Source organism: Desulfovibrio sp. 86 (assembly GCF_902702915.1).
Classification (GTDB): Bacteria; Desulfobacterota; Desulfovibrionia; order Desulfovibrionales; family Desulfovibrionaceae; genus Desulfovibrio.
Window position 1 is genome coordinate 2016854 of record NZ_LR738849.1, and the last position, 93147, is coordinate 2110000.

Annotated in this window: 81 protein-coding genes and 1 tRNA gene (1 of these 82 running past the window's edge); 38 read left to right on the plus strand and 44 right to left on the minus strand. The window is 60.4% G+C overall.

Translation table 11 applies throughout. The features are described from left to right. The first annotated feature begins 34 nt into the window (after positions 1 to 34). The 9 genes from DESU86_RS08190 (at position 35) to DESU86_RS08230 (ending at position 12719) form a co-directional block, all read left to right on the plus strand. A complete protein-coding gene (locus tag DESU86_RS08190; protein ID WP_179980604.1) occupies positions 35 to 334 on the plus strand; it encodes a hypothetical protein in 300 nt (99 codons plus the stop codon). 340 nt (positions 335 to 674) lie between these two features. Beyond that, positions 675 to 1790, plus strand: coding sequence for an efflux RND transporter periplasmic adaptor subunit (locus DESU86_RS08195; protein WP_179980605.1), 1116 nt, complete (start codon positions 675 to 677; stop codon positions 1788 to 1790). A gap of 7 nt (positions 1791 to 1797) precedes the next feature. Beyond that, entirely contained in the window at positions 1798 to 5001 is a 3204-nt protein-coding gene (locus tag DESU86_RS08200) for an efflux RND transporter permease subunit (RefSeq protein WP_179980606.1), read from the plus strand. Further along, the gene (locus DESU86_RS08205; RefSeq protein ID WP_179980607.1) at positions 4998 to 6608 is read left to right on the plus strand and encodes an efflux transporter outer membrane subunit; all 1611 of its coding nucleotides are present in this window, start codon (positions 4998 to 5000) and stop codon (positions 6606 to 6608) included. Before DESU86_RS08200 ends, DESU86_RS08205 begins: the two co-directional genes overlap by 4 nt. Before the next feature lie 697 nt (positions 6609 to 7305). Further along, positions 7306 to 7977 carry a hypothetical protein gene (locus DESU86_RS08210; protein WP_179980608.1) on the plus strand — a complete coding sequence of 224 codons (672 nt, stop codon included), beginning with the start codon at positions 7306 to 7308 and terminating at the stop codon, positions 7975 to 7977. A 608-nt stretch (positions 7978 to 8585) separates the two neighbouring features. Further along, positions 8586 to 9800, plus strand: a complete 1215-nt coding sequence (locus tag DESU86_RS08215) for a hypothetical protein (protein WP_179980609.1) — start codon at positions 8586 to 8588, stop codon at positions 9798 to 9800. A gap of 98 nt (positions 9801 to 9898) precedes the next feature. Next, positions 9899 to 11689, plus strand: coding sequence for a glycosyltransferase family 9 protein (locus DESU86_RS08220; protein ID WP_232088300.1), 1791 nt, complete (start codon positions 9899 to 9901; stop codon positions 11687 to 11689). 83 nt (positions 11690 to 11772) lie between these two features. Further along, entirely contained in the window at positions 11773 to 12378 is a 606-nt protein-coding gene (locus DESU86_RS08225) for a hypothetical protein (protein WP_179980611.1), read from the plus strand. Between the two features lie 17 nt (positions 12379 to 12395). Continuing rightward, entirely contained in the window at positions 12396 to 12719 is a 324-nt protein-coding gene (locus DESU86_RS08230; RefSeq protein WP_179980612.1) for a hypothetical protein, read from the plus strand. Positions 12720 to 12978: 259 nt separating this feature from the next. Here the strand turns inward: DESU86_RS08230 and DESU86_RS08235 are convergent, their stop codons facing one another. From DESU86_RS08235 to DESU86_RS08300, 14 genes are all read right to left on the minus strand, one after another. Then, on the minus strand, positions 12979 to 13650 hold the full coding sequence (locus tag DESU86_RS08235) for a DapH/DapD/GlmU-related protein (RefSeq protein WP_232088301.1): 672 nt from the start codon (positions 13648 to 13650) through the stop codon (positions 12979 to 12981). Positions 13651 to 13652: 2 nt separating this feature from the next. Beyond that, positions 13653 to 14444 carry a DUF1045 domain-containing protein gene (locus DESU86_RS08240; RefSeq protein WP_179980614.1) on the minus strand — a complete coding sequence of 264 codons (792 nt, stop codon included), beginning with the start codon at positions 14442 to 14444 and terminating at the stop codon, positions 13653 to 13655. Between the two features lies 1 nt (position 14445). Next, positions 14446 to 15228 (minus strand): phosphonate ABC transporter, permease protein PhnE, encoded by a 783-nt coding sequence (phnE, locus tag DESU86_RS08245; protein ID WP_179980615.1) that lies wholly within the window; start codon positions 15226 to 15228, stop codon positions 14446 to 14448. Positions 15229 to 15514: 286 nt separating this feature from the next. Further along, the gene (gene phnD, locus DESU86_RS08250) at positions 15515 to 16519 is read right to left on the minus strand and encodes a phosphonate ABC transporter substrate-binding protein (protein WP_179980616.1); all 1005 of its coding nucleotides are present in this window, start codon (positions 16517 to 16519) and stop codon (positions 15515 to 15517) included. Positions 16520 to 16546: 27 nt separating this feature from the next. Beyond that, positions 16547 to 17383, minus strand: a complete 837-nt coding sequence (gene phnC / locus DESU86_RS08255; protein ID WP_179980617.1) for a phosphonate ABC transporter ATP-binding protein — start codon at positions 17381 to 17383, stop codon at positions 16547 to 16549. A 10-nt stretch (positions 17384 to 17393) separates the two neighbouring features. Continuing rightward, complete coding sequence (gene phnN / locus DESU86_RS08260; protein ID WP_179980618.1) at positions 17394 to 17972, minus strand: phosphonate metabolism protein/1,5-bisphosphokinase (PRPP-forming) PhnN; 579 nt, start codon at positions 17970 to 17972, stop codon at positions 17394 to 17396. Further along, on the minus strand, positions 17972 to 19135 hold the full coding sequence (locus tag DESU86_RS08265) for an alpha-D-ribose 1-methylphosphonate 5-triphosphate diphosphatase (protein ID WP_179980619.1): 1164 nt from the start codon (positions 19133 to 19135) through the stop codon (positions 17972 to 17974). Before DESU86_RS08265 ends, phnN begins: the two co-directional genes overlap by 1 nt. Next, positions 19125 to 19817 (minus strand): phosphonate C-P lyase system protein PhnL, encoded by a 693-nt coding sequence (gene phnL / locus DESU86_RS08270; RefSeq protein WP_179981767.1) that lies wholly within the window; start codon positions 19815 to 19817, stop codon positions 19125 to 19127. The genes DESU86_RS08265 and phnL overlap by 11 nt, the downstream gene beginning before the upstream one ends. Positions 19818 to 19907: 90 nt before the next feature. Continuing rightward, positions 19908 to 20702, minus strand: coding sequence for a phosphonate C-P lyase system protein PhnK (gene phnK, locus DESU86_RS08275; RefSeq protein WP_179980620.1), 795 nt, complete (start codon positions 20700 to 20702; stop codon positions 19908 to 19910). Further along, positions 20699 to 21703, minus strand: a complete 1005-nt coding sequence (locus DESU86_RS08280; protein ID WP_179980621.1) for an alpha-D-ribose 1-methylphosphonate 5-phosphate C-P-lyase PhnJ — start codon at positions 21701 to 21703, stop codon at positions 20699 to 20701. Before DESU86_RS08280 ends, phnK begins: the two co-directional genes overlap by 4 nt. Continuing rightward, the gene (locus DESU86_RS08285; protein ID WP_179980622.1) at positions 21700 to 23031 is read right to left on the minus strand and encodes a carbon-phosphorus lyase complex subunit PhnI; all 1332 of its coding nucleotides are present in this window, start codon (positions 23029 to 23031) and stop codon (positions 21700 to 21702) included. Before DESU86_RS08285 ends, DESU86_RS08280 begins: the two co-directional genes overlap by 4 nt. Positions 23032 to 23033: 2 nt before the next feature. Next, complete coding sequence (gene phnH, locus DESU86_RS08290; RefSeq protein ID WP_179980623.1) at positions 23034 to 23687, minus strand: phosphonate C-P lyase system protein PhnH; 654 nt, start codon at positions 23685 to 23687, stop codon at positions 23034 to 23036. Then, positions 23684 to 24208: a phosphonate C-P lyase system protein PhnG gene (phnG, locus tag DESU86_RS08295; RefSeq protein ID WP_197957552.1), complete on the minus strand. Its 525-nt coding sequence runs from the start codon at positions 24206 to 24208 to the stop codon at positions 23684 to 23686. The genes phnH and phnG overlap by 4 nt, the downstream gene beginning before the upstream one ends. 513 nt (positions 24209 to 24721) lie before the next feature. After that, positions 24722 to 24797: transfer RNA gene (locus DESU86_RS08300), tRNA-Phe, on the minus strand. A gap of 374 nt (positions 24798 to 25171) precedes the next feature. On the opposite strand from DESU86_RS08300, the gene DESU86_RS08305 reads away from it, so the two are divergent. The 5 genes from DESU86_RS08305 to DESU86_RS08325 all read left to right on the plus strand — a co-directional run bounded on the left by DESU86_RS08305 (position 25172) and on the right by DESU86_RS08325 (position 31295). Continuing rightward, the gene (locus DESU86_RS08305) at positions 25172 to 26518 is read left to right on the plus strand and encodes a chloride channel protein (protein ID WP_232088302.1); all 1347 of its coding nucleotides are present in this window, start codon (positions 25172 to 25174) and stop codon (positions 26516 to 26518) included. Between the two features lie 145 nt (positions 26519 to 26663). Further along, positions 26664 to 27929, plus strand: coding sequence for a phenylacetate--CoA ligase family protein (locus tag DESU86_RS08310; protein ID WP_179980625.1), 1266 nt, complete (start codon positions 26664 to 26666; stop codon positions 27927 to 27929). A 221-nt stretch (positions 27930 to 28150) separates the two neighbouring features. Further along, positions 28151 to 28594 (plus strand): transcriptional regulator SlyA, encoded by a 444-nt coding sequence (gene slyA, locus DESU86_RS08315; RefSeq protein ID WP_179980626.1) that lies wholly within the window; start codon positions 28151 to 28153, stop codon positions 28592 to 28594. Positions 28595 to 28630: 36 nt separating this feature from the next. Next, entirely contained in the window at positions 28631 to 29755 is a 1125-nt protein-coding gene (locus DESU86_RS08320; protein ID WP_179980627.1) for an HlyD family secretion protein, read from the plus strand. Continuing rightward, a complete protein-coding gene (locus DESU86_RS08325; protein WP_232088303.1) occupies positions 29736 to 31295 on the plus strand; it encodes a DHA2 family efflux MFS transporter permease subunit in 1560 nt (519 codons plus the stop codon). The genes DESU86_RS08320 and DESU86_RS08325 overlap by 20 nt, the downstream gene beginning before the upstream one ends. Positions 31296 to 31510: 215 nt before the next feature. On the opposite strand, the gene DESU86_RS08330 is transcribed toward DESU86_RS08325, so the two are convergent. From DESU86_RS08330 to DESU86_RS08360, 7 genes are all read right to left on the minus strand, one after another. Continuing rightward, positions 31511 to 31936, minus strand: coding sequence for a hypothetical protein (locus tag DESU86_RS08330; protein WP_179980628.1), 426 nt, complete (start codon positions 31934 to 31936; stop codon positions 31511 to 31513). Beyond that, a complete protein-coding gene (locus DESU86_RS08335) occupies positions 31933 to 32262 on the minus strand; it encodes a hypothetical protein (RefSeq protein WP_179980629.1) in 330 nt (109 codons plus the stop codon). The genes DESU86_RS08330 and DESU86_RS08335 overlap by 4 nt, the downstream gene beginning before the upstream one ends. A 63-nt stretch (positions 32263 to 32325) precedes the next feature. After that, the gene (locus DESU86_RS08340; protein ID WP_179980630.1) at positions 32326 to 32985 is read right to left on the minus strand and encodes a flagellar basal body-associated FliL family protein; all 660 of its coding nucleotides are present in this window, start codon (positions 32983 to 32985) and stop codon (positions 32326 to 32328) included. 59 nt (positions 32986 to 33044) lie between these two features. Then, a complete protein-coding gene (locus DESU86_RS08345; RefSeq protein ID WP_179980631.1) occupies positions 33045 to 33425 on the minus strand; it encodes a chemotaxis response regulator CheY in 381 nt (126 codons plus the stop codon). Positions 33426 to 33495: 70 nt separating this feature from the next. Further along, positions 33496 to 34281 (minus strand): FliA/WhiG family RNA polymerase sigma factor, encoded by a 786-nt coding sequence (locus DESU86_RS08350; RefSeq protein WP_179980632.1) that lies wholly within the window; start codon positions 34279 to 34281, stop codon positions 33496 to 33498. A gap of 400 nt (positions 34282 to 34681) precedes the next feature. After that, the gene (locus DESU86_RS08355) at positions 34682 to 35494 is read right to left on the minus strand and encodes a MinD/ParA family protein (protein WP_179980633.1); all 813 of its coding nucleotides are present in this window, start codon (positions 35492 to 35494) and stop codon (positions 34682 to 34684) included. A gap of 28 nt (positions 35495 to 35522) precedes the next feature. Beyond that, complete coding sequence (locus DESU86_RS08360) at positions 35523 to 36569, minus strand: flagellar biosynthesis protein FlhF (protein WP_179980634.1); 1047 nt, start codon at positions 36567 to 36569, stop codon at positions 35523 to 35525. Positions 36570 to 36938: 369 nt separating this feature from the next. Between DESU86_RS08360 and DESU86_RS08365 the strand changes: the two genes are divergently transcribed. After that, the gene (locus DESU86_RS08365; protein WP_179980635.1) at positions 36939 to 37622 is read left to right on the plus strand and encodes a Crp/Fnr family transcriptional regulator; all 684 of its coding nucleotides are present in this window, start codon (positions 36939 to 36941) and stop codon (positions 37620 to 37622) included. A gap of 160 nt (positions 37623 to 37782) precedes the next feature. Beyond that, positions 37783 to 38013 carry a hypothetical protein gene (locus DESU86_RS08370; RefSeq protein ID WP_179980636.1) on the plus strand — a complete coding sequence of 77 codons (231 nt, stop codon included), beginning with the start codon at positions 37783 to 37785 and terminating at the stop codon, positions 38011 to 38013. A gap of 99 nt (positions 38014 to 38112) precedes the next feature. Here DESU86_RS08370 and flhA read toward each other — a convergent pair whose 3' ends face one another. Together flhA and flhB are read right to left on the minus strand one after the other, a co-directional pair. Next, positions 38113 to 40212, minus strand: coding sequence for a flagellar biosynthesis protein FlhA (gene flhA / locus DESU86_RS08375; protein WP_179980637.1), 2100 nt, complete (start codon positions 40210 to 40212; stop codon positions 38113 to 38115). A 51-nt stretch (positions 40213 to 40263) separates the two neighbouring features. Further along, complete coding sequence (gene flhB, locus DESU86_RS08380) at positions 40264 to 41343, minus strand: flagellar biosynthesis protein FlhB (RefSeq protein ID WP_179980638.1); 1080 nt, start codon at positions 41341 to 41343, stop codon at positions 40264 to 40266. 647 nt (positions 41344 to 41990) lie between these two features. Between flhB and DESU86_RS08385 the strand changes: the two genes are divergently transcribed. Beyond that, positions 41991 to 43220, plus strand: coding sequence for an MFS transporter (locus tag DESU86_RS08385; RefSeq protein ID WP_179980639.1), 1230 nt, complete (start codon positions 41991 to 41993; stop codon positions 43218 to 43220). 193 nt (positions 43221 to 43413) lie between these two features. Here the strand turns inward: DESU86_RS08385 and DESU86_RS08390 are convergent, their stop codons facing one another. From DESU86_RS08390 to DESU86_RS08425, 8 genes are all read right to left on the minus strand, one after another. Beyond that, positions 43414 to 44229: a prephenate dehydrogenase/arogenate dehydrogenase family protein gene (locus DESU86_RS08390; RefSeq protein WP_179981770.1), complete on the minus strand. Its 816-nt coding sequence runs from the start codon at positions 44227 to 44229 to the stop codon at positions 43414 to 43416. Positions 44230 to 44417: 188 nt separating this feature from the next. Beyond that, the gene (locus tag DESU86_RS08395) at positions 44418 to 45869 is read right to left on the minus strand and encodes a 3-phosphoshikimate 1-carboxyvinyltransferase (RefSeq protein ID WP_179980640.1); all 1452 of its coding nucleotides are present in this window, start codon (positions 45867 to 45869) and stop codon (positions 44418 to 44420) included. After that, on the minus strand, positions 45866 to 47104 hold the full coding sequence (gene pheA, locus DESU86_RS08400; RefSeq protein WP_179980641.1) for a prephenate dehydratase: 1239 nt from the start codon (positions 47102 to 47104) through the stop codon (positions 45866 to 45868). The genes DESU86_RS08395 and pheA overlap by 4 nt, the downstream gene beginning before the upstream one ends. Before the next feature lies 1 nt (position 47105). Next, positions 47106 to 48089, minus strand: a complete 984-nt coding sequence (locus DESU86_RS08405) for a 3-dehydroquinate synthase II family protein (protein ID WP_179980642.1) — start codon at positions 48087 to 48089, stop codon at positions 47106 to 47108. 2 nt (positions 48090 to 48091) lie between these two features. Continuing rightward, a complete protein-coding gene (locus DESU86_RS08410; protein ID WP_179980643.1) occupies positions 48092 to 48889 on the minus strand; it encodes a 2-amino-3,7-dideoxy-D-threo-hept-6-ulosonate synthase in 798 nt (265 codons plus the stop codon). Positions 48890 to 49268: 379 nt separating this feature from the next. Beyond that, complete coding sequence (locus DESU86_RS08415; RefSeq protein WP_232088304.1) at positions 49269 to 50393, minus strand: DHH family phosphoesterase; 1125 nt, start codon at positions 50391 to 50393, stop codon at positions 49269 to 49271. Positions 50394 to 50664: 271 nt separating this feature from the next. Beyond that, positions 50665 to 51516: a cobamide remodeling phosphodiesterase CbiR gene (cbiR, locus tag DESU86_RS08420; protein ID WP_232088305.1), complete on the minus strand. Its 852-nt coding sequence runs from the start codon at positions 51514 to 51516 to the stop codon at positions 50665 to 50667. Positions 51517 to 51766: 250 nt separating this feature from the next. After that, on the minus strand, positions 51767 to 54679 hold the full coding sequence (locus tag DESU86_RS08425) for an insulinase family protein (RefSeq protein WP_179980644.1): 2913 nt from the start codon (positions 54677 to 54679) through the stop codon (positions 51767 to 51769). A 495-nt stretch (positions 54680 to 55174) separates the two neighbouring features. On the opposite strand from DESU86_RS08425, the gene rpsB reads away from it, so the two are divergent. The 5 genes from rpsB (at position 55175) to DESU86_RS08450 (ending at position 61277) form a co-directional block, all read left to right on the plus strand. Further along, positions 55175 to 55951 (plus strand): 30S ribosomal protein S2, encoded by a 777-nt coding sequence (rpsB, locus tag DESU86_RS08430; RefSeq protein ID WP_179980645.1) that lies wholly within the window; start codon positions 55175 to 55177, stop codon positions 55949 to 55951. 139 nt (positions 55952 to 56090) lie between these two features. Further along, positions 56091 to 56948: a translation elongation factor Ts gene (gene tsf / locus DESU86_RS08435; protein ID WP_179980646.1), complete on the plus strand. Its 858-nt coding sequence runs from the start codon at positions 56091 to 56093 to the stop codon at positions 56946 to 56948. A gap of 480 nt (positions 56949 to 57428) precedes the next feature. Next, positions 57429 to 59036: a TerC family protein gene (locus DESU86_RS08440; RefSeq protein ID WP_179980647.1), complete on the plus strand. Its 1608-nt coding sequence runs from the start codon at positions 57429 to 57431 to the stop codon at positions 59034 to 59036. Positions 59037 to 59307: 271 nt separating this feature from the next. After that, positions 59308 to 60984, plus strand: coding sequence for a biosynthetic-type acetolactate synthase large subunit (gene ilvB / locus DESU86_RS08445; RefSeq protein WP_179980648.1), 1677 nt, complete (start codon positions 59308 to 59310; stop codon positions 60982 to 60984). Further along, positions 60981 to 61277 (plus strand): ACT domain-containing protein, encoded by a 297-nt coding sequence (locus DESU86_RS08450; RefSeq protein WP_179980649.1) that lies wholly within the window; start codon positions 60981 to 60983, stop codon positions 61275 to 61277. Before ilvB ends, DESU86_RS08450 begins: the two co-directional genes overlap by 4 nt. 430 nt (positions 61278 to 61707) lie before the next feature. Here DESU86_RS08450 and DESU86_RS08455 read toward each other — a convergent pair whose 3' ends face one another. After that, positions 61708 to 63468 (minus strand): methyl-accepting chemotaxis protein, encoded by a 1761-nt coding sequence (locus tag DESU86_RS08455; protein ID WP_179980650.1) that lies wholly within the window; start codon positions 63466 to 63468, stop codon positions 61708 to 61710. Positions 63469 to 63667: 199 nt separating this feature from the next. Then, positions 63668 to 64885 carry a bifunctional nucleoside/nucleotide kinase/histidine phosphatase family protein gene (locus DESU86_RS08460; protein ID WP_179980651.1) on the minus strand — a complete coding sequence of 406 codons (1218 nt, stop codon included), beginning with the start codon at positions 64883 to 64885 and terminating at the stop codon, positions 63668 to 63670. A gap of 90 nt (positions 64886 to 64975) precedes the next feature. Between DESU86_RS08460 and DESU86_RS08465 the strand changes: the two genes are divergently transcribed. Beyond that, the gene (locus DESU86_RS08465) at positions 64976 to 65668 is read left to right on the plus strand and encodes an aspartate/glutamate racemase family protein (RefSeq protein ID WP_179980652.1); all 693 of its coding nucleotides are present in this window, start codon (positions 64976 to 64978) and stop codon (positions 65666 to 65668) included. A gap of 150 nt (positions 65669 to 65818) precedes the next feature. Here the strand turns inward: DESU86_RS08465 and tyrS are convergent, their stop codons facing one another. From tyrS to DESU86_RS08510, 9 genes are all read right to left on the minus strand, one after another. Beyond that, entirely contained in the window at positions 65819 to 67015 is a 1197-nt protein-coding gene (tyrS, locus tag DESU86_RS08470; RefSeq protein WP_179980653.1) for a tyrosine--tRNA ligase, read from the minus strand. 347 nt (positions 67016 to 67362) lie between these two features. Further along, the gene (locus DESU86_RS08475) at positions 67363 to 67611 is read right to left on the minus strand and encodes a hypothetical protein (RefSeq protein ID WP_179980654.1); all 249 of its coding nucleotides are present in this window, start codon (positions 67609 to 67611) and stop codon (positions 67363 to 67365) included. Between the two features lie 545 nt (positions 67612 to 68156). Next, positions 68157 to 69029, minus strand: coding sequence for a hypothetical protein (locus DESU86_RS08480; protein ID WP_179980655.1), 873 nt, complete (start codon positions 69027 to 69029; stop codon positions 68157 to 68159). Between the two features lie 1072 nt (positions 69030 to 70101). After that, on the minus strand, positions 70102 to 70833 hold the full coding sequence (locus tag DESU86_RS08485; RefSeq protein WP_179980656.1) for a hypothetical protein: 732 nt from the start codon (positions 70831 to 70833) through the stop codon (positions 70102 to 70104). A gap of 2 nt (positions 70834 to 70835) precedes the next feature. Continuing rightward, positions 70836 to 72098, minus strand: coding sequence for a sulfite exporter TauE/SafE family protein (locus tag DESU86_RS08490; RefSeq protein ID WP_179980657.1), 1263 nt, complete (start codon positions 72096 to 72098; stop codon positions 70836 to 70838). 383 nt (positions 72099 to 72481) lie between these two features. Continuing rightward, on the minus strand, positions 72482 to 73255 hold the full coding sequence (locus tag DESU86_RS08495) for a YkgJ family cysteine cluster protein (RefSeq protein WP_179980658.1): 774 nt from the start codon (positions 73253 to 73255) through the stop codon (positions 72482 to 72484). Positions 73256 to 73432: 177 nt separating this feature from the next. Next, positions 73433 to 74326, minus strand: a complete 894-nt coding sequence (gene hisG / locus DESU86_RS08500; RefSeq protein ID WP_179980659.1) for an ATP phosphoribosyltransferase — start codon at positions 74324 to 74326, stop codon at positions 73433 to 73435. 10 nt (positions 74327 to 74336) lie between these two features. Continuing rightward, complete coding sequence (gene hisI, locus DESU86_RS08505) at positions 74337 to 74753, minus strand: phosphoribosyl-AMP cyclohydrolase (RefSeq protein WP_179980660.1); 417 nt, start codon at positions 74751 to 74753, stop codon at positions 74337 to 74339. 407 nt (positions 74754 to 75160) lie between these two features. Next, on the minus strand, positions 75161 to 75403 hold the full coding sequence (locus tag DESU86_RS08510; RefSeq protein WP_179980661.1) for a hypothetical protein: 243 nt from the start codon (positions 75401 to 75403) through the stop codon (positions 75161 to 75163). 101 nt (positions 75404 to 75504) lie between these two features. Here DESU86_RS08510 and DESU86_RS08515 point away from each other — a divergent pair, with 101 nt between their 5' ends. The 7 genes from DESU86_RS08515 to DESU86_RS08545 all read left to right on the plus strand — a co-directional run bounded on the left by DESU86_RS08515 (position 75505) and on the right by DESU86_RS08545 (position 85622). Continuing rightward, a complete protein-coding gene (locus tag DESU86_RS08515) occupies positions 75505 to 77277 on the plus strand; it encodes a DEAD/DEAH box helicase (RefSeq protein ID WP_179980662.1) in 1773 nt (590 codons plus the stop codon). 14 nt (positions 77278 to 77291) lie between these two features. Further along, on the plus strand, positions 77292 to 77810 hold the full coding sequence (locus DESU86_RS08520; RefSeq protein ID WP_179980663.1) for a hypothetical protein: 519 nt from the start codon (positions 77292 to 77294) through the stop codon (positions 77808 to 77810). A 69-nt stretch (positions 77811 to 77879) separates the two neighbouring features. Continuing rightward, positions 77880 to 78818: a bifunctional riboflavin kinase/FAD synthetase gene (locus DESU86_RS08525; protein WP_179980664.1), complete on the plus strand. Its 939-nt coding sequence runs from the start codon at positions 77880 to 77882 to the stop codon at positions 78816 to 78818. Positions 78819 to 78862: 44 nt separating this feature from the next. Further along, positions 78863 to 79687: a histidinol-phosphatase gene (locus DESU86_RS08530; RefSeq protein ID WP_179980665.1), complete on the plus strand. Its 825-nt coding sequence runs from the start codon at positions 78863 to 78865 to the stop codon at positions 79685 to 79687. Between the two features lie 2064 nt (positions 79688 to 81751). Continuing rightward, positions 81752 to 82639 carry a c-type cytochrome gene (locus DESU86_RS08535; RefSeq protein WP_179980666.1) on the plus strand — a complete coding sequence of 296 codons (888 nt, stop codon included), beginning with the start codon at positions 81752 to 81754 and terminating at the stop codon, positions 82637 to 82639. 2 nt (positions 82640 to 82641) lie between these two features. Beyond that, positions 82642 to 84033, plus strand: a complete 1392-nt coding sequence (locus tag DESU86_RS08540) for a c-type cytochrome (RefSeq protein ID WP_179980667.1) — start codon at positions 82642 to 82644, stop codon at positions 84031 to 84033. A 2-nt stretch (positions 84034 to 84035) separates the two neighbouring features. Further along, positions 84036 to 85622 carry a c-type cytochrome gene (locus tag DESU86_RS08545; RefSeq protein WP_179980668.1) on the plus strand — a complete coding sequence of 529 codons (1587 nt, stop codon included), beginning with the start codon at positions 84036 to 84038 and terminating at the stop codon, positions 85620 to 85622. Positions 85623 to 85849: 227 nt separating this feature from the next. Here the strand turns inward: DESU86_RS08545 and DESU86_RS08550 are convergent, their stop codons facing one another. Next, positions 85850 to 86347 (minus strand): VUT family protein, encoded by a 498-nt coding sequence (locus DESU86_RS08550; protein WP_179980669.1) that lies wholly within the window; start codon positions 86345 to 86347, stop codon positions 85850 to 85852. Positions 86348 to 86621: 274 nt separating this feature from the next. Between DESU86_RS08550 and era the strand changes: the two genes are divergently transcribed. The 7 genes from era to fliQ all read left to right on the plus strand — a co-directional run bounded on the left by era (position 86622) and on the right by fliQ (position 91461). Further along, the gene (gene era, locus DESU86_RS08555) at positions 86622 to 87545 is read left to right on the plus strand and encodes a GTPase Era (protein ID WP_179980670.1); all 924 of its coding nucleotides are present in this window, start codon (positions 86622 to 86624) and stop codon (positions 87543 to 87545) included. Between the two features lie 2 nt (positions 87546 to 87547). Next, complete coding sequence (locus DESU86_RS08560) at positions 87548 to 88279, plus strand: YggS family pyridoxal phosphate-dependent enzyme (RefSeq protein ID WP_179980671.1); 732 nt, start codon at positions 87548 to 87550, stop codon at positions 88277 to 88279. 150 nt (positions 88280 to 88429) lie between these two features. After that, a complete protein-coding gene (locus DESU86_RS08565) occupies positions 88430 to 89083 on the plus strand; it encodes a flagellar basal body-associated FliL family protein (RefSeq protein WP_179980672.1) in 654 nt (217 codons plus the stop codon). Between the two features lie 79 nt (positions 89084 to 89162). Continuing rightward, positions 89163 to 89738: a flagellar motor switch protein FliN gene (gene fliN / locus DESU86_RS08570; RefSeq protein WP_179980673.1), complete on the plus strand. Its 576-nt coding sequence runs from the start codon at positions 89163 to 89165 to the stop codon at positions 89736 to 89738. Continuing rightward, positions 89731 to 90387, plus strand: coding sequence for a flagellar biosynthetic protein FliO (fliO, locus tag DESU86_RS08575; protein WP_232088306.1), 657 nt, complete (start codon positions 89731 to 89733; stop codon positions 90385 to 90387). The genes fliN and fliO overlap by 8 nt, the downstream gene beginning before the upstream one ends. Positions 90388 to 90430: 43 nt before the next feature. After that, complete coding sequence (fliP, locus tag DESU86_RS08580; protein ID WP_442873489.1) at positions 90431 to 91114, plus strand: flagellar type III secretion system pore protein FliP; 684 nt, start codon at positions 90431 to 90433, stop codon at positions 91112 to 91114. A 77-nt stretch (positions 91115 to 91191) separates the two neighbouring features. After that, the gene (fliQ, locus tag DESU86_RS08585; RefSeq protein ID WP_179980675.1) at positions 91192 to 91461 is read left to right on the plus strand and encodes a flagellar biosynthesis protein FliQ; all 270 of its coding nucleotides are present in this window, start codon (positions 91192 to 91194) and stop codon (positions 91459 to 91461) included. A gap of 347 nt (positions 91462 to 91808) precedes the next feature. Here fliQ and DESU86_RS08590 read toward each other — a convergent pair whose 3' ends face one another. Continuing rightward, positions 91809 to 92609, minus strand: a complete 801-nt coding sequence (locus tag DESU86_RS08590; RefSeq protein WP_179980676.1) for a TrmH family RNA methyltransferase — start codon at positions 92607 to 92609, stop codon at positions 91809 to 91811. A gap of 134 nt (positions 92610 to 92743) precedes the next feature. Here DESU86_RS08590 and DESU86_RS08595 point away from each other — a divergent pair, with 134 nt between their 5' ends. Beyond that, positions 92744 to 93147, plus strand: partial view of a LysM peptidoglycan-binding domain-containing protein gene (locus tag DESU86_RS08595; RefSeq protein ID WP_179980677.1) — the beginning only. 1489 nt of this gene lie beyond the right edge of the window; the window shows 404 of its 1893 coding nt (coding positions 1–404); its start codon is at positions 92744 to 92746; the stop codon falls past the right edge of the window.

The following is a 93147-nucleotide window of genomic DNA, read 5'->3' on the forward strand; positions in this document are numbered from 1 at the left end:
CAGCCGGACCTTTGGGCGGCAAAAGGCAGAGGGTATGGCCGCCATGCTTTGCCCCCCCGCCCGTCATGCCTTGCCGCTGTCGAGCACGCCCGGTTCAACGATCCCCCCCGGTACGCCATCGCTTGAAACGCATGGCCGGTTTTCGGCATTGCGCACGCAGAAACCCTGTTTGTCGTTGCGCACTGCAGCCCGTCCGGAAAAAATCGGCCACCATCCGGAACACCGGTCGCACCCGGTCGCATACGGCCACATCCGGCGGGCGGACGGCGAGAAAAAGAAAATGCATCACGCACGGGCATGTTACAAAATGGTTCTGAAAGCCTTGACTTCGTAAAGGGTGTTGCTCAAACATGCCACTAAATGATATGCGTTTTTAAATAGAAGGCCGGGAATGGCTGATGTGGCATAAAGGACGACCGAGCAGCGCAGGGATCTGCCGGCAAAAGAGCATGAAATTTTTATCAATAAAAACAACGAGTTATGAAAAATTAATACGGTATCGTAACCTGCTGGAATCGCAAGACTTTTTGCGCTCGTTGTGGCGCTGTTGTATGCGCCTGTCTTGATTGCTTTTTACGATGAACTGTGTTTTTACAACGATGTTTCTGCCCGAGTTTCACACGGCGGGCGGTTTTTTTGGTGTGCGTCAGCACACATCTCTTACGGAGTAGTTCATGACCACAAGACCGCTATTCTCTCTTCCTGTCATACTCAGCCTTTGTCTTGCACTGGTTGCCTGCAATGGCGACAAGGACGGCCAGCACGACGCCATGCGTCTGCCTGTCGCCGTTTTTGACGTTGTGGCCAAGGATGAACCCTGGCCGGCAGAGTATCAGGCCCAGGCCTCCGGTTCGCGCGCTGTTGAAGTGCGCGCTCGCGTGGAAGCCATTATTGAAAAACGCCTGTATGAAGAAGGCGACTACGTGCAGCAGGGGCAGTTGCTTTTCCAGCTGGAGCGTGACCGCTACGAAGCGCTCATGCAGCAGGCCCAGGCCCAGTTCACCAACGCCGAGCGCGAATGGCGGCGGGTGCGCCCGCTGTATGAAAAAAACGCGGTGTCGCAGAAAGAGCGTGACAATGCCCTGGCCGCCTATGACAGCGCCAAGGCTTCTTTGCGTCAGGCCAAGATCAACCTGGACTACTGCCAGGTGACGGCCCCTGTCTCCGGCTACAGCAGTAAGGAAAACTTCACGCCCGGCAACCTCGTGGGCAACAATTCGCTGCTCACCTACGTGAACCAGACTGACCCCATGTACATCGACTTTTCCATTGCCGCCCCCGAGCATATGCTCCGCCAGGGCATGGCTGCCGAGGGCCGTCTTGTGACGCCTGCCGACGGCCGATACAAGGCGCGTCTGCGCCTGCTGGACGGCAGCATGTACAAGGGAACGGGCGAGGTGACCTTTATCGACAGCCAGGTGCAGCCCACAACCGGCGTCATCAAGGCGCGCGCCGTCTTTGACAATGCCGACCGCAGCATCATGCCCGGACAGTATGTGCGCCTGTATATGGACGGCGACATTCTCAAGGATGCCGTGCTCGTCCCGCAGAAGTGCGTGCTGCTTACCCAGAAGGGTTCGCTGGTCATGGGCGTGGACAAGGACGACAAGGTGTATTCCATTCCTGTGGTCGTCGGCGTGTCCGTCGGCAACAGGTATCTTGTGCTTGAAGGGCTCAAGGGCGGCGAACGCATTATCAGCGAAGGCATGATCAAGGCCCGCCCCGGCTCTCAAGTGAGCATAATGCCTTCAGGGGGCCAGCAGCCTCAGGAAGGCGCGGCCAAGAAGTAGGTTAAATATGGCTGTTTCCACAAAGCCGAATTTCTTTTTACGCAGACCCATTCTCTCTGCGGTCATATCCATTGTCATCACCCTGGTGGGCGCACTGGCCATGCGGGCACTGCCCATCGCGCAGTACCCCAACCTTGTGCCCCCCACGGTCAACGTCAGCGTGTCTTACCCCGGCGCATCGGCTGAAACCATTGCCTCCACCGTGCTGGCCCCTCTGGAAGTGAACATCAACGGCGTGGAAAACATGCTGTACATGACTTCCATGGCGGCCTCGGGTTCGGGCTCGGGCAGCATCAATGTGTACTTCGCCCTGGGGTCCAACTCGGATATGGCCCTTGTCAACGTCAACAACAAGGTCAACCTGGCGCAGACCATATTGCCAGAAGCGGTGCGCCGTCAGGGCGTCAGCGTGCTCAAGCGCTCACCGGCCATGCTGATGGTGTTTTCGTACTTTTCGCCCGATGGCCGCTATGATCAGGTCTACATCCACAACTGGGCCCAGATCAACGTGGTGGACGCGGTCAAGCGCGTTGAAGGCGTTGGCGACGTCGTCATTTTCGGCGGCATGGACTATGCCATGCGCATCTGGCTGCAGCCGGACAAGCTTGCCAAGTATGGCGTGTCGGCCAATGAAGTGGCCGCGGCCATTCAGGAGCAGAACTCCCAATATGCCCCAGGGCGTCTTGGCGAAATGCCCTCGCCCGATACCACGGAACTTACCTGGCAGATCGACGCCCAGGGCCGCCTGGTCACGCCGGAGGAATTCGGCGAAATCATCGTGCGCCGAGGGCCGGACAGCGCCATGCTGCGCCTCAAGGACGTGGCCCGCATAGAGCTGGGCGGCAAGGACTACAGCGTTACCTCCCGGTTTAACGGTGTGGTTGGGCGCATGGGGGCGGTCTATCTGCTGCCCGGCGCCAACGCCATCGCCACAGGCGACCGCGTGACGGACAAGCTGGCCGAAATCGGCGCAACCATGCCCGACGGCCTTGAGTACACCATTCTTGTGAACACCAACGACTTCGTGCTCGAGTCCATCCACGAAGTTGTCTCCACCCTGGTGGAGGCCATGATTCTGGTGTTCATCGTGGTGTACGTCTTTCTGCAAAGCTGGCGCGCCACCGTCATTCCCTGCGTGGCCGTTCCCGTATCCATCATCGGCACGTTCGCGGGTCTCTACGCTTTCGGCTATACCATCAATACCCTGACGCTTTTCGCCATGGTGCTTTCCATCGGCATCGTGGTGGACGACGCCATCGTGGTGCTGGAAAACGTTGAACGCATCATGACGACGGAGCATCTGCCGCCCAAGGAGGCCACGGCCAAGGCCATGAACGAGGTCACGGCCCCCATTGTGGCCATTGTGCTCGTGCTCTGTGCCGTGTTTGTTCCCGTGTCCTTCATGGGTGGTCTTGCGGGGCAGATGTACAAGCAGTTCGCCATCACCATCTCGGTATCTGTTGTGCTGTCGGGCGTGGTGGCGCTGACGCTCACCCCGGCCCTCTGCGCCTTGCTGCTCAAGCCGCACAGTCACGATTACAAAACCCCCAGGGGCTTTGTATGGTTCAACAACTTCTTTGACGGCGTGACCAACGGCTATGTGCACATAGTTGACTTCCTCAAGGCATCGAGCATGCGCGCCCTGCCGCTGTTCGCGCTCATGATCCTCCTGTGCGTGTGGCTGTTCAGGGTTGTTCCCGGCGGCCTCGTGCCCAACGAAGACCAGGGCTACATCCTTGGCATGGCCATCCTGGACGACGGCGCTTCGCAGCACCGCACCACGGCGGTCAACAAGGTGCTTACCGACTTCTTGCTCCAAAATCCCGCCGTGCGAAGCGTGGGTACCCTGTCGGGTCTGGACATCACGACCATTTCCGTCAAGAGCAACTACGGCACGTTCTTTGCCCTGCTGAAACCGTGGGGCGAGCGTAAAAAGGCCGACATGTCTTCCGACGCCGTGCTGAAAACCGTCGGCGCGGTCACCCTCATGCAGCCAGAAGCCGTGGTTCTGGGCTTTGCGCCCCCGCCCATCAGCGGCATGAGCACCACTGGCGGCTTTGAAGGCTACATTCAGATGCGTGGCACTGGCGGCTTGAAGGACCTGGAAACCGAAGCCAACAAGCTGGTGCAGGAAGTCATGGCTGTTGGCCCTGACGGCAAGCGCAAGTATCCGGCCATCGGCATGCTGCGCAACCTGTTCTCCACCGGCTCTCCCCAGTTGTACGCCAACCTGGACCGCGAACGCTGCAAGGACATGGGCGTCAGCATCAGTGACGTGTTCACGGCCATGGGCGGCACCTTTGGTGGCGCGTATGTGAACGACTTCAACTATATGGGCCGTACCTTCCAGGTGCGCCTGCAGTCCGAGGCGGACTACCGCCTGTTGCCCGAAGATTTGGGCAACGTGTATGTGCCCAACAACAAGGGCGAGATGATCCCCCTGACTGCGGTCATGACCCTTGAACGACGCACCGCCCCCCAGGTGGTGGAACGCTATAACGTCTTCCCGGCGGCTCACATCATGGGCGCGCCCGCTCCGGGCTTCTCGTCGGGGCAGGCCCTCAGCCAGATGGAAGATGCAGCCAAGGCCATATTGTCCACCGATTACAGCCTCGGCTGGGTGGGTTCGGCGCTTCAGGAAAAACTGGCCAGCACAGACACCACGACCATCTTCATTCTGGCTCTGGTCATGGTCTTCCTGATCCTGGCCGCGCAGTATGAATCGTGGTCGCTGCCCCTTTCGGTGCTCACGGCCGTGCCCTTTGGCGTGTTCGGCGCACTGCTGGCCACCTGGGGACGCGGCCTTTCCAACGACGTATACTTCCAGGTGGCTCTGGTCACCCTGGTGGGTCTGGCGGCCAAGAACGCCATCCTCATCGTGGAATTCGCGGTTGAGGCATGGCGTAGCGGCCGCAGTCTTGATTCGGCGGCATCCTTTGCCTCCCGTCTGCGGTTCAGGCCCATTGTCATGACCTCGCTGGCCTTTATTCTGGGCTGCGTGCCCCTGGCCATCAGCACCGGCGCTGGCGCCAACAGCCGCCACGCCCTGGGCACGGCGGTCATCGGCGGCATGCTGGCGGCCACGTGCCTCGCCACGCTCTTTGTGCCGTACTTCTTCAAGATAATTATGCAGATATCCCTGAAAATCCAGGGCAAGAAGGATCCGAACGCCGGTAAGGACGGTTCCGGCAACGAACAGGAGGATCTATGAGTTCCATCAGTACTGCCGGACGCATGAACCCGGCCGGGGCCATTGTCGCCCTGCTGGCCGTGCTTGCGCTTTCGGCCTGCTCATTTGCGCCGCGCTATGAGCGCCCCGAAATGGACATGCCGAGCCAGTGGCAAAAGGTTGATATGGGGGCAGCCCCCCTGAACACCGACTGGTGGACCCGTTTCAATGACCCCGTGCTTACCTCCATGGTGGACGAGGCGCTGAAGAATAACCAGGACCTGGCCGAATCTCTCGCCAAGATAGATTCCGCCGCGTCACAGGTTGGCGTGGCCACCGCTGATCTGCTGCCCGCCGTGAGTGGTTCGGCCGGTTCCGTGGCCGCGGGCGCTTCTGAAAAGACGCCCAACACCACGCCGTTCAACAGGAGCGGCCTTGACCGCACCACGACCACCAACCAGGCTGCGCTCAACGCCTCCTGGGAACTGGACCTCTGGGGCAAATACCGCAACAACTACACCATGCTCAGTGACGTGCTCATGAGCACGGTCATCGGGCACGAGGCCCTGCGCCTTTCGGTGGCGGGGCAGACCGCCCAGGGCTATTTTGCCCTGCTGGCTCTGGACATGCAGCTTGATACGGCCCGCCGTACCCTCAAGACCCGCGAAGATGCGTTCAGCATCTACACGAGCCGCTACAAGCAGGGCGACATCACCGAGCTTGACTGGCAGCGCGCCAGGGCCGAGGTGGAAACCGCCCGCGCCCAGGTGCACACCAGCACCGTGGCTGTAGACAAGGCCGAAGCCGGTCTGGCCGTTCTGCTGGGCCGTTCGCCCCGCGACATTATGGAACGCGGCATGCCGCGCGGTCAGGCCATTGGCATGCTGCCTTCGCCGCCCGTGTTGCCCGAAGGTCTGCCTTCTGACCTGCTGCAACGCAGGCCTGACGTGCGCGCCTCCGAATTCACCATGATGGCGTACAATGCCAATATCGGCGTGGCCCGCGCCCAGTTCTTCCCCTCCATCTCGCTGACGGGCATGCTGGGTACGGTCAGTTCGGCCGTAGGCAGCCTGTTCACCGGCCCCGCCGGGGCGTGGAGCTACGGCGTCACCGGTTCGATGCCCCTGCTGGACTTTGGCCGGACCTGGTATAACGTCAAGGACGCGGAAGCCCGCAAAAAAGCCTCCATTGCCGTGTACCGCAAGACCGTTCAGACGGCGTTCCAGGATATGCGCACAGCCCTGACGACCCAGCGCGAGGCTGACGCCATTGTACGCAGCATGCAGATTCAGGTGGAAAGCCTGCGGCGTGCCACCACCATCGCGCGTCTGCAATACGATAACGGCTACACGGACTATCTCACCGTGCTGGATGCCGAACGGCAGCTTTTCGCCGCCGAACTGCAACTGGCTTCGGCTCTGCGTGATCGTCTGGACAGCGTTGTCAGCGTGTGCATGGCCCTTGGCGGCGGCTGGAACGATCCCGGCGCAAGCCCCAGCTTCCCCGTGGTCAGCACCGAAAAACTGCTTGATCAGGAAACCAGCACAGGCGCGCTGGGCAAGGCTCCGGTTTCCGGCAAGGCCGCACCCAAACCTGTCAAAACTCAGCCTGCAACACAGGATCAGTCCAAGGGCGGCGTAAGCCTTTAAAACGCTCTAGCCGCGCTTCCTTCAATGTCATCAGGCCCCCTGACTTGTCGTCAGGGGGCCTTTTGTACGCGTGAAGGATCAGCGCAGTGGCATGGCGCAATTTTTTGTGGGGGAGGGACCCTCTTTAGAGCAGATCAACTTTGAAATGTTTCACATTTCAGAGGCGTCATTCTGCCGAAAATGCGATTTGCGCCAAGCATCAGCAGGCTGATCGCTCTATTAACCAATTGCTGTCTTTGCGGCAGTCGTTGGCGAGTCTGCGAGCCTTACGAATGGCGACAGCGATTACACAGAACAAGACGTATAGTTACTCATGCTGTCTTCAAGCGTAGCTTCGCGGCAGCCGTTGCCCGAAGGGCTTACGGATGGGACAGCGATTGTATGGAACAAGCGGTGTCGTTACGCATGCTGTCTTCAAGCGTAGTTTCCTGCGTCACAACGCTTTAAGCATCCGTAGCTTCCTTCGTCGCAACGGCTAAAGCTCGGCAGAATCCACGCCCCATCCCCTAAAACCTTCATTATGTCCTTTTATGAAAGAAGTTTCTGACTTCAACGGCTCAAATCTCCTGCGCATGCGGAGAATTTGGAATCCCGGAATATGAATGCGGCGCGGCGGCCGTGCCTTTGCCCGCATGCGCAGGGGCGGCGGCTCCTGGCAAGAACTTTACAACCCAGAGCGACTATCGTATGAGCAATTATGGACAAGACAGTGTACACCGTTCTTCTTCTTCTCGTTTTCGTTCTGGCGGCGGCCCCTGTGCCGTCCTCTCGCGCTGCCGACGCCACTGTGCAGGCGCAAAACGCCCAGGCGGCGGACAAGCTGAAAAAGGAAACGCCAGCTGCGGGAAAAACCCGGAAAGCCCCCACGACCGCTTCTGCCAAGCAGATGTCGGTGAAAAAGCAGAAAAACTCCCTGCACGCCCGGGATTGGACATTCAGTGAGGGCAGCAGCCGTGATGCATGGCAGATCCAGGGTATGCCCACCAACAATCTGCAGGGACGTGCCGTTGGCAGCCCAGTGCCGAAAGATATTGCCCCCGGTCAGGTGGTGAACACCTCCAAGGGCATCGACAGCGCCCTGAGCCAGGCGGAAAAGAGCAAAAAAAAGGGCGCGCTTGCCCTGAGCGTGGACGACGAGAGTTCCCCCTGGCGTGAATCGGTCACCAGCGGCGTTACGCCTGACGAGAACCTGAGTATGGAAAGCCGCCACGTGGTGCGCGCCTATGCCGACACCGAAGTCAACGAGGACATGAACATCGGCCTTGGCCCGGAGCTCATACTCAGAAACGAGCACCGCGAACGCCCTTCCAACAACAAGCAGCCCGATTCCGTATTGGGCATGGGCATGCAGTTCAAGCTGGATTTTTAACCCCTGCTTGAGGCTGCCGCGTCAAGAATAGGCTGCGTTGCTCCCGCCACGTGTCTCCACTCTCGTGCGCCCCGCCGTGCGCCATCACCCCCTGAACTCCCCCTGATACTCCCCCTGGTACTCCCGTAATCCCTTCGTGTGCTTCAGAGCAAAAATGCTCCACCCTGCGTCGGTATTCTGGCGCAATGCCGTCCAAACCCCAGCCGTAGCCAGCCCCGCATGCTGCCCCCCGCGCCAGCCTCCAAGACAACCCGCTGCAATGTCATATCTTTAATGCCTTGGCATTGTCCTTGCTTTTCCTCTGTCGTGGCGGCAGATCGGCCGTCGTGCGCAGTGCCCATGAACCAGTTCGGGTGATTGCGCGAGCGGGCTTTGGCAGCGAAGTCGCCAGCGCGGCTTCCTTGTTTTTCGCCAGAATGATGCTTTGAAACAAGGAGTGTTTCAAAAGCAAAATGCTCTAAAAAAACTGACTGACCTTTGCTGGCCGCAAGCCGGTGGTCGGTACAGACAACATTGCTGTTTACTGACGCTGTTAAGCGACGATGCGGGCGTTCTGCACGTTGAGAATGCAAATTCTCAAAGGCGGTCGCCTCAGGAGGAATGAGTATATGGCGCTTTCAAATTTTCTTATACGTCCACCCACCGAGGCACAGCAGGGCCAGCAGGCCGGACAGCGTCGTTCTGCGTCCGCTGCCGCCACGGGCGGGCCAAGTTTTGCCGCTGTCATGCAGGGACAGACACGTCAGGCAGAAGACAACGCGCAGTCGCAGCAGGCAGCGCAGAGCCAGAGCGTGCAAGCCTCGGTCGGTGCCGGCATGCCCGTCAACCTTGCAGGCGGCCCAGTAGGCGGCCAGACAGGCGGCCAAATGGGCGGACAGGCGTCGGGGCGAAACGGCATGGTGCTGGCCGGGCGTACTCCCAGCGACCTCATGCGCGCCCAGGTTTTCAACAAGGCCCAGACGGATATGCGCCAGACGCAGGCAATTGAGGGTCTTATGCAAAGTGTGGGCGGCGGCGGCTCCACCCTGGATCTGGCCCGCAGCATGGGCACGGCCCGCCACCTGCGGTCCATGACAAGCGCCTTGGGCGACAAGATGAGCGGCTTCAACGTCTCTGATTTTGTGCATACCCGCCCGCAGGGGCAGGGCAAAGCGCGTCAGGCGCGGCATAAAACCAGTGCGGATGACCTTGAAATGGGCAAACTTTCCGCCCAGTTCGAGTCTGGCCGCGACGGCATTGCCGCCGTGGGCTACGACCGCAACGGCGGAACTTCCTACGGCAAGTATCAGGTGTCTTCGCGCGCGGGCAGCCTTGGCGATTTTCTTGATTTTCTGGACAGTGAAGCGCCGGAGCTTTCCAAAAGGCTGCGTTCGGCCGGGCCCGGCAATACGGGCAGCCGCAAGGGAGCCATGCCCGATGTCTGGCGCGCCATTGCCAATGAGCAGCCGGAGCGCTTTGAGGAGCTTCAGGAGGCCTTTGTGCGCGAAAGCCACTACAAGCCCGCAGTGGAGGCCATAGCCCAGCGCACCTCGCTTGATGCGGACAAGCTCTCCACAGCCGTGCGCGAAGTCATCTGGAGCACGGCCGTGCAACATGGCCCCTCGGGAGCGGCCCGCATTTTCGCCAGGGCGGACGACATGAGCGGCAGCCCCAATGATCCCGGCTATGAGCGCAAGCTCATCAGCAACGTCTACAAGGTACGCGCCGGTCAGTTCGGCTCTTCAACCAGCGAAGTGCAGGCCGCCGTGCAAAACCGTTTCCGTCAGGAGCGCACTCTGGCGCTCAATCTTCTGGATGACGGGCACAGTTCCAATCTGGCCTGATCGCCCCCCTGAACTGTATGAATACCACCGCGCTACACGCTTCAGACACGCCGTGCCCCCCCGTTTCGCCCTGCGGCGACGCGGGAGAGGGCACGGGCGTGATCATCATTAATCTGACACGCTTCGGCGATCTGCTGCAAAGTCAGGCCCTTGTCAATGATCTGCACAAAGCTGGCCTGCGCGTGGGTCTGGTCTGCCTTGAAAACTTCGTTTCGGCTGTGCCGCTTCTGCGCCACGTGGATATTGCCTGGCCCCTGCCCGGAGCAAGTCTGCTGGCTGACGTAAGCGGCAACTGGCGGGACGCGGCCTTGAATCTGCTGGCCTTTGTGCGCCGTATTCATCATGAGATGCCCGGAGCGCGCGTCGTCAACCTCACCGCCACGCTGCCTGCCCGCCTGCTGGCCCGTATGCTGGCCTCGCAGCCTGACGGCATAGGGGGCTTCGGCATGGATGCGGAGGGCTTCGGCTTCAGCGGCGGCATCTGGACGTCCTTTCTGGCCGGGACAGTACTGCGCCGCCTCAATACGCCTTTCAATCTTGTGGATACCTTCCGCATGGTCGGAGCGCACGCCCTGTCCGCGCAGGAAAAGGAGCGTATGCATTGCGCCAGTGCCCACGAAAATTCTGGCGGCACGCAGGAGAGTTTGGGCGGCACTCGTGAAGATTTGGACGGTGTACAGAAGAATTCGGACGGTACGCAAGGGCTTGCGGCAGCTTCCGGCCTGCGGCCGCCCGCTGAAGAAAATATGCGCTTTGCACGCGCCTTGCTTGACGAAGAGGCTGCCAGTCAGGGGATTTCCAGTCAGTGCAAGGGTTTTGTCGCCATGCAGCTTGGGGCTAGTGAGGCGCGGCGGCAATGGCCTGCGGCGCATTTTGCCGCCGTGGGCGACCGCCTGTGGCGCGAGGCCGGTCTTTGCCCCGTACTGCTCGGCAGTCCGGCGGAAGCGCCGCTGGCTGCCGCGTATGCGCAGGCGGCGCAGGGGCCGCATTTAAGCGCGGTGGGGCGCACCAATATTCCGCAACTGGCGGCGCTGCTCTGTCAGTGCCGCCTGTTGATCACCAACGATACCGGTACCATGCACCTTGCGGCAGGCTTGGGCATCCCCTGCCTGGCGATTTTTCTGGCCACAGCGCAACCGTGGGACACAGGCCCCTACCTGCCCGGTTGCTGTTGCCTTGAACCGGCCATGGCCTGCCACCCCTGCCCCTATGGCCGCGCCTGCCCCTATGGGCATGCCTGCCTTGAGCGCATTGGGGCCCAGAGCGTCGGCGATCTTGTTCTTGGCTGGCTTGCGTCGGGAAGCTGGGACGCTGCCTTGCATAAGGCCAGTGGCATCACCGGTGAAGCCCGTGTATGGCTGACAGAAAAAGACAGTCAGGGTTTTGCCGTCGTGCGCTGCCTTTCGGGTCATGAGGGCGAAGACCGCAGCCTGTGGCTCAACAGCCAGCGTGTTTTCTGGCGTCAGATCCTTGACTCCCTGGCTGAAGACACGGCAGACCTCGACGCGGCCCATATGGAAGAAACGGACAGCGCGCCTGCGGGGGCATTGCCCCATGGCCCGGCGTACCCCCTGACAGAGCACCAGCCAACTATTCCATTCAGCCCTGCCTTTGCCGCGAGCGTGCGGGACTGCCTGACGCAGACAATACAATTATTAGGCCTGCTTGAAGAGCAGGGCGGCCTGGTGGGCAAAAGCGCCATGGCGGGGCAACTGTTTTTGCGCAACTGCGAACGGCTGCAGAGCCTGCTGGACGCAAGCGCGTCTTTTTCCGCACTGGGCGGCTTCTGGCGCGAAATGCGGCAGCAGCGCGGCGGCGACATGAAGGATCTTGTCCAACTGATCCGGCAGATGAAAAATTGTGTAACAGATTTGAATAAAATAATATAATTAAAGTGGCATATGGTTTGCATTTAATTTGCAACTGCCTATGGACGGCAAATTATGCCCTGCGGGGTGTGGGAGGAACAACCATGATTATCGTTGATGGCAATAAAAGCTCCAAATCCATATCTACTTTTGAAAACCTCGAACAGGTGCTGACCGACATCATGCAGGACGACTGCCTGGAAGGTCGCGTCATTACCGATGTGCTTGTAAACCAGGAAGCCTTTTCGGAGATCTATCCGCATCAGGCTGAAGATATCACCTGCGATTCCATTTCTTCCGTAGAGGTGCGTTCGGTGCCCAGCAGCGAGCTGGCTGTGGATATCGCGGGTGAAATGGAAAAGGTCAGCAAGATGATGGGCCACGGCGCGCGTCATGTTTCGCGCCTGTTCCGCGAAGCGTCTGATACGGACGCCCTGGAACTTTTTCAGGATCTGCTGGACGTCACCCGTGATTTCATGAATATGCTCGGCGATCTGCGTCAGCGCTATGCCAACGACGACAGCCTGGGCTTTGCCGAAAAGACGGAAAAACTTTCCAGCCTGCTTTCTGAAATGGGCGATGCTCTTGAAAATGAAGACTGGATTCTGCTGGCTGACCTTCTGGAATATGAATTTTTGCCCGTCTGCAACGAATGGGGCCAGGTCAGCGAACATCTGCGTGATCAGATTGTCAGGCGTGTCGCCCAATAGGGTGGCAAGGAGCGTTTATGGCTCAAGGAATTTGCTTGCTGGATCAGGCCCTTGACCTGGCCATGCAGGAGATGGCCGCACTTGAGGACGGGGCCTATGACAAGGCCGTGGCTCTGGCTGAAAAACGCAACGAGATCACCAGTATGGCCTGGCGCATGCTGGATGGAGACAACGTTGAAGAGTGCCGGGGGCATCTGCTTGAACTCAACCGTGTGCAGGAACATCTGACCAGCCTCGCCACTCAAGCCCGTGATGCCCTGCGCCAGGAACTGCAACGCTCACGTCTTGAGCGGCAGCGCATGCACGGCTACCATCAGGCCATAGGGCAGGCCCTGCAATAAGGTGCACATATGCGCGGCGTATATCAACAGGGCACGTATCGGCAAAGTCGATGCGTGCCCTGTGCTGCATTATGGCTTTAGCCCGTTGAGCGCGCCTGTAACTTGCCAGGCCTGTTGCGGTTCCATCTGTATGCGTTGAAAAAGCGTCAGCGATCGGCCCGATGTCCGGCCAGGGCGGCACCCGTGACGCGGCAAAGGCCTCTTGGGGACGCGCTTCTTCTGTAAAGCCCGCCTTACCGGGCTTTCCGCGTGAGACCTTTCACTCGTATGGGGCCAGCCCTTCGGCCACAAGCAAAAACTGTTCGGCCGGGAGCTGAAAAAGCTTCCAGTTACTCCGCAGGGTTTCTTCCGGCCAGTTCCACCATGCCTGGCGTTCCAGCCTCTCGGCCACGCCAGGGTCGGCAAACCGTGGCCGCAGCACCGCGCCGGGGTTGCCCACCACAATATGCCAGGCGGGAACATCCTTGGTCACGATGCTGCCCGCGCCGACAATGGCCCCGTTGCCCACGCTTACCCCCGGCAGCAGCACTGCCCCGTGACCTATCCACACGTCATGGCCGATGCGCACGGTGTACTGCCTGCGCCAGGCAAAAATATCTTCATCAACGTCCGGCCCGTCCGCAGCGGCAAGGCCGTATCTGCCGGGGCGGTAGGTAAAGTGGTGCAGAGTGGGCCGCCACCAGGGATGATTGCTGGGGTTAATGCGCACGTGCGAGGCGATGGACACGAATTTGCCCACATTGGCGTACATGAGGTCGGCGTCGTTGCACACATAGGAATAGTCGCCCAGGGTCACGCCGTGCATCAGGCAGCGCGGCCCCACGTCCGTCCAGCGCCCCAGAGTCGTCTCGGTAAGGACGGCGTCCTGCGCCACCCGTGGCGCGGCGGCGGAATCCGTCACGGCCGCAGGAGAAGAGAAACGGTCGTTCATGCTCATTGCTCACTGTCCACGCTGGTCAGGGGAAAGGATTCCAGAACCCTGAACCGCCCGGTACAGGGTTTTCCCGGTTCATGACTCTCGTCCACAGGCTGGCGGCACAGACTCAGGCTCGCCACGTTCTGTGGCTGGGCTATGGAGTCGGCAAGGTAGGCGGCCAGCACTTCGCAAAGGGCGGGCGAGGCCGTTGCCGGCCCGGTGAGACTGATATGAAAGTCATATTCTTCAAATACATACGGGTATCCCCAGGCACGCAGAAGGCCCAGTTGCCGGGCGGTCAGCCCTTTGGCCCGACGCAGTATTTCAGCTTCGGGCGCTGGCCTGCGCAGTGGCGCGAACACGCGTGTGGCTTCACTTGCCATGTGACGCAAGGCAGCCTGGGCTCTGCGGCCGGCCACATTCGGCGCGTCCGGCGCGCCCGCCACATCCGGCGCATCCGGCATAAGCGCCAGAAAACCTCTGTGCTCCACCACCCGCAATGGGGTGCGCACCGCCGCCATGCGTTTGCAGAAAAGGCGCAGGGTGTCGGCCAGTGCGCCCTCGCTGCTGTGCAGCGGAAAAAAGGGAGCCACGACCGTGGCGTGCAGGCCATAGCGCGTGGGTTCCGCCACAAGGGACTCCCACGAAAGGTCGTGGGGCTGGTCGTGCGGCAGATCACGCGGCAGGGGCAGGCAGGGGGTGGGCACGTTCTGCCCGGTGCGCGCGTCGTAGCCCAGCAGGGCGGAACCGGCGGAGTAAAGGGGGCTGTGTTCCTCTGGGACGTAATAAACAGCGTAACGGTATTGCATATTACACAAAGCGCTTGCGGATGAATTGGGAAATCATGTCAAAAAGTATCACTACCGCAATAATGACAAGCATGACGGCCGACGTCTGGGGAAAGTAGAACCCGCGGATCATCTCCCACAGCACCACGCCAATGCCGCCAGCGCCCACCATGCCCACCACCGTGGCCGAACGTATGTTGGATTCCAGCCGGTAGAGCGAGAAGGATATCCACAGGGGCAGCACCTGGGGGATGACGCCGTACAGGATTTCCTCAATGGCCAGCGCCCCGGTGGCGCGCATGCCCTCCACAGGTTGGGGGTCAATGGCTTCTACGGCTTCGGAAAAAAGTTTGGCAAGAATGCCCGTGGTGTGCACAAAAAGCGCCATCACGCCCGCAAAGGGGCCAAGACCCACGGCAACCACAAAAAGCATGGCAAAGACCATCTCGTTAATGGCGCGGCAGGCGTCCATAATGCGCCGCACGGGTTGATAAACCCACCAGGGCACGAGATTGTCCGAGCTGAGGATGCCAAAGGGCACGGCAAAGATCACCGCCAGGGCCGTTCCCCAAAGAGCCACCTGGATGGTGACCACCATTTCCTTGAGATAAAGTCGCCAGTCGGAAAAATCGGGGGGGAAAAACTCGCTCGCGAACGAGCCCATGTTTCGGGCGTCGCTGAACAGGGCCGAGGGATTCATTTCTGCCCCACCCCACGACCAGGCCAGCAGGGCAAGGCAAATGCCCCAGCCCAGTAGTGAAAACCAGGATCGGTTGACCGACAGGTGTTGTTCGGATGCCGTCATGAAATATCCTTTTAGAGCATTTAGCACTTGAAATGCCCGCTTACGGCAGGCAAAGCCTGCCTCCCCGCATTTCGCAACAAGGATTTTCCTGGAAATCCCTGCTGTGCAGTTAATTCATTTCATTCGTAAACTGCTCCGGCTGAAAGGCGCGGAACCCGGCCGCAACATGAGGGTGCCCGCTGCGGCCGGGGCGCGTTGCCGTGGGGTGCTGCCGCGCTGCACTTTCATGCAGCGTTAGAGCATGTACATTTTTTCAAAGGGAGAATGCCCTGGCGCAGGCCGGGCGCTATGAACCTTTTTTAATGGCTTCGGCGCGGGCGTTCAGCTTGGCAAGGGCTTCGTCCACTTGCGCCAGTTTGGCCTTCTTTTCATCGGCGCCCAGTTTGGTGTCGCCTTCAATTTTAACGCGCGTCTTGAACAATTCCACCTGGCGGATGGGGATGGAGTGGTCATTGGTGGCGGCCTTGAAAGGCCCCCAGCCCAGGTCGGCCAGGATTTTCAGGTCTTCGGCCTTGTGGGGGCCGGTGACGCCAAAGTTGAAGATGAACTTGGAGATTTTCTCCTTGGTTTCCTCGGGCAGGTCTTTGCGCCACACCAGCGGATCGCCGGGGATCAGGGGCGAAGTCCAGATCACCTTGATAAGGTCGGCCTTGTCCGGGTGGGTGGCGCGCAGGCGTTCAAGGTTTTCGCTGTTGTTGGTGGCCACGTCTACCTGCTTGTTGGCCACGGCCAGGGCGTTGGTTTCGTGGTTGGCGTTGAGCGTGCGCTTGAAGGCGTCCTTGGGGTCAACGCCGTTTTTGGCAAAGACGTAATAGCCGGGTATCACAAAGCCCGAGGTGGAGTTGGGGTCGCCATTGCTGAAGGTGATGTTCTTGGCGTCCTTGAGTATGTCGTCCACAGAATTGTAAGGAGAATCCCTGTTTACGATAAGGTGCGAGTAGTAGCCGCCGATGCCCGCCAAATCCATTGTCTGGGCGAAGATCTGGCCGTCGGCCCTGTCAACGGCCTCAATGGCCGCCTTGTTGCCGTACCAGGCCAGCTGCACCTTGCCGTACTGCATGCCGGTAACTATGCCCGCGTAGTCCGGGGCAAAAAAAGCCCGGATCTTGAGCCCGGTTTCCTGTTCCATACGTTTCAGGAAGGGCTCCCAGAGCGTGCGCAGATTCTGGGAAGATTCAGTGCTGATGATGCCGAAGTTCAGCACTTCCGGTTCAGCGGCCCTGGCCGACAGCGCGGGCAGGCCTGCAGCGGCCAAAGCCAGGGCAAGGGTAAGCAGTCGCAACAGTTTCATTCCATAATCTCCTTGATTATACATTGGTTATGCCGCATCGCAGGCCTGATGCAGGGAGGGGCGCGGCGCAAGGGCCGATTCCTCATCCCCGCCGGTGGCGTGGGCGAACAGCTCTTCACTGGACGCGCCGTAAATTTCTTGTAAAAAGCCGGGGGTCAGCCTGTCCGAAGGTCCGTCGTACACGATGCAGCCACCCTTGAGAGCCACGGTGCGCGGGCAGTACCGTATGGCAAAATCAACCTGGTGCAGGGTCACCACCACGGTGATGCCGTCCTGACGGTTGATTTCGGTCAACAGTTCCATAACCTTGCGGGATGATTCCGGGTCCAGAGAGGCTATGGGCTCGTCGGCCAGCAGAACCCTGGCCTTTTGCACCATGGCGCGGGCAATGGCCGCGCGCTGCTGCTGCCCGCCCGAAAGGGTGGAGGCGCGCTGAAAGGCCTTTTCCACAATGCCCACGCGGTTCAGGGCCTTAAGGGCATCCGAGCGCACCTGGCGGGGGAACAGGCCCAGCAGGGAGCGCCACAGGGGTATCCTGCCCAGCGCGCCCAGCATGACGTTGGTGTGTACCGGCAGACGGTCCACCAGGTTGAACTGCTGAAATATCATGCCAATGTTCGTGCGCAGGTGGCGCACATGGCGGGCCAGACGTCCCTCGCGCTGCATGACGCTGCCGAGCACATGCACGCTGCCGCCGTTTTTGTCAGCCTCGGTGAGGCCCGCGATATGGCGCAGAAGGGTGGACTTGCCGGAGCCGGAAGCGCCGATAAGGGCCACCATCTCCCCCTTGCCAACCGACAGGGAAACATTGTCCAGGGCGCGGCTTCTGCCGAACGTTCTGGTGAGGTTTTCTATACTGATCATGGAAGGCTCCTTACGTTGCATAATGACGGGCATGGTCGATAATCTCCGTAAAAGCCCGGCAGGCCGTTTCAAGATCTCCGGAATTGTCTATCCGCACATGGTGGGGCATACGCGGCAGAGACTGGGCGGCCCGCGTAAGGCGTTCTTCAAGCTCCGCCCCCTGCTCCCGGCCGCGCTGCTCAAGCCTGCTGCGCAAAACGTCGCGCTGCGCGGCTATTTCCACCACCAGCATGGGGCTTATGCGGCGGGCGGCTTCCTGGGCGTATTCCCGCGAGCCGTTGACCACGGCCACATGCCCCTGTTCCAGCAGGGCAAGCACCTGTCGGTGCACACCGTAGCGCAGGCCGTGGCTTTGCCAGGCCAGAATAAAGTCCCCGCGTTGGGCGCAGAGAGAAAATTCCTCTTCGCTCAGCGCGATGTGATCCTCCCCGCCCGCTTCTGCGGGACGGGTGATGTGGCGGCGCACAAAGTGCACGTCGTCCTGCCCTTCGCCGCGCGTCAGGCAGCGCCGTGCAAAGGTCAGCAGGCTGTCCTTGCCGACGCCGGAAGGTCCCACCACATAGACCAGCAGGCCGGGATACTGCGCCATCAGAATACCTTTTTGCCCCGTACGTAGACTTCGCGCGCTACCGGCAGATCATCGTGCAGGGCCACGCGCACAAGGTCGGCCCTGAGGCCGGGGCGCAGTTCGCCCCTGTCCGTCAGGGCCACGGCCTGAGCCGGACGGCGCGTGACCATGCTCACGGCGTCGGGCAGGGAAAGCCCGGCCTCGCGGTGCAGGACAAAAGCGCCGTGCAGCAGGCTCATGGGTACATAGTCGGAAGAAAGGCCGCTCAGCAGCCCTTCGCGGGCCACGTCCAGAGCGCTGATATTGCCGGAATGGGATTTGCCGCGCACCACGTTGGGCGAGCCCATAAGCACGGTCATGCCGTTGTCGCGCGCGTGCCGCGCGGCTTCCATAGTGGTGGGAAATTCGCTGATGACGATGCCGTACCCCAGCGCCAGGTTCACGTCGTCCACTGTGGTGTCGTCATGGCTGGCCATGGGCACGCCGTGCGCCGCACAGAATTCTGTGACCATGCCGGTGTGCAGGGGGGTGTAAACCCGCTGGCGCTCCTGCAGTTCGGCCACATTGCTGGCGAACTCCTCTTCCGTCCAGGAGCGCGTGGTGCTGTAATAGGTGCGGTAGGCATCGGTATTGCGCCATTGCCGCTGACCGGGCGTATGGTCCATCAGCGAGATGAGCCCCAGCCCCGGCGTGGCGGACAGCGGCTCAAACATGCCCCACATGTTGGGGTCGTTAAGCTCGCAGCGCAGGTGCAGGCGGTGCTCGGCCCGCACGTCCGTTTTGTCGGGGTCGCCCGCAGTGCAGCCCACAAAGGCGTCCACGGCCATGCGCAGCATGGGGTAACGGCCCTTGTCCTGTGTTTCGCCTATGCACACCGAATCATATACCGTGGTGACTCCGGCCGCCGCCATCTGCGCGTCATGGGCCAGAAAGGCCGCACGGGCCGACGGCCAGATGACCTTTGGCCGGGGCATGAGGTGCTTTTCAAGATTGTCCGTATGCAGTTCCACCAGGCCGGGCACAAGGTAGTCGCCCTCCCAGTCTTCCACGGCAATGTCGCCGTTTACGGGCGGCGCGCCAGCGTCCATGGCGTGGATGCGTCCGTCGCGTACACAGAGATGCCCTTCAACAACGGCGTCGGCCGTGACCATGCGGGCATTGGCGATACAATATTCACGAGGCATGATTATTTCCTGGTTGCAGATGAAAAACGGTGTTGGCAACGGCCTCGCGCACTTCGTCGTCATGAAAGATGCCGATGACGGCGCTGCCGCGCGCTCTGGCCTCGGCGATCAGTGTGATGACGGTGCGCTTGTTGGCCGCATCCAGAGAGGCGGTGGGCTCGTCCAGCAGCAGCACAGGGCTGTGCCGGATAAAGCCGCGCGCGATATTGACGCGCTGCTGCTCGCCGCCTGAAAACGTGGCCGGAGCAAGGTTCCAGAGGCGTTGCGGAATATTCAGGCGATCCAGCAGGGCGGCGGCTTTTTCCAGCGCGGCGTTGCGGTCTTCGCCGTGGGCCGTGCACTGACCGGCCACAATATCCAGGGTGCTCACACGGGGAATGACCCGCAGAAACTGGCTCACATAGCCCATGGTTTCGCGGCGCACTTCCAGCACGGCGCGGGGCGTGGCCGTGGCCATGTCCACAATTCCGTTGTGGTGGCGCACAAGAATGCTGCCCTCGCAAGGCTTGTAATTGGCGTACAGGCAGCGCAGCAGGGTTGACTTGCCCGCTCCGGACGGCCCGTGCAGCACAAGGCAGCGGCCGGAGTGCGCTTCAAGATTCAGGTTGCTGAAGGCCTCTATGCGCACCCCGCCCTGGGCGTGCAGGGTGAAGGTTTTTGCGAGGTTGCGCACTGTGAGCATGGCCTGGCCCTCTGCGGAGCCCGGTCTGATGCCCACAATGGGCGCGGCGGGCGCGGCGGGCGCGATGGACGATGTCAGATGCATGGCGGGCTATCCTTGCAAAATGGAAGAAACAAGCAGTTGGGTGTAGGGATGGTGGGGGTCGTCGAGCACCTGGTCGGCAAGCCCTTCCTCCACCACGCCGCCGCTGCGCATGACCAGCAGCCTGTCGGCCAGCAGCCGCGCCACGGCCAGGTCGTGGGTCACCAGCACCACGGCCAGACCCAGGTCGCGCACGAGATGGCGCAGCAGGTCCAGCAGCTTGGCCTGAACGGAAACGTCCAGGCCGCCCGTGGGCTCGTCCATAAAAACCAGCCGGGGCGAGGACACCAGGTTGCGGGCTATCTGCAGGCGTTGCTGCATGCCGCCGGAATAGGCCGTGGGCCGGTCATCCAGCCGTTCTACAGGAATTTCAACCCGGTGCAGCCAGTCGTGCCCGGTCTGGCGTATGTCATCATAGCGGCGTGCGCCGCAGGCCATCAGGCGTTCGCCTATGTTGCCGCCCGCGCTGACGCGCATGCGCAGGCCGTCGCGGGGGTTCTGGTGTACAAAGCCCCATTCGGTGCGCAGCAGCCTGCGGCGTTCGCCTTCCGCCATGGAGGCCATGTCGCGGTCACGCCCCTGAGAGTCGCGGTATACGACAGCGCCGGAAGTCAGGGGCAGCCTGCCGGAAATTAGGCTCAACAGGGTGCTCTTGCCGGAACCGGACTCGCCCACAATGGCCACCACCTCGCCGGGCCAGAGATCAAAAGAGACGTCGGCGCAGCCTTTGCGCCCGCCGTAGTAGTGGGTGGCGTTGATCACCCGCAGCAGCGGGGCCTGATCGTTGCATTGAAGGCAGGTCATGATTTTGCCCTTTCTGTCCTGCCGGGGGCCACCACGGGCATGCCGTCGCCCTCATGCCCAGCGGCCCGGCGGGACGCGCAGTATTCGGTATCGGAACAGACAAAAAGCCGCGAGCCGTCATCATCCACAATCACTTCGTCAAGGTAGCTTGTGGTGCTGCCGCACAGGGCGCAGGGGCGGTCCCACTGCTGCACGGTGAAGGGGTGATCGTCAAAGTCCAGGCTTTTGACTTCGGTATAGGGGGGCACGGCGTAGACGCGTTTTTCGCGTCCGGCTCCGAAAAGCTGCAGGGCGGGACATCCGCGCATCTTGGGATTGTCGAATTTGGGAATGGGCGAGGGGCTCATGACATAGCGCCCGGCCACCAGCACGGGGTAGTCGTAGCTGGAGGCTATTTCTCCGTGCCGGGCAATGTCTTCATACAGCTTCACATACATGATGCCGTATTCCTCAAGGGCATGCAGGGCGCGGGTCTCTGTTTCGCTTGGTTCAAGCCAGCGCAGCGGTTCGGGGATGGGCACCTGATAGACCAGTATCTGGCCTTCGTGCAGGGGCTGCTCCGGTATGCGGTGGCGGGTCTGGATGATGGTGGCCCGCGCCGTTTCCGTGGTGGTGGCAATGCCCGCAACCTTGCGGAAAAACGCCCGGATGGACACGGCGTTGGTGGTGTCGTCCGAGCCCTGGTCAATGACCTTGAGCACGTCGTCCGGCCCCATGACGGAGGCCGAAACCTGTATGCCGCCCGTGCCCCAGCCATAGGGCATGGGCATTTCACGGCTGCCGAAGGGCACCTGGTGGCCGGGCACGGCCACGGCCTTGAGGATGGCCCGGCGAAGCGAGCGTTTGGTCTGTTCGTCCAGATAGGCAAAATTATACGCCAGAGCGCCAAAACCCTTGCCCTGCTCCGCTTCAGGCGCGCATGGGCTTGCGGCGCGCTGCGGGCGGGCGGCGTCGGCTCTTTCAACGCCCGGTGCGGCAGTGTGACGGGTTTGTGCGGTCATTGCCGTTCCCCTTCGCCAGCGCCGTTGGCGGCGGCATCAGTGTCTTCCATTGCCCGGCGCATGCCGCGTACCAGGGCCAGCTCGGCCTGAAAATCCACATAATGCGGCAGCTTGAGGTGCTGCACAAAACCCGAGGCTTCCACATTGTCGCTGTGACTGAGCACGAATTCCTCATCCTGGGCCGGGCCTTTTATGGGTTCGTCGTAGTCCGCCGACTGCAGGGCCCTGTCCACCAAAGCCATGCTCAGGGCCTTGCGCTCGTTTTCGCCAAAGCTCAGGCCGTACCCCCGCGTAAAGCAGGGTTTCACGCCGTTGCCGCCATGAAACTTGTTGACGGTTTCGCATTCCGTGAGGGGCAGGCGCGCCACCACCACAGCAAAGCCCAGCTCCTCGGGCACAAAGCTTACTTCTACTGACCCCATGCGTATTTCGCCCGCAAAAGGATGGGTGGAGCCGTAGCCGCGCTGGGTGGAATAGGCCAGGGCCAGCATCAGGCCCTCGTCGCCGCGCGCCAGATTCTGTAGCCGCGCGTCACGCCCTGCGGGGAGGGTAAGCGCGCCGCGCGTGATGTCGGTGGGAGCGGCAGCGGGCGCGTTGGCGTCTTCTTCTGCTGGAGTGGGTAAAAGACCTTCTTTTTCAAGAAAATCCATGACTTTTGCGTAACTGCGGGGGGATTCTGGCAGCGGGCCATCCGGCATAACCTGTACCGGTGCGGCAGCGGCCTGGGCGACGGTGACCTGTGCCGCCCTCGTTGCAACATTGCTCTGGGCTGCGCCCGTTTGCGCGGCGTTCATGAGCGCGGGGCCAGTTTGTGCGGAACCAGTTTGCGCGGGGCATGCCTGCGGATTCCCCTGCGGACTCTCTTGGGGGCTTTCCTGCGAGGCCTGTCCAGCGGCGGAGCCGCAAAAATCCCTGGCAGCGCCGGTCAGCAAGGAGGCGTCCAGCAGGCGGTGGGTATAGTCAAAGGTATGCCCCAGCACCTGCCCGCCGGGGATGTCTTTATATGTTGCGGAGATGCGCCGCCGTATCCGCATGGCAGCGGTGTTGACGGGCAGGGAAGAGCCAAAGCGGCTCAGCGTGGTGCGGAAGGCCCGCAGCAGAAAAACGGCTTCAACGAGATCGCCCCTGGCCTGCTTGACCGCCAGAGCGGCAAGTTCCGGCGCGTACAGCGCGCCTTCGGCCATGACCCTGTCTACGGACAGGGAAAGCTGCTCCATAATCTGATCCACACCCAGCTCCGGCACGGCGGTGTCGCCCCGGCGCACCTGGGCCAGCAATTTGTGGGCGGCATTGATGGCTTTTTCGCCACCTTTTACGGCAACATACATGCTCAGGCCTCCGGCGCTTGCGGCATCGTGCTCATGCCGATTGTGCGGGGCAAGCCCGCCATGAAGGCTCCGTTGCCGGACAGATTGTCGTCCAGCAGCAGTATATCAACGCCCTGAGGGTATGCCTGATGGTTGGCCTGCCACTGTTCCGCAAAGGTCTGGGGCAGCCCTTTGCATGCCAGAGGCCGCACGCCAGTGCCGCCCGTGTCCGGGCCGCCGATGCCGGGCCCGGCAGCGCTGAAGTCCGCAGGGCCTTTCAGGCGCACGGCCAGCACCAGGGTGGCGCTCTGCTCGGGGCAGAGGGCCGAGCCCTGGGCAAAAGCGGAGAGAGGGGGCATGGTCAGGGGGGAAGCGATAAAGGCAAAGGCGGCGCGGGCTGGGTCTTCCGTAAGGGGCGCGCCACAGTGAAAACGCAGATAGGTGTGCAGCGCCTCGGTGCGCAGTTCTGGCTGCAGCCACAGCGGGGTTTCGCCGTCGCACAGGGTCAGGGCCAGCGCGGCCATGCCGGAGCCGAAAGCGCCGCCCGGAACCGGAATGGGCGGCAGCGCCGGCAGGGGCACGGGGCGGGCGGGGCGGCTCATGGCGTCCAGCACTGCACGATAGTAACACTGGCAGTCCAGTACGGGGTTTGCAAATCCATGCGCCAGGGCGGTCATGCGTCTTCTCCCCGCGCCAGCGTAAAAAAGTCCACCCGAGTGGGGGCCGTTGTGCACTCTTCTTCGGCAGCCTCATGCGCTTCATGCGCGCGCAGATGGTCAAAGAGCTCCATGCTGAGGCGCGTGGCGTAGTCCGGCAACTGCATGAGGGCGTCGCACAGCGCTGCCAGTTCGGCGTGGCGCGGTTTGTTGCCGCATATCCAGGCATACCCCTGCACGGGGCTGTCCGGCAGGGCGGAGTGCCCTGCGCTGGCGGACTGCTCTGACCCATTCTGCTGTTCCGACGCAGGGGACAGGGTGACTGCGCAGCGCGTGACAAGCATTTCGCCCAGATTGAACCGCGCGCCGCCGGTTTTGCCTTCCACCATCAGCAAGCCTGCCTCGGGCCTGCGCAAAAACGTGTAGTTCACCGCCTCTGCCAGGGGCCGCAGCGACTCCTGGAGGGTATCCTCAGGCGCAAGGGCCAGCAGGCGCATCCATTGCGGCCGCGTCAGCGCTTCCGCATTTTTGGAAAGGGTCATGTTCTTCCACCTGTATTTCTTGCTGAGCGCAGAAATTCGCGCTGGACAAGGGTATAAAGGTGGTGTGTGAACACTTGTTGACGACATGGAGGTAATTATGTGTCACTCACGTGCTCATGGTTGAGCGCCATCGGAAAATTGATAATCCCCTTTAACTAGAGTAGGTTGCCTTTGAGGATGCATGTTCTCAAAGTTTGCGATGCGCTCGCTTCGGCGTTTGATCGCGCAAGTACATAGCGCTTGCAGCTTTGTGGCGGACGCCTGCGTATGCAGACGCACCGATGCCACCTGCGAAAAGGTCAACTATGCGGCCATCGGAAGGCTGGGAGTGTGTGGATGTAGAGGGCAGCATTAGGCGGCCCTCCGGAGGGAAGGAGAAGTAAGGCTACTATGAGGGGCACAGAGAACACTTACGTGAAATCCGCATCCACAACCAAGGGAGAGATTAGGGAGAAAAACAGAAGGAAAACGAAAAAAGGACTCGGGTATTGCTACCTGAGTCCTTAAATTTCGTGGTGCCGAGGGACAGAATTGAACTGCCGACACGGGGATTTTCAGTCCCCTGCTCTACCAACTGAGCTACCTCGGCCCTTGGGCCAGCGGAATAAATTCCACAGCGGCTGGAGAAGTCTTCTACCCACTTGGCCTGGCTTTGGCAAGTCTTTTTTTGCAAATTTTATCCAATCCCTTGAAAATCGTGCGTCTTCCGGCCATACTGCCGAAGTTGCAGCACGGAGCAGGGCCCCAAAACGGCTTTGCCCCGCCTGGCTTTTGGAGTAATCACCCCCTGGCGCGCGAGCCTGCATGCAGCGGTGCCGCGTCAGGAGGCTCGCCAGCGTAGGTTTGGGGCATGCCCCCAAAGTGTTTATGGTCACATCATCCATCCCGGATGCCCTTGCAACAAGGATTTTTTTAGTGAAACCGGGCAATCCTTTTCCTCAAATCAAACATGATTTCAAACAGATGGGCGCTTCAGGCCTGGCAAGAACCATCGTGCAGGCTCTTCTTATCGGGGGAGTGACTGGCGTGGTCATCGGGCTGTTTCGCCACCTGAACGCTATGATCACGCATTGGATTGTGCGCGCTGTGAACGCGCACGGACTGAGCGACGGCCTTGTCGGCTGCGCGGTGTTTTCCGGCCTGCTGCTCCTGGCCGTGCTTTCTGTGCTGCTGCTGCGCGTGGAGCCGTTGATCAGCGGGAGCGGCATCCCCCAGGTGGAGCTTATGGTCAGGGGCAAATTGCGCATGAACTGGTTTCGTGTGCTGGTCTGCAAGTTTGCTGGCGCTCTGACGGCCCTGACCGGAGGGCTTTCTGTGGGGCGTGAAGGCCCCTGCATCATGATGGGCGCTTCCCTTGGCGTGGGGGTGGGGCGGTTGTGGCATGATCCCAAGGCCGCGCATGAACCCCGGTTTCTTGTGGGCGGCAGTGCCGCTGGCCTTGGGGCGGCTTTTGGCGCGCCCCTAGCGGGCATGTGCTTTGCCTTTGAGGAAATGAAGACGCCCCTGCGTGCGCCGATGATCATTACCTGCGCCATAACGGCCTATACGGCAATGCTCGTCATGCAGAGCATATACGGCTTTGGCCTGGTTTTTCCCTTTGGCCGGCGCCCCATGCTGTCCTGGGAGGCGTGGTGGCTGGTTCCGGCGGTGGGCGTGGCCATGGGAGCCCTTGGCGCTCTTTATAATACCCTGCTTATCCGTCTGACCCTCTGGGCCGACACCACAAAAATGCTGCCGCTGCATCTGCGCGTGGTCATTCCTTTCATGTGCGCCGGGCTGTTCTTGTATTTTTATCCCACGGTGCTGGCAGGCTTTGGCATGACAACCCTGCAACTTGCCGACATGGCCCTGCCGCTGACGGCGCTTTTGCTGCTGCTGGCCGTGAAGATGCTTTTTTCCTGCGCGAGTTTCGCCTCCGGGGTGGCCGGCGGCCTGCTCATGCCCATCCTGGCCATGGGGGCCATGGCCGGGGCCTGCGTTACGGCGGCATTGCTGCTTTTTGACGTGGTCACGCCCGAAAAGAGCGCCATCATACTTATCATGTGCATGGCCGGCCTGTTCGGCTCCTCGGTGCGCGCCCCACTGACAGGGGCGTTCCTGATGCTCGAGATGACGGGCGCATATTCCAACATGGCCTTCATCATCATTACGGCCTATATTGCTGCTGCCGTAGCCGACAAAATGGGGTGCGAGCCCGTGTACGACAGCCTGCGCCGCCGCTGCATTGTGGAAGGAAAAATCAAGCGCCCCAGGCTCAAGCCGCGTCGTCCGCAAAGGGCTGTGGGCGGCGCTCTTGGCGGGGCGGCGTGAACATCGTGCTGCAGGCGGTTTTTTGATGTGCGTAAAAGTATATGTAACGTGTTGTTATAATTTATCTTAATAAATAGTGCTTGCACTTTGTGATTGGAGTGGCTATTTTGGCCCTTCAATGTAAAACAGGCCATGTGGAGTAGGTATGACCCGTAAAGACCGCACAGAAGGCATATACAGCCGCCGCGAAGTTCTTGATGAGAGTGAGCGCCGCCAGTACTGCCTTATCCAGCTCAAGGACTTGCTTTCCTATGCGTACCGGTATTCGGAAGACGTAAAAAAACGTTTTGACCGTGCGCAGTTTAATGTGGAGAAATTCAAGACCCTTGCTGACATCAAGCATATTCCCATTCTCAAGAAGAAGGAGCTTATCTTTCTTCAGTCCATGGGGCCGCGTCTGGGCGGACTGCTGACCAAGGATATTGGCGAACTCAAGCGCATATTTCTTTCCCCCGGCCCCATCTTTGACCCCGAAGACCGTGGCGAAGATTACTGGGGCTACACCGAAGCCTTCTATTCCGTGGGCTTTCGCCCCGGCGACGCGGTGCAGAACACGTTCAACTATCAGTTGACGCCTGCGGGCCTCATGTTTGAGGAACCCCTGCGCAACCTTGGCTGTGCGGTTATTCCCGCTGGCCCCACGGACGCCGCGACCCAGCTGGACATCATGCAGAAGCTGCGCGTGTCGGGCTATGTGGGCACGCCGAGCTTCCTCATGCACCTGGCGCAAAAGGCCGAAGAAAAGGGCCTTAACCTGCGCAAGGATCTTTTTCTGGAAGTGGCCTTCGTCACTGGCGAGCGGCTTTCGGAAAAAATGCGCTCGCAGATGGAAAAGAAGTACGACCTGGTCATGCGCCAGGGTTACGGCACGGCGGACGTGGGCTGCATCGGGTACGAATGCTTCCACAGAACCGGCCTGCACATCGCCAACCGCTGCTATGTGGAAATCTGCCATCCTGACACGGGCATTCCGCTGAAGGACGGCGAAGTGGGCGAAATCGTGGTGACGGCCTTTAACAAGACCTATCCGCTTATCCGCCTGGCCACGGGCGACCTTTCGTTCATTGACCGCAGTCCCTGCGCCTGCGGCCGCACCAGCCCGCGCCTTGGCAGCATTGTGGGCCGCGTGGACACCACTGCCCGCATCATGGGCATGTTCGTGTACCCGCATCAGGTCGAACAGGTCATGAGCCGCTTTGAAGAAATCAAGCGTTGGCAGATTGAAGTGACCAACCCCGGCGGCATCGACGAAATGACCCTCTTTGTGGAAACCAGCGGCTTCAAGCGCGAAGAAGAGCTGCTGCACCAGTTCCGCGAGAAGATCAAGCTGCGTCCCGAACTGCGCGTGCTGGCTCCCGGCAGTCTGCCCCCGCAGATCCGTCCCATTGAAGACAAGCGCCATTGGGACTAAGCTCAGGGCAACTTTGAAGTGTTTTACATTTCAAAGTGAAAATGCTCTAAGCCCCTCCCGTGCCGTACAGATATCAGAGGCCAGCTCCGCAAGGGGCTGGCCTCTGTTTTTGTGCTTGGCGTATCAGGGCGGACACGAATTTTCGCCGTTTGTAGGCGACACCTGCTTGACAAATTGATAGCACACTACTATTTAGCATTGCACCTAAGTGAGGTCGCACCATGAGTACATCACCCAGAGACACAGTGGGCATGCTGTTGAGCCGTTCCGGCAGGGTATGGCGTACACGCCTTGACGAAAGGCTTGAGCCCCTGGGCCTGACGCAGGCCCGCTGGCTGGTGTTGATGCATCTTTCGCGCATGGGCGGTGAAGCCCCGCAGAAAGAGCTTGCGCAGTCCATTGGCGTTGAAAGCCCCACCATGGTTCGCGTGGTGGACGGCCTTGAGCGTTTGGGCCTTGTGGAGCGCGTGGGGCAAAAAGACGACCGCCGGGCCAAGACGGTGCGTCTGACGCACAAGGCCCAGGGCGTCAACGAGGAAATCCAGCGCATAGGCGCCGGCCTGCGCGCCGAAGCCCTGGCGGGCCTCTCTGACGAAGAACTGGCCGAGTTTTTACGGATACTTGAAATCATACTTAACAATCTTTGCGCCGCTGCCGTCCGGTGACGTCAGGCCGTGCGCCCTTCAAGGAGCTGTCAGCGCATGCCCATTTCCCTTTCGCCTCAGGCAGCGCGCCTGCTGTCCGCCCCGGTACGCACCAGAAAACGTCTTGTCATGCTTTGCGGGCTGATTCTGGCCGCTGCCGCCATCGCGTTTCTTGTGCACCGACAACGCTATATTTCAGAAAATGACGCACGAGTCATGGCCGACATGATCACCATCAGCAGCCGTGTGGACGGCTGGGTGGCCCAGAGGGACGTCACCGACGGCGACGTCGTGACCGAGGGCCGTCAGCTTGTTGTCATAGACCAGCGTGAAGCCCTCATGCAGGTGGAAGAGCTCAAGGCCAGCGACGAGGCCCTGCGGCTGGAGTCCGAGCAGGTGAAGACCCGGCTGGAAACAAGCCGCAATGCCACTGAAAGCGCGGTGGCCGCAGGCCGGGCGCACCGCGACAATGCGGCGGCGGCCCTGCGTTCCAGTCAGGCCGCTCTGGACCTGGCCCGCAAGGATCACACGCGCAGTGAAAATCTTATTGCCGAAAACGCCATTGCCCGCCGGGTGTGGGACCAGAGCCGCACGGTTTTGCAACAGGCCGAGGGAAAGCACCGTCAGGCCCTAGCCGAGCTTGCCGAGGCCCAGGCCAATCTTGATCAGGCCCTTGCCCACCGCAACGACCCGCACGAGCTTGAAGCCCGGCTGGAGCAGCTTACACAGCAAAGGGCCGAAGTGCAGGCCAGGATCAGGCAAAAAGAGGTGGCGCTGGACGACCGTGTGGTGCGCAGCCCCATCAACGGGGTGGTGGACCAGAAATTTGTGGAGCCTGGGGAGTACGTCATTCCCGGTCAGCGCCTGGTGATGGTGCACAATCCCAAGGCTGTGTGGGTGGAGGTTCTGCTCAAGGAGACCAAGCTGGGCGGCCTCAAGCCCGGCCAGCCCGTGAGCATCAGCGTGGATGCCTACCCCGGCCGTCCTTTCAGCGGCAGCATTGAGCGCATCGGCACAGCGGCCACCAGCCAGTTTGCCCTTATCCCCAGCCCCAATCCTTCGGGGAACTTTACCAAGATCAACCAGCGGGTGCCCGTGCGCATCAAGGTGGACCAGCCGGACGACAATCCCCTGCGTCCCGGCATGATGGTGGAGGTGGACATTGACCTCGCCGGAATTTGACGCCCTTAGCCAGCGCTATGGCGCTGCGTACAAATGGTGGGCCACGGCGGCGGTGATGATGGGCTGCATAGCCACGGTGCTGTCTTCCACCATCGTCAACGTGGCCATGCCCGACATTATGGGCGAATTCGGCATGGGGCAGGATCAGGTGCAGTGGCTGTCCACGGCCTTTCTGGCCGCCATGACGGCGTCCATGCTGACGACGGACTGGATGCTGCGCGCTTTTGGCCTGCGTCAGGCGTATCTTGCGGCAATGGCGGCCTTTCTGGCGGCGTCGCTGGTGGGGGCCGCAAGCCCCGGCGTGGAGGTTCTTGTGCTGTCCCGCACCATTCAGGGGGCCGCCGCCGGGCTGGTGCAGCCGCTGGCCATGGTCATGGTTTTTTCCGTCTTTGGCGAGGAAAACAGGGGCATGGCCATGGGCATCTTCGGCCTGGGCGTGGTGCTGGCTCCTGCGCTTGGCCCCACGGTGGGCGGCCTGCTCATCGACAATTATTCCTGGCGGTATGTCTTTTTGCTGGGGCCGCCGTTCTGCCTTGTGAGCATGGCTCTGGCCGCGACCTTTCTGCCGGGCCGCGACAGCGCTGTGGAGCGCGGCGCGTTTGACCTCAGCGGCTTCATTTTGCTGTGCGTGGGCATTGGCGCGCTGCTCGCAGGCATTTCCAGCGGGCAGCGGGAAGGCTGGGACTCGGACTACGTGCTGGGGGCTTTTTTTTCAAGCATCTGCGCCTGGGTGGGCTTCGTCATCCGCGAGCGCACCTGTCCGAAGCCCCTGCTGCATCTCGGCGTTTACGCGAACCTCCGCTTTCTCGCCGCGTCGGTGGTGGCCTTTATTCTGGGCATGGGGCTCTTCGGCTCCACCTACCTCATCCCGCTTTTTGTACAGACCGTTCAGGGGTACAGCCCTACGGAATCCGGCCTGCTGCTCATGCCGGGCGGGCTGGTGCTCGGCGTGGTCATGCCCCTGGCGGGACGCTTTGCCGACCGTCTGCCGGCGTACGCCCTCATCATGGTAGGGCTCGCCATATTCGGCTGGTCCAGCCTGTGCATGGCCGAAGCCGGAACCTCCACCTATTTCTGGGATTTTGTGGGCTGGATCGCCATGGGCCGCGTCGGGCTTGGCCTGATCATGCCCTCGCTGAACAGCGGGGCGCTGCGGCTGCTTGACGCCAAACATATGGCGCAGGGGGCCGGGGCCATCAATTTCAGCCGTCAGCTGGGCGGGGCGCTGGGCGTGAGCCTGCTTTCCGTATATCTGGAACGCCAGACGGAAGTTTACGCGCAGGCCTTCAGCGCGTTGCAAAATGGCACCCATGCGGCATCGGATGCCCTGGATCTGATTGCATCCCTGTTTCTCAGGGGAGGGCAACTGGACAACGTGGCGCAAGCCTTGCGGCCGCCGCAGGCATACAGTTTTCTGGCGGATATGCTGGCCGCGCAGGCAAGGGCCATGGGCTTCAGGGAGAGTTTTTTTCTGGTGGGTCTGGCCTTTTTCGCGGCAGTGGTTCCGGCCTGGTTCATGCGCTCTGCCAGACATGGCTAAAGCGACGGTCAGACGGCGGCGGGTTTGCTGCGGTGACGGTCAGTCAGGGGTGGATTTGCTGCTGCGGCGGCCAGATGCGCGCGATTTTCCTGTGTAAAGGTCGAAACGGTCGGAAGGGCGGAACGGTCGAAAGGTCGGAAGGGGCTTGTACTGTCGTCGGACTTGTGCTGCCGTCAGGCTGTTGCGGCCGCCGGGCATGGTTCCGTGTGAGGGCCTTATTCGCTTTCCTGAGCCAGAATCAGTTCCACTTCGTCAACACTCAGGCCGGAGTTGCGGGCGATCTGGCGGCTTGTAAGCCCCTTGTGTCTGCCGTTAAGGATAAGCTCGCGCAAAAACTGCGGGGAACGGCTGATGCCCTCTGCCTGTTCCAGCAGGCGGCGCAGGTCACGGGCGCGTTCCTCAAGCTTTTCGTCCAGGTTTTGCAGTTCGGCCTGCCGCTGGGCAAAGGTGGCCACGATTTCCCGTTCCAGCCGGGCGTTCATCTCAATGCGGGCCAGCAGGGCTTCCTGATTGCCCTGAAGGGCGTTGAGCATGGCCTCGGAACGGCGCAGGCGCAGATAGAAGAAGAGCACCCCGCCGAGGACCATGAGCTCAAGTACGGAAAAGGCGGCAATAAGGGCGAAGATCAGCGTGTTGTTCATACTTTGAGATTCAGAAGTTTGCCCACCAGAGGGGAATCCGGCACGCGTGGAGCCTCGTCCTTGTCCGACACAAGGGGCGGTGGCCGCTTGCGGCGGCGGCTGCCGAACTGGGGCGTGGGCGTGCCGCCGTCGGCATCTGGCGAAAGCTTGGTTTTGTCGCCTGCTTCACTCTTGGCGATCTGCTGCTGCTCATGCCGGGCCATTTCTGCAGCCAAGACCCGCGACATGGCGGCCGAGGCCTGCGGTCCCACCGCAGCGGCATTCACCATCGAAGTGGCCATGCCTGTCTGGGCATACAGCACGGCCATGGTAGCGTCAACGCTCATGGCTGGCTCCGTGGTCTGAGGTGCGGCGTGTGCCCCACCCGTGCTCACTGGCGGGGCAGGGCGCTATTCGTTCAAATAGCTTTCAAAAAGCACGTCATCAATGCGGCCCTGTGCAAGATAGTCGTTGAGGATGCCGGTCAGATCCTTCTTGATGGTGACAGCATTGGACGGGTTAAGCAAGTAGTCGTTGCTCTTGCTGCTCAGGTAGAAATACAGGGCGTCGCGCAGGGCGATCATCTTGTGATCCAGCTCCGCGCCGACGGTGGAACTTTTGCTGATGGTTGAAAACTTGCAGACCAGAAAGCGCGTGGCGCCGTTGACGTTTCTTGGCACGACAAAGGGGGCCAGTTCTTTCACATAGTCCCTTGGCGCGGCGGGCGTCTGGCTTGAGGGCACGACAATGACTTCGGGCTTGATTTCAACGGGGGGAACAGGCGGCGTACGCAGAAAAAACCACCAGACGGCCGCGCCCAGAATGAGCAGCAAAACCGCAGCGCCGGCGATGATGAAGAGCTTTATGTTTTTTTTGGAGGCAGGAGGCGGCAATTGCTCGGCAGGGAGGTTTTTTGCCTCTGCCACAGCCGGAGTATCGGCCCCCTCTTCTTTCAGAAAAGGGGCATCGTCAAGATCCAGGTCAACCTTGCGCACGGCCGGATCCGACCCCTGCGAAACCTGCATCTCATCCCTGGCGGGAGCTTCTTTGACGTCAGTCTTGTTTGCCACGCGGTACTCCTGGCGGCCGCTTTGGGGGCCGCCGCAGGCAGAAACTCCCTCGTGCGATATCAGCCAAAGATTTTGTCTATCTTCTGCTTCATGGTGTCAGCGGTGAAGGGCTTGACGATATAGTTTGACACCTTGGCCTGCACGGCTTCAATGATGTTTTCCTGCTGGGCTTCTGCAGTGACCATGAGAAAGGGGATGTGGGCGAACTGCTCACTGGCGCGAACCTTGCGCAGCAGGTCGATGCCCGTCATGTTGGGCATGTTCCAGTCAGAAACGATGAAATCTATTTTTTCGCGGTTCAGCACGTCCCAGGCTGTGGTGCCGTCGTCAGCCTCCACAACGTTTTGAAACCCGATTTGGCGCAGGATGTTACGTACAATGCGACGCATGGTGGAAAAGTCATCAACCACAAGAACACGCATGTTGGGATTGTAAGGCATGAATAAAACTCCTTAACGCCTGCGGGCGCCGTCTGGGAGGGCTGGCCATGCCGCGCGTCCTCCGTAAGCATTATGATATGTCAGCGCCCTCACCATAAAGGCTGATGAACTCTTTACGCAGACGGCTCAATGCCTGTGAGTGCAATTGTGAAACGCGGCCTTCTGTGATGCCCATGACTTCAGCAGTTTCACGCATATTCAGCTCATCAGTATAGTAGAGCGACAGTACCAGCTTTTCCCTTGGCGTCAAGCGCTCTATAAGCGGAGCAACCCGCTCCACAAGTTCACGAAAGGCCGTGTTGCGGTAGGGTTCGCCGCCGGGTTCCTGTCCATCACCTGCAAGCGTATCCTGAATGGAGTCCAATGACAGCCAAAGCTGGTTTTGCAGGGCTTCAAGGCCCTGGCGCACGTCCCGCAACGTAAGTCCAGTAATCTCTTGCAGTTCTTGTTCAGTAGCCTGGCGGCCGTGCTCGTGCTCGACCTTGCGCATGGCCTCGTCCAGCACGCGCACCCGTTGCCGCAGTGAGCGCGGGAACCAGTCCAGCCTGCGCAGCTCGTCCAGCATGGCGCCGCGGATGCGGCTTTCGGCGTAGGTTTCAAACCGAATGCCGAGCTGCGGGCGAAACTTGCCCAGGGCCTCCATAAGGCCTAACGTGCCGGAACTGATGAGCTCTCCAAGTTCTACGCTGCGGGGCAGTTTGGCCTTAAGGCGCAGTGCCAGAAAGCGTATCTTGGGCGCATAGTGGCGCACCACGGATTCCTGCTCGGCCGGAGAAAAGTTTTCCCAGGCTGTGGCCCCGGTTTCTAGCGCTTCCCAGGGGCAGGGCATGTGCGCTTGGGCGGTGCTGGCTTTCATGATGTTGTCCTTCCGGGATTTTCCGGTATTGCCTCTTCTACCCCGTGACGCGTAGTGCGTCTGTTTACGCCGCTGTTCGCGCCCGCCAGGCCGGACAGGACGTGTTGATCCACGTCAGGGTTGATGTGTGGGCAGGCCGTCTGGCCAGCCAGCCTGCAGTCAGGGGCGGAATCCCGATCCGTTGCCTGTCGCAGACCTCGCGGCTGCGTGGGCAGGCGTCAGCCGGGGAGGCGCAGTCCATTTGCGCGTTTCATCTGCGCAATTCATCTGCGCAGTTCGTCTGCGTCATTTTTCTGCACCATTCTTCCGCGCCATTCACACGCACGGTTCTCTTTGCGCGGTCATGCGCCAAAGCGGCGTCTTCATCCTTTGAGCGGATAGGTTCTCAAAGGCCCACGCTCTAGCGGAACAGCAGCTTTTTCCAGAAGAACTTGATGTTGCCGTCAAGATTTTCCGGCACTTCCCATTGCGTGATGTTGCGCGCCAGATCCATGACAGCGCGTGCCGCCGGGCCCTGCGGTTCGCTCACGCAGAAAGGCAGCTGCTGCACCACGGCCTTGCGCACGCCCGTATCACGCGGAATCACGCCCACAAGCTCCAGTGAAACGCCACTCAAAAAGTGATCGCAGGCCTGATGCAGACGCACGAACATTTCCTTGGCGGTTTTCTGATCCGGGGCCATGTTCACGCAAACCCTGAAGCGCTCCACGCCGTGATTGGTCTTGAGCACCTTGATAAGGGCGTAGGCGTCTGTCAGGGATGTGGGTTCCGGGGTGAGCACCACCAGGCGTTCCTGGGCGGCCATGTTGAAATACAGCACATTGTCGCTGATGCCTGCGCCGGTATCCACGATGAGGTAGTCAAGATCATCCTCAAGTTCGTCCACGGCGTCCAACAGTTCCAGTTTTTGCCCGGTGGAAAGGGTGAGCATTTCGCTCATGCCGGAAGAAGCGGGCAAAATGGAGAAGCCATAGGGTGTGGGAAAGAGAATGTCCCCCACGCTGGCCCCTTCATGGAACAGGTGGAAAATATTTTTCTGCGGGGTCAGACCAAGAACAACGTCAACGTTGGCAAGGCCCAGGTCGGCATCAATGAGCACCACTTGTTTGCCAAGTTGCGCAAGGCATATGGCCAGATTGACCGAAATGTTGGTCTTGCCCACGCCGCCTTTGCCGGAAGTGACGGAAAATACCAGGGGAAAAGTGCCGCTCATCAGTGTGCTCCGCATCGTTATGGCCGGGCTAGGCCGCCTGGCCGGGAAGTTGCCTTTTGAAAATCAGTCGCCAGACCAGCGGTTCGGTGGCTGGAGAAAGGCTTTCTTTGAGTTCTGCGCCGTATGAGAGTGCCGATACGGGCAAACCTGCGGCCCACGCGACGTTGACTATACTACCAAAGCTCACAGCTTCGTCCAGCTTTGTCCATACCAGTGACCCCGGCCCGTCGCTCTTGTAACGCTTCAGAAAAGCCTGGGTCTGCATGGCGTCGCAGTAGGGGGAAAGCGTCAAATGGGTGGCGGCCGCAACATCGGCCAGGCCCATCTCCTCCCGCCACTGCGCGAGTGTGGTGGACCGGTCAAGCCCCGGCACGTCCACAAAAATCAGATCCGCTTCGGCGGTGGCGCGCAGGGCGGCTTCCATTCCGGCCTTGTCGGGGGCTTCAAGATAGCTGAAATTGGAAAGTTCGGCCCAGTGGCGCAGGATGAGCCGCCCGCTGCCGCGCAGGCAGTCCGCGTTGATAAAGGCAATGCGCGCTTCTGGCCGGGCCTTGCGCCAATGCAGGGCAAAGCGCAGGGCCGAGGTGGTTTTGCCAAAGCCAAAGGGCCCTGCCATAAGGTGCAGGCGTTGATCCCAGCCCGCCGGGCCCCAGCCTTTGACGGGAACCATGCCGCACAGGCACTCCAGCACGGACGCTCCGGGCTGGGAGATGAGGCGCTGATAGAGATCCACGGCCACAGCGTCGGAAATGCCTTCGCGCTGCAAATACTCGAGGGCGATACGCTGACGGGGCGTAAGACGCTCAAGCTGAATGGCGGGTTTCATGAGAGCAAAAAGCTGGTTTTTGATCTGCTGCCATTCCTTGTGCCATTCCCCCCATCCACCGGGAACTCCACCAGCAGGCGCGCTATTGTCTGTCTGGGGGCGCTCCATGCCCGCAGTGATCTCGTGACAGACAGCACCGTTTTTGCGGTAGGTGCGGTTGCCCAGGATTACGGCGTCGGGCCCCATTTCAGCCTTGATTCTTGCCAGAATCTCCTGCGATGTGGCTCCAGTGAACGTCTTTACCTGCATGGCCATTCCTTTGACTGACGGCGGTCGGGCCGTCTGTTATTGCCTTTTTACGCCGTTTGTTTGACGGCTCTCTGGATAAATGCAAATTAGGGGCCAACCTGACCGTTGCCTTGTGCCGTTTTTTCGGCTGGTTGCGGCAAGAATTACATAGTTGTGCCCTATGGCTAGGCAAAGCATGTGTTTTGGGGTATAGTTTATCTGCCTCAAGGGCAAGTCAGGGTATTCCTGTCCCTGTGTGGCCATCGCACAGGCCTTCCAAATCGAGCCGGCTCCCGGCCCTGTCTCTGCGCCAGTCCATTGTCTGACACGCTCCCAGAGCCTTACGCGCCGCGCCTTTCTTATTCCATTTCTTCCTCCCGGGGAAATCTCATGTCTTTTGCCGAATTGGTGAACCAAAATGAATGCTGGAAGAATGTTTCCAGCGAGGAACCTCGACTGTACCCCAAGGGCAGTACCTTCCCAGACGACTATATGTACATTCTTGTCAGCGGCAGGCTGCGCCTGACGGCGCTCTCCGCCAATGGCGGAGAAAAGATCATATGGTATCTTGGCGAGGGGTGCTGCTTTAATGAAAAAATTCTGTTTTTCAGTGGCAACGACAATATGCCATTGTCGCTGAATACCGCCGACTTTCAGTACGAGGCTGTGGAAAACTGCTATGTGCAGCGGTTTTCCATGGAAGAGTTGCAGCGTATTGGCGAGGCGCGGCCCGACCTTTTGCTCAATCTTTGCCAGAGCTACAGCGTCAAGGTGGCGCTTCTGGCGCAGCAGGTGGTTTCATTGAGCGTTGAGTCGCACCTTACGCGAGTGTGCAAATTTCTGGCCGAGCGGATCATACCCGGCTCCAACCCCTTGCGGGCCAAACGTGATATGCCGCTTTTCGAAATGGCGGATTTGCTCGGCATGCACCGCATCACGCTGTACAAGGCCATGCGCGAGGCCCAGTCTCGCGGGCTGTTGAGTTTTGACAAAAACAGCGATGAGATAGTTATTCTTCAGCCGAAAACGTTTTTTTATGAAGCGCACGGGCAGGTGCCGAACGTCAAATACTGACGCAAGACCCGGCCGTGTGATTCTGCCGAAAAGCGCATTTTCAGGCAGAATCCCATCGTTGCCATGTGAAACATGGCAACGGCAATTTGATCCGTGGAGCGTGGACGCAGCCAGTTGACCAGGACTGCGCTGCCGTTGCCCGCCGTAAAAGGTATGGGTCTTGGAGCAATTTCAAGCGGCAGCCGTCAGGCGACGAAGAAGCCTTGCGGCTGGCGACAGCACCGCTAGTGAAATTGCTCTAGAGCAGATCAACTTTGAAATGAAAAGCATTTCAAAGTTTTCATTCAGCCGTAAAATGCGATTTGCGGCTAAATCCACGCCACGTTGTGGCGCGCTGCACGAAAGTGCAGCGTTAGAGCATGCACACGTTTTCAAAGGTAACATGCTCTAATGAGAGCAAATCCTTCTCCCGTGGGTTGCGCATTGCCGCAAAAAAAGCTGAACGCCTTGCAGGCTCTCAGCTTTTTGTTTGTCATGGTGCGCGCGGAGGTTATTCGGCCGCAACGCTGCCCACTGACTGCAGGCGGATGTCCTGCGGAATTTCAGCCTGTGAAATCACGGGCACCGAGGGCAGAAAGCGCGTGACCAGCTGGGCCAAATGCGGGCGTATGATGGGATTGACCAGCAGCACGGGCTGACCGTCGGTACTGACGGCATTTTCCACAGCGGCGCTGATGTTCTGCACAAGCCTCTGGGCCGCCGCCGGGTTGAGCGAAAGAAAGGTCGCGCCCGTATCGGCCTGGCGCACGCCTTCCTGCACCATGCGCTCGGCATTGGGGGCCAGGGTGAGCACCGGCAGGGTGCCCTGGCTGTCCAGATAGGGCCGCACGATGGAGCGCGCCAGCTTTTCCCGTACATATTCGGCCAGTATTTCGGGGTTTTTTATGCCCGCGCCAAAGTCGCCCAGGGTTTCCACAATGGTGAGCATGTCGCGTATGCCCACGTTTTCGCGCACCAGAAGTTGCAGCACCTTTTGCACCGTGCCAAGGGGCAGCACGTTGGGCACGAGGTCTTCCACAGCCTTGGGCGAGTGCTTGGCCACGGTGTCCAGCAGCCCCTGCACGGCCTGGCGGTCAAGAAAATCGGACAGATGGCGCTTGAACACTTCCGTCAGATGGGTGGCGATGACCGTGGCCGGGTCCACCACCGTGTAGCCGGCCAGCATGGCCTCTTCGCGCTGGCTGTCCGGTATCCAGAGGGCGGGCAGGTTAAAGGCCGGTTCGCGGGTTTCAATGCCGCTGATCTTGGTGGTCACGTTGCCGGGGTCCATGGCCAGAAAATGGTCAACGAGGATTTCCGCCGAAGCCACCTGATTGCCCTTGATGAGCAGGGAATACTGGCCAGGCTTGAGTTGCAGGTTGTCGCGCAAATGCAGCGAGGGGATGACCACGCCCATGTCCAGGGCGAACTGCCGCCGTATGGAGCGGATGCGCGCGAGCAGGTTGCCGCTCTGCTCCTCGTCCACCAGAGGAATGAGGCCGTAGCCCACTTCAAGCTCCAGCGTGTCCAGGGGCAGGAGGGCCTGCACTTCTTCGGGGGTGTCGGCTGTGCCGGAACCGGCTGCGGCCTTCTTTTCTTTCTTTTCTCTGGCCTGGTCGTCGGCCTCGTTTTTGTCCGTGAGGCGGGCCACCGTGAAAATAAGGGCGGAAATGACCAGAAAGGGCAGGGTGGGCAGGCCGGGCACAAGGGCGAAAAGCAGCAGCACGGCCGAGACCATCCTGAGCGCCCGGCTGTTAAAGGTGAGCTGCGCCAGAAATTCTTCGCCCATCTTGGCTTCGGAGGCGGCGCGCGACACCAGCAGGCCCGTGCCCGTGGACACGATGATGGACGGAATGGTGGAAACCAGACCGTCGCCGATGGTCAGCAGAGAATAGGTGGTGAGGGCGGTGTTCCAGTCCATATCCTTCTGTACCATGCCAATGATGATGCCGCCGACGATATTGACCAGAGTAATGAACATGCCCGCGTTCACGTCCCCGGAAACGAATTTGCACGCGCCGTCCATGGCGCCGTAAAAGTCGGCTTCCTTGCGCAGTCCGTTACGGCGTGCCGTGGCCTGCTCCTCGTCTATGAGTCCGGCGTTGAGGTCGGCCTCGATGGCCATCTGCTTGCCGGGCATGGCGTCCAGGGTAAAGCGCGCGGCCACTTCGGCGATGCGCGTGGTGCCCGCCGTGATGACCACCTTGTTGAGAATGAACAGGATCATGAATATGACCGCGCCCACAACGTAGCTGCCGCCCACGACGAACTCGCCGAACGCGCGGATGACCGAGCCCGCCGCGTCCACGCCCATGTCGCCGTTGAGCAGGATAAGACGGGTGGCGGCCACGTTGAGCGACAGCCGCAGCAATGTCGTCACCAACAGCAGGGAGGGAAAGATGGTGAACTCCAGCGGGGAGGTCATGAACATGGTGGTGATGAGCACCAGCAGGGCTATGGAGATGCTCACGCAGAGCATGATGTCCAGAAAGAAGGTGGGCAGGGGCACCAGCATGACAAAAAGGATGATGACCACGCCAGCGGCCAGCATGATTTCGCCATTCTTGGAAAACCTGCTGTAATCCATCTTCGGTAAGCTTGCAGCAGCCATTTTTCTGACACCTCGCTTCTGCGCCGCAACTGTCTGCGCGCGCCGGAAAAACTATGAATTATGCACTCTTGGCTTGAGCTTCCAGATGGCGGCCAATACTGTGGCCACAGCCTTGTACAGCTCCTCGGGGATCATGTCGCCCACTTCGGCTGATTTATACAAAGCCCGTGCCAGAGGCACATTTTCGCGGATGGGCACCTTGTTTTCGCGGGCGACCTGCTTGATTTTTTCGGCCAGGTGATCCGCGCCCATGGCCACGACCACCGGGGCCGGAGCCTCTGCGGTATTGTACCGCAGGGCCACGGCTATGTGCGTGGGGTTGGTGATGACGACGTCGGCCTTGGGCACGTCCTGCAACATGCGTCTGCTCATGGCTTCCATCATTTTTTTGCGTTGCTGGCTCTTGACCTTGGGGTCGCCGTCCGCCTGCTTCTGTTCGTCCTTTACCTCGTCCTTGGTCATCTTCATGTTCTCTTTGTAGGCGTAGCGGGACTGCCACACGTCAAAAGCGGCAATGATAAGGATGGGGATGAGGGCATAGCTCGCCAGCTTGAAGGCCATCTTCAGCATGTATATGGCCACGCCTTCGGTGGTGGAATAATACATGGGAAGAAAATTTTCATATTCCTTGTAGATGATCCAGGCGGGTATGACGGACAGGATAATGGAAAACATCAGGCTTTTTACGGTGCGCAATACCGTTTGGGGCGAAAACAGCATCTGCTTGATGCCCTTGAAGATATTGAAGCGCTGCATCTTGGGCTTGAAAATCTTGGTGGTCCACAGCTTGCCCACCTGAAGGCGCTGGGCCAGCATGCTCAGAAAGGCCAGCGTGAGCAGGATGGGCATGGTTATCTTGCATATCTCCACCATGAGATCCAGCGTCAGGCTGTAGACATTTTCGGGGTTGGGGTCGAACTCCCAGGCGTGGCTCAAGAAATGGCGGAAGATGTTTTTTATTTCTTCGCTCATGGGGCCTATCCATGCGTAAAGAATGGACATGCCGCCAAGCAGGCTCACGGCTTTGCCAAGTTCCTGCGATTTGGGAACATTGCCCTCGGCGCGTTGCTTGTTGATGCGCTTTGGGGTGGCTTTTTCTGTTTTGCTGGGGTCTTTCTGCGTGCCGAACATGCCGTATCCGCCGTCGTTTTATTGGCGCGGTTCCGGGCAGGGGCCGCGTCACATGCACTGAGCAAAAAGCGTGCCCGGTGCGCTGGCCGAGTGCTTTCGCCGGGCAGGCCGAAGCCGGAAGGGACAGGCTTGAGGGTGGGGCCCAAGAAGTGTATGTGCAGAAGACGGGTTGCGTTGCAGGGCATGGGCTTTTGTCGCGTAAGGCCTGAAACTGTTTGCCTAGACCAGATTACCTTTGAAATGTTAGACATTTCAAAGGGGCCATTCTGCCGAAAATGCGATTTGCGGCAGAATCCACGCCACGTTGTGGCGCGCTGCACTCTCGCGCAGCGTTAGAGCATTTAACTTTTTCAAAGGTTAAATGCTCTAAAAACTGTTCGACGGCTGTATGGGCCGCGCCCGTATGAAGGTAAGCGTGGTTGTCCGCGTTGTCTTTGCGAGGGGTTGCCATGCCCTTTGCAACGCTGTGTTTTCAAAGGTGGTCTTGCGCATGCGGCGCTTGGCGCGGGCGGCCAGCCTGCGGCGCGGGCGTCAAGCGCTGTGCGGCGGAGTGGCGATGCACGCGGGCAGCGCAACGGCGCACGCCAAAAGCGAAACCTGCATGGCTGCCATGTTTTGGCCAGCCCACGCCTCATATTGAGGAAGCCATGTTTTACGGGTGGAAAATCAGTCTGCTGTCCATGGGCGGCAATTTTATGTTGCAGGGCAGCGTGCTCTACTGCATGAACGCTTTTATGGAGCCCCTGTGCGACGCCTATGGCTGGACGCGCGCTGAACTCAACGTCAGCATGGCTGTGGCCGCCCTTGTGGGGCAGTTGGCCATGCCGGTGGCGGCTTCGCTCTCCGCACGGTTTTCATTGCGCCGCCTGATGGCTTCAGGGGCGCTGGTGGGCGGTGTTGCCACCATTCTTCAGGGTATGACGGGCAATATGGCGCTCTTTACCCTGCTGTTCACCATTGCCTGGAGCGCCACCCAGATATGCGGCGGCGTGGTGGGCAACGCCCTGGTGAGCAACTGGTTCTATTATTTTCGTGGTCGGGCTTTTGGCGTCGCCAACGCGGGCACATCGCTGTCGGGCGTTGTGCTGCCCCTGGCGGCCATGGTGCTGATCAACCATTTTGACGTGAGCACGGCCTATCTTGTGCTCGGCCTGCTGACCTGCGCGCTGGCCCCCCTGTCCTGGGCGCTGGTGCGCGATACGCCGCAGGCCATGCACATGCACCCGGACGGCAGAAGACACGACCCCCCGGTGAGCCGCAAACAGTGCGCGACGGACACATCCTTCACAGGGCTTTTGCATTCGCCCCGCGCCTACTGCCTGGGCATGACCTTCGGTCTGGCGCTCATGGTCAGCTCTTCGGTCATGAGCCAGATGAAACCCCGTTTTGTGGACCTGGGCATTGCGCCCTATCCGGCCATGCTGCTGGCCTGCTCCGCCGCGCTGTGCGCGGCCCTTGGCAAATATGTGTGGGGTTGGGCCTGCGACCGCTTCACGCCCCTGACTGCAGTTCACGGCATTATGCTGGCCTGCGCCGCAAGCCTGTGTCTGGGCTTTCTGCCGCCCAACGTGTGGACCATGACCGTCTTCAGCCTCAGCTTCGGCCTGTGCGTGGGCGGATTGTGGACAGTGCTGCCCGCCGTGGTTTCCTACTATTACGGCAGCGGCAATTTTTTGCCCTCGTACAAGTTCGTGTCCATCTTCATCATGCTGCGCTGCCTGGGATACCCCATCATGGGCTATTCCTATGAAATAACGGGCGGCTATGGGGCTGCGGACATTGCTTTTGTGGGCTTGCTGCTGCTTTCGCTGGGATTGAGTTTGTACCTGCGTGAAGGCGACGCCGTGGAGGGCGCTGTGCGTCGGCGCAGGGTTTAGGGAAACGCTGATTTGTTCCGTTTGGCGGCGTTGCGCATTTTTTTTGAAACAGTCGAGGACGAAAGAGTCCACTCCTGCTTCAAAAAAAGAACGCGCCTTGCCAAACGAAACAACTGCGCGTTTCCAGGAGGCTCTTTAATCAGAGCATTTTAACTTTGAAATTGCTCTGGCGGCGGGAGCGCAATTTCAGCCCTTACATCCGGCCGTTGTGACCGCCCGTATTTGGGGCCGCATTTTGGGCCGCATTTTGGAGCACATTGGGGGCTTCTGACGCGGCCCTGTTTTCGCCCTCGTTTTCGTCCTCCTGCCACCACCAGCCAGCCCGTTCACAGAGCAGATCAATGTCCCCGGCAGCGGCGAGGTTGAGCATCTGCCGGTACTGACGCACGGCTTCGTGGCTGTGGGCGTTGGCTTCGAACAGGCCGGAAAAGAGACGGGCGTCCTCCGTGAGCATCTTGCGGGCCGCGTGCTGCCGCCGCCGAAAGGACGGCGTAAGAAAGGGCAGCAAATCGTCCTGCCCGGCCAGCAGGGCAAAATAGGCCAGGCTGGTGATAAAGTTCATGTTCTGGATGCGGGCCATGGCCTTGTCGTGCTTTTCCGCCGAGGTCAGAAAGGTGCGGCAGCCAAGGTCGGCAAAAAAGCCCTCAACCAGGGCCAGGTGTTCCGGCCCCGCATGGTGGCCCGGAGTGATGGCCACGGGCAGTTCGGCGTCAGCTTCGGGGTTGGGACCGAAAAGCGGGTGCGTGCCCACCACGGGCCCGGCCCAGAGGCGTTCCATCTGGCGCAGGGGCTGCTCCTTCACGGAGGTGATATCGGTGAGCACCGCCGTGGACGGCAAATGGGGACAGACTGCGGCTGTCACCTCGTCAAACACGGCGGCGGGCACGCAGATGATGGCCATGGCCGCTCCGGCGCAGGCATGCGCCAGTTTTTCCGGCGTAAGGGGCACGTCGGCTCCGGCTATGGCCAGACCGGCGGCCTGGGCGCGCTGTATGAGCATGGCTCCCATGCGCCCTTGCGAGCCTATGACGACGGTTTTGCCCCGCGCGTGGGCAGGCGCGGCCTGGCGGTTCTCGGTAGTCTGGCCAGTCTGGCCGGTCTGAGTGGTCTGGCCAGTCTGAGTGGTCTGGCCGGTCTGGCCCCCTGTTTGCGATTGTGCGGCCGCCCCTGTTTTCAGGGCCGGGCCAAACTGCTCTGTCATGCCAGCTGCCCCCAGACGCTCCAGAACTGCGGAAAGGACTTGCTGACCACTGAGGGGTCGTCCAGGCGCGAGCGCACCGTGGCCTCGGGCAGGCACAGATCCAGCAGGGCCAGGGACATGGCTATGCGGTGGTCGTTGTGGGCCGACAGGCTTTGCCCTTCGGGCAGCACGGGGTGGTTGGGCTTGCCGTTGTTGCGGCCGCCCAGGCCGTTGACCAGCATGCCGTCAGAAAGCTCGTCCACGATGACGCCGGTTTTGGCCAGTTCCGTGGCAGGGGCCTTGATGCGGTCAGATTCCTTGTGGCGCAGGTGGGCCACATTGCGGATGCGCGTGGAGCCCTGGGCAAAGGCCGCCAGCATGGCCACCGTGGGCACAAGGTCGGGGCAGTGTCCCATATCCAGTTCCACGCCGTGCAGGCGGGAGGGATACACTGTGACGGCTTGCGGCTCAACGCTGACCCGCGCGCCCATTTTTTGCAGGATTTCCAGCATGGCGCGGTCGCCCTGAAGGGAATCGGCCCGCAGGCCTTCCACGCGCACGGGGCGGCGGCCCAGAGCGCCGGCGGCCAGCAGGTAGGATGCGCCGGACCAGTCGCCCTCCACCGTGTACTCGCCCGCCTGGTAGCGGCCGGGATGCACGGTGACGCGCAAACAGCCGGGCCTGGCCTCGGCAAGCTGGCGCCATGCGCCGTGGGGCAGGGTCTGCCACGCGGCTGCGGCGTCGGGGCGGGTCTGCACCTCAAATCTGATGCCGTAGTCCGTCAGGCATTGCAGGGTCAGGCCCACATAGGGCCAGGACACGGCCTTGCCCCCGCCGAGCGACAGGGTCAGGGGCGACGGCCCCATGGGAGCGGCCAGCAGCAAGCCTGAAAAATACTGGCTTGAAATATCCATGCCCAGTTCCACCGTGCCGCCGCAGCACGCCGGATCAAGACCGTCGGCGGTGATCACGCAGGGGGGGCAGTCGGGCTTTTCCTCAAAAACGGTTTTGGTCCCAAGGGCCGCCAGGGCATTGGTCAGTTCGGCAATGGGCCGCTCGTGCATGCGCCCCGCGCCGTGGATGCGGAACACGCCGTGTCCGGCGGCCAGTACGGCCGTGAGCAGGCGACAGGTGGTGCCGGACTCCTCCACGTCACAGGAAAGAGGCGCTGCGGCCGTGCCGCCCGAAGGCCTGCCGTCCATGCCCGTGACGCGCCAGGCCCCGGACGAGGGCGTGCTTTCGGGCAGTTCCTCCATCTTCGCGCCAGCGGCGCAAAGGATGGCCCGGGTGCGTTCCAGGTCGCGGCTTTCAAGCGTATGACGCACAACGGACGTGCCGTGGGCCAGGGCCGCGCCCATGAGGTAGCGGTGCGAAACCGACTTTGAGGCAGGCGCGGTGACCGCCACTGTTTCCGCTGTGTTCGTGAGGTCCGCGTTGCTGGCGGCCACGGTATCCTTGGTCTGGTTCATGATTCTTGCTGCTCCGATTCTTCCGTATGAAGGTCTAGGCGGTCCAGTTGCGGACCCATGGGGTAGCTGCCCAGAATGCGAAAGCTGGTGCAGGCTTCGTGCAGTTTTGTCAGCAGGCTCGCATAGCGCGGGTCTTCAAGATCGCTTTCCACATCGGCGAAGAACACGTACTTCCAGCACTGGCCGCGCAGGGGGCGCGATTCCAGCTTGCGCATGTTGATGTCGTGTTTGGCCAGCAGATCCAGCACGTGCGAAAGGGCCCCGGCCTTGTCCGGCAGGGTGAAGAGCAGCGAGGTCTTGTCCGCTCCGCTGTGGCCGGGCTGCGGGTTCTGCGTCTTGTTGCCGCCCTGTCCGCCGCTGACCTTGGGGCCGATGATGACAAAGCGCGTCCAGTTGCCGGGCTCGTCCTCGATGCGGCTGGCAAGAATGCCAAGGCCCATGAGGTCGGCCAGCTTGCCGTGTCCGATGGCTGCGGTGTGGCCCTGATCCGCCTGCGCGGCCCGCTGGGCCGCTGCGGCGGTGGATTCCACCGGCACCAGCCCCGCGTTGGGCAGATGGGCGCGCAGCCAGCCGCCACACTGGGCCAGGGGCTGCGGGTGCGAATACACCGTGCGCACGGCGGCCAGGGAAGGCGCGTTGCTCAACAGGCAATGGGATATGCGCGAAAAAAGCTCGGCCTGGATAAAAACGTCGTGCTTGAGAAAAAGATCAAAACTTACGCCCACAGTGCCCTGCAGGGAGTTTTCAAGCGGAACGACGCCAAGTTCGCAATTGCCCGAAGACACTTCCTCAAAGACCTGCGTCAAATCGTTGCAGGCATGGAATGTGGCCGCGTGCCCCAGATACTCCACACCGGCAAAATAGGAAAATGTGCCTTCGGGGCCAAGATAGGCGACGTTTTGCGGTCGTTGCAGGGCGCGTGAGGAAGAAAAAATCTCGCGCCAGATGGCCCGCAGATGATCTTCGGGCAAGGGGCCGGGGTTGCGGGCTGCCAGACTGTCCAGCACTTCCTTTTCACGCACGGGCTTGAAGATGATGCCCGGCACGTCGGCCTTGATGTGCCCCACCTCGCGGCTCAGGGCCGCGCGGCGGTTGAAAAGGGACAGCAGATCCTGATCCACCGCGTCTATTTCATTGCGGATGGCCGAAAGGCGCTCCTCGGCATTGCCGGGCTGATCTTGGTCCCCCGCAGTGTGCCGGGCGGCATCGGGCCAGTGGCTGTTGCTGCCGTCCATGCTAAACCTCCTGGATATCTTCGCGCACGCGCATGCCAAAGTGGCGGCCAGCTTCGTCCAGGCGGCAGAGCACGCGGTCGCCGGGCTTGAGGCCCACAACGCTCACGGCTTCGCCCTCTGGCGTGGTCAGGCGGATGGTTTCGGCATTCTGCAGAAAAACAGCGCCTGTCTTCACGCCGTCATCGGTCTGCACCTGCGCCTCCACCAGCAGCATGGGGCGCACTTCAATCTTGACCCGCCCAAGGGTGGCGACGCTGGTTTCACCGGTATAGTCCACAACAAGCACTTCCTGCCCGGCCCTGAACTCGCCGAGGTAGGTGGTCTGGTCGCCCGGCAGGCGCACATAGGCGTGCACGGCTCCGGCATTGACCCTGAAGGGGCGCGCGGCCACGTATTCATTGTGTTCGGTTTCGGCGTGCACAAGAAAGGTGAACGCGCTGGAGTTGCCCACCAGCATGCCCTGGCCCTTGCGCAAGAGCGAAAGGGTGTCGGCGCAGACGCGGTGCCCCAGGCCGACGCACTCCACACGGGTGACCACGCCGGTCTGAAGCTCCTCGCGGGTGCGGGCCATCTTGCATTGGGCCACGATATCCTTGAGCTCGGACACGGCCTCTCTGGATACAACAATGCCCGCCACACCGCGTTCCAGAATTCCTGCGGCAAGGCGGGCCTCGTCCAGCGTTCCGGCCTCGGCCAGGACACTGTCGCTCTGCGCCAGAAGGTTTTCTACCGGTATAACCTCCCAGCCGCGAGCCAGCACCACGCGCTCCCCGGCCAGCAGCCTTTGCAGCACGGCCTCTTCGTCAGCCTTGGCGTTGAGTTCCGCCATGGGCGTTTCTTCGGCGGCCCATACGGTGCAGCGCGAAAGACCGGCCACCTGCTGCACATGCTCGCGCGGCACGATGACGCCGTCCACGCCGGACTCGAGGGCCAGCGTTACGTCGCCTTTGTCAAAGGGAGTGCAGTTGAAGTAAATGCGTGACATGCCTATTCTCCCACAATGGTCATGGCCTGAGCCACAGAGGCGTTTTCGTGCACGATGGCGCGCAGGGCCTTGACGAGCGCCACGCGGTTGGGATGCTGAAAAACGTTGCGCCCCACGGAAATGCCCGCGCCGCCAGCCTGGACGGAGTCGGAAACCATCTGGAGTATCTGGCGGGTGGATTCCATACGTTCGCCCCCGGCAATGACCACGGGCACGCAGCAGGAGGAGACCACCTCGGCAAAGCTGTCCACATCGCCGGTGTAGGGAACCTTGACGATGTCCGCGCCCAGTTCCACGCCCACGCGGGCGCAATGGGCCACGATGTTTTTGTCAAAGCCGTTCTGGATCTGCGGGCCGCGAGCGTACATCATGGCCAGCAGCGGGATATGCCAGTTGTCACAGGCTTCGGCCACGCGGCCAAGGTCGGCCAGCATGAGGCGTTCGTTGGGGTCGCCCAGGTTGACGTGCACGGAAACGCAGTCCGCGCCGTGCTTGATGCCTTCTTCCACCGTGCCCACCAGGGTCTTGGTGTTGCCGTTGGGCGTCAGGGCGGTGGAGGCGGAAAGATGGACGATGAGGCCGATATCTTTGCCCGCGCTGCGGTGGGAGCAGCGCACGAGGCCCTTGTGCATGAGCACTGCGTCCGCTCCACCGAGGGCCATGTCATTGACGGCGCCCCGCATGTCCACAAGACCATCAACAGCGCCGATGGTAACGCCGTGATCCATAGGCACGATAATGGTGCGGCCGTTCTCACGATTGATGATGCGTTCCAGGCGGACTTTTTTGCCAAGGTACATGGCTTGCTCCTTTCAGTTGCTGTGCTGCGTATTGCAGATCAAGTACATACTGCCTGTAGCCATGGACCGCACGGCTGATGACATTCTTTCGCCCGGCTGCCCATACAAGAAAAGGGCCGCCGGCGGTTTGCCTGCGGCCCTTTGAACTTGCTAACTTGTATTTTCGCGTCAGCGAAGCTCCCGACCACAGGCATCCATAAAGTACGCAAAAAAATACCAGCTATAAAAGCTAGCGGCGTAAGCGGAGGTGTGGTTGGAAGAAATGCGTTGCATCACGAAAATCCTTTTAAAAAAACTTCTGAAAAAGAACTACGCCTCTTGGGCGTGAGGTGTCAAGAATATTGTTGAAAAAGCGGCATATTTTTTTACAGTACTGATTTTATTTCTTGTTTTTGCAGTCCGAAGGTTCATTCGCCGTGTGAGCCAGAGCGGCAGCGGCGAGGGTAGCGGCCGGAGCAGCGGCGGGGGCAGAGGCCGAAGCCTGCGCGGCGTCGCGCGCGGTCTGGGGCCGCAGCTTGCGGGTTTCGAGCCGCTTGAGCACAAAGTCGGCGGGTTTGGTGTCTTCCGGCACGGCGTCCAGGCTGAACTCCGCCCGGCCCAGGGTGCGGTGCCCACCGGCCTGCCCCACGTCATAAAAGCAGGCGTCGGCCAGGCGGCCGATATCTCTGGCTCCATCACCACGAAAGATGACAATGACGGTTTTGCCCACAATGCCGCTGACCGCGATCCACTTGAGGCCGTGAACACGGGTGAAGAAGTCCGCCACGGCCACCAGCAGGTCGCCGCTGCTGACCTCATTGAGCCAGGCAAAGGCCCCGCTACCCCGGCAGTCGGTAAGGCCACGGAAGGCCCGCGAAAAAAGCGGCAGCCATTCGCGCAGGTATTCACTGCGTATGATGCGGCGCAGCAGATTGTTGTCCGCATGGCGCGACAGCCACTGATAGGCGCGAAAATCGTCCTCGTCGCCCGACCGTTCAAAGGCCGCCGTATCCGTGCGGATGCCGTAGAGCAGGGCTGTGGCCAGACGGGGGCTGGGCCGCAGGCGCAGGGCCTGAAAATACCGCGTCATGATGGTGCTGGTGGCGCCAAGCCCCGGCCGGATGTCGCAGAAAGAGGGATGCAGGGCCGCGACCGTGCCGCACGTGGCCGGCGGCAGGGGGTGGTGGTCAATGATGCAGTCGAAGGGAATGCCCTGAAATGCCTTGTGGTGGTGCGGCTGCGAATCCACAATGGCAAAGCGCGTGTACTGGTCGGCCTTTTCGGGTTGCCATGCGCGAACGGGAATGTGCAGATACCGTATCATGGCCAGATTGTCGGGCCGGGTCACTTCATTGACGCGGGCGATATCGGCATTGTGCACCCTGGGCAGAAGAAGGCGCTTCAAGGCCATGGCCGAGGCCAAAGCGTCAGGATCAGCATTGATGAGAATGCACCAGCGGTCATCTTTGTCCAGATTCTGTCGCCAGTCCTTCATATGGGCGACGGCTTCGGCAGTGGGCAGCATTGGTGTGGTCATCCTTCGGGGGATTGGCCCCAGATTATGCGGCAGCGCGGGTTATATGTTCTGGCCGTTAGAGCCATTTCAAAGCGAAATCGCTCTAGTGGTCTTTTAGAGCATTTTACCTTTGAAAAAGTGTCAGTGCTCTAACGCTGCACGAAGTGCAGCGCGCCACAACGTGGCGTGGATTCAGCCGAAAATCGCATTTTTCGGCTGAATGAAAATTTTGAAATGAGAAGCATTTCAAAGTTGATCTGCTCCAGGGCCAGTTGCCATGTCATTGGGATTGGCCCGCAAGGGCCGCCAAAACAGGCAATGAGGCCGAGAGGCCGTCCCAGTTGAAAACTTCGACCATGTGTGTGGCTGTGGGCGGCGCATCAGCCATAAGACTCTGCGCGATATGCCGCTGCTCCGGCGTGAAAGCGGTGAGCGGCAGATGCTGGTCGCCGTTGCCCGGAGCGCTCCAGTGCAGCATGGCCGCCTGGCGCGGCAGTGCGGAGTGCAGCAACTCTTTTTGAACATAGCCCAGGAGATGCCCCACGTCCAGACAAAGGCCCAGGCCGTGGTCTGCGAGGAAACTGCCGCCAAGACAGAGCACATCGCTGTGCGCCACGTTTTCCAACAGCAGGGGCGGCGCAGCATGCTCCTGCGCGTGCCAAAACCTTGCGAAATCAGCCAGCATGCGGCGCTGCAAGGCGGGGGAACCCTCGGGCGGGTGCAGCACGGCGGCCTGCAAGGTCATCTGGGGCACAAGGGCGTATACCCTGTCCAGCACGGCCAGAGCCAGCCGGGCGGCCTCGCGGGCCGGCCGTGTCGCGCCTGCGGTCGCGCTGGCGGGCCAGGGCAGATCCACGGGCAGGTGGGCATGCCAGCGCAGGGGCAGGTGGGCAAGGGCGGCAGGCAGGTCGGCTGGCCCATAGTCCAGGCAGCCGCGCGTTTCAAAAAGGCACAGGCCCACCTCGTCCACCTTGTGGGCCAGAAAGGAGGCGTTGTCGGCCACATTGGCGGCAATGACAAAGGACGGCGCGGCAATGCGGCCCTCAAGCCGTCGCCCGCCGCCCTTGCCCGTCTGCTCCGGCGCGGGGCGTGCCTCTGCCCAGGCGCGGGGCGGCCGGGAAGGATCAGGCATGGCAGCGGGCCAGCACGAACAGGCTGCGGCCGGAGCCGCCGTTATCTATGGCATGGGTACAGAAGAGCAGGCGCATGGATTTTTTCCATTGTCACATGGTGCTAATGTACTTGAAATCAGGGCAATTTCACTATGAAGTTGCTCTGGCGAAGGGAATGGGCGGCGCGGTAACGGGGCGGGCGCAAGGCCCGCCCCGACTGTTTCAAAAAGCGTGAAGCAAAACCGCCAAACGGAATACATCAGCGTTTTCTTATACCAGTTTGCTGCTCTGCCAGCCGTGTTCCTTGGCGGCGGCTTCAGCCTTGGGGCCGCCCAGTACGCAGATGTGCCCGGTTTTGGCGGCCTCTGCCAGCACTTCGGAAAACTCGCGAAAATGCTTTTCAGTGGTGGAAAGGATTTCTTCACGCATGATGGCGCGGGCGGCGTCCGTGTCATTGGTGAGCCAGCGGCTCAGGGACTGCGCACCCTTGGCGTCGGGCAAAAGGTAGCTGTCCAGATCGCCGATGGCCCCCACGATGGCCTGGGTCAGTTGGGCCTTGTCGGGCGTAAAGCCGCGCAAAAACTCGGCCATGCCGTCAAAGGCCTCAAGGGTGGCGTCCACGTTGGGGTCACGGTAGGAAGCGCACACCAGGGTGCCGCCCATGCGGTCAAGATTGCAGAAGGCCCCGTACGCGCCGCCGCGCACGCGCACGCGCTCCCACAGATAGCCCATGCGCAGGTAGCGCAGGATGACACTGGCCGAGCCGTGGTACACATAGCCCTGGTCATAGATGTTGGCTGCCTTGCCCACATAGTTGATCTGGGCCGGAGCGATGAAGGCTTCGGCTTGGGGCAGGCTCATGGGGGCCTCGCCAATGCCGCTGGCCGCGCCAGAGCGGACAGGCGGCAGGGCCTGAAGCAGTTGCCGCGCCTGGATTTCGGCCAGGATGAGGCCAGCGGCCTCGGCGGTGCAGTCAAAAATTGCGCCGGGACGGGCCACGATACGGCCGCGCAATTCTTCCAGATCGGCCATGAGCGTTTGCGGTTCCTTCTCAAGACGCTGGAGCATGGAGCGCACGCTTTCAAGGTAGCTCAGGCCGGAAGTGCGCTCGGCCAGAGCGCCCGCCCCCGTGAACCGCGCCCGCAAACGGGCGCTGACCGCCGCATGGCCTGCGGACTGCAGGGCGTTTTCCATACGGGCCTTGGCTTCCAGAAGCATCTGGCCCAGGCGTTCCTCAATGACGGCCTGATCCGTGAGGGGCTCCAGAAGGATTTCCTGCATGATGGCGAAGAGATCCGGCAGCTTGTCGTAGACCGCCTTGCCGGAGACGCCCAGATAGCTCACGGTCTGGCGGCTTTCACGCACGGTTCCCAGCAGGGTGTCGGCTCCCACGCCGCCGGTTTTGGCCGCCATGAGTTCGCCAAGTTCAGTAAAGTCGCGGCGCGCCGTGCCCATTTCGGTCAGGCAGCGGGAAAACAGGGGCAGCAGGGGCACAAGGCGGTCGGGCACATTGGCCAGGGGCAGCAAAAGGGTCGCGTAGGCAATGCCGCTGGTGGGCAGTTCATGGCTCAATGCGGGTTCCGGCAGTTCCACAATAGTGCGCGGTATGGGCGCATTGTGGCGCGGCAGATCCTCAAGCCCCAGAGCGGGAATGCTGGCCAGGGCCTCGGGGCTGTCGGGCGCGCTCTGCACTTCCTCAAGCCGCAGGGTGTCGGCCGCCATGGCGGCGCGCGCCTCAGCGTCGGCGGCGGCCTGCACCGCGTCCACGCGGGCTTTTTCGGCCTCTTCGCGGGCTTTGCCGAGGCTTGTGTCGGGCAGCAGCACGACCAGCGCGCGGTGCTCGTTGTTCAGGAACCAGTCCTTTATGGCCTGCTCGAACACCGGCTCACCGGCGGCGATGCGCGCCTTGAGGGATTCCAGCGGAGCCTCCCAGGCAAGGGAGGCCAGGGGGTCGCCGTCGTACAGCCATGTGGACAGGGCCTGGATCATGGCCGAAAGCCCGCGCGGGAAGCGGCCCGAATTGTTTTCGCGGTAGGCGAATTCCACCGAATTGACGGCGGCTTCTACTGCGGCCTTGGGGATGCCATCCTCGGCGATCTGGGCCAGGGTCTCAAAGATGAGCATCTCGACCTTGGGCACGTCTTTGGGGGCCACGCCCTTGAGTCCGGTGGAGTAGTACATCTGGCGCAGGTCTGTCTCAAGCCCGCAGCCGGTCGTGTCCTCGCCAAGGCCGGAGGCGATGAGCGCCTTGCGCAGGGGCGAACCCGGCAGGCCCTCAAGGATATGCTCCAGCATTTCCATCAGCAGGGCCTGATCCACGTCGCCGCGTTCGCCCAGCAGCCAGTTGACCGTGAGCAGGGCGCGCTTTTCGCCTTCGGAGGCGGCATAGGGCACTTCAATCTGGCGTGGGGTGTCCAGGCGTTTTTGCAGGGGCACGGCGGAGTTCACGGGCCGGGCCGTGTAGCCTTTCAGGGATTCGTTGACAAGGCGCAGGCGCTCGGCTTCCGGGTCGTCGCCCCAGAAAAAGAAGCGGGCGTTGCTCGGATGGTAGTAGCTGCTGTGAAAATTGGAAAAAGCCTCATAGGTGAGGTCGGGGATGCGCTCTGGATTGCCGCCGGAGTCAAGGCTGTACAGGGTGTCGGGAAACAGCGCCTGCTGGCTCTGCTCGGAGAGCACGGAGTCGGGCGAGGAGTAGACGCCCTTCATTTCATTGTAGACCACGCCCTTGTAGGACCAGGGGCCGTCCGCGCTGGGGGCTTCCACATGCCAGCCTTCCTGCTTGAGGATGTCCTCGCTGATGCGCGGGTGGAAGACGGCGTCGATGTAGACGTCGATGAGATTGTAGAAGTCGCGCAGATTGCAGCTCGCCACCGGATAGCAGGTCTTGTCCGGAAAGGTGAAGGCGTTGAGAAAGGTCTGCAAGGAGCCCTTGAGCAGTTCCACAAAGGGTTCTTTGACCGGGTACTTGTCGGAACCGCAGAGCACTGAGTGCTCAAGGATATGGGCCACGCCGGTGGAATCGGTGGGCGGCGTGCGAAAGCTCACGCCAAAGCATTTGTTTTCATCCGTATTGCTGATGGAAAGCAGTTGCGCGCCCGTGGCCTCATGCAGCCACAGCCGGGCCATGCCGTCCACTTCGTGGAGGTGCCGTTCGGTGACAAGAGTAAAACCGTTGTTGTTCATAATGATTCCTGCAAATAATTTTGGGGCCTGTTGGGAATATACGGCAAATGAATCCAGACTATAAGGGCTGCGGCGGGGTTTGAAAAGGGGCGGCAAAGCGCAGGCCGTGAGCCGTCTCTGGCGTCACGGCGCGGCGGCGAGCCGTGGTTTTGCGCCGTGGCCATTCCCGCCGCCTCCCTGGCCCATTCCATCTCCGCCCCCATTCTCGCCCGCCCCCACCCCATGCGCACGCATGCCCGGCAAGAGGACAACAGCCCGGCACTACAAAGGAATTGCGCCGCGCGCCGTGCTGACGGTCAAAAAGAGCGCGCCCGTGCTTGCCAAGCGTGATTCGATCATGTATGTACTCTCTTTCTATCAAGCACACCTAGGCAGCGGCCCGGGGTGCCCGGTGGAATGCCGCGTGTGGCGGCGTTCTTTTTGCGCCAAAGGCGCAACATCGGGTTGCAGGGTCAGGGCGTGGGTGGAAGAAAACAACCCTTTGGAGGAATCCCAATGGCTTACGTCAGCATGAAGCAAATGCTGGAAACCGGCGTGCATTTCGGTCACCAGACCCGCCGCTGGAACCCCAAGATGCGTCCCTACATTTTCGGCGCGCGTAACGGCATCCATATCATCGACCTGCAGCAGACCGTAAAGCTCTTCCGCATTGCCCACGACAAGGTTGTGGACACCGTTGCCAAGGGCGGCAAGGTTCTGTTCATCGGCACCAAGCGTCAGGCTCAGGAAGCTGTGGCCACCGAAGCCGGTCGCGCCGGACAGTACTATGTGACCAATCGTTGGATGGGCGGCACGCTCACCAACTTTGTCACCATCCAGAAGAGCGTTGATCGCCTGAAGAAGCTGGAAGTCATGTTTGCCGACGGCAGCATCAACCGCTACCAGAAAAAGGAAATCCTGCTTCTGGAACGCGAAATGAACAAGCTGGAACAAACCCTCGGCGGCATCAAGAACATGGACCGTCTGCCCCAGCTTGCCTTCATCATCGACCCGCATCGTGAAGACATCGCCGTCAAGGAATGCCGCAAGCTCGGCATCCCCATCGTGGCCGTCACGGACACCAACTGCGACCCCGATGTCATCGACTATATCATTCCCGGCAATGATGACGCCATCCGCGCCATCAAGCTCTTTGTGGCCTCTTTCGCCGAAGCCTGCACGGAAGGCGAAGCCATGAGCAAGGACCACAAGGGCGAAGCTTCCAACGCTGAAGAAGCCATGCAAAAGGCTGCCGCTGCCGAGGTTGTGGCCGAAGCTGCTCCCGCCCAATAACCGGCTTTTCTGCTTTCGCATTTTGGGGGCAGCGCAACCAGTATAGATGGCTGCGCTGCCCCTGTTTGGATGCGGCACCGCAACATTCAGGCCTATTTGATAACTCCGGTTTCAGGCCGGACGCATTTTGGAGAATACAATGGCTATTACCGCTCAACTGGTAAAAGAACTGCGCGAAATGACTGGCGCGGGCATGATGGATTGCAAAAAAGCCCTGGTGGAAGTGGAAGGCGACCTGGAAAAGGCCGTGGACTGGCTGCGTCAGAAGGGCATGGCCAAGGCTGCCAAAAAGTCGGGCCGCGCCACCAGTGAAGGTCTTGTGACCGTGACCCTGAGTGATGACGGCAAGACCGTGGCCATGGCTTCGCTTTTGTGCGAAACCGACTTCGTGGCGCGTGGCGAGCAGTTCCAGACCATGGCAGCCAAGCTCGCCAAGACCGTGCTGGACAATGCCCCCGCTGACGCCGTGGCCCTCGAATCCCTTATGGGTGAAGAAGTGACCCAGCTTATCGCCTCTGTGGGCGAAAACATGCAGATCGGCAAGTTTGCCCGCCACACCAAGCCCGGCGAAAGCTCCGTCATCGGCCAGTACATCCACGCCAACGGCAAGATCGGCGTGCTGGTGTTTCTGACCTGCGGCAAGACTGAAAGCGCCGCCAGGCCCGAAGTGCAGGAACTGGCCAAAAATATCGCCATGCAGGTGGCCGCCGCCAGCCCCATGGCTCTTGACGCCGCCAGCCTGGACCAGGCTGCCGTGGAGCGTGAACGCGAAGTCTACCGCCAGAAGGCTCTGGAAGAAGGCAAGCCCGCCAACATCGTGGACAAGATCGCCGACGGCGCCGTGAAGAAGTTCCAGAAGGACGTGTGCCTTATGGAACAGCCTTACATCCGCGACGACAAGAAGACCATCAACGACATCGTGCGTGAAACCGGCAAGACCGTTGGTGATGAAATCACCGTCACCGGCTTTGAGCGCATTCAGCTTGCCGCCGAATAATAGTATCCGACTCGCCGGGCCGGACGGGCGAATCCGTCCGGCCATAGAGCTTTTTACCCTTGAAACAGGGGTACACGCTCTAAAAGGCTGCACAAGAGTGCAGCACGCCGCAACATGGCGTGGATGCAGCCGAAAATCGCATTTTCCCACAGAGAGACAAGGCCGCAATACTTCATATTGCCACGGTGCTCTGATCCGGATACCACAGTTTTAGGCGCAGCAGACTATTGACAAAAGGGGGCTTCGGCCCTCTTTTGTCTTTTTGAGGCCACGCCCGGCCTAAGGCCGGGAGTCTAGAGCAGATTACCTTTGAGAATGTACAGTCTCAAAGTTTAAGGCAGGCTCACTTCGGCGTTTAACCGCGCAGATAAACTGTGCTTACGCCTCCGTAGCGAACGTCTGCTCACGCAGCCGTCAGAGCAATATAAAAGTTAAATTGCTCTATTTTACAAGAAGGGGCACAGCCCCGGAGCAGTATATATGCTGGAATTTTCATGGGTGACACAGCTTTCCGCCTGGGCCGGTCTGGGCACGCTGGTACTGCTGGAAGTGGTGCTTGGCGTGGACAACCTGGTCTTTATTTCCATTCTTGTGGGAAGGTTGCCCGGCGACCGCAAGCGGGAGGCTTTTTTGGTGGGGCTTGGGCTGGCCCTGCTCATGCGCATGATCCTGCTCACCATCATGGCCCGCCTGGCCACGCTGATCACGCCCCTGTTCGTGCTTGGGGGGCACGGCTTTTCAGCGCGTGACCTCATACTCATGGCCGGGGGCGTCTTTCTGCTGCTCAAGGGCACCATGGAGCTGCACGACCGGCTTGAAGGCCACAGCGGCAGATATGCCGGAGAAACGGAGCACCACCCCGGATTCTGGCAGGTTATTTTTCAGGTAGTGGTGCTGGACGCGGTCTTTTCGCTGGACTCCATCATCACGGCCGTGGGCATGGTGGAACATGTCACCATCATGATGCTGGCCGTGATCATAGCCATGAGCATCATGCTCATGTCCGCCGGGCCACTGCTTGCCTTTATGGAGCGTCACCCCACGGTCATCGTGCTGTGCCTGGGCTTTTTGCTCATGATCGGCCTGAGCCTTCTTGCCGACGGTCTGGGCTACCATATTCCCAAGGGCTACATGTACGCGGCCATTGTGTTTTCCCTTTTGGTGGAAATGTGCAACCAGTGGGCGCTCCGCAACCGACGAAGACGTTTCAGCATGCGCGACATGCGCGAATCCACGGCCCGCGTGATCCTGAATATTCTGGGCGGCAGCGCGCCTGGGCAGGGTGATACCCAGCTCGACGCAGCCGCCCTGGCGGGCGAAACCAAGGAGCGGCTGTTCGCGCCGGAAGAACGGGCCATGCTGGCCCGCGTCATTCGCCTTGGCGGACGCACGGCCCGCTTTATCATGGTGCCGCGCCAGCGCGTGAACTGGCTGGACAGCAATGCGGACAGGGAAACCGTGAGCAAACATGCCGCGGCGTCGCGGCTGGCCTGGCTGCCCGTGCTGCGCCGTGATACCGACGAGGTGCTTGGCGTGGTGCACCCCGGCGACATCCTCATGCGCGAAGGCGAGCAACCCGAAGGGCAGTGGGATCTGACCAAGTTCATCCGGCCAGCCCCCACCATCTTCGAGCATACGCCCCTGCCTGTCATTATGGAGGATTTTCGCACCCATCCTTCGCCGCTGGCCTTTGTGCGCGATGAATACGGCAGCGTGGTGGGCATCATCACCCCGGCCGAGCTTTTGAGCGTACTGGCCGGGCAGATGGGCGACATGCCCGCCGGGCCGGAAGCCTGCCGTCGCCCCGACGGCAGCTGGGTCATGCCAGGGCGGCTCACCATTGACCTGTTCGCCAGCTGGCTTGGCATCAGCCTGCCCAAGCGTCTGGACAGCGCGACCCTGGCCGGGTTCATTCTGGAGCGCCTTGGGCGCATACCCGAAAAAGGCGCGCACCTGCACTATCAGGGGTGGGATCTGGAAATCACGCACATGGACAGGCGGCGCATTGACGAAGTGCGCGCCGTGCGCCTGCTGACGCCCCCGGTCAAGGGAAAGAAAAAAACCAGGGATGCCTCCGGACGGCGCTGATTGAAAACTCCGCCGTAAAACTGTTGACAAGCCAGTGGACTCGGCTGTAATTTTACAAAAGATATGAAAATGAACAACACTTCTTTCTTCTTCAGCGGCATGATTTGCCTCGTTATGGTCGGCCTAGTAGTACGGGACCGATCTTTAGGCGCGTCATAAGCAGGGAAGAACAAAAGGTATATGTGAACCCCGCCGGCGCGAGCTGGCGGGGTTTTTTTATACCCGAAGACCGCCAGCAAGCCCCAGCCAACGCAAAAGGAGCCTTGTGGCGATGTTACGTCTTACTGGAGCCGAATTAACCATACGCCTGTTGGAAAATCAGGGGGTCACCTGTATTGCCGGTATTCCCGGCGGTTTCAATCTGCCCTTGTACGACGCGATGGGACGCAGCGGCGCGATCCGCCATGTTCTGGCGCGCCACGAGCAGGGCGCGGGCTTTATAGCGCAGGGCATGGCCAGGGTCTCCGGCCGTCCCGGCGTGGTCTTCGCCACATCGGGGCCGGGAGCCACCAACACCCTCACGGCCCTTGCCGACGCCCGCATGGATTCGGTGCCTCTGGTGTGCATCACCGGCCAGGTTCCCCAGAGCATGATAGGCACTGACGCCTTTCAGGAAGTGGACATTTACGGCATGTCCATCCCGGCCACCAAGCACAATTTTCTCGTGCGCTCTCCCGAAGAACTGCCGCGTGTCATTGCCGACGCCTTTTCCATTGCGGTCAGCGACCGTCCCGGTCCGGTGCTTGTGGACATTCCGCGCGACGTGCAGGTGGCTCCCGTCGAGGTAGACGGTCTGCCCGAACCCGGCGTGGCCACGCCCATGCCCACGCCCGACAGCGCGTCCCTGGCCAGGGCCGCCGAGCTTCTCAACGCGGCGGAACGGCCATTGCTCCTGCTTGGCGGGGGCACGTCGTCGCCGGAGGCCGCCGCCGCCGCGCTGGAGTTTATGGAGCAGCAGCGCATTCCGGCCGTCATGTCCCTGCGCGGGCTTGGCGTGGTGCCTCACGGGCATGAGCTTGCCGTGGGCATGCTGGGCATGCACGGCGCGCGCGCCTCCAACATGCTGGTGGAAGAATGCGACGTGCTCATGGTGGTGGGCGCGCGCCTGGGCGACAGGGCCACAGGCCGTCTGGACAGTTTTTGCCCCAAGAGCGGGCTTATCCATATCGACATTGACGCCAGTGAAGTGGGCAAGCTGCTCATGCCGCAGGTGGGGCTGACGGCGGACGCCAGCCAGGCTCTGCGGGCGCTCATGCCCCTGGTGAAGCCACGGGATCGCGGCGCATGGCTGGCGCGTGTGGATGCCCGCAAGGCCGCGCACGGGCTGCGCTTTGACAGGGAGGACGACATCCTCTCCCCCTATGGCATCATCCGTCATGTGGCGAAGCTGGTGGGTGACGATGCTGTCATCGCTACGGATGTGGGCCAGCACCAGATGCGCGTGGCGCAGGCCTACCCCATGAACCGCCCGCGCCAGTGGCTCACGTCCGGCGGGCTGGGCACCATGGGTTTTGGCCTGCCTGCGGCCATAGGCGCGGCGCTGGAACGGCGCGGGGGCATGGCCGTCTGCTTTACCGGCGACGGCAGCCTGCTCATGAATATCCAGGAAATGGCCACTGCCGCTGAAACCGGGGCCAACGTAAAAATCATATTGTGCAACAACAACGGGCTGGGGCTTGTGCAGCAACAGCAGGATCTTTTCTTTGACGGGCGCATCACTGCCTCCGCCTATACCACCCGCACGGATTTTGTGCAGATTGCCAAGGGTTTTGGCCTGCCTGCGGCCAGACTTGCCGCTGGAAAAGATCCACAGCGTGTGCTGAAAGAATTTCTTGGCAGACCCGGCCCCTGCCTGATTGAAGTGCAGGTGCGGGCAGAAGACAAGGTCTTTCCCATGGTGCCGCCAGGAGCGGCCAACAGTCAAATGATCGAGGGGATTCCGTCATGAGCAGTTCCATCAAAAGCGCCCTTACCATGCTGCGCCTGAGCGTCAACAACCATCCCGGCGTCATGTCGCATATCTGCGGCCTGTTTGCCGGACGCGCCTATAATCTTGAAGGGATTCTTGTGACGCCCGAGGACGACGGGGCCACCTGCCGCATGTGGCTGGTGGTCAAGGACGACGGACGCATGGAGCAGATAGTGAAACAGGTGAGCAAACTGCACGACGTGCTGGACGTGCATGTGGGGCAGGCCGAGCCGGCGGTCTTCAACCGTCTGGCTGGATGCCTCGAATGCTGACTATTTTAAACAGTGTCGTCACGAGCGCCTTTCCAGGTATTTCTGCGCCGAACATCGCCCTGATAAGACTGGAAATCCATCTCGTGACGACACTGTCTGGGGCAGCGTAGTTTCCACTTGCTCGTTTTATTCCTAAACTGCTCTACGCCGCAAAAAAACAGGGGCCGCGCACTTCATGTGGTGCGCGGCCCCTGTTTATGGTGCAAAATGTAGGGCCTTTCGGTTACAGGACGGAAGCAGATACCCTTTGAGATGTCGTCATGCCTGGAAAGCTGTTTATGAAGCCCCCCCACCTCCGGAATCCGCGCTTGAGATCAGAAAACTTGTTGCGCTATGCCGGAAATAAAAGTTTTAGGGGGTGGGGGCGTGGGGGAGGAGACCCTTTTTCAAAAGGGTCCCTCCCCCACAAAGCTTTTCAACGACAACTGCTCTAACCCTGGCTGCTTTCAGACTTCATTTCATTGATAAGGCGCTGCAAAACCTGTGACTGCCGCGCCAGTTCGGCCGTGGCCTGCGATGCCTGGCCCATGGCCGAGGCGGTCTGGCTGGATATGGCGGCCACCTGTTCCACGGAGCGGTTTATCTCGTCACTGGCGGCGGACTGTTCTTCACTGGCGGTGGCGATGGAGCGCACCTGATCGTTGGTCTGGTCAACCAGGTTAACGATGGTGCGCAGGGTCTGGCCGGACTGATTGGCAAGGTTGGTGGCTTCCTGAATGGTATTGATGGAAAGGTTTACCCCGGCCACGCTCTTGCGGGTGCCTTCCTGAATGCCGGTGATGACTGCGCCCACCTCGTGGGTGGCTGTCATGGTCTTTTCGGCCAGTTTGCGCACCTCGTCGGCCACGACAGCGAAGCCGCGCCCGGCGTCGCCCGCCCTGGCGGCCTCGATGGCGGCATTGAGGGCAAGCAGGTTGGTCTGGTCCGCGATGTCCGAAATGACGTTCATGATCTGGCCGATACCTTCGGCCTGCTGGCTGAGCTTGTCCATGTCCTCTTTGAGTTCCTGGCTCTGCCTGGACACCTCGTCAATGCCGTGCACCACCTTGGTGACAATGTTTTCACCTTCCTGGGCCTGGGTGCGGGCGTTGCCGGACATTTCCGAAGCGTGTCCGGCGTTGCTGGCCACCTCGCGCACAGTGGCGTTCATCTGTTCCATGGCGGTGGCTGTTTCACTGATGCGCTGGGACTGTTCGTCAGAACCACGGCTGGACTGCTCAATCTGCGCGGAAAGTTCTTCGGAGGCGGAGGTGAGGACGTTCACCACGCTTTCAAGCTGGTTGGCGGCCTGCAACATGCCCTCGGCCCTGGCGTGCAGGGCCTCGTCCTTGGCGGCCTGGGCCTCTTTCATGGCCTCATGGGCCTGCTCCGCCTGTCGGGCGGCCTCAGAGCTCTTTTCTTCGGCCTCGGCTATTTTTTCCTTCATGGTGGCGACCATGTTTTGCATCACATGGTATACGCCGCCGGGGCGCTTTTGCGCCCGGAAGTTCACGTCAAGATTGCCGGTCGCTATTTCGCTGGCCACGTCAGCCAGATAGCCGGGGTCTTCGCCAAGCTGGCGCATGATGTTGCGGGTCAGCAAAACGCCCAGGGTGATGGAAAGCAAAAGGCCGAAACCAAGGGCCACGTAGAGAAGAGAGCTGGACGTATCGGCGAGTTCAGTATTGTATTTGGCCAAAAGAGCGCCCTGCTCACGCTTGGAGGTCACAAGGGCGTCAATGGTACTCTGGTAGGCCAGGGCAATTTCCCTGCCTTTGCCGGTCAGCAGGGCATATGCCTCTTCCTTGCGGCCTGACTCGGTCATGGCCATGACTTCGTCGGTCATCTTTCTGAAATCCTGGCGGCGTATCTTGTATTCAGCCATGATCTTGCGACCCTCGTCAGAGATGAGGGTGGCTTCAACCTTTACGGCGCTGCTGTCGATGATGGAACGAAACTGGGGAATGACGGTGCGTGATCTCTCTTTTGCGGTTTCACTGCTTGTAATGGAAAAATCCAGCAAACTTATCCGGATACGCTGAAAATAGGCCGAGATGTTGACCAGGTCGCCCATGGGCTCCACTGCGTGCGTAAAGAGAAAATCGTCGGCCTTGCTCATGTCGTGCATCCGCGAAGCGGCGAAAATACCCACCAATAAGGTGATCAGGGCTGAGGCAATAAAGCCGGTCAAAAGCTTAGTCTGCAGTTTCATGGTGCTCCCTCGTTCTTTGTCGCCACGGGACACGCGCGGCGACAGCATATATACTTATCGGATATGGGACTTTAAACTTGATATCATCACCTGAGAAATCAGGTGCGGCACTAGGGACAAAAGAAGGTCATGCGCCAGGCAATCTTCACGAGTGCTGAAGAATGAAACGTATTGCCGATAAAAAAGCCAAGGGCTGGCATTACCTGTTATCGTCCTGGTAGGCAACCCGCTCAAAAACCTTGCGCCGGGGGGTAAGGCTGATGTGATAGTACTGGTTTTGGGGGATATAGATATAGGGGACGTCCTCACTGCGCTGGCGCAAAAAAAGTGACAGCAGCACCCGGTTGATGGCCTGATGGCCCACGATCACCAGGGGCGTGTCGCCAGCCAGAAAAAGGGCACGGCGCAGGCCGCGCTGCACGCGCTCGCCCAGCATGGCGTAACTCTCGCCATTGGGATAGGCATAGGAGAACTTGTTGGCATTGCGCCCGGCGGTAACCTGCGGCATTTTTTCGCGTATTTCGCTGTACAGCATGCCTTCGCAGTCACCGGCCCATATCTCGTTAAATTCCTTGAAGGCCATGATATGGGCAGCGGGGCGCTCGGCCAGCAGTGGCGCGGCCGTTTCGTGCGAGCGCAGCCGTGTGGACGTGAAAACCCAGTCAATTTCCTTATGGCGCATATGCCGCGCCAGGGCCTCGGCCTGAACGCGTCCTTTGGGCGTCAGGGGCGGATCGCCGCCGATGCGGCCGCGCACGTTGAATTCCGTTTGTCCGTGGCGCACAAGGTAAAGGCAGTGCACCCAGGCGCTGACCACAATTTCGCGTATGGCCGGGTAAAAGGGCGAGCCCTCGCAGGGGCGCTCGGCAAGAATCCTGTTGGCGGTGGAGTCCACGCAAAGCCAGAACTTTTCGTCCTCAAGAGGTTCATAGATCGTCTCATAGTAGCCGATGCGCTTCATAAAGCTTTGCAGCGCCTCTTCTTCGCTGTAGGCCGCGTATTCCGGCAGGGTGGTCTTGCGTCGGATGCAGGCCGTGAGCAAAAGCTGGTCTTCGTTGACGCACTCGACAAACAGCACGGGATAGTCGGTAAGCGTGCTTTCAATCATGCGGCGGCGGGCGCGGCTCACATTGGTGGCGTCCAGAATGGCTACCTCGCCCCCTTCGGCCAGCCAGTTGCGGGCCATGTCCATGTTGCGGCGGCAGATCATTTCGCGGGCTTCGCGGCCTGCGGCATTGTCAGGATTATAAAAATCGGGGTTGGTGGATTCCGCCCCCATAAGGGAGCGGCGCAGGTCGCCATTATTGAAAAGCTTGGCCTGAATATCCTCGGCCATAAGCCCGTCGCGGATGCGTCTGGCCAGGGTGGACTTGCCGCGCGCGGGCAGCCCCACCATGGCTACATAAAGTTTTTGCATATGCCCTCCACCTGACAGACTAGAGTAAAAGACCGTAAAACAAAAGCGGCGCGCAGGCGGCGCTGTAACCGTAACAATTATGGAGCTTATATGAAGACCATCGGCCTGCTTGGCGGCATGAGTTGGGAAAGTACGGTTTCCTATTACCAGATAATCAACCGCATTGTGAAACAGCGTCTCGGTGGTCTGCACTCGGCAAAGTGCCTGCTGTACAGCGTTGATTTTGCAGAAATTGAAGTCTGCCAGGCAGAGGGACGCTGGGACGATGCGGCGGCCATTCTGGTGGAGGCCGCCCGAAGCCTGGAGCGCGGCGGGGCCGATTTTCTGCTCATCTGCACCAACACCATGCACAAGGTGGCTCCAGAGGTGGCGGCGGGGGTCGGCATTCCCCTGCTGCATCTGGCGGAAGTCACGGCAGACGCGCTGCTGCGGCAAGGCATCGCCAAGGCGGCGCTGCTGGGCACGCGCTACACCATGGAGGAAGACTTTTACTGCGGCGTGCTGCGGCGGCGGGGCATAGAGGTGCTCATTCCCGAAGTTCAGGACAGGGCCATGATCAATGACGTGATTTTTCAGGAACTGTGCCTGGGTCGCATTGAAGACGCCTCACGGCGAAAATTGCTGTCTGTCATTGACGGGTTGCGCGAACGGGGCGCGCAGGGAGTGGTGCTCGGCTGCACGGAGATAGGTCTGCTGGTGCCTCCGCAGGACGGGGACTTTCCCCTGCTGGACACGACCGTGCTGCACGCCACCGCTGCTGCGGAGATGGCGCTGGCCCGCTGAAAACGTGTGCAACCAAGCGGGGCCTGTAAGAATTTTAGGGGGTGGGGGCGTGGGGGAGGAGACCCTTTGGCAAAAGGGTCCCTCCCCCGCAAATGCATTCTAAACAAACACCACTCTAGAGCAGTTTACGAATGAAATGAGTTAAATGCTCTAGTTGACAATGAGCTTCAAAAAGCGCTTTTTGCCGAGCTTGACCACGTACTGGCCAGCAGGCAGGGGGCTCAGGGCGTCTTCGCAGCGCTGGCCGTCAATGGCAAGCGCGCCTTCTTTCATGAGGCGTTTGGCTTCGCCGCGGCTTTTGACCAGACCCGCAGCCTCAAGAAAGGCGGGGGGCATGCTGTCGTCGCCGCTCTGGCACTGGTGTTCGGGCATATCGTCCGGCACGCCGCCCCCGGCAAAAACCGCATTGAAGCCCTGCTGGGCTTCGTCTGCGTCCTTGGGGCTGTGGTAGCGGCTGACCATCTCGTGGGCCAGGGCTTCCTTGGCGGCCTTGGGGTGTACTTCGCCCTTGGCCACGCTTTGTTTCAGGCTTGCGATGTCTTCAAGGCTTTTGGCGGAAAGCAGTTCGTAGTAGCGCCACATGAGTTCGTCGGAAACGGCCATGACCTTGCCGAAGATTTCAGAGGGCGCTTCGTCGATGCCGATGTAGTTGCCGTAGGACTTGGACATTTTGCGCACGCCGTCCGTGCCTTCCAGCAGGGGCATGGTAAGGATGCACTGGCTTTCAATGCCGTAGTGGGCCTGAAGGGTGCGGCCCACGAGCAGATTGAACTTCTGGTCGGTGCCGCCCATTTCCACGTCGCTCTTGAGGGCCACGGAGTCGTAGCCCTGGCAGAGCGGGTAGAGAAATTCGTGAATGGATATGGGGCGCTGCTCACGAAAGCGCTTCTCAAAGTCGTCGCGCTCCATCATGCGGGCCACGGTGTAGCTGGAGGCCAGTTTGATGAAGCCGGCGGCGTCCATTTTGCCAAGCCACGCCGAGTTGAAGGCCACCTCGGTCTTTTCGGGATCAAGAATTTTGAAGACCTGCTTTTTGTAGGTCTCGGCGTTGGACATCACCTGTTCTTCGGTGAGCGGGGGGCGGGTTTCGGAACGCCCCGACGGGTCGCCGATGCGGCCGGTGAAGTCGCCGATAAGAAAAACCACGTGATGGCCCAGCTCCTGGAAATGACGCATCTTGTGCATGACCACCGTGTGGCCGAGGTGCAGGTCGGGCGCGGTGGGGTCAAAACCCACCTTGATACGCAGGGGCGCGCCGCGAGCGATTTTTTTGCGCAATTCGTTTTCGTCAATCAGTTCGGCCACGCCGCGCTTAATGATTGCCATCTGGCGGTCGATATCGGTCATCACCCTGTCCTCATGTGCTGGCTGCGGTATACAGTGCTGTTGGTAAAAAACGCGGCACAGAACTGGGTTCTGTGCCTGCGCAGACTGACAAGGATACCCCCAAGATTGCTGGGGTGTCAAATTTTCACTGCCTATGCGGTCAACTTTTGCTCGCAACCAGAGGGGGTCAGGGCAATTTCGCTTTGAAGGGGCTCAGACGTTGGCGTGAGCGTACTGTGCGCATCGCAACGCGCGTGGATTCTGCCGAACTGAAGTCCTTGCGATGAAGACCCGCTAACGGCTACCGCAAATCGTATCTTCGGCAGAATAACACATTGAATTGTGGAGCATTTCAAAGGGGCTTTGATCTAGATGCCGAGCAGGGCGTAAACGCGGCTCTGGCTCAGTCCGCCATGAACCGAAAGCGCGGCGACATTATCCTGCGCAATCATGCTCAGGGTGTCGTCCATGACGGAGTCAACCTCGTGGTCTTCCAGCAGTTTGGGCGTGCTCAGGTTGACCACATCCTGCACTGCGGCGGGGGTGGAGCCGGAATCGTCCTTGTCGGGACGCGGAAACGAGATGGGGTGGAATGCATTGATGCCGGAAATTTCCATGGCGGTATCCTCTATGATGTGGCCGCGTGCGCGGGTGTGGTCAAACTTTCCGCCCTGGGCGGATGCCGGGAATTATGCAAGTTGGGTGCCATGAAAGTTGTGTGTATTTCTGACGGTTCCGGCCCGCACACATTGAAAGCGCTGGCGTTGCTGGTGTGGGCACGCGCATGAAGGCTTAGGCCGCTGGTCTGCCTGTTACGGGCCGTTATCCGGCGTTGTTGACGTGTGTAACTATAGGGAATGCAGGTTCTTGCTAGTGCATTTTCGCATTGGGAATATCCATTCTCGCGGCAGCCGTTGCTTGCAGGGCTGGCCTGAAGCTGCGCTTACGCCTCTGCGGCGGGCGTTTGCTCACGCAGCCGCCAGAGTAATTTCAAAGTGAAATTGCTCTAGTAGGGTGCACGCTCTGTGGGATCAGGCGCAAAAAGCCCGTTGGCGGCAGAATGACACTCGGCATGCCGGAGCGTTTGAAGCGGCTTCGGCGGCTGCGGCGAGGCTGCGGGGTAGACGCCATTGGGCGGCAGGCAGGATTTCAAGCAGGCAGCTCAGGCGGTCAGCAAAGCCTCATCGTCATCATCGGGATACTCATCAAGGCAGGCACGCAGGCGGTCAGAGCCCGAGGCAAGGATGTCGTTCCACTGGAGAGTCGGCCCAGGGAATTCCCAGTTGAGCTCTTCAGCAAATAAAAGGCGCAGCCCCGCGCCTTTTTCACACAGGTTGCGGGAAATGCCCATTTTTTTGGACAGAAAGATGTGGGGGGGCGCCGAGGCTGGCGATCTGCTGGGAACAATGAAGAACAGGTAGAAAATGTTGCCGGAACGGGAGTATTGGGCAATTTCTTCCGAGACGCAGGCGCACGCGCCGCCAGCGGAAAGGTTTACCAGGGGCAGGGGATTGGGCTGGCCGGAGTTGTAGTAAAGGGTCAGCAGATCGCGCAGTTCCGCTCTGGTGGAGGGCACTTCTTCAAGGGGCATGACCCCCGCAAGGCGGCTGCGCTCGTTGCTCCAGGGAACCCGCCTGTCACGGCGCATCTTGCGCGTGGAGCAGGTGTTGGCAAGGCGCAAAAAGAGGCTGCGCAGTTCGTTTTTTTCGTTGTAGCTGACTTCAAGCACCAGCCCTGCTCCCTGATAGCCAAGGCGAATCCTGCCGGAGGGCGTCTCTTCCTCAAGGCAAAAGAAATATTCGCAGGTATTTTCTTCAGATTTGCATTTTCCCTGCGTGATTTCCTTGTGGCGCACCACAAAATGCACTTCGCGACCCTCAACCTTGCGAAACCTGCCGTGCAAAAGCACGTCCGCAGGCTTGCCTTCGTGCAGAATGCAGCACCTGACGCGCACGTTTACCCTCTGCAGCATGGCATTGGTAAAGGCTTCCGCAAGGTCCGAGTTCCAAAGGCTGAAAGATTTGACGCTGATCATTTCGTTCTCATCTTGCGGCTACAGGCCCTGGTCGTTTCGCTGGGGGGAGAGACAGCCCGAAGCGTTTCATAAAGGGGAGGCGGTAATCATCATGAAGCGCGCGGAGACGTTTGTACAGGACTGGGAGACAGTTGTTGCTACGACAGGAAAACCTGTATGCTGTCAGATATTATATCAGAAAAGTTAGCAAGTTCTAGTATGACAAGTTTATCAGCTAGTCAATGAAGACCATTGTCCAATTTGTGGGAATGCAGCTAGCCTTTTGCATATAGTCAGTAATTATGCCCCGTTGACTGTACCGCAAAAAACAGGGCTCGCTGAAGCCAGAGCAGTTAACGAATGAAATACAGTAACGACTAGGTAAGGATTTTCATGAAAGTTCTTGCAGCGAATAGTAATTTGCGCTGTTAAGCGCCCAAGCGAGTGTGCCTTAAACTTTGCGAATGTATGTTCCCAAAGCTCATCTGCTCTAATGTGCAGTGCACAATACAAGGGCATGCTGTCATGTTGTTTCAAGCGAACAATGATTTTTATGCTTCGTCACATGACGCTTTTATCTTGAACGTATTTTTGCTGTTGTATGAGAACTTCATCTGTACCGCTTTACGGGAGAGTGAGCAAGCGAAACGGTATCATTAGCGCTTTTTACCCTTGAAAAAGGGCGCATGCTCTCATGCTGCACGAGAGTGCCGCACGCCACAATGCGGCGTGGATTCAGCCGGGAGAGCTTTTTTTGACTGAATGAAAATTCTGAAATGTAAAGCCTTCCAAAGGTACTCTGGTCTCATTGCGCTGCTGTGCGTCGCAAAGAGGCGCCGTGAACGTCAAGAATGCATATCTTTTGCGCGGATTCTGCCCGGCGGGCGGCGGGGGCGCCCTGATGCCTGTGAGCGTGTCCGCATGGCCAGGAGCTATGACCGGGGTGATGCCCGTAGTGATGCCCGGGGTTGAAACCAGCGCGCCATTGTTGCCGCGCGCGCCGGAAGGCGGGCACGTTTTCTGTTTGTGGCCTCAAGCATAAAAACGGGCTGCCCGTTGGGGCAGCCCGTCTGATGTTGTGGAACAGGGGCGTTTAGCTTTCCTGCTTTACCTTGGACTTGGTCATGGCCAGGCCCATGCCTTCAAAAAGTTCAAAGATGGCAAAGCCGTACCACAGGGTATAGAGCACGTAGAAGATGAGCATGGCGCTCATGAGAATGAGGTGCTCGGAAACCTTGGCGGGCGGCACGCTGAAGAAGTTGTTGCCCGGTTCAATGGCGCGACGCAGCACGTTGTCAACGACCTGGGCTTCGCCAATCTTGTACTGCTTCTGCAGTTCCTTGATGCAGGGCGAAAGCACGTACCACCACGCAGCCGCGACCTTGAGGGCGGGCTGGCCGTCGTACTTCTGCGAAACGGCGTCGGCATTGTTGTTGTACAGATTGTCGGCGTCATCGGTGGCCGAGGTCAGGATGAGGCCGAGATCCCCGGAGAAGCTGACCTTGCCGTCTTCAACGCGCACGTCAGTGGCGCCGGATTTTTCAAGCACCGCGCCGGCCAGGGCAGCGAGGGCCGCTTTCTTGAGCTTGACCGTAAGCTGAATGGACTTGCCATCGACTGTCTTGACGCTGTTACGCACGCCGGGAATGAAGTAGGAGGAGCCCTTGGACAGTTCATTGAACACGTTGTCCGCGTATTGCAGACCGGTCATATGATTGCCGAGTTCATCCTTCATGAGGGGCAAGAGCATGACGCCAAACAGTATCAGAAACGAAATCAGCAGCAGGCAGCCACGGATAAAGGGCGCTTTAGCATGTACGAGCATAATCAGGCCTCCCCTCTGAGCTTGCCGATGTTAAAGAAGAACTTGCTGAAAACCCAGAGACCGAAGAATGCCACAACGACCCAGAAAACCACGTTGCCGACATCTTCGATAATGCCCACAAGACTGGGCGACCAGTGCAGCACTTCCATTTCCACCAGCTTTTTGGGCAGGGTGGCTGCGCGGTTGATGAAACCGGCAATGATGGAAATGGCGTAGAAGCCGCGGATGTGGATGCCCTTGACCACCTTGGTGGTCAGAGCGCCGACCTGGATGCCCAGCAGCGAGCCGAGCAGCATGCCGATGGCCAGGGTGTAGAACACGTAGCCGTAAATGGCGTACTGACCGATGGCGGCAAAACCGGCGGTAAAGATGATCTGCAGAATATCGGTGCCCACTGTGGTCATGGAGGACACGCCGAAGATGTACACGAACATGGGGAAGGTGACGAAGCCGCCGCCCACGCCCATGATGGCGGCCAGCAGGCCCACAAAGACGCCGCCAGCGGCGACGATCCAGCCGGAAATGCGGCGGCCGCCGGGCACGAGGTCTTCATCAAAGGAGATCATGGGGGGCATGCGCAGGCCCTGAAGCTTCACGGCAAGACCGGTCATGCCGGAGCTGCCGCCGTGCGCGTCCTGACTGGCGGCAGCGCCGCCGCGTGAACTCTTCAAAAAGTCAAACAGGGCGTAAAAGCCGAGAAAGCCCAGCAACACGGCGTAAATACTGCTGATGAACAATTCGGAGAGCAGGGGGTCGGCGTTGTAAAGGCCCTTGTTGATGGCGCCGCCGATAAATGTTCCGATAATGGACCCGGCCAGAAAGGCCACGGCCAGTTTGCCCGACACGTTGCCAAGCTTTTTGTGCACCGTGGTGCCCATGATGGCCTTGGCGAAAATGTGGAACAGGTCGGTGCCCACCGCCAGGATGCCTTTGACGCCCACGGCCATAAGCGCCGGGGTGATGATGAAACCGCCGCCAGCGCCGATACACCCGGTGATGAGACCGGCGGCAAGGCCCACGGCTATGGAAGCCAGAAAAATGTTAGTGGTGTAAAAGGCGGGCGCGTAGGCGCTTTTGCCGCCCAGCATTTCGTGGTACTCATAAGCCTCCGCCAGGCAACCCGCAAGAATCGGCACTGCCAGCGCCAGAATCAGCAGCAGCTTTTTGCGGTTCTTGAGAATGGAGGTCGATACCTCCAGATCCCATTTCGCGTAGGCTTGTGAGCCGCTCAGCAGAAACTCGTACACTTGTCTGCCAAAACTCATACTCTCCTCCAATACGATTGTGGCCGGCCAACGGCCGTAGGTCATGGCCCCAACAATGACGTGTACAGACGCCTATGGCTGCGCGGCGCGCCCCGGTGCAGCCAAAGTGTTGTTAACTGGTGGTTTTTCCATGGTAAAATGGAAAAGGCCAATTTTCTCCCATACACGGAGCTACCGTGACACATTCTTTTGTTTTTGTAAAAGAAATTTATCACGAGCGACAGTTTTTTGTGACTTGCGGGGAGAAAATGCCCCCATTGCAGGTCACTTTTGGAGTAATCAATCCAAGCGGTTGGTGTAAAAGAACAAAAATACGCACCTTCTTGCTCGGTTTCGTGATGTTTTGCGTGTCTCGCCGCAGCATTGTGAAAAAAGACACATGGCTATTTTTTTGCAAGCCCCTGGCTTTGCCCGAATATGATCAGTTCCAGCCAGTCCAGGGCAAAGTTCAGGGCCGCCACGTCACCGTCAAGGCTGTCTTCCATAACGGCTGTTTTGCGCGCCTCGTCAATGGCCACATGGCTGAAGATGTTCATGGCGCTGATGAGTTCGCGGAATTTGTCGATCTGAAAAAGGCAGAGCACGGCCGTGGTGGCCATGCGCGACTCAAGGGGTTTGCCGGTAGCGCGCACCATGGCCATCAGGCGCATATAGCGGTCATTGGCCTCATTGAAGGGCTGCAGCTCTTCATTTTTCATCCACTGCTGCGGGGTGCGGCTGGTGCCCTTGTCAAACCCCCGGCAATGGGACTCGCGCACGATAAAAAAGCGTTCGGCTACGCCATCGGCGGCCATTTTTGTACCGCGCCCGATGGGGTAGTAGCGACACGCGCCCGGCCTGTCCTCGTAGACGGAACAGCCCGCAGGCGTCACAAAGGGGCAGGGTTCATCCGGGCCGTCCAGCATGCGCAGCATGGGCAGGGGAAAGCCCGTGTCAGGGAATGAGCGCAAGGTGGTAAAGGTGTTGAGAAAAACATCGCTGGCCATGCCCAGATGGCGGCGCAGGCGCGAAATGTCGTAGGGGGTGAGCGGCAGGGTGAGCTCCGCGCAGCAGCGATTGAAGCAGGGCACCTCGGGGTTGCAGTCAAAGCAGAAGGTTTCGTCAGGGCCAAGCTCGGGCAGGTTGTCGATAAAATCGCGGCTCGCGTCTTTACTCATGGGGGCTCCTTGTGGGACGGGGGATTGCGGGCGGCACGGCTGCCGCAAGAATGCCGCAAGTGTGCAGTGGATGTGACGTTGCTGTGCCGTAAGTGCGCAGCAGATGCGCATGTGCAGTCAGCGGCAAAAAAGAGAAGGGCGGCCCGCGTCATTCGGCGGGCCGCCCTTGGCATACTGCTAGATGACCTTGTTCAGGGCGTACTCGATAATGCCTTCGGCACCAGCCTCGCGCAGGCGCGGGATAAGGTCGCGCACCACGTCGATCTGCACCACGGACTCGACCGAGAGCCATTTTTCGTCCCGCAGGGGGGACACCGTGGGGGAGTTGAGCGACGGCAGCATTTCAAGAATGGCCGCCAGGTTGTCCGCCGGGGCGTTCATCTTGAGGGCCACCAGATTTTCTGCCCGCAGGGCGCCCTGAAGCAGCAGGTCAAGCTGCTCGATCTTGGCGCGTTTGCGCGGGTCGGCCCAGGCGTCCCTGTTGGCGATGAGCACAGGGTAGGAGACCATGACCTCGTCAATGATGCGCAGGCCGTGGGCGCGAATGGTGGTGCCGGTTTCGGTCACTTCCACAATGCCGTCGGCAAGCCCTTCCACCACCTTGGCCTCGGTGGCGCCCCAAGAATAGAATACGTCCACATTGACGCCGGCTTTTTCAAAATAGCGGCGCGTCATGCCTTCAAGTTCGGTGGCAATGCGCTTGCCAGCGAGGTCGGCGGCGCAGTGGTAGGGGGCGTCGCCCGCCACGGCCAGCACCCAGCGGCAGGGCCTGTTGGAGGTCTTGGAGTACACAAGGTCGGAAATGCGCACGACCTTGTCTTCGTGATTGCGCTCGGCAAGCCAGTCAAGCCCGGTGATGCCCACGTCCAGCACGCCCGCCTCGATGTATTCCCCGATTTCCTGTACGCGGCACAGGGATGCCGTAATTTCGGGGTCATTGATGTCGGGAAAATAGTTGCGCGTATGCTTGCGGATTTTCCAGCCTGCGCGCTCAAAAAGATTGATAGTGGCTTCTTCCAGCGAACCCTTGGGCACGCCCAGCTTGATGATGGGCTTTGTATCCGCGCTCATGTTGCAGTCCTTATTTTACGCCGTAAACTTTTTCAGGGTCAAAAACCATTGGGGCGCACAGGTTTGCTGCGCCGTCCTTCCATTCGCGATAAAAACAGGTGCGCCGGCCCGTATGGCAGGCCGCGCCGCCCACCTGCTCCACCAGCAGAAGTACCGTGTCATTGTCACAATCCAGTCGCAAAGCGCAGACCTTCTGCACATGGCCGGAAGTGCCGCCCTTGTGCCAGAGTTCCTTGCGGCTGCGGCTCCAGTAATGGGCCTCGCCGGTCTCAAGGGTTTTGCGCCAGGCCTCTTCATTCATATAGGCCAGCATCAGCACCTCGCCTGTGGCGTGGTCCTGCGCGATGGCGGGCAGAAGGCCCTTGCTGAAGTCGGGCGCAAAATCCGCGCCGGGAAGGGCTGCGGGCGTTTGTTCCGGGGCTTTCATACACACTCCTTGAGCAGATTACCTTTGAAATGCTTTATATTTCAAAGCGTTCATACAGCCGAAAAATGCGATTTGCGGCTGTATCCACGCCACGTTGCGGCGTTAGAGCATTTACTCTTTTTGAAAGGTAAAATGCTCCAGAAAAAGCGGTGCCATGAGCCGTGGGCAGTGCGCGCGCGGCGGTCGTGGTCGGCAAAGGGATTAAATCTAACCAGAAGCGCCATGAGACGCAAGCAAAGCCTGTATGGCGGTATAGGCCGCAGGGGGCCGCAGCCATTACAGAGCGCGCAAAAAATGTTTTTGGCGGAAAAAGTGTTGCGTCACTGCATGTGGCTCTTATCTGTATCGTGTGGGCAGGCCGCACGTTGCAGTTTGCCCTGAAGCCGTTTTACGGCGCAAGTGCTCCCTTATTGCGGGATGCGTACCTCGCCCCCGGCGTATGCGCAGCCTGTCTGCACTGTTGTGCGCCCCGGCGGCGTTGCAAGGCCGTTGCGGATGTACATGCGTAGCGGTACACTGTTCGTGCAGTGTGCCTGTGCCGGATGATCGCCAGCCGCGTCATGCACAGGGTCTGCTCTGGGGCGGGCCGCGTGGGTGGACAGCCTGTATGCGAGGTTACGTGCCCCATGCATGCCCCATTCTTGGTTCATTCACCGCCCGGATCCAGGCAACTTGCGCAATTTACCGCGCTATGGCATGTTCGTCCGTTAGCGAATCATATTTAATGGCGGAATGCCGCCGGGAATAATATATGCCAGAACATCAATTGCCCACCGACCCCGACACAGCCTCCGCAACAGCGAAAGACGCGCCGTCTGACGTCGCTGCCGCGCCCCTTGAGGGCATATCCGTCAGTGAGCCCGAAGACGCGCTGCCGCGCGTAACCCTGGACGATCTGCCCCAGGTCATGCGTGAAGCCTGCGCCCGCGCCGGCTGGCAGGGGCTTATGCCCGTTCAGTCTCTGGCATTCCCCTATCTGCTGGAAGGGCGCGACATCATGGTGCAGTCGCGCACCGGCAGCGGCAAGACCGGCTGCTACCTTTTGCCCATGCTGCCCCGGCTGTCCGCCGACCTCAAAGCGTCGCAGGCCCTTGTGCTGGCCCCCACGCGGGAACTGGCCGTGCAGGTCGAGCGCGAGGCCGCCACACTGTTCGAGGGCACGGGCATTGTCACTGTCGCCGTTTACGGCGGCGTGGGCTACAAAAAACAGATGGACGCCCTGCGTGACGGAGCCCAGCTCATCGTGGGCACTCCCGGCCGCGTGCTGGACCATTTGCTGCGCCGCACCCTTGACCTCAAGGACTTGCGCGAACTGGTTTTCGACGAGGCCGACCGCATGCTCTCCATCGGGTTTTACCCGGACATGAAGGAGATACAGCGCTATCTGCCCCGGCGGCCCATCCATACCTGCCTGTTTTCGGCCACGTATCCTCCGCACGTGCTCAAGCTGGCCGGAGAGTTCATGGCCGCACCGGCCATGCTTTCCCTTTCGCAAAAAGAAGTGCACGTGGCCGAGGTGCAGCACCTCTTCTGCGAAGTGAAGCCCATGGATAAAGACCGCGCCCTGGTGCGGCTGCTGGAAACGGAAAACCCCGCTTCGGCCATCATTTTTTGCAATACCAAGGCCAACGTCCACTATGTGACGGGGGTCTTGCAGGGCTTCGGCTACAGCGCCGACGAGCTTTCCGCCGACCTTTCCCAGTCCCGGCGTGAGGCCGTGCTGGAAAAGATCCGCCAGGGCAAGCTCCAGTACCTGGTGGCCACGGACGTTGCCGCGCGCGGCATTGATATCCCCGAACTGTCGCACGTGTTCCTGTACGAGCCGCCCGAAGATCACGAAAGCTACATCCACCGCGCTGGCCGCACGGGCCGCGCCGGAGCCGCAGGCACGGTTATTTCCCTGGTGGACGTCATGCAGCGCATGGAACTTGACCGCATCGCCAAGCACTACAAGATCGGCCTCATCCCCCTGCCCTTGCCCACGGACGAGGATGTGGCCCGCGTGGCGGGAGCCCGCCTGACAGCCATTCTTGAAGGACGTTTTCGCAATCTCACGGGCCTTGAGCGCATGCGCGTGGCCCGCTATACCCAACTGGCGCGCGACCTCGCGTCCGAAGGGGGGGATGACGAGGACAGCGCCCTGCTGCTGGCCATGCTGCTGGATTCGGCCCATCAGGAAAGCCTGCGTGAAAACCGCTTTCCCGATCCGTCTTCCCCCAGCTCCGCAGGTCAGAACGGCGGTTCGCGTCACGGTTCCGGCCGTGGCGGTTCAGGTAGCCGTGGCGGCAGAAGTTCCAGGGGCGGTAATGTCGGGAACAGCGATCGCAGCGAACGTGGCGACCGCAGTGACCGTGGCGAACGTGGCGCCCGCAGTGAACGTGGCGAGACCGCCAGCGGAGAAAGCGCGGAGGCCCGCTCGGGCAGACGCCGCCGTTCTTCGCGCCGCCGTGACGGCGAACAGGGCAGGGATGCCGGGGACACTGCGCCCCGGAATGAGCAAGGCAAAACGGACAGCGCTGAATAAGCCGACGGAGTTGTATGCGTCATATGGACGGCACACCGGGACCAGCTTCTGAAACCACATCCCCGGAAATGGCGACACCCGCCGTTCTTTCCGACACCATGCGGCAGGCTCTGGATAATTTCATGGCCTTGTATGAAGACGCGGATTTTACTGTGGAACTGGCCTATCTGGGCGTGGGGCGCATGCAGTTTTTGCGCCGCCGCCAGATGCTGCTTGAGCTGCGCGGGCTGTACATGGCCCTTTGGCGGCTGGCATTGGCCAAGTCTTTTCCGCAGGACGCGGACCTCATGTTTGACACGTTTTTGCGGGAATACGCCGCAAAGAACAGGGACAGGGCCAGCGCCCGCGTGCTGACGCGGGGACGCGAGTACTGGGGCATGCTGGAGCCCATGGGTGACGGCGACTTCAGTGACGTGGCGCGCCACCTGACCTCCTTTTTCTCCAGGACAGAAATGGGCGCCAAGAGCGTCAATCTCAAGCTCGTGCTGCACATCCGCAAACTTTACAAACATATATTTGACAGGCTTATATAAGGCCGTTGCGCGTGGGCCCGGCAGTCCGGGTCTTTTGCCGTGCGGGTATTTGCCTTGGAACCGGCAGACATGAATATTGCACATTCCATTGAAGAGCTTACTTTTCTTGAGGCCAGCGGCCTCACCATAGGCAACTTTGACGGCGTACACCTTGGGCATCAGGCGCTCATACGGCATACGCTGGATGTGTGCGCCGGAGAAAAGCTGACGCCCGTGGTCATGACGTTCTGGCCGCATCCGCGTCAGGTGGTCATGCCCCAGCGTGGGCATATGCCTCTGACCACGCGCGAAGAACGCTTTGCCCTGCTGGAAGCCCTTGGCGTGGAGCATGTGCTGGAACTACCCTTTACTCCCGAACTGGCCGCTCATGACGCCAACAGCTTTGTGCGGGAATTTCTTGCGCCGCTGCACCTGCGCCACCTGATCGTCGGCTATGACTTTTCCCTGGGGCGCGATCGGGGCGGGCATGTGGAGACGCTGCGCCGCCTGGGCGCGGACGCGGGTTTTTGCGTGGAGCAGCTGTCGCCTGTGGTTGTGGACGGCACAGTGGTGAGTTCAACAACGCTGCGCGCGCTTATCGGCGAGGGCAACGTGCGTGAGGCCGCCCGCCTGCTGGGGCGCTTTCACGGGTTCAGCGGCATCGTCGTGCACGGCGACGGGCGCGGAGCCGGTCTGGGCTTTCCCACGGCCAATCTGGCCCGCCCGCAGGTGGTCATTCCCACCGAGGGCGTCTACGCAACCCTTGCCACGCCTGCCGATGCCGACGGCCATACCTGGCCCGCAGTGACCTGCATAGGACGCAAACCCACCTTCGGCGACAATGAACTCACCGTGGAAACCTTTTTGCTTGAAGGCGGACGGGATTTTTACGGTCAGGCCATGCGTCTGGATTTTGTGGATCATTTGCGTGGGGAAGAGCGTTTTGACTCCGTGGAGGCCCTCAAGGCGCAGATCGCGGCCGACGTTGACCACGCGCGCCGCATCCTGGCCGCCTTCATCCGTCTGTAGGAACACGGGTGGCTTTTGGGCCAGCATGGGGGTATGATTGAGGCATGATACGCGCTGATCTGCATAACCACACCCTTGCCGCTCACGGACGCGACACCGTGGCCGCCATGTACGAGGCCGCTCTGGGCAGTCATCTGGAGTGGTACGGTCTCTCCGAACATTCGCCCCTGCCGCCCGGCTACGCCTGCCCGCTGTATACCGGCGATCTCACTGTAACTTTTCCCGCTTACGTGGATGCCGTGCTGGCCCTCAAGGAAAGCGCGCCGACCGATGGGCCGCGCGTTCTGCTCGGCATGGAACTGGATTGGCTGCCCGTCAATGCGCCCTGGATGCGGAAGATTCTGGGTCACTATCCCTTTGACTACGTTATCGGCGGCCTGCATTTCGTGCAGGACGTGCCTGTGGGTTCGCCGCGCAGCTGGGGAGAAGGCATTGCCCTGCCGCAGCGCTTTGCGCGCTATGCCGCCTATTATGAAGAAATGGCCCGCCTGGCCGCCAGCGGTCTGGTGGATGTGGTCGCCCATCCGGATTTTATCAAGGTCTGCTGCTATGACGATTTTCAGGCATGGCTCAAACAGCCCGGCAGTCTTGATCTCATAGCTGGCGCTCTTACCGCCATGCGCGACTCCGATACGGCCATGGAAGTTTCCTCCGCCGGACTGCGCAAATCCTTTCATGAGCCGTATCCCGGCCCCGCCATAATGGAAATCGCCGCTGACCTTGGGCTGACCATCAGTTTCGGCTCCGACGCCCACGCCGCCAGCGAAACCGTATCCCACTTCGAAGAACTGGCTCGCTACGCTCGCAGCTACGGGTTCAAAAATAACCGTATCGCTGTAGCGCGTGAGAAGATACTGCTCGATTTTTAGGGCTGCCGTTAACTAATTCTTTCGTAAATCTGGCTGTGTCAAAAGGCCATTTTGTACTTCGGGCATGTACCGTAAGAGTATGCTCCGTGAAAAAACAGGGCTTGTCCTCTGAGAGGTGGGTGTTGTGCCCTGCGGGCACGGAGGCTTTTTTTCTTTATGTTGTTTGGGCCGCCTCCGGCGGGGGCAAGGCGGGGCCGGTTATGGGGCTGCGCCCCCTTCTCGGCCCCCCTTGCATCCCCCCCGAAGCACCCCCCTGGGGTTTTCCCATATCCATTATCCCGCGAGGGCTGCGCGGCTGCTGCTCCGGGAGCTTCCTCGCTCCGCTCGGCGATCTCCCTGCGCGCCGCGCAATGCCAGCGTGCGTCTTCGCGCTGCATGAGGGCTTGGGGGCGTCGTGTTGACGGTATGGAGCTTCGGGAATGGCGGGTTATTGTTGGGGAAAGCACGTTGTGGTGAGGGGGTATACGTAGCTGCGGTTTATGGAGAATCAAGCCGAGCTTGTCCTCTGAGAGGTGGGTGTTGCGCCCTGCGGGCACGGCGGCTTTCTTTTCCTGTTGTTTTGGCCGCCTGTGCGGCGCGCGGCGTGGTGTGAGTATGCGCGACGGGCGCTCTGAAGAAAGCAAAGAAGGGTCTGTCCTCTGAGAGGTAGGTGTTGTGCCCTGCGGGCACGGAAACTTTTCTTTGATTTAGTTTTGGCCGCCTGCGCGGCGCGCGGCAAGGCGGGGCCGGTTATGGGGCTGCGCCCCCTTCTCGGCCCCCCTTGCATCCCCCCCCGAAGCACCCCCTGTCCTACCCTGACCGACCAATGTTCTTTTTCGGGGGCGGCTACGCACGAACCTCGCCGACGTGTCGGCTTCGGTTCTTTATGACGCCGCCCCCGGCATCAATCCGCTCTCTGCCTGAGAAACTGCGCAGACCCCACTGTGTTGCTTATGCGACAGATTTTTTGGGCTGAACCACACAACAACTGCGGCACGTTTGTCCGTAACACAACGATCAGCTATAAAACCTAAATCCTCAACGATGTCTCAAGCCAGTCAGACGTCCTCAGCCTTGCATCCAACGTGAAGGCGCACGCTGGCATTGCGCGGCGTGGAGGGAGATCGCCGAGCGAAGCGAGGAAGCTCCCGCAGCAATAGCCGCGCAGCCCTCGTGGAATGGCGGGATATGGAAAGCCCTTGAAGGCTAGTCCGTGGGAGTGTGGGATATACGACAAACCCAGCGGGGTCGTCCGGGGGGAGTGCAGAGGGGGCCTCGGAGGGGCGGCAGCCCCTAACAGGCCCCCATCTGCCGCCCGCCGCGCAGGCGGCCCAATCGAAAATAAAGAAAAGCCCCCGTGCCCGCAGGGCACACAAACTGTCTTTCAAAGGACAAGCCCTATTTTATTTTCTTCAAAGCGCCCGCCGCGCATACCCTCGCTACGCCGCCCGCCGCGCAGGCGGCCCAAACAACAGAAAAGAAAGGTCGCCGTGCCCGCAGGGCACACAAACTGTCTTTCAAAGGACAAGCCCTATTTTATTTTCTTCAAAGCGCCCGCCGCGCATACCCTCGCTACGCCGCCCGCCGCGCAGGCGGCCCAATCGAAAATAAAGAAAAGCCCTCGTGCCCGCAGGGCACACAAACTGTCTTTCAAAGGACAAGCCCTATTTTATTTTCTTCAAAGCGCCCGCCGCGCATACCCTCGCTACGCCGTCTCGCCACGCAGGCGGCCAAAACAAAAGAAAATAGAAAGCCCCCATGCCCGCAGGGCACCGCAACCATCATTCAAACGACAAGCCCTGCTTTGTTTTCTCCAGAGCGTAAGCTCACAAGCCCCTAAAAACGCAACAATATTTTCGGGTTTACCAACTTCCAATTTCTTAAATAAAAATGCTATTTGCAGCTATACGAAAAGACAGTGCTTTTTTGAAACGCTGTTGACAAGGTTCTGTATTTTTGAAATTCATACAACGAATAGTAATCCTTCTCTTCATCTGAGAAACCAGGATGCTATTCTTACCAAACCACACAGGATTGCTTCCATGCACACCGGTCAGCCCGGGTCGTGCCCCAGCAGGAGTTACAATGAAAAACCGCGGCGTATATGCAGGGCTCGTTCTCGCGGGCCTGTTGCTTGTCTTTGGCGTATGGGTGCTGTCATTTTTTGACACAACGCTTTCGATCAAAAGGGTGGCCATGGACTCGGAGGTCGCGGCCAAACGGGTGGCCCTGCCATCGGGGCAGGCGCTGTTCAATCCGCCCCGGCCCGAGGATGCGCCCGAGAGCATCCGCAAAGAGGTCATGCTGGGCTACAAGATCATGACGGAAACCAGCAAATACGCCTCGCAATATATTGGCAATGGCAAGGACAGCAAGCTCTCCTGTTCCAGCTGCCACTTTGAAGGCGGCCGGTCCATGGAGAGCTTCTCCCTGGTGGGGGTCGGCGCCACATACCCGCGCTACCGCGACCGCAACGAATATACGGTTGATCTCGGCATCCGCATTCAGGGCTGCTTTGACCGCAGCATGAACGGAACGCCGCCGCCGCTGGACGGGCAGATCATCCAGTCCCTGCTGGTTTATCTGCAATGGATTTCCAAGGACATCCCCATCTATTCCAAGCTGCCCTGGACCTTGCCCGGAAGTCTGGGCAATCCCCACAAGCCCGACGTGGCCGCTGGCGCAGAGGTGTACAAGGACGTATGCGCACGCTGCCACGGCGTGAACGGCGAAGGCACGGACATCGCGCCGCCCCTGTGGGGTGACGGGTCGTACAACGACGGGGCCGGCATGCACCGGATACGTACCCTGTCCACATTTGCCTGGCACTTCATGCCCAAGAACGCCCCCTCGCTCACGCAGGAATCGGCCCTGGACGTGGCGGGTTACATACATGAAAAGCCCAGGCCCAAGTTCGTGCCCAGCCATCCCGACAAGATTGAGCTGCTCATCCCCCTGACGGAAGGGAAGTAGCCATGATTTTTCCCATACTGCACATTCCGGGTGTTGGCGATGGCATGACCATCGCCATGGACGCCGTGCTGCACGTCGTCATAAGTCACGGTCTGGCCATTGGCTTCATGACCATGCTGATCCTTTTTCAAACCATGACGTACGCGGGCAAGGGGCCGCACTGGGCGCGCATCAGCCGCAGCCTGCTGGGCCCGGCGGTGGTGGTCATCACCTCCGTGGGCGCGGTGACGGGCGTGGGCATCTGGTTCATCACCGGCATTCTCGCGCCAGAGGGCATAGGCTCGCTTATCCACCTCTTTTTCTGGCCCTGGTTCATCGAGTGGGGGGCTTTTACCTCTGAAGTCATCCTGTTGCTCTTTTACTACTATCTGTGGGACAGGCTGGCGGAAAAGCATCCCGGCCGCCTGACCGCCCTGGGTTGGGGCTATGTGACCATGGCCGTCATCTCGGCCATCCTTATATCCGGCATCCTGGGCTTCATGCTCACGCCCGACGGCTGGCCCTGGGGGCAGACGTTTGACGAGGCATACTACAATCCCACCTTTGCGCCCCAGGTCTTTTTGCGGCTGGCTGGCGGGCTTGCCATAGGGTCGTTGCTGCTGGCGGCCTGGATAGCCTGGCGCTTCAAGGGCACGCGGGAGGAGCGGGGCAGCGCCCTGCGGCTTGCGGGCGGCGTTTTTCTTGGCTGTGTGGCCGTGGGCGCGGTCAGCGCGTGGATTTACTTCTCGCGCGTGCCCATGACCTTTCTCACCCACTGGAAGTTCGCTGTGGCCACGTCCTACATGTCGCAGAAGCCTGACTTTCTGCCCGCCCTCAATGCCATTGCGGTGGGGGTGCTGTGCCTCACCGGGCTGGTCGCCGTACTGCGCTGGCCGGTGGTATGCCGCATTCTCTGCATTCCGGCTATCCTTCTCAGCGTGTTTATGGTGATGGAATTCGAGCGGATACGTGAATTCGTGCGCGGGCCGTATCTGCTGCCCGGCCATATGTACGCCAATCAGGTGCCGCTGGTGGAAAAGCTGGCTGTTGACGAAAAGAAGGAGAGCTATCTGCCGCGCATGCGCTGGGTGGATGACAACGGCACGTTGCCGCCGGACATGGTGGCGGGCAAGGCGCTGTTTGCCGCCAACTGCGGCGTGTGCCACACCACGGTCAAGGGCGGGCTGAACAATATCGGCATCCGCGTGGCCGGGCGCACTCTGGACAGCCTCAACGCCATTGTGTCCATTACGGAAAACCTCGGCCCCTTCATGACGCCCTTTACCGGGTCGGAACCGGAGCGCCTGCTGCTGGCCAGCTATATTTACATGCTCGGAACCGAGCAGGGCTATATCAAGATACCGCAGGCGCCGAAAGCTCCGGCAGCCCAGGCGGCGGCCAAGGAGGCGAAGTAGCCATGAACAAATGGACAGATCTCTTCCTCCTGCATCCCCTGCCCGAGGGCTGGCTCAACGGCCTGCTTTTCGTGACCTTTGGCCTGCACCTGCTGTTTGCCCTGCTTATTGTGGGCACGGCCGTGCTGGGATTTGTGTTCTTTTTGCAGGACTGGCTGGACAATGACCAGCCGGGGCAGCACTGGAACAGCAAGTTCCTGCACACCCATCTGGGACTCAAAAGCCTGGCTGTGGTGCTTGGCATTGCGCCTCTGCTGCTCATACAGATTCGCTATTCCTACTCCTTCTTCACCGCCACGGGTCTTTTCGCCTATGCGTGGCTGGCGGTGATACCCCTGCTGATCGTGGCCTTTCTGCTCATTGACGGCTTTAACCATTCAATGACGAGCCGCACCTGGCTGGCCATGGCCTGCGGCGTCATCGGCGTGGGAGCCCTGCTTACGGTGCCCGCCATCTTTACCGGGGCGCTGGCGCTGATGGAGCGGCATGCCCTGTGGGCCCGGTTCGGGCAGTCGGGCGGACAGGATTTCGCCAACTTGCCCGCGCTGGGGCCGCACTGGCTGTTGCGTTATCTGCATGTTATCGGCGCGGCTCTTGTGCTTGGCGCGGCATTTCAGCTCTTTTTCTCCACAAGGAACAATCCGGAGAAAACTCCGCGCCTGCGGAACTGGATTTTCGGCGCGACCCTGGCGCAGATTCTCATAGGCATACCGCTGCTGTTCACCGTGGCCGCCGAACTTACCTGGATCATCGTTGCGGCGCTTACGGTGGGCGCGACGGCCGCCCTGCTGGTCTTGTGGGTGCTGCGTCCCCGTCAGTCCGCTTCGGATCCGGCCCCAAGGCCCGTGCCCCTGCCCGCGCCGCGCAGTCTGCTCTGGCTGCTGCCCCTGGCCTTCGCGGCCATGCTGGTGGGCCGCCAGTTCATACAGGACGGAGCCATGAATCCTCTTCAGGCCGCCAACGACGCCTACCGTGCCGAGCGGGCCAAGACCATGGGCCCCTTCCGCCAGCCCTCGCTGGACGCCTACGCCTTCAAGCTCAAGACCGTGTATGACAACGGCGACGTCATTTACGATCAGGCCTGCGCGCCCTGTCATGGTCTGGAAGGCAAGGGCGACGGCCCCGCAGCCAGGCAGCTGATCATACCCGCCGAGCACGTGGCCGACATCCGGGCTAACAGGGAGTATGTCTACACCCTTGTGCGGGACGGGGTGCCCGGTTCCGGCATGCCGTACTTCCGCCTGTATGACCGCGAAAAGATCGAGATGGTGCTGGACGCCATGGGCAAGCGTTTTGACATGTTCGGCAAGACCGATGTGCCAGACCGCGAGCCGGACAGCGACGCCATGATCGTGTGGGCTGAAACCTGCTCGGTCTGCCACGGCGTGGAGGGCGAGATCACCGCTTTCGGGCATACCCTGCTGCCCCCGCCGCCGGATTTGCAGCAGTACTCCGTGACCCATGCCCGCGCTCTTGAGGTCATCACCAACGGCTATCCCGGCACGGTCATGCCGCCATTCCGCCACTTGCCCCAGGAAGTGCTGGAGGATCTGACCGTCATCAGCAATACCTTCAGGGTGGTGAAGTAAGCGTTTTGAGTATATCGGGCCGTTGGCGGCAAAGCCGCCAACGGCCCGGTGAACAGGCCAGCATGCGGGCCAGAAAGCAGGCCAGCGAATCGGCATGAAGACTGGTACCGGGCGTCGCTGCAACAGCGCGCAAAAAAGAAAAGAAAACTGCCCGAAGGCGTCATCCTTCGGGCAGTTTTTTATGGCAATGGTTGGCGAGGCGGCAGAAGCTGTCCCGGTGGCTCGGTTCAGGACTCCAGCCCCATGGCGTATTCGCGCTGTTCGCGGCGGCGTACCAGCCAGAAGACCAGCAGCGCGCCCAGCAGTTTGCTGACGCTCATGGTTATGATGGACCAGGGCGTGGCAAGGCCGATGATGAGCAGAAATACGATGCTGTCCAGCGGCGCGCCCACAAGGCTTGAAATAAGTATGCGCTGCGAGAACGGGCGGTTGGTAAAGGTAAACAGCGCCCAGTCGCCCAGTTCGCCCATGGCGAAGGCGGCGGCGCTGGCCAGCGCGAGCTGGGGGGTGGCCATGTACCAGCTTATGACGCAGCCCACCAGCATGGCCCACAGCACCTGATGGCCCACGCGGCGCTGCGCGTAGTCGCGCACCACGAAAATAAAGCCCACTATCAGCGACAGCGGGGCCCACAACTCGCCATTGGGCAGTTCAATCAGGGGCGTGACGGCAAAGGCGTAGTTCACGCCAACAATAAGCGCCATGTAGGTAAAGAGAGTAAACATGGCGCGAGAGTAAGCGCTGGCGGCATGTCCGTCAAGAGATGCGCGGCCGCAAACCACGGCAGCGCAGTGGAGAAAATGTCATAACAAGTTGCTATTGATTGTGTTTTGAGGGCGGCAAAAGGCACTCGCAGCAGAGCGGCGGACCCCGTGGACCAGGCTTGCGGCTTGACCACAGCGCGCGGATATGGGACAGAAAAACAGTTTAGTATGTATCTAGAAAAATTCTGCGCCTTTTTGCGCGCAGCGTAGGCCGGATCTTCGGCCAGGAGATGTAATGACCGACCTGCAATACCGTTGCGGTTGGGTGGCGCTCATGGGGCCGCCCAATGCTGGCAAATCCACTTTGCTCAATTCCATTCTCGGGCAGAAGGTGACCATTGTCACACCCAAGCCGCAGACCACACGCAATCAGATCGTGGGCATCCACACCGATGCGGAATCCCAGATCATTTTTATGGATACTCCCGGTCTCACCCAGGTGCGTGGCCGCCTGAGCAAGACCATGATCCAGGCCGTATGGCAAAGCCTCGGGCAGGCCGACATCATCATGCCGGTGCTGGACGCCCATTTGTACATCCGTCACCCCGAATTCCTCGATCGCGATCTGGCCCCGGTGGCTCAGGCTCTGGCCAGTGACGAGCGCCCGATGATCGTGGTGGTCAACAAGGTGGACCTTTTCAGCGACAAAAGCCGCATGCTGCCGCTGCTGACACGGCTGCACGAAATGTGGCCAAAGGCTGAAATATTCCCCGTGTCCGCTCTGCGCCGGGACGGCCTGACCGACCTTGTGGCTCTGATCAATAAAAAGCTGCCCAAGGGGGCTGCCCAGTTCCCCGAAGACCAGATATCCACCGCGCCCATGCGCTTCATGACGGCGGAAATCATCCGCGAGAAGCTTTTTCTCCATCTGCGGCAGGAAGTTCCCTATTCCGTTGCTGTTGACGTGGAAAACTGGGAAGAAGACGAGGAACGCGGGCAGACGGTCATTCATGCCACCATTTACGTGGCCCGCCCCATGCACAAGGCCATGGTCATCGGCCGGGCCGGGCAGTCCATCAAGGCCATCGGCACCGAGGCCCGCAAGGACATTCAGACTCTGGTGGGCGGCAAGGTGCATCTGGAACTTTGGGTCAAGGTGCGCGAGCACTGGACTGAAGACGCGGCCTTTTTGCGCGACATCGGCATGATGGCGGAGTAGCTATGGATCTGCTGGAGCGTTACGGTCATGTGTTGGACAGGCTGAACACCGCCTGCGCCGCCGCAGGGCGGCCCAGGCAGGATGTGACCCTCATCGCCGTGTCCAAACTGCACCCGGCGAGCGACGTGGCCGCCGTGGCCGCCGCCGGACAGGTGGACTTTGGCGAAAACTATGTGCAGGAAGCCCTGCAAAAGCGCGAAGATCTGGCGGCAGACGCCGGTTCCGCCGCTCTTGCCGCTGGCATCCGCTGGCACATGATAGGGCATGTGCAAAGCCGCAAGGCCGCGCAGGTGGCCGGGGCCTTTGTCCTCATACACACGCTTGATTCTCGCAAACTGGCGGACGGCCTTGAAAAGCGCATGCTCGATGCAGAAGGGCGGCAGCCCGTGCTTTTTGAGATAAATATCGCCTCCGAGCCGCAAAAAAGCGGCCTTATGCCTGCAGATTTGCCGGCATTGACCGATTATGTACTTGAGAGATGCCCGCACCTTGATGTGCGGGGCCTCATGTGCCTGCCCCCGGTTTTTGACGCCGGCGACGCGGCCCGTCCCCATTTTGCCCATCTGCGCGAACTGCGTGACGGCCTGCGCCAGCATTCTGGCCTGCCTCTGCCCATTCTTTCTATGGGCATGAGCGGCGACTTTGAGGCCGCTGTGGCCGAAGGGGCGACTCTGGTACGCATAGGCACGGATATTTTCGGGCCGCGCCCGGCCAAAACGCCGCCTCTGGCATAGTGTCTGCAACAGTTTGCAACAGGCATTGAGGCCGGTTTTGCGGGCAGCGGCGTTTTGGGCCTCTTCGGGCTTTCCGAAGGCGCTCCCCTCCCGTGAACATGACGGCGGCGCGGCATGGCCGTGGCGCTGCAAAGGCCAACGGAGTTGATTATGGCGGCCAAGGAAAAAGAAGCCCCGGCCCTGCCCGAAGGGACGGTTGAAAGCCCCAAGAAAAAATCCCGGGTCAAGCGAATAGTCATTATTTTGGCGATCTTGCTCATGACCTTGAGCGGCGCTGGAATCGGCGGTTACTGGTGGCTCTATCTGCGTACGCCCTCCAGCAGTTCGGGCGCTCCCGCGTCCGATGCCGCTGGCGCGCCTGCCGTTGCGGGCCAGCCCGCAGGTTCGTCCCAGGCCGGTGGGCAGGGCGGCCAGGGTGGACTGTCCGCACAAGGCCAGTCTGGCGGCCAGGGCGCAGCAGGAGGCGACGGACGTATTGAGCGGCAAAGCGATCTGCCCCGCAGCGGCGGCATGGTGCTGCCCCTGCCGTCCATTACCGTCAACCTGTCAGACCCTACCGGGCGGCGCTATCTCAAGATGGGCATGGAGGTGGAGGTCAACGCCGATGTTTCGGCTGCCCTTCAGGCCAACAACGCCCGCATCCGCGACGCCATCATCATGCTGCTTGCCGGTAAGAATTACGCGGACATATCTACCCCGGACGGCAAGGTGCTGCTCAAGGCCGAAGTGGCGGCGCGCCTTAACCAGATACTTGGGGCACAGCGCGTTATCCGCGTGTACTTTACGGACTTTGTGGTCGAATAGGTTTTTTGCGCGGCTTCGCCGCTGGGCCAATGCCCCGGATGCGCACTCGTCCGGCGGCAGGAAGACAACGAGGTGACACATGTCGCAGGAAGATCAGGACAAATTGGCCGCCCAGTGGGAAGCCGAACTCGCCAAGGAGTCTGATGCAGCCGGAGATTCCGGCGGCACGGCTGAGGCCGCCGCTCCGACGGCAACCCCGCCCGCTGGCGACGACGCGCAGCGTCAGGCCGATGAGATGGTTGCAGCCCAGTGGGCCGCCAACATGGCCCAGGAAGAGGAATCTCATGCGCACCAGTCCTTTGGCGGGGCCGGGGCTGGCATGGGCGGCCATGCGACCGAGGCCCATTTCAAGGATATGACGGAAATGGCCCGGCAGCCAGCCGACAACAAGCTCAAGCGGGAACTGGACTTTATTCTGGACATTCCGCTGGACGTGTCGGCGGAGCTTGGGCGCACCCGGCTGCTCATCAACGAACTGCTGCAACTGGGACAAGGTTCGGTGGTGGAGCTGAACAAGCTCGCCGGCGAGCCGCTGGAAGTCTACGTCAACGGCAAACTCGTGGCGCGCGGCGAAGCCGTGGTCATCAACGAAAAGTTTGGCGTGCGCCTTACCGACATCATCAGTCCCATTGAAAGGGTGAAACAGCTTGGCTAGTCTTGCACATGCCGCAGAACATGCCGCAGTCTTGGCCGCTGCGGGCGGCCCCGTCACTTCGTCGCTGCCCGCAGAAGCGGGCGGTTCGGGGCAGGCGGTGCGCGGCGTGGTGGAGCAGGGTGCGGCAGCGCTGCCGCACGGGCTGGACAAAGTTGTGGAAAACGCCGTTGAGCTGACGCGCCAGGGGCTTGGCGCTGCCGCGCAGGCGGCGGGCCGCTTTGCCGACACCCTTGCTGACAACCTTGACGGCGGTCTGGCCGGGCAGGCTGCGGCCAGGGCTGCTGAACACGGCACGGGCCTTGGGGGAAGCTCCTTTTCCTGGGGCGGCTACGCGCAGGCCGTGGGCATACTGTTTTTGCTGGTGGCCCTGCTGTGGCTGGTGGTCTGGGTGGTGCGCCGCTTTGGCAAGTTCAATTTTCTGCCGCGTCCGGGGGCGCTGCCCAAGGGCGCTCTGGTGATGGAGGCGCAGTTGCCGCTGGGGCCCCGCAAAGGGCTTATGGTGGTACGCTTCTTGAATAGAAGGCTGTTGCTGGGAGTGACCGACCAGCACATAACCCTTCTGACAGAGGAGCAGGCGCAGCATGAGCCGCAGGACAAAGATTTCAAACATATCATGGAAGAAGCCGCTCGCAGTACTGACAGCCGCTAGTATTCTTCTTTTGCTGCCCCATCTGGCCCATGCCGCCCAGGACATGGCCATGCCCACCTTGCAGCTCAGCCTTGCCGGCGGCGCGAAATCGCCGGAAAAAGTCTCGGTGCTGCTGGAAATTCTCTTTCTGCTCACCGTCCTTTCGGTGGCTCCCGCCATCATGCTCACGGTCACCAGCTTTACCCGCATCATCATCGTGTTCAGCTTTCTGCGTCAGGCCATGGGCGTGCAGCAATTGCCGCCTACCCAGATACTGGCAAGCCTCGCCATTTTTATGACGGTGGTCATCATGTATCCCGTGGGCAAGCAGATCAACGACGATGCCCTGCAGCCCTATCTCAGCGAACGCATGGATTACAAAGAGGCGCTGGACAAGGCGCAGGCTCCTCTGCGCACCTTCATGTTCAAACATACGCGCGAAAAAGACCTCTCCATCTTCTATTCCATCAGCAAGATGGAATCCCCAAAGAGCAAGGAGGAGGTTCCCACCATGCTGCTGGCGGCGGCCTACGTCATCAGCGAGCTGAAAACGGCCTTTACCATCGGCTTTCTCATCTACATTCCCTTTCTCGTCCTGGACATGGTCATTTCCAGCGTGCTTCTGGCCATGGGCATGATGATGCTGCCCCCCATGATGGTTTCCATGCCGTTCAAATTGCTGCTCTTTGTCATGGTTGACGGCTGGAACCTGCTGGTGGGATCGCTGGTCAACAGCTTTTTGCTCTGACGCAGGTCTGGCATCATTTTTGTAAGTATAGAGAGCCAGTTGTTGGCAGTGTCAATTTTTTCCGCGAGGGTAGGCCCATGTCTCCTGATTTTGTCATCGGTTTTGGCCGTCAGGCCATTGAACTGTGTCTCATGATGGCTTTGCCCATGCTTGCGGTGGGTCTGGGGGTGGGTGTGCTTGTGAGCGTCATTCAGGCCGCAACTCAGATTCAGGAAATGACCCTGACCTTTATTCCCAAGATAGTCTGCATGTTTCTGGCCCTGCTTGTGGCCCTGCCGTGGCTCATGGAGCGCATGATAACCTTCACGCGCGACGTGTTTATCAATATCCCCAATTATGTACGGTAGCCTGATGCTGTTCTTCTGCAATTCCATCACCAGAGGCAAGGAATTTTTCCATTGCCCAACGAAGCGGTCACTGCACCATGTATCGGAACTCGTATAAACGGTACGATGTACAAAAAGACGTAATTGCAGCAAGGAATATAGAGAACAGTATTAAGTCTAGAGAAAATACAGAAAGACTCTGCAGGTCAATACAAAAAGGAAATGTCGTGGACATTTCCTTTTTGTATTGTCTGTCGCTCCATCCTTGTGTAGGTTGGAGATCGTGCGCTTTGTCAAAGCGGAAGAAACATCCCGGTTTTTTGCGTGGGGCGCGCGCCAGAATGGCCGCGCCCGGCCCTGCGGCGCCTTCAGGATTTGGCGCGTACGGATGCCGCCAGTCCCAGAAGAATGGCCCCGGCCTGGGCCACATTGAGCGAATCAAAAGTCCGCGCCAGGGGTATGCGCAGCATATGCGCGCAACGCTTGGCCACGCCTGGCCGCAACCCCTTGTCTTCGTTGCCCAGCACCAGAATGGCGGGCAGAAGCATGGGCTCGGCAAAGGCGTCAAGACTCCCGGATCCGGGTTGGCCGCCTGCGCCGTAAATGGTCAGTCCGGCCTCTTCAGCGCTGTCCAGGGCATGCCCCAGGTTTGTCACGCGGGCCACGGGCAGATGCTCCAGGGCTCCGGCGGCGGCGCGGCGGGCGGCAGGGCCCAGATAGGCGCTGTTGTGGCGGGGCAGAATGATGCCCGCGCCCCCCAGGGCGTAAAGGGTGCGGCAGAGCGTGCCCACATTGCCGGGGTCCTGCACCTGATCAAGGGCCAGGACTATGGGCAGGGGCGCCTGCTCCAGGCTCGCAAAAATGTCTTCAAGCTCGCAGAAGCTGGTGACAGAAAGGCGCGCCACCACACCCTGGTGACTGACGGCGTCCCGGCCCGCCTCACGGTTGCCGCCACTGGCAGGACGGCACAGGCGGTCGAGAACGGCCTGTTCCACCAGCGTGAAACGCACGTCGTTTTTGCGGCAGAGGTTCTGCATTTCGCGGGCCTCGGGGCCGCGAAGCCCCTTTTTGCAAAACACGCAGTCAATGCGCTGCGGGTCGCTGGACAACAGTTCCAGCACGGGCTTGAGCCCCGGCAGAAGAGGGGCGTCTTCGGATTGGGTATGCATACGCGCCTCCGCGCGGAGTGACACGGCCGCCATGAGCTGCCGAGGTAAAAATTATGAGGAAAAGGGCGTCCACAGTCATCGGCTGTGTACGCATCTTCCCGGCTCCTGGCAAGCCGGGCGGACGAGGAGAAGCCATGACGGAGTATAGTATGGACATTGCCGCACAAGGACGCAAGGGTGGTACCGTAGGGTTGCGCCTGTGCGTGCTGGCGGTTGCCTGTTGCCTCATGTTGGCCGGGGGCTGCGCCTCGCGGCAAAGTGGCGACTCTGGTGGTCGCGGCGTTTCCTTTTCTGTCCCCGATGACGACCCCACTCCCTTGAGCGGCAAAGAACTGGCGGCGCTCCAGTCCACGGGCCAGGTGGACAAGAGCGTGCCCCCCGAAGCCATGGACGACGTGACCCGGCAGTACAAGTATTATCTGCACAAGGGGCGCAATTCCGTCTGCGTGTTCTCCAAAAGGGCCGAAGGATATCTGAGCTATTCGCGCCAGGTTTTCCGTTCGCGCGGCATTCCTGAGGAACTGGCCTACCTTGCCAT

What these genes read in the sequence shown, in the direction of transcription:
- DESU86_RS08205 (WP_179980607.1), top strand. Translation starts at nt 4,998, where the DNA reads ATGAGTTCCATCAGTACTGCCGGACGCATGAACCCGGCCGGGGCCATT.
- rpsB (WP_179980645.1), top strand. Translation starts at nt 55,175, where the DNA reads ATGGCTTACGTCAGCATGAAGCAAATGCTGGAAACCGGCGTGCATTTC.
- phnL (WP_179981767.1), bottom strand. Translation starts at nt 19,817, where the DNA reads ATGCTCACAGTGCGCAACCTCGCAAAAACCTTCACCCTGCACGCCCAG.
- DESU86_RS08520 (WP_179980663.1), top strand. Translation starts at nt 77,292, where the DNA reads ATGCGTCATATGGACGGCACACCGGGACCAGCTTCTGAAACCACATCC.
- DESU86_RS08465 (WP_179980652.1), top strand. Translation starts at nt 64,976, where the DNA reads ATGAAGACCATCGGCCTGCTTGGCGGCATGAGTTGGGAAAGTACGGTT.
- DESU86_RS08550 (WP_179980669.1), bottom strand. Translation starts at nt 86,347, where the DNA reads ATGTTTACTCTCTTTACCTACATGGCGCTTATTGTTGGCGTGAACTAC.
- fliP (WP_442873489.1), top strand. Translation starts at nt 90,431, where the DNA reads ATGGCCATGCCCACCTTGCAGCTCAGCCTTGCCGGCGGCGCGAAATCG.
- DESU86_RS08515 (WP_179980662.1), top strand. Translation starts at nt 75,505, where the DNA reads ATGCCAGAACATCAATTGCCCACCGACCCCGACACAGCCTCCGCAACA.
- DESU86_RS08415 (WP_232088304.1), bottom strand. Translation starts at nt 50,393, where the DNA reads ATGCTGCCCACTGCCGAAGCCGTCGCCCATATGAAGGACTGGCGACAG.
- DESU86_RS08320 (WP_179980627.1), top strand. Translation starts at nt 28,631, where the DNA reads ATGCCCATTTCCCTTTCGCCTCAGGCAGCGCGCCTGCTGTCCGCCCCG.
- DESU86_RS08200 (WP_179980606.1), top strand. Translation starts at nt 1,798, where the DNA reads ATGGCTGTTTCCACAAAGCCGAATTTCTTTTTACGCAGACCCATTCTC.
- flhA (WP_179980637.1), bottom strand. Translation starts at nt 40,212, where the DNA reads ATGGCTGCTGCAAGCTTACCGAAGATGGATTACAGCAGGTTTTCCAAG.
- DESU86_RS08305 (WP_232088302.1), top strand. Translation starts at nt 25,172, where the DNA reads ATGGGCGCTTCAGGCCTGGCAAGAACCATCGTGCAGGCTCTTCTTATC.
- phnD (WP_179980616.1), bottom strand. Translation starts at nt 16,519, where the DNA reads ATGAAACTGTTGCGACTGCTTACCCTTGCCCTGGCTTTGGCCGCTGCA.
- DESU86_RS08440 (WP_179980647.1), top strand. Translation starts at nt 57,429, where the DNA reads ATGCTGGAATTTTCATGGGTGACACAGCTTTCCGCCTGGGCCGGTCTG.
- DESU86_RS08405 (WP_179980642.1), bottom strand. Translation starts at nt 48,089, where the DNA reads ATGTCACGCATTTACTTCAACTGCACTCCCTTTGACAAAGGCGACGTA.
- DESU86_RS08485 (WP_179980656.1), bottom strand. Translation starts at nt 70,833, where the DNA reads ATGCTCGTACATGCTAAAGCGCCCTTTATCCGTGGCTGCCTGCTGCTG.
- DESU86_RS08540 (WP_179980667.1), top strand. Translation starts at nt 82,642, where the DNA reads ATGATTTTTCCCATACTGCACATTCCGGGTGTTGGCGATGGCATGACC.
- DESU86_RS08395 (WP_179980640.1), bottom strand. Translation starts at nt 45,869, where the DNA reads ATGAACCAGACCAAGGATACCGTGGCCGCCAGCAACGCGGACCTCACG.
- DESU86_RS08460 (WP_179980651.1), bottom strand. Translation starts at nt 64,885, where the DNA reads ATGCAAAAACTTTATGTAGCCATGGTGGGGCTGCCCGCGCGCGGCAAG.
- phnC (WP_179980617.1), bottom strand. Translation starts at nt 17,383, where the DNA reads ATGATCAGTATAGAAAACCTCACCAGAACGTTCGGCAGAAGCCGCGCC.
- DESU86_RS08235 (WP_232088301.1), bottom strand. Translation starts at nt 13,650, where the DNA reads ATGAACGACCGTTTCTCTTCTCCTGCGGCCGTGACGGATTCCGCCGCC.
- DESU86_RS08265 (WP_179980619.1), bottom strand. Translation starts at nt 19,135, where the DNA reads ATGCCTCGTGAATATTGTATCGCCAATGCCCGCATGGTCACGGCCGAC.
- phnG (WP_197957552.1), bottom strand. Translation starts at nt 24,208, where the DNA reads ATGACCCTTTCCAAAAATGCGGAAGCGCTGACGCGGCCGCAATGGATG.
- DESU86_RS08450 (WP_179980649.1), top strand. Translation starts at nt 60,981, where the DNA reads ATGAGCAGTTCCATCAAAAGCGCCCTTACCATGCTGCGCCTGAGCGTC.
- fliQ (WP_179980675.1), top strand. Translation starts at nt 91,192, where the DNA reads ATGTCTCCTGATTTTGTCATCGGTTTTGGCCGTCAGGCCATTGAACTG.
- DESU86_RS08355 (WP_179980633.1), bottom strand. Translation starts at nt 35,494, where the DNA reads ATGAGCGGCACTTTTCCCCTGGTATTTTCCGTCACTTCCGGCAAAGGC.
- DESU86_RS08330 (WP_179980628.1), bottom strand. Translation starts at nt 31,936, where the DNA reads ATGAACAACACGCTGATCTTCGCCCTTATTGCCGCCTTTTCCGTACTT.
- DESU86_RS08335 (WP_179980629.1), bottom strand. Translation starts at nt 32,262, where the DNA reads ATGAGCGTTGACGCTACCATGGCCGTGCTGTATGCCCAGACAGGCATG.
- DESU86_RS08425 (WP_179980644.1), bottom strand. Translation starts at nt 54,679, where the DNA reads ATGAACAACAACGGTTTTACTCTTGTCACCGAACGGCACCTCCACGAA.
- tyrS (WP_179980653.1), bottom strand. Translation starts at nt 67,015, where the DNA reads ATGACCGATATCGACCGCCAGATGGCAATCATTAAGCGCGGCGTGGCC.
- phnE (WP_179980615.1), bottom strand. Translation starts at nt 15,228, where the DNA reads ATGACGGCATCCGAACAACACCTGTCGGTCAACCGATCCTGGTTTTCA.
- DESU86_RS08475 (WP_179980654.1), bottom strand. Translation starts at nt 67,611, where the DNA reads ATGGAAATTTCCGGCATCAATGCATTCCACCCCATCTCGTTTCCGCGT.
- DESU86_RS08525 (WP_179980664.1), top strand. Translation starts at nt 77,880, where the DNA reads ATGAATATTGCACATTCCATTGAAGAGCTTACTTTTCTTGAGGCCAGC.
- DESU86_RS08215 (WP_179980609.1), top strand. Translation starts at nt 8,586, where the DNA reads ATGGCGCTTTCAAATTTTCTTATACGTCCACCCACCGAGGCACAGCAG.
- tsf (WP_179980646.1), top strand. Translation starts at nt 56,091, where the DNA reads ATGGCTATTACCGCTCAACTGGTAAAAGAACTGCGCGAAATGACTGGC.
- DESU86_RS08560 (WP_179980671.1), top strand. Translation starts at nt 87,548, where the DNA reads ATGGATCTGCTGGAGCGTTACGGTCATGTGTTGGACAGGCTGAACACC.
- DESU86_RS08385 (WP_179980639.1), top strand. Translation starts at nt 41,991, where the DNA reads ATGTTTTACGGGTGGAAAATCAGTCTGCTGTCCATGGGCGGCAATTTT.
- DESU86_RS08590 (WP_179980676.1), bottom strand. Translation starts at nt 92,609, where the DNA reads ATGCATACCCAATCCGAAGACGCCCCTCTTCTGCCGGGGCTCAAGCCC.
- DESU86_RS08190 (WP_179980604.1), top strand. Translation starts at nt 35, where the DNA reads ATGGCCGCCATGCTTTGCCCCCCCGCCCGTCATGCCTTGCCGCTGTCG.
- DESU86_RS08510 (WP_179980661.1), bottom strand. Translation starts at nt 75,403, where the DNA reads ATGAACCAAGAATGGGGCATGCATGGGGCACGTAACCTCGCATACAGG.
- DESU86_RS08240 (WP_179980614.1), bottom strand. Translation starts at nt 14,444, where the DNA reads ATGCAATACCGTTACGCTGTTTATTACGTCCCAGAGGAACACAGCCCC.
- DESU86_RS08285 (WP_179980622.1), bottom strand. Translation starts at nt 23,031, where the DNA reads ATGTATGTTGCCGTAAAAGGTGGCGAAAAAGCCATCAATGCCGCCCAC.
- phnH (WP_179980623.1), bottom strand. Translation starts at nt 23,687, where the DNA reads ATGACCGCCCTGGCGCATGGATTTGCAAACCCCGTACTGGACTGCCAG.
- DESU86_RS08365 (WP_179980635.1), top strand. Translation starts at nt 36,939, where the DNA reads ATGTCTTTTGCCGAATTGGTGAACCAAAATGAATGCTGGAAGAATGTT.
- DESU86_RS08530 (WP_179980665.1), top strand. Translation starts at nt 78,863, where the DNA reads ATGATACGCGCTGATCTGCATAACCACACCCTTGCCGCTCACGGACGC.
- DESU86_RS08410 (WP_179980643.1), bottom strand. Translation starts at nt 48,889, where the DNA reads ATGTACCTTGGCAAAAAAGTCCGCCTGGAACGCATCATCAATCGTGAG.
- era (WP_179980670.1), top strand. Translation starts at nt 86,622, where the DNA reads ATGACCGACCTGCAATACCGTTGCGGTTGGGTGGCGCTCATGGGGCCG.
- DESU86_RS08565 (WP_179980672.1), top strand. Translation starts at nt 88,430, where the DNA reads ATGGCGGCCAAGGAAAAAGAAGCCCCGGCCCTGCCCGAAGGGACGGTT.
- DESU86_RS08535 (WP_179980666.1), top strand. Translation starts at nt 81,752, where the DNA reads ATGAAAAACCGCGGCGTATATGCAGGGCTCGTTCTCGCGGGCCTGTTG.
- phnN (WP_179980618.1), bottom strand. Translation starts at nt 17,972, where the DNA reads ATGGCGCAGTATCCCGGCCTGCTGGTCTATGTGGTGGGACCTTCCGGC.
- ilvB (WP_179980648.1), top strand. Translation starts at nt 59,308, where the DNA reads ATGTTACGTCTTACTGGAGCCGAATTAACCATACGCCTGTTGGAAAAT.
- DESU86_RS08280 (WP_179980621.1), bottom strand. Translation starts at nt 21,703, where the DNA reads ATGACCGCACAAACCCGTCACACTGCCGCACCGGGCGTTGAAAGAGCC.
- slyA (WP_179980626.1), top strand. Translation starts at nt 28,151, where the DNA reads ATGAGTACATCACCCAGAGACACAGTGGGCATGCTGTTGAGCCGTTCC.
- hisG (WP_179980659.1), bottom strand. Translation starts at nt 74,326, where the DNA reads ATGAGCGCGGATACAAAGCCCATCATCAAGCTGGGCGTGCCCAAGGGT.
- DESU86_RS08390 (WP_179981770.1), bottom strand. Translation starts at nt 44,229, where the DNA reads ATGGGAGCCATGCTCATACAGCGCGCCCAGGCCGCCGGTCTGGCCATA.
- fliN (WP_179980673.1), top strand. Translation starts at nt 89,163, where the DNA reads ATGTCGCAGGAAGATCAGGACAAATTGGCCGCCCAGTGGGAAGCCGAA.
- cbiR (WP_232088305.1), bottom strand. Translation starts at nt 51,516, where the DNA reads ATGCCTGATCCTTCCCGGCCGCCCCGCGCCTGGGCAGAGGCACGCCCC.
- DESU86_RS08210 (WP_179980608.1), top strand. Translation starts at nt 7,306, where the DNA reads ATGGACAAGACAGTGTACACCGTTCTTCTTCTTCTCGTTTTCGTTCTG.
- DESU86_RS08360 (WP_179980634.1), bottom strand. Translation starts at nt 36,569, where the DNA reads ATGCAGGTAAAGACGTTCACTGGAGCCACATCGCAGGAGATTCTGGCA.
- pheA (WP_179980641.1), bottom strand. Translation starts at nt 47,104, where the DNA reads ATGGACGGCAGCAACAGCCACTGGCCCGATGCCGCCCGGCACACTGCG.
- DESU86_RS08195 (WP_179980605.1), top strand. Translation starts at nt 675, where the DNA reads ATGACCACAAGACCGCTATTCTCTCTTCCTGTCATACTCAGCCTTTGT.
- phnK (WP_179980620.1), bottom strand. Translation starts at nt 20,702, where the DNA reads ATGACCTGCCTTCAATGCAACGATCAGGCCCCGCTGCTGCGGGTGATC.
- DESU86_RS08490 (WP_179980657.1), bottom strand. Translation starts at nt 72,098, where the DNA reads ATGAGTTTTGGCAGACAAGTGTACGAGTTTCTGCTGAGCGGCTCACAA.
- DESU86_RS08225 (WP_179980611.1), top strand. Translation starts at nt 11,773, where the DNA reads ATGATTATCGTTGATGGCAATAAAAGCTCCAAATCCATATCTACTTTT.
- DESU86_RS08345 (WP_179980631.1), bottom strand. Translation starts at nt 33,425, where the DNA reads ATGCCTTACAATCCCAACATGCGTGTTCTTGTGGTTGATGACTTTTCC.
- DESU86_RS08310 (WP_179980625.1), top strand. Translation starts at nt 26,664, where the DNA reads ATGACCCGTAAAGACCGCACAGAAGGCATATACAGCCGCCGCGAAGTT.
- DESU86_RS08480 (WP_179980655.1), bottom strand. Translation starts at nt 69,029, where the DNA reads ATGATCAGCGTCAAATCTTTCAGCCTTTGGAACTCGGACCTTGCGGAA.
- DESU86_RS08545 (WP_179980668.1), top strand. Translation starts at nt 84,036, where the DNA reads ATGAACAAATGGACAGATCTCTTCCTCCTGCATCCCCTGCCCGAGGGC.
- DESU86_RS08455 (WP_179980650.1), bottom strand. Translation starts at nt 63,468, where the DNA reads ATGAAACTGCAGACTAAGCTTTTGACCGGCTTTATTGCCTCAGCCCTG.
- DESU86_RS08350 (WP_179980632.1), bottom strand. Translation starts at nt 34,281, where the DNA reads ATGAAAGCCAGCACCGCCCAAGCGCACATGCCCTGCCCCTGGGAAGCG.
- hisI (WP_179980660.1), bottom strand. Translation starts at nt 74,753, where the DNA reads ATGAAAGCCCCGGAACAAACGCCCGCAGCCCTTCCCGGCGCGGATTTT.
- DESU86_RS08230 (WP_179980612.1), top strand. Translation starts at nt 12,396, where the DNA reads ATGGCTCAAGGAATTTGCTTGCTGGATCAGGCCCTTGACCTGGCCATG.
- flhB (WP_179980638.1), bottom strand. Translation starts at nt 41,343, where the DNA reads ATGTTCGGCACGCAGAAAGACCCCAGCAAAACAGAAAAAGCCACCCCA.
- DESU86_RS08495 (WP_179980658.1), bottom strand. Translation starts at nt 73,255, where the DNA reads ATGAGTAAAGACGCGAGCCGCGATTTTATCGACAACCTGCCCGAGCTT.